General features: G+C 43.9%; 86 protein-coding genes (1 of these 86 running past the window's edge). 26 read left to right on the forward strand and 60 right to left on the reverse strand.

The genetic code is table 11. The features are described from left to right. Window positions 1-213: hypothetical protein (locus BW716_RS37630; protein WP_220388750.1), on the forward strand; the 213-nt coding region annotated here is incomplete at its 5' end. A 37-nt stretch (window positions 214-250) separates the two neighbouring features. Here the strand turns inward: BW716_RS37630 and BW716_RS12030 are convergent. The 18 genes from BW716_RS12030 to BW716_RS36735 all read right to left on the reverse strand — a co-directional run bounded on the left by BW716_RS12030 (window position 251) and on the right by BW716_RS36735 (window position 22969). After that, window positions 251-1843 carry a gliding motility-associated C-terminal domain-containing protein gene (locus BW716_RS12030; RefSeq protein WP_083722803.1) on the reverse strand — a complete coding sequence of 531 codons (1593 nt, stop codon included), beginning with the start codon at window positions 1841-1843 and terminating at the stop codon, window positions 251-253. A gap of 233 nt (window positions 1844-2076) precedes the next feature. Next, window positions 2077-3207 carry a DegT/DnrJ/EryC1/StrS aminotransferase family protein gene (locus BW716_RS12035; RefSeq protein ID WP_083722804.1) on the reverse strand — a complete coding sequence of 377 codons (1131 nt, stop codon included), beginning with the start codon at window positions 3205-3207 and terminating at the stop codon, window positions 2077-2079. Continuing rightward, window positions 3207-3821, reverse strand: coding sequence for an acetyltransferase (locus BW716_RS12040; protein ID WP_220388751.1), 615 nt, complete (start codon window positions 3819-3821; stop codon window positions 3207-3209). The genes BW716_RS12035 and BW716_RS12040 overlap by 1 nt, the downstream gene beginning before the upstream one ends. Before the next feature lie 12 nt (window positions 3822-3833). Next, entirely contained in the window at window positions 3834-4448 is a 615-nt protein-coding gene (locus BW716_RS12045) for a sugar transferase (protein ID WP_083722805.1), read from the reverse strand. A gap of 16 nt (window positions 4449-4464) precedes the next feature. Then, complete coding sequence (locus tag BW716_RS12050) at window positions 4465-6573, reverse strand: discoidin domain-containing protein (protein WP_220388752.1); 2109 nt, start codon at window positions 6571-6573, stop codon at window positions 4465-4467. A gap of 55 nt (window positions 6574-6628) precedes the next feature. Beyond that, the gene (locus tag BW716_RS12055; protein WP_083722807.1) at window positions 6629-7843 is read right to left on the reverse strand and encodes a glycosyltransferase family 4 protein; all 1215 of its coding nucleotides are present in this window, start codon (window positions 7841-7843) and stop codon (window positions 6629-6631) included. Next, window positions 7836-8924 (reverse strand): glycosyltransferase, encoded by a 1089-nt coding sequence (locus BW716_RS12060; protein WP_083722808.1) that lies wholly within the window; start codon window positions 8922-8924, stop codon window positions 7836-7838. Before BW716_RS12060 ends, BW716_RS12055 begins: the two co-directional genes overlap by 8 nt. After that, a complete protein-coding gene (locus BW716_RS12065) occupies window positions 8924-9445 on the reverse strand; it encodes a DapH/DapD/GlmU-related protein (protein ID WP_143708834.1) in 522 nt (173 codons plus the stop codon). Before BW716_RS12065 ends, BW716_RS12060 begins: the two co-directional genes overlap by 1 nt. Beyond that, the gene (locus BW716_RS12070) at window positions 9442-10530 is read right to left on the reverse strand and encodes a glycosyltransferase family 4 protein (RefSeq protein ID WP_083722810.1); all 1089 of its coding nucleotides are present in this window, start codon (window positions 10528-10530) and stop codon (window positions 9442-9444) included. Before BW716_RS12070 ends, BW716_RS12065 begins: the two co-directional genes overlap by 4 nt. 16 nt (window positions 10531-10546) lie before the next feature. Then, window positions 10547-11482 carry an O-antigen ligase gene (locus tag BW716_RS12075; protein WP_179091100.1) on the reverse strand — a complete coding sequence of 312 codons (936 nt, stop codon included), beginning with the start codon at window positions 11480-11482 and terminating at the stop codon, window positions 10547-10549. A gap of 263 nt (window positions 11483-11745) precedes the next feature. Continuing rightward, window positions 11746-13674 (reverse strand): asparagine synthase (glutamine-hydrolyzing), encoded by a 1929-nt coding sequence (asnB, locus tag BW716_RS12080; RefSeq protein ID WP_083722812.1) that lies wholly within the window; start codon window positions 13672-13674, stop codon window positions 11746-11748. A gap of 3 nt (window positions 13675-13677) precedes the next feature. Further along, window positions 13678-14904, reverse strand: a complete 1227-nt coding sequence (locus BW716_RS12085) for an oligosaccharide flippase family protein (RefSeq protein ID WP_083722813.1) — start codon at window positions 14902-14904, stop codon at window positions 13678-13680. A gap of 68 nt (window positions 14905-14972) precedes the next feature. Further along, window positions 14973-15980 (reverse strand): SDR family oxidoreductase, encoded by a 1008-nt coding sequence (locus tag BW716_RS12090; RefSeq protein WP_083722814.1) that lies wholly within the window; start codon window positions 15978-15980, stop codon window positions 14973-14975. A 16-nt stretch (window positions 15981-15996) separates the two neighbouring features. Next, complete coding sequence (locus BW716_RS12095; RefSeq protein WP_083722815.1) at window positions 15997-17286, reverse strand: nucleotide sugar dehydrogenase; 1290 nt, start codon at window positions 17284-17286, stop codon at window positions 15997-15999. A gap of 46 nt (window positions 17287-17332) precedes the next feature. Further along, window positions 17333-19756, reverse strand: coding sequence for a tyrosine-protein kinase family protein (locus BW716_RS12100; RefSeq protein WP_083722816.1), 2424 nt, complete (start codon window positions 19754-19756; stop codon window positions 17333-17335). A 22-nt stretch (window positions 19757-19778) separates the two neighbouring features. Continuing rightward, window positions 19779-20624: a polysaccharide biosynthesis/export family protein gene (locus tag BW716_RS12105; protein ID WP_083722817.1), complete on the reverse strand. Its 846-nt coding sequence runs from the start codon at window positions 20622-20624 to the stop codon at window positions 19779-19781. Between the two features lie 62 nt (window positions 20625-20686). Then, entirely contained in the window at window positions 20687-22552 is a 1866-nt protein-coding gene (locus BW716_RS12110; protein WP_235643626.1) for a nucleoside-diphosphate sugar epimerase/dehydratase, read from the reverse strand. 267 nt (window positions 22553-22819) lie between these two features. Beyond that, window positions 22820-22969 carry a hypothetical protein gene (locus BW716_RS36735; protein WP_179091102.1) on the reverse strand — a complete coding sequence of 50 codons (150 nt, stop codon included), beginning with the start codon at window positions 22967-22969 and terminating at the stop codon, window positions 22820-22822. Window positions 22970-24161: 1192 nt separating this feature from the next. On the opposite strand from BW716_RS36735, the gene BW716_RS12115 reads away from it, so the two are divergent. Next, complete coding sequence (locus tag BW716_RS12115) at window positions 24162-25178, forward strand: GntR family transcriptional regulator (RefSeq protein ID WP_083722819.1); 1017 nt, start codon at window positions 24162-24164, stop codon at window positions 25176-25178. Window positions 25179-25190: 12 nt separating this feature from the next. Here the strand turns inward: BW716_RS12115 and BW716_RS12120 are convergent, their stop codons facing one another. Next, window positions 25191-25796: an FMN-binding negative transcriptional regulator gene (locus BW716_RS12120; RefSeq protein WP_083722820.1), complete on the reverse strand. Its 606-nt coding sequence runs from the start codon at window positions 25794-25796 to the stop codon at window positions 25191-25193. Window positions 25797-25884: 88 nt separating this feature from the next. Between BW716_RS12120 and BW716_RS12125 the strand changes: the two genes are divergently transcribed. Both BW716_RS12125 and BW716_RS12130 read left to right on the forward strand, forming a co-directional pair. Beyond that, window positions 25885-26445, forward strand: a complete 561-nt coding sequence (locus BW716_RS12125) for a Crp/Fnr family transcriptional regulator (RefSeq protein WP_083722821.1) — start codon at window positions 25885-25887, stop codon at window positions 26443-26445. 75 nt (window positions 26446-26520) lie between these two features. Further along, the gene (locus tag BW716_RS12130) at window positions 26521-26847 is read left to right on the forward strand and encodes a multidrug efflux SMR transporter (protein ID WP_083722822.1); all 327 of its coding nucleotides are present in this window, start codon (window positions 26521-26523) and stop codon (window positions 26845-26847) included. A 19-nt stretch (window positions 26848-26866) separates the two neighbouring features. On the opposite strand, the gene BW716_RS12135 is transcribed toward BW716_RS12130, so the two are convergent. From BW716_RS12135 to dinB, 4 genes are all read right to left on the reverse strand, one after another. Continuing rightward, complete coding sequence (locus BW716_RS12135; RefSeq protein WP_083722823.1) at window positions 26867-27367, reverse strand: GNAT family N-acetyltransferase; 501 nt, start codon at window positions 27365-27367, stop codon at window positions 26867-26869. 11 nt (window positions 27368-27378) lie between these two features. Continuing rightward, on the reverse strand, window positions 27379-27810 hold the full coding sequence (locus BW716_RS12140; protein WP_083722824.1) for a MarR family winged helix-turn-helix transcriptional regulator: 432 nt from the start codon (window positions 27808-27810) through the stop codon (window positions 27379-27381). 254 nt (window positions 27811-28064) lie between these two features. Beyond that, the gene (locus BW716_RS12145; protein ID WP_083722825.1) at window positions 28065-30995 is read right to left on the reverse strand and encodes a DNA polymerase III subunit alpha; all 2931 of its coding nucleotides are present in this window, start codon (window positions 30993-30995) and stop codon (window positions 28065-28067) included. Between the two features lie 11 nt (window positions 30996-31006). Beyond that, window positions 31007-32152 carry a DNA polymerase IV gene (dinB, locus tag BW716_RS12150; protein ID WP_083722826.1) on the reverse strand — a complete coding sequence of 382 codons (1146 nt, stop codon included), beginning with the start codon at window positions 32150-32152 and terminating at the stop codon, window positions 31007-31009. A 402-nt stretch (window positions 32153-32554) separates the two neighbouring features. Here dinB and BW716_RS12155 point away from each other — a divergent pair, with 402 nt between their 5' ends. From BW716_RS12155 to BW716_RS12170, 5 genes are all read left to right on the forward strand, one after another. After that, window positions 32555-33082: a hypothetical protein gene (locus BW716_RS12155; protein ID WP_083722827.1), complete on the forward strand. Its 528-nt coding sequence runs from the start codon at window positions 32555-32557 to the stop codon at window positions 33080-33082. A 257-nt stretch (window positions 33083-33339) separates the two neighbouring features. Further along, window positions 33340-33939 (forward strand): tetratricopeptide repeat protein, encoded by a 600-nt coding sequence (locus BW716_RS12160; protein ID WP_179091104.1) that lies wholly within the window; start codon window positions 33340-33342, stop codon window positions 33937-33939. A gap of 89 nt (window positions 33940-34028) precedes the next feature. After that, the gene (locus BW716_RS12165; protein WP_083722829.1) at window positions 34029-34247 is read left to right on the forward strand and encodes an RNA polymerase sigma factor; all 219 of its coding nucleotides are present in this window, start codon (window positions 34029-34031) and stop codon (window positions 34245-34247) included. Between the two features lie 6 nt (window positions 34248-34253). Then, window positions 34254-34403, forward strand: coding sequence for a hypothetical protein (locus BW716_RS36745; protein ID WP_179091105.1), 150 nt, complete (start codon window positions 34254-34256; stop codon window positions 34401-34403). 95 nt (window positions 34404-34498) lie between these two features. Further along, window positions 34499-35692, forward strand: coding sequence for an AAA family ATPase (locus BW716_RS12170; RefSeq protein ID WP_083722830.1), 1194 nt, complete (start codon window positions 34499-34501; stop codon window positions 35690-35692). Window positions 35693-35697: 5 nt separating this feature from the next. Here the strand turns inward: BW716_RS12170 and BW716_RS12175 are convergent, their stop codons facing one another. The 3 genes from BW716_RS12175 to BW716_RS12185 form a co-directional block, all read right to left on the reverse strand. Continuing rightward, entirely contained in the window at window positions 35698-36054 is a 357-nt protein-coding gene (locus BW716_RS12175) for a carboxymuconolactone decarboxylase family protein (protein ID WP_083722831.1), read from the reverse strand. Window positions 36055-36210: 156 nt separating this feature from the next. After that, entirely contained in the window at window positions 36211-36522 is a 312-nt protein-coding gene (gene rhaM / locus BW716_RS12180; protein WP_083722832.1) for an L-rhamnose mutarotase, read from the reverse strand. 57 nt (window positions 36523-36579) lie between these two features. Beyond that, window positions 36580-37149, reverse strand: coding sequence for an LUD domain-containing protein (locus tag BW716_RS12185; RefSeq protein ID WP_083722833.1), 570 nt, complete (start codon window positions 37147-37149; stop codon window positions 36580-36582). 116 nt (window positions 37150-37265) lie between these two features. Between BW716_RS12185 and BW716_RS12190 the strand changes: the two genes are divergently transcribed. The 3 genes from BW716_RS12190 (at window position 37266) to BW716_RS12200 (ending at window position 40074) form a co-directional block, all read left to right on the forward strand. Continuing rightward, window positions 37266-38081, forward strand: coding sequence for an SMI1/KNR4 family protein (locus BW716_RS12190; RefSeq protein WP_179091106.1), 816 nt, complete (start codon window positions 37266-37268; stop codon window positions 38079-38081). A 143-nt stretch (window positions 38082-38224) separates the two neighbouring features. Next, entirely contained in the window at window positions 38225-39544 is a 1320-nt protein-coding gene (locus tag BW716_RS12195) for an amidohydrolase (protein ID WP_083722835.1), read from the forward strand. A 14-nt stretch (window positions 39545-39558) separates the two neighbouring features. Next, window positions 39559-40074 (forward strand): hypothetical protein, encoded by a 516-nt coding sequence (locus tag BW716_RS12200; protein ID WP_083722836.1) that lies wholly within the window; start codon window positions 39559-39561, stop codon window positions 40072-40074. 60 nt (window positions 40075-40134) lie between these two features. On the opposite strand, the gene BW716_RS12205 is transcribed toward BW716_RS12200, so the two are convergent. Beyond that, a complete protein-coding gene (locus BW716_RS12205; protein WP_083722837.1) occupies window positions 40135-41112 on the reverse strand; it encodes a 2-hydroxyacid dehydrogenase in 978 nt (325 codons plus the stop codon). A 498-nt stretch (window positions 41113-41610) separates the two neighbouring features. On the opposite strand from BW716_RS12205, the gene BW716_RS12210 reads away from it, so the two are divergent. Beyond that, on the forward strand, window positions 41611-44712 hold the full coding sequence (locus BW716_RS12210; RefSeq protein ID WP_083722838.1) for a SusC/RagA family TonB-linked outer membrane protein: 3102 nt from the start codon (window positions 41611-41613) through the stop codon (window positions 44710-44712). A gap of 5 nt (window positions 44713-44717) precedes the next feature. Beyond that, window positions 44718-46313, forward strand: coding sequence for a SusD/RagB family nutrient-binding outer membrane lipoprotein (locus tag BW716_RS12215; RefSeq protein ID WP_083722902.1), 1596 nt, complete (start codon window positions 44718-44720; stop codon window positions 46311-46313). Window positions 46314-46408: 95 nt separating this feature from the next. On the opposite strand, the gene BW716_RS12220 is transcribed toward BW716_RS12215, so the two are convergent. After that, the gene (locus BW716_RS12220; protein WP_083722839.1) at window positions 46409-47446 is read right to left on the reverse strand and encodes a hypothetical protein; all 1038 of its coding nucleotides are present in this window, start codon (window positions 47444-47446) and stop codon (window positions 46409-46411) included. A gap of 237 nt (window positions 47447-47683) precedes the next feature. Here BW716_RS12220 and BW716_RS12225 point away from each other — a divergent pair, with 237 nt between their 5' ends. Then, on the forward strand, window positions 47684-48721 hold the full coding sequence (locus tag BW716_RS12225; RefSeq protein WP_083722840.1) for a hypothetical protein: 1038 nt from the start codon (window positions 47684-47686) through the stop codon (window positions 48719-48721). Between the two features lie 7 nt (window positions 48722-48728). Here BW716_RS12225 and BW716_RS12230 read toward each other — a convergent pair whose 3' ends face one another. The 9 genes from BW716_RS12230 to BW716_RS12270 form a co-directional block, all read right to left on the reverse strand. Beyond that, window positions 48729-50111 carry a lactate utilization protein B gene (locus BW716_RS12230; protein ID WP_083722841.1) on the reverse strand — a complete coding sequence of 461 codons (1383 nt, stop codon included), beginning with the start codon at window positions 50109-50111 and terminating at the stop codon, window positions 48729-48731. Between the two features lie 18 nt (window positions 50112-50129). Continuing rightward, window positions 50130-50867, reverse strand: coding sequence for a (Fe-S)-binding protein (locus BW716_RS12235; RefSeq protein WP_083722842.1), 738 nt, complete (start codon window positions 50865-50867; stop codon window positions 50130-50132). Window positions 50868-50889: 22 nt separating this feature from the next. Next, complete coding sequence (locus BW716_RS12240) at window positions 50890-52293, reverse strand: FGGY-family carbohydrate kinase (RefSeq protein ID WP_083722843.1); 1404 nt, start codon at window positions 52291-52293, stop codon at window positions 50890-50892. Window positions 52294-52415: 122 nt separating this feature from the next. After that, window positions 52416-53690: a TIM barrel protein gene (locus tag BW716_RS12245; protein WP_083722844.1), complete on the reverse strand. Its 1275-nt coding sequence runs from the start codon at window positions 53688-53690 to the stop codon at window positions 52416-52418. An 89-nt stretch (window positions 53691-53779) separates the two neighbouring features. Beyond that, window positions 53780-55897 (reverse strand): bifunctional aldolase/short-chain dehydrogenase, encoded by a 2118-nt coding sequence (locus BW716_RS12250; RefSeq protein WP_083722845.1) that lies wholly within the window; start codon window positions 55895-55897, stop codon window positions 53780-53782. A gap of 33 nt (window positions 55898-55930) precedes the next feature. After that, window positions 55931-56986 (reverse strand): L-rhamnose/proton symporter RhaT, encoded by a 1056-nt coding sequence (gene rhaT / locus BW716_RS12255; protein WP_083722846.1) that lies wholly within the window; start codon window positions 56984-56986, stop codon window positions 55931-55933. A 204-nt stretch (window positions 56987-57190) separates the two neighbouring features. After that, window positions 57191-57382, reverse strand: coding sequence for a hypothetical protein (locus BW716_RS12260; protein WP_083722847.1), 192 nt, complete (start codon window positions 57380-57382; stop codon window positions 57191-57193). Window position 57383: 1 nt separating this feature from the next. Beyond that, window positions 57384-57851 (reverse strand): hypothetical protein, encoded by a 468-nt coding sequence (locus tag BW716_RS12265; protein WP_083722848.1) that lies wholly within the window; start codon window positions 57849-57851, stop codon window positions 57384-57386. Window positions 57852-57994: 143 nt separating this feature from the next. Next, entirely contained in the window at window positions 57995-59503 is a 1509-nt protein-coding gene (locus BW716_RS12270) for a glycoside hydrolase (protein ID WP_083722849.1), read from the reverse strand. Window positions 59504-59680: 177 nt separating this feature from the next. Here BW716_RS12270 and BW716_RS12275 point away from each other — a divergent pair, with 177 nt between their 5' ends. The 4 genes from BW716_RS12275 (at window position 59681) to BW716_RS12290 (ending at window position 66772) form a co-directional block, all read left to right on the forward strand. Further along, the gene (locus BW716_RS12275; protein ID WP_083722850.1) at window positions 59681-60592 is read left to right on the forward strand and encodes a helix-turn-helix domain-containing protein; all 912 of its coding nucleotides are present in this window, start codon (window positions 59681-59683) and stop codon (window positions 60590-60592) included. A 204-nt stretch (window positions 60593-60796) separates the two neighbouring features. Beyond that, complete coding sequence (locus BW716_RS12280) at window positions 60797-61828, forward strand: efflux RND transporter periplasmic adaptor subunit (protein WP_083722851.1); 1032 nt, start codon at window positions 60797-60799, stop codon at window positions 61826-61828. A gap of 18 nt (window positions 61829-61846) precedes the next feature. Further along, complete coding sequence (locus BW716_RS12285) at window positions 61847-66202, forward strand: efflux RND transporter permease subunit (RefSeq protein ID WP_083722852.1); 4356 nt, start codon at window positions 61847-61849, stop codon at window positions 66200-66202. Window positions 66203-66214: 12 nt separating this feature from the next. Beyond that, a complete protein-coding gene (locus tag BW716_RS12290) occupies window positions 66215-66772 on the forward strand; it encodes a TetR/AcrR family transcriptional regulator (RefSeq protein WP_083722853.1) in 558 nt (185 codons plus the stop codon). 54 nt (window positions 66773-66826) lie between these two features. On the opposite strand, the gene BW716_RS12295 is transcribed toward BW716_RS12290, so the two are convergent. The 5 genes from BW716_RS12295 to BW716_RS12315 form a co-directional block, all read right to left on the reverse strand. Next, the gene (locus BW716_RS12295) at window positions 66827-67420 is read right to left on the reverse strand and encodes a hypothetical protein (protein WP_083722854.1); all 594 of its coding nucleotides are present in this window, start codon (window positions 67418-67420) and stop codon (window positions 66827-66829) included. A gap of 88 nt (window positions 67421-67508) precedes the next feature. Continuing rightward, entirely contained in the window at window positions 67509-69485 is a 1977-nt protein-coding gene (locus tag BW716_RS12300; protein WP_083722855.1) for a PAS domain S-box protein, read from the reverse strand. A gap of 106 nt (window positions 69486-69591) precedes the next feature. Continuing rightward, a complete protein-coding gene (locus tag BW716_RS12305; protein ID WP_083722856.1) occupies window positions 69592-70620 on the reverse strand; it encodes an LLM class flavin-dependent oxidoreductase in 1029 nt (342 codons plus the stop codon). A 116-nt stretch (window positions 70621-70736) separates the two neighbouring features. Then, a complete protein-coding gene (locus tag BW716_RS38655) occupies window positions 70737-72941 on the reverse strand; it encodes a helix-turn-helix domain-containing protein (RefSeq protein ID WP_083722857.1) in 2205 nt (734 codons plus the stop codon). Window positions 72942-73057: 116 nt separating this feature from the next. After that, window positions 73058-73972 (reverse strand): S-adenosyl-l-methionine hydroxide adenosyltransferase family protein, encoded by a 915-nt coding sequence (locus tag BW716_RS12315; RefSeq protein WP_083722903.1) that lies wholly within the window; start codon window positions 73970-73972, stop codon window positions 73058-73060. A gap of 526 nt (window positions 73973-74498) precedes the next feature. On the opposite strand from BW716_RS12315, the gene BW716_RS12320 reads away from it, so the two are divergent. The 5 genes from BW716_RS12320 (at window position 74499) to BW716_RS12340 (ending at window position 87265) form a co-directional block, all read left to right on the forward strand. Next, window positions 74499-75008, forward strand: coding sequence for a DUF4402 domain-containing protein (locus BW716_RS12320; RefSeq protein ID WP_083722858.1), 510 nt, complete (start codon window positions 74499-74501; stop codon window positions 75006-75008). Window positions 75009-75269: 261 nt separating this feature from the next. Then, entirely contained in the window at window positions 75270-76091 is an 822-nt protein-coding gene (locus tag BW716_RS12325) for a molecular chaperone (RefSeq protein ID WP_083722859.1), read from the forward strand. 27 nt (window positions 76092-76118) lie between these two features. Continuing rightward, complete coding sequence (locus tag BW716_RS12330; RefSeq protein WP_083722860.1) at window positions 76119-76643, forward strand: DUF4402 domain-containing protein; 525 nt, start codon at window positions 76119-76121, stop codon at window positions 76641-76643. 3 nt (window positions 76644-76646) lie between these two features. Further along, window positions 76647-79304, forward strand: a complete 2658-nt coding sequence (locus BW716_RS12335) for a hypothetical protein (RefSeq protein ID WP_083722861.1) — start codon at window positions 76647-76649, stop codon at window positions 79302-79304. Window positions 79305-79315: 11 nt separating this feature from the next. After that, on the forward strand, window positions 79316-87265 hold the full coding sequence (locus tag BW716_RS12340) for a hypothetical protein (protein ID WP_143708835.1): 7950 nt from the start codon (window positions 79316-79318) through the stop codon (window positions 87263-87265). A gap of 128 nt (window positions 87266-87393) precedes the next feature. Here the strand turns inward: BW716_RS12340 and yiaK are convergent, their stop codons facing one another. The 8 genes from yiaK to BW716_RS12380 all read right to left on the reverse strand — a co-directional run bounded on the left by yiaK (window position 87394) and on the right by BW716_RS12380 (window position 99837). Then, window positions 87394-88365 carry a 3-dehydro-L-gulonate 2-dehydrogenase gene (gene yiaK, locus BW716_RS12345; RefSeq protein ID WP_083722863.1) on the reverse strand — a complete coding sequence of 324 codons (972 nt, stop codon included), beginning with the start codon at window positions 88363-88365 and terminating at the stop codon, window positions 87394-87396. A gap of 64 nt (window positions 88366-88429) precedes the next feature. Next, window positions 88430-89650, reverse strand: coding sequence for an ABC transporter permease (locus BW716_RS12350; protein ID WP_083722904.1), 1221 nt, complete (start codon window positions 89648-89650; stop codon window positions 88430-88432). Window positions 89651-89654: 4 nt separating this feature from the next. Beyond that, window positions 89655-90404: an ABC transporter ATP-binding protein gene (locus BW716_RS12355; RefSeq protein WP_083722864.1), complete on the reverse strand. Its 750-nt coding sequence runs from the start codon at window positions 90402-90404 to the stop codon at window positions 89655-89657. Between the two features lie 88 nt (window positions 90405-90492). Next, on the reverse strand, window positions 90493-91743 hold the full coding sequence (locus BW716_RS12360; protein WP_083722865.1) for an efflux RND transporter periplasmic adaptor subunit: 1251 nt from the start codon (window positions 91741-91743) through the stop codon (window positions 90493-90495). A 22-nt stretch (window positions 91744-91765) separates the two neighbouring features. Next, the gene (locus BW716_RS12365) at window positions 91766-93082 is read right to left on the reverse strand and encodes a TolC family protein (protein WP_083722866.1); all 1317 of its coding nucleotides are present in this window, start codon (window positions 93080-93082) and stop codon (window positions 91766-91768) included. A gap of 135 nt (window positions 93083-93217) precedes the next feature. After that, window positions 93218-95176, reverse strand: coding sequence for an alpha-L-arabinofuranosidase C-terminal domain-containing protein (locus BW716_RS12370; RefSeq protein WP_083722867.1), 1959 nt, complete (start codon window positions 95174-95176; stop codon window positions 93218-93220). Between the two features lie 119 nt (window positions 95177-95295). Continuing rightward, window positions 95296-96744, reverse strand: coding sequence for a RagB/SusD family nutrient uptake outer membrane protein (locus BW716_RS12375; protein WP_083722868.1), 1449 nt, complete (start codon window positions 96742-96744; stop codon window positions 95296-95298). A 21-nt stretch (window positions 96745-96765) separates the two neighbouring features. After that, window positions 96766-99837, reverse strand: coding sequence for a TonB-dependent receptor (locus BW716_RS12380; RefSeq protein WP_083722869.1), 3072 nt, complete (start codon window positions 99835-99837; stop codon window positions 96766-96768). A 501-nt stretch (window positions 99838-100338) separates the two neighbouring features. Here BW716_RS12380 and BW716_RS12385 point away from each other — a divergent pair. After that, window positions 100339-101040 (forward strand): hypothetical protein, encoded by a 702-nt coding sequence (locus BW716_RS12385; RefSeq protein WP_083722870.1) that lies wholly within the window; start codon window positions 100339-100341, stop codon window positions 101038-101040. Window positions 101041-101339: 299 nt separating this feature from the next. Here the strand turns inward: BW716_RS12385 and BW716_RS12390 are convergent, their stop codons facing one another. From BW716_RS12390 to BW716_RS12430, 9 genes are all read right to left on the reverse strand, one after another. Continuing rightward, window positions 101340-101864 (reverse strand): outer membrane beta-barrel protein, encoded by a 525-nt coding sequence (locus BW716_RS12390; protein WP_083722871.1) that lies wholly within the window; start codon window positions 101862-101864, stop codon window positions 101340-101342. A gap of 51 nt (window positions 101865-101915) precedes the next feature. Beyond that, on the reverse strand, window positions 101916-102404 hold the full coding sequence (locus tag BW716_RS12395; protein WP_083722872.1) for a hypothetical protein: 489 nt from the start codon (window positions 102402-102404) through the stop codon (window positions 101916-101918). Between the two features lie 306 nt (window positions 102405-102710). Next, a complete protein-coding gene (locus BW716_RS12400) occupies window positions 102711-103076 on the reverse strand; it encodes a hypothetical protein (RefSeq protein WP_083722873.1) in 366 nt (121 codons plus the stop codon). Window positions 103077-103156: 80 nt separating this feature from the next. Further along, the gene (locus tag BW716_RS12405) at window positions 103157-104593 is read right to left on the reverse strand and encodes a RagB/SusD family nutrient uptake outer membrane protein (RefSeq protein ID WP_083722874.1); all 1437 of its coding nucleotides are present in this window, start codon (window positions 104591-104593) and stop codon (window positions 103157-103159) included. Window positions 104594-104612: 19 nt separating this feature from the next. Then, on the reverse strand, window positions 104613-107771 hold the full coding sequence (locus tag BW716_RS12410) for a SusC/RagA family TonB-linked outer membrane protein (RefSeq protein WP_083722875.1): 3159 nt from the start codon (window positions 107769-107771) through the stop codon (window positions 104613-104615). Window positions 107772-107867: 96 nt separating this feature from the next. Further along, window positions 107868-108437, reverse strand: coding sequence for a peroxiredoxin (locus BW716_RS12415; protein WP_083722876.1), 570 nt, complete (start codon window positions 108435-108437; stop codon window positions 107868-107870). A 198-nt stretch (window positions 108438-108635) separates the two neighbouring features. Continuing rightward, complete coding sequence (locus tag BW716_RS12420; RefSeq protein ID WP_083722877.1) at window positions 108636-108839, reverse strand: heavy-metal-associated domain-containing protein; 204 nt, start codon at window positions 108837-108839, stop codon at window positions 108636-108638. A gap of 5 nt (window positions 108840-108844) precedes the next feature. Continuing rightward, window positions 108845-110998, reverse strand: a complete 2154-nt coding sequence (locus tag BW716_RS12425; protein ID WP_083722878.1) for a heavy metal translocating P-type ATPase — start codon at window positions 110996-110998, stop codon at window positions 108845-108847. 66 nt (window positions 110999-111064) lie between these two features. Next, window positions 111065-111607, reverse strand: coding sequence for an AraC family transcriptional regulator (locus BW716_RS12430; protein WP_235643629.1), 543 nt, complete (start codon window positions 111605-111607; stop codon window positions 111065-111067). A 194-nt stretch (window positions 111608-111801) separates the two neighbouring features. Between BW716_RS12430 and BW716_RS12435 the strand changes: the two genes are divergently transcribed. Then, on the forward strand, window positions 111802-112626 hold the full coding sequence (locus BW716_RS12435) for a hypothetical protein (protein ID WP_083722880.1): 825 nt from the start codon (window positions 111802-111804) through the stop codon (window positions 112624-112626). Here BW716_RS12435 and BW716_RS12440 read toward each other — a convergent pair. Next, window positions 112610-115343, reverse strand: partial view of a PAS domain S-box protein gene (locus BW716_RS12440; RefSeq protein WP_083722905.1) — the 3' portion only. Its footprint extends 1142 nt past the window's final position; only the last 2734 of its 3876 coding nucleotides appear in the window; its start codon lies beyond the right edge, outside the window; it ends in the stop codon at window positions 112610-112612. The two genes, BW716_RS12435 and BW716_RS12440, sit on opposite strands and share 17 nt — an antisense overlap.

The following is a 115343-nucleotide window of genomic DNA, read 5'->3' on the forward strand; positions in this document are numbered from 1 at the left end:
AATAAGTACCCTAAACAAATGAACAGAACCAATGCTCTTGCCATATGCAAAGAAGTATGGGAGGGCTTATGGATTCGATCAATGGTTTCAAAATCTATAAAAGTGATTGATGATATACTTCTTAAAACATGTGAAAGTATTAGAACTGGCAGAAAGTTTCCAAGGAATCATAAAGTCAAGAAGCCGCCTGCAATGGAATACAAACAACTTTAGCCTTAACTAAACGACATTGATTTTAATGCCTGAAAAATTAACGTACCATGACCAAGCTACCCATCTGCTTCATGGACTGACCTTTGCTATCCGTATAGGTCACTACGTATACATAACTGCCCGAAGGCATCCGATTACCTCCGAAGATGCCATCCCAGCCCTGATCTGGATTTGCGGAGTGAAATAGCAACTGGCCCCATCTTCCATAAACTGACAGGTTAAATGCTTTCACATCATCGTGTACTACCGCCCTGAATATGTCATTCTTACCGTCTCCATTCGGACTGAAAGCTGTGGGCAGATACAGCGCACAATCCCTGGCCTCTCTGGAAACATCTGCCTCCCCTTCAACCATACAACCATTGCTATCCGTGACCCTGAACCGGTACTCACCGTCATTCAACCCTATAAATGTACTATCCATCTGGCTGGCCTCATTACCCAGGATCGTATATGTGTATGTGGGAGTCCCGCCTTCTACAGTGATCGCAATCGCACCATTCTGTGTCGTATTACATGAAATATTCCTTGTCGAAATATGCACAATCTTCAACTCCTCCGGCTCCGTAATATGCAGGTTATTTACATCTACATCGCAATTAGCTGCATCCAGCACTTTTACATTATATTTACCTGCAGCCAAAGAAGAAAAACCGGAAGAATAACTATAAGTAATCCCCCCGTCAATACTGAATGTATAAGGAGATATGCCTCCGGATGCTGACATATAAATAGCTCCGTTGTCAGAATTGTAACAACTGTTATTGACGATCGCTGCTGTTGTCTTTACTTCATATTCGCCAATGATCACCTCCTGTTCCACACTAATACCATTCGCCCCCGTCACTTTCACTGAATACTTTCCCGACGCCAGATGGGAAACACATGAATCATTGTATTTAAAGGGATTCCAATCGTACTTATAAGGACCTTCTCCTCCTTTCACTTTTACAGCAGCCCAACCATTGCTCGAGTTCTTACAGGCATTGCTAACCGACACTTCTATCTGCGGTACCTCCTTAATAGTAGCAGATAAATTATCCAGCAGCACTGCTGAATAATTCTCTGAATCACAGTTACCTGCCAGGTAAGGACTGAACAATAAATATTCACAATCTATCTTTGGACGGATAGTCACTACCTTTCTCTGCCAGTCAGTGTTATAAAACTCGCCGGAGGTCCACAAAGTATCTTCCTTGCTGTTGATACCACTACCACCATAAATACCCAGTGAACCAAAACAGATTTTTGTATAATAAAAAGGAGGGAAAGCGATGTCAAAACTAAACATGTAAATTCTGCCCGCTTTCAACGGGGTAGAGAGCTTTTGTCCATACGTCTCATCCCATGCACTTCCATGCATAGCCCCCACATACGTTTCCCCGTCTGAGGCTGTTCTGTCTACTCCCAAAAAACCTGGTTGGGTATCCGGAGATTTACTACCGATCACCCATTCAGCAGGCAAACTTGCCTGCCCAACGGCCCCTTCAAGTGACGGATTACGTATCTGTATATCTTGTCCAAATATGCCTTCGCATAAAGAACAATTAATGGTTAAAATAAGAATAGCACGAATGAATAGAAAATACACTTTACAGACAGATGCTGTGCTCTGAATTAGTGTTCTCATAGGATAATTAAAAATAGTTGTTCACTTCAATTAATGGGTGAATCCATTAATTGAAGTGATATGTTTTTTCATAGGACGAAAAATAACATTCCAAATATATGATTTATTTTTAAATATTAAATTTTTAAATATTAAACCCGGTTAAAAATAATGACTTATTAACTTCCTATAACGAAAAAGAGGGTTCTCCATTATCTGAAGGCACCCTCTTTTATTATTTGAAAATCCTGATTTTAATCGAACAAATTGCAGATAATATTCGTTACACGTTCCAGGTCCGCACGGGCTAAATTGGAACCACTTGGCAAACATAAGCCCATATTAAACAATTCTTCGGATGTTCCATTTACATAAGCAGGCGTACCGACAAAAACGGGTTGTAAATGCATTGGTTTCCATAATGGCCTGGATTCAATATTATCAGCGGCCAGTGCCAGCCTGATGTTTTCCCTGGTCACTCCTTTACTTACTGTCGGATCAATCACCAGCGTAGTCAACCAGAAGTTGCTCATGGAACCTGGTATTTCATCCAGGAATTTGATGCCTGGCAACTGTCCCAACGTTTTGCTGTAATATGCTTTATTACTTCTGCGTTGCTGTACGCGCTCGTTCAGTACTTTCAGTTGTCCACGGCCGATACCTGCGCAGATGTTACTCATTCTGTAGTTATACCCTACATGACTATGCTCGTAATGCGGAGCATTGTCTCTTGCCTGTGTAGCCAGAAAACGCGCCTGTTTCACAGCTGCCTCATCATTACTTATTAATGCACCGCCTCCACTCGTAGTGATAATTTTATTGCCATTAAAACTTAGAATACCAAAATTACCCATCGCACCGCATGCAATACCTTTATAAGATGAACCCAGTGCTTCTGCCGCATCTTCTATAAGTGTAATCTCATATTTGCGCGCAACAGCAATGATCTCATCCATTTTTGCGGGCATTCCATACAGATGCACTATAATAATGGCTTTGGTTTTCTTACCTTTTTTAATTCTGTCGAGAATTGCCTCTTCCAGCAAATCCGGATCCATATTCCAGGTATCCTTTTCGCTGTCCACAAAAACCGGTAATGCCCCCACATACATAATAGGATTTGCTGATGCCGAAAATGTCATACTTTGACAGATGACTTCATCTTCCCGACCCACACCCGCCAGAATCAATGCCAGGTGTAATGCTGAAGTACCTGACGACAATGCAGCTACATGCTTCACGCCTGTAATGCCAGACAACTCCACTTCAAATCCGTCTACGTTCGGCCCTAAAGGCGCAATCCAGTTAGCAGCAAATGCTTCATTTACAAAGTTCAGCTCCTCTCCTCCCATATGTGGAGATGACAGCCAGATTTTTGTGCTCATTATTTCTGATTAAAATTATTTTTGTGTAATTCTTTTGCAGGATTACCAACCACCACTGCGTTGTCCGGCACCTCCCTGGTCACTACTGCTCCTGCCCCTATTGTCGCCCACCTACCGATGACGATACCGGGTATTATCACTGCACCGGCGCCGATATGCGCACCTTCCTCGATTTTTACGCCTCCACATACTGCCACATTAGGTGAGATATGTACATAATCTGCAATGATGCAATCATGGTCAACAGACGCATTGGTATTGATAATACAATGCCTACCTATTATCGTATCCGCATTAATAGTTACACCTGCCATCAACACAGAACCATCACCAATTACAGCCCTGCATGATACAGTCGCGGCAGGATGAATGCTTTTCATAAAGGGGACTCTCAGCTGCGCTGCCACCTTTTTACGAAGATGGTTGTCTCCCAGGGCTATCACCATCCCTGTAATTGTGTTGTCCCACTCCGGATTATACCTGCTTACTTCGTAATCCCATAATGTATGTACCGCCTGATTGTCGTCAAATAAGCCAGCGGCTTTAGTTCCCTGCTGTTCCAGGATTTCCAGTATTACTTTGGCATGGCCACCGGCTCCGTACAAATAAATCATTGGCTGTGCATTTTAATTGCCTGTAAATTTCTCAGCTGTAGCTACATTGTCAGCATTGATCCCTTCTGATTTTGCCACTTTGGTAAAGGTCAGATATAGGATCTTTAAATCCAGCGCGGCACTGATATTTTCTACATAATAAACGTCGTACGCGAATTTCTGTTGCCAGCTGATGGCGTTTCGGCCGTTAACCTGCGCCCAGCCGGTAATACCTGGTCTAACGTCGTGCCTCCTTGCCTGTTCTACATTGTACAGGGGTAGGTATTCTGGCAACAGGGGACGTGGCCCTATCAGGCTCATGTCTCCCATTATCACATTCAGGAGCTGTGGCAACTCATCCAGCGATGTCTTTCTTACAAATTTCCCTACAGATGTTAGTCGCTCCGCATCCGACAATAAATTCCCCTCAGCATCTTTTTTATCGTTCATAGTTTTGTACTTCACCACTTTAAAAATCTGCCCGTTCTTTCCGGGACGCCGCTGAAAGAAAAAGGGTGTACCTCCGTTAAAAATGGCCAGTAAGATAGTCATGATGATAAATAAAGGGAATAATATTATGAAAGCGCTCACTGCTACTATCAGATCTATCAATCGCTTTACAAATATGTTATAAAATTTGCCGGACATTACTGTTTATATATTTTTACTCTGATAAAGCAGAGATTATTTTATCTCTCGCCGCATCCGCCTGTGACGCATCGCCAGGTGCCCCTAACACTGATGCAGCAAGTGCTTTTGCTTTTGAAGCACCCAATTTCTTTGCATACAATTGCAATAATTCATAATCTTCTACTCCCATCATAAATCCTTCCCAACGCCGCGATGAGACGATATTGTCACCGTCCACATATACGGCTGCATAATTAGTAGATCCTGCAAAGTAACGTGTCTTCAGGATATTATTAAATGCATCCTTTGAATCAGCATAAGCCCAAAAACCAACACCTTTATATCCGTTTGCGAAAGCTTTCCAGGACATCAGGCGGTAATAATTATATGGGCTTAGTAACTCGGCATTTCCCTTTGTATTATAAATCCAGGATTTATCAGCTACAGTCGGTACGGTATATATATAGTCCTCAAAGACCTGCATGACATCCATATACTGATTTAACTGCGATATTTTATTATCTGGCAGTTTGCCAACCGTCATATACAACTTTATTCCAGGCACTGCACTCTTTGCCCATTGGGCAAAGGCTATCAGCTTATCCACGTCTTTTACTTCAATCTCATCATATGGGTAAACATACACGTTTTGCATATTCCAACCACTCTGTGTAACTACCTTGCTCAGATTCTGATACCATATTTTAAAATCCGATTTCCATCCGTCAGACAGAAAGTCATTTTTCTTACAGTAATTCAGATTTTCCGCAGATACAAAATTCATGTATAATAATAAGGTTCTGGGCTTATAATTTCCAAAAGCAGACAAATAGCCATTCAACGCGGATCCCGTATTATGCTGTATATCTCCTAATGCATTCGGAGGGATCACAGCAGTATTTATATGATGATTATATAAATCTTTTACAGCTGTAGCTTTCCGAGTGTTCAACATCGGGTAATACAGGTAAGCCCATACATTTGTATTCAAAGCAAACTTACTTTCATCAAACCTGATTTTCGCTACCGAAACATTTATTGTAACAGTTTGACTGGTCTTACCATCACTTACACTAATACTGTTCTTGCTACTTCCGGCGCCACTACCTGTCAATTCAGCCAGAAATAACCTTGACTCACCGACATCTAATGTCAGCTGTTTATCTGCTATCTGCAGCGGATCAGCTGTTTGCTGGTAATTCATATGAGAGGTAAGGAATGGTACGGTATACAATGTAAGCCTCCCCGTGTGCTGATCACCGCTGACATTAATTGTATAATTCGCTTTCTCCTGACTCAGATTAGTTACAATAAAACCTACATAGGAATGTCCGTTGATCACAGTCTTAACATTGACATTATCTGAAGAGCGTTTTACTGGTTTATATACAGTACCCAGGGCATCCCAAGCATTGAAAAAATTAACTGTAAAATCATTGCCCAGCTGCTGTTTCAGCTGACTTGCAAAAGCAGCACCAGAGGCCCCCTTATTGTTACTACTGATCGAACCCACTGCCGCCTGATATTGCAGATTCTTTGCCAAACCAGCTCTATTGGCTGCATCCTTCTGCACCAGGTCATCCACCTGCTCATCTACCGGCTTATTGCTAAACGCCATTCTGGACGAAGCACCTCCCCCTGCATTGAAGATCTGTATTTCATCACAAAACAATAATAAACCTTGTACGATCGCTACCAGTTTTACATAGCGCCCATGTACCATAGCTGTCTTCAACTGAAATTTCTGTATTTTATAATCTCCGGCAACATTATCACCACCTGCCATCACATCACCCACGTATTGATAGGTGGACCCGTCATCCGATACAAATACAAACACATTTGAAGGATAATACACACTCGCCTGTTCCCTTCTGGCAGTATTAAACGTTAACTGATTAAAATCAACTGATTTCCCCAGATCGATCTCAATGCTAATTCTGGAAGCCTTGTGCCAGCCTGCTGTTTGTTTACTATTCCAGAAATATCCTGAAGTATAAACACCATCCGTCAATAAACTTTTATCATCCCCTGGAGCTGTGTTCTGATAGTTAGGGGGTACACTCAGCGTATAGGGCCTGTTCAAAGCCAGGTCCTTCTGTCCATTAGCAACATTACAAGCACCAACGGTAATCATCAACATGGAAAAAAACATTTTAATCCGGTTCATCCTTCTTAGTTTTTTAATGTCAACAATACTAAACAGCCAATAAAACATCCTGGTACCTTGCAGCTGCAATATCCAGTGAATACCGTTCCTCGGCAAGTTTAATTGCATTATTACGTTGTTTCGCCAAGGTTGAATGATCGTTAAGATAATTGGACAATGCGGTAGCAGCAGCTTTGATATTGCTTGCTGGAGATAATACTATCCCCACCTCTTTTTCATGGATGGCAGTTGCCTGCCAGCCTTCATAGTTGATCAAAATAGGCCGGCCAGCGGCCAGACAATCAAAGAACTTGTTGGCCGAGTTAGCCCAAAGCTCCTTAACAGGAATAAAAAAAGAACTGCCAATTGTACTTTCTGCGTATAATTTTGGCAACATATTTTTAGGCACCGGGTCAAGGAAGAAAACCTGTCTGTTCAGTACCTGCCTTTCTGCTGCATACCGAAGCAATTCCGGTTTTTCCATACCATCTCCCAATACCATGAATACGATCTCAGGATCAATCTGAGCGGTTTCAGCCGCCAGGTCTATTACATATTTTATGCCATTCACCATGCCAAGCGTACCTGCATATAGCACAATTTTATCAGATGCTGTGTACTTAGGCATTATTGGCGCGCCTTCTGGCACATTAGAAAATCGCTTCATTTCTGAAATATTATAAATAACTGTAACCTTATCGCTGTTTGTTCCCGTTCTGCTAACAATAGAATGTTTCATATCTTCCGAAAGCGCTACTATATGCTTTGCATTACGGTAAATATATTTTTCAAATGAATTCAGTATCCTGATCAATTGACGGTTCCTGATTACACCTATTGCAACAGGTACCTCCGGCCATATATCCCTCGCCTCAAAAATAAATGGTGTATGATGTAACATTTTTTTCACCAATGCAGGTATTGCAATGGTTAAAGGAGTAGAAGTAGCAATTACCACATCTCCTTTTACCTTCAATACTCTTCTGGATGCATACAGGAAAAACTGCAGGAAAACAAAGATACGCTTTGCAAAACTCAGTTTATTATTATACTCCTGCTTTAATACATGCAATTCAATCCCTTCATAGTTGATAACTGTCCAGGTGCCAGTTAATTCAAAATCCTTCAAAAAAGCACTTGTTGTGATCATGATCACCTGATGGCCCTGCTCCAGAAATTTTTTTGACAAGTCATAGGAACGTGTTCCCCCTGACATTGAAGGGATTGCAAAATATTGGTGTAAATAAATAATTCTCTTAGTCATTTAATAAGGCTATTTTTGTGTAAATTTTCTCCAGTTTCTGCATATTTATCCGGCGGTTTCCTTCCACTACTACATACTCCTGATTTTGCACAAGGATACCAGGTACCTTTTCAAAAAATTCGTCCCTCAGGTATATCAATTGTTCTGCCAGTTTTTCAGCATCCCCTACAGGGAACAACAAAGCGGATCTTTCATGTGCAAGAATAGCCTTGTTCGCCACTATATCAGTCACTACCGGAAACAAGCCAGCAGCCATTGCTTCCAGCAGGCTAAGGCTTGTGCCATCCGATCTGGAGGATGAAAGGTATACACTGCACTTTTCAAATACCGATAACTGTGCTGTATTTTCCACTTGTCCGTAAAATGTGACCTGGCTGTTCAGATTATGTGTATTTACAAAATCTAAAGCAGCCTGTTGGAATGGCCCTCCACCAATAAAAGACATTTCAAATGGCACCTGATTTTGCTGCAGCACTACCAATGCCTTCAGAATCGTCATATGGTCATAAACGGGCTCAAATCGCCTGTTACAAACCATCCTTAAAACATAAGGCACTGTATGGGCTGCATGATGCTCCCTGAATAAATCATAATTGATACCTACATTAATATTGTAAACCTTCTTATCTGATATACCCAATTGCAGGACTTTGTCATACAATTCCCCTGATACCACATTCACTGCCGATGCCCTGCCCAATATGCGTTTGAGTAAGACGCGCCATACGCAGGATTTTACACTAGTATTTATGTCACTGCCATGGGCCGTTACTACTGTTCCCGGATGATGAATGATATAGGCAGCTAGTCCTCCACTTGTCACATAATGTGCGTGAATAATATCAGGCCGCAGTTTTTTTATAATTTTCTTAGCTTTAAAAGCGGCTATAATGTATTTATATTTATATTTATTTGTCTTTACATCATATTCTTTACCCGTCCAGGCATTGTGCACCGGTACATTCCTTTCAGGAGAAGGACTTAACGCAATAAAATGCACCTCATGCCCTTCTGCCCTGAAGTAATCTATATAGGGCTGAATATGGGTAAATGTACCCGCAGATAAAAAGCAGATTTTCATTACTGATCCCTGTATTTAATAATTTTCGCAGGATTACCTCCTACAATTGCATAATCAGGAACATTTTTAGTCACTACCGCACCTGCTGCTATTATTGCTCCTGTACCAATGGTGACACCTGGCAATATAATCACTCTCGTACCAATCCAGACATCATCTTTAATCTCCACTGGCTTCACAACCGATCCTTGCTGCATATTCATGGGAATGCTCAGGTCATCATACTTATGGTTGCGGGTGAGAATAATAACCTCTGGTCCCATCATGACATTTTCTCCTATAATCAGCGGCCCTCTAACATGTGCGCGGACACCAAGCCCGGAATTATGCCCAATAGAAATTCCCTTTCCCGAGCCTACATTCGCGCGACTTTCCACATTAATATCCTGACCCGCTTTATCAAGGATTCCGCTGGCAATAAATGCACGAATCTTCCTGATAACGAAAAAATACCGGTTATTCGTTTCCGGAAGGTAATAGGCAAAGCCGTAATAGAAGAATAAACTGATAATTCTGATCATACCTTCAATAAGTTCAGATATTTATTTAAGAAGACCGATTTGTCAAACTCAGCTGCAGCAAAAGCGAGGTTCTCCATACTCATCTTATCTACCTGTACCGGAGATAAAGCCATTAATTTTTTGATTGCATCGGCTATAGACGTCACATTATTGGGGTCAAACAAAAATCCATTCACACCTTCTTTTACTAATCTCGGATTATCACATACATTGCTGGCCAATACCGGCTTACCACATGCCATTGCTTCGCAGATCACATTCGGGCACCCTTCATAAAAGGAAGGCAGACAAACAGCACTCGCCTCATTAAAAAGACGGGGGATCTCCCTAGAAGGTCCATCCAGAAAAACCACCTTTTCCAATCCATGTGTTTTCACATATGACTCGGCATCCAGGTACCGTGATGTATTTTGGGGCACGCCATCCTTCATCATCTTATTGCCATACCAATATAATTCAACCGGCTGTCCCTTCAGGAAATGAATTGCCTTAATAAGATTTTCAGGATTCTTCAACCGCTGGTAACTGGCCGCTACCACAATTTTCACCACATCCTTCGCTGGTGTTACCTCCATTGGTCTGAACTTCTCAAAATCCACTGCATTCACGATCGTATGCACTTTCTTCTTCAGCCACGGTGCATTATTCATCACAAAATGAGAAAGATTATAGCTATTCGTCACTACTACATCTGCCAGCCGGTGAAAATGGAAACGCACCTTATCCCTTGTTGAGATCTTCCCAATTTTACCTGTACGCTCAGACACAATTAGGCCCCACTTCCGAAACGGCAGGGAGGCCAATTCTGTAATAAGATTTGGATTATCTAAAAAAGAAATAACATTATCAGGCTTCGCCTGCTTTACCGCGAGCAGAAAATTATACGTTCTTGAAAATAGGTTTGTCCACTTTACAGTCACCACATTAATCCCTAATCTTTCAGTCACTTCCTTATAAAAATTGTCATCCAGATACGTGATAAACTCCACGGTATGACCGCTGCTGATCAATAGCTCAGCCAATAACACAATTTGACGCTGTGCACCTCCCGATCCTAATCCGTCAATACATAAAACAACCTTCATATCTAATGCTCAAATGTTAATTTAATTGATGCACCGTCATTGCAGGTATCTCTCGCTGAATGGTATGCATATTCAGATAAGAAACCATAGTAAAATATAACAGCCAGAACAACTTCTCACCCAGCAAAACAATTGCAAATGAACTAACTATCACCATCAGGGCAAAATAACAGGTCCAGATAATATTATTTTTTCGGTAAATGTCTGACCGGTATGCCATTATAATCAGCTGAATCAACGCTGCATGAAACAACAGAAATCCTATAACTCCCGTATTCGCCAATAATTCGATCATATTGTTATGCGAATATAAGTCATATCCACCCAAATACACAAAAGCCCCATAGCCCCAGCCAAATAAAGGTTGTTGTGTCCACATATCCCATCCCTTCACTGCCAGATTATACCGGAGCAGATCGGAATCACTATAACTACGATTCCCCGCAAATACATCCTGCAAATACTGGAACCGCACAAAAGCTTCTGAGTTATTATCTACCATGAAATTGGAAATAAAAAAACCAGATAAGAATATGAGTAGAATAGATATAAACACTAGTACAGTAATATTCCTGATCACACGTATATAAAATATTAGATACAGGATATTGAAAAGATACATCAGTAATCCCAACTTAGAACCACTCATCAACACCTGATGAGCAGCCAACACAATAAAGATCAAAACAAGGTTTCGCCAAAACTTCGAATACAACTTGTACCGCTGCAATAAGAAAGAGATACAGAAATTGACCATCAGAGAAAACAGGTTCGCATTCCCCAAAGTACCGGCATAACGCCCTGTCCTGCCAAATTCATCTAACTGTGGTATGAAAACATTGAAGACAAATCCAACTAATAAACCGACTGTAATTCCAAATAGCACCATATCAAATGCCTTGATATTATCCACAATCCGGGTTAGGATGTATGACAACAGAAAAATCATCATTATATTAATGATTGATTCCCCAGTAAGATCATACGGAAAAAAAGCAAAAGAGATCAAACTGTACATAGAAAAATAGAGCAGACAGCAACTTCCCCAACTCCATGGCATTTTTTTGCCAGAGCGTTTCAGATGTATTGTCTGAACGAAATACTCTACCATCAGCAGACCTGCAAAAATCTTCGGAATAATCGTCAGATTCTCGTAATCAAAACAAACGATCGCTGTTAAAGCATATAAGAACAATAAAATATTAATACGCCTCATTACTGTACTTTACCTTTTATCCAGTGGCTAAACCACATTTGAAAACATAAGATCCGCCAGATTCTGTCTGCATCCGCCCTTCGCTGCTTCTCCTGAAAACGGCGACGTAATTTTTTTATTTCCTGATAATCAAATATTCCACTCGTAGCAATCTCCTGCTCACTCAGATAGGTATCACAAAATACCGCCAGCTCATTCAGCAACCAATGCTCTATCGGCACAGCAAAGCCACGTTTGGGCCTGTCCAACAGCTCCTTAGGTAACATGGTATAATCTATCTCTTTCAACAAATATTTAGGAATATTATCCTTAAACTTGATGGCAGCCGGAATCTGCGCCACATACTCAAACAACCGGTGGTCCAGCAATGGTTCTCTCCCCTCTAAGCTATATGCCATTGTAGCCCTGTCCACCTTCACAAGAATATCGTCCAGCATATAGGTCTTGACATCCGTAGACTGCATCTTTTCAATTTCACTGTTGTCAGCAGCCAGACTGCCAGATACATCAAATGCTGTATCTAATTTTTTAAAAGCCCCTTTCATCAGTTTCTTCAGCTCATAATTACTGAATAATCTATAATCAATCTTCTTTAGAAATGAAACACTTTTGTCATTTGCGTGCACAATCTCCTGCGCTCTTTCCAGAATCGCATCCTTGTCATACCGTCCCTGCATTCGCCGATACCTACGCATCAGCCCTAGTCCCCAGCTAATCGGATACCGCAGTACACCCGGAGATTTACGCAACATATTATACAGCCCACCTCTGGAGAAATATTTAGTATACCCACCAAAGATCTCATCGCCACCGTCTGCCGATAAAGCCACAGTTACATGCGGTCGTACTTTCTGGCTCAGCAACATGGTTGGTATGGCAGATGAGTCTGCGAATGGCTCATCATAATATACAGGTAGCTGTGGAATGATCTCCAACGCATCCTTTTCCGTGCAGATATATTCGTGATGCTCCGTATTTAGCTGTTCTGAGACCTCCTTTGCGATCTTCGCTTCGTTAAAAGCTTCATTATCGAACCCGATTGTGAAGGTCTTCAGTTTGTAGCCCAGCTGTTTGGTAAGCAATGCCGTCACCAGCGAACTGTCTATACCTCCGCTTAAGAATATCCCCACCGGTACATCTGCCACCATGCGATATTGAAAAGCAGACTTTAGCAACTCCAACGTCTCCGCAATGATCTCTGCTTCTGTTTTATGATAGAATTTTTCTCTGTTAAATGCATCCAGCGGATCCCAATATATTACCTCTCTTACAACCTTGCCCTTTTCCATATCATACTGCAGAATCTGCCCGGGCTTCACTTTCCGCACATGTGTAAAAATGGAATGCGGAGTAGGAATATATCCGTATCTCAGAAATAAAGGAATTGCATCCAGATTAATATCATTCTTAAACTCAGGATGCTCATAAAATGCCTTGATCTCCGACGAAAACATCAGGAGCTTCTCTGATTCAAAAATAAATAACGGCTTTACACCAAATCTGTCCCTGATAAAATAAACCTGCTTTTGCTTCCGGTCAAACAACACTATTGCAAACATTCCAATGAACTTCGAGACCGCATCTATGCCCCACTCCTTGTAAGCATAGAGGATCATTTCGGTATCACTCCCGGTTTTAAAAGTATAACCCAGCATCTTCAGCTCGCTCCGGATTTCATCAAAATTGTAGATCTCCCCATTAAACACCACTACAAGGTCCTCATCATTGCTTAACATTGGTTGTTTACCTGCGTCAGAAAGATCAAGTATTGCCAGCCTGCGGTGGCCCAGAAAAACACACTCATCCTCATTTCCCCAATGACTTTTGTTATCAGGACCCCGGTGTGCAAGCACCTCCAGCATTCCCACTATGACACTATCATTGTAAGTCAATTTTGTCTTATGAATATATCCTGCGATACCGCACATGAGTTACTTTTTATTTAAATCAGCTACAATAGAAAGCCCTTTATATGAAAAAATTAGCAATTGTGTGGCAAAAGACAGCCATGCCAGACCAGTCACAGAAAAATAATAGATGACAGGAACTACAAGTACCATGTTCATCACTGCTGAATACGTCACCGCACGCAGCAATACCTTATTCATATTTTGAATTGCCAGCATGTTCGTAAAGAATGCGCCAAAAGGGTAAAGGATCACGCTTAATACAAACACCTGCAACACCGCCAGTACAATAACATCTTCATGCCCGACAACTAACTTCACAATGAATGGAGATCCGATAAATACGCCAACACCTACAGCGGTACAAACCGATAATAGTATGAAAAAGATCTTCTTTGATTCTTTAATATAGGCAGCTATAGACTCCTTGTACAACCTTGCCTGCAAAGGGAAGAATACCTGCGTAAAAGGCGTAGATACATTATAAAGTCCTCTGAACACCTTGTCCGCAGCAGCATACTGCCCCACTACAAACGGTGCTTTAAAATAAGCGAGTACCAGTACATTCGTGGAAGAATATAATGTTACAAATACCCTCGATAAAAAGATCCGCCAGCTTTCCGTCAAATCAGCCTTCACATCCTGCCAGGTGGGTGCAAAATACCTCAGCTTATATTTGGTGTACACGGGGATCACTGCTATGATTCCTCCCACCAGAAACCCTACCGAGTTGAACAAAAACACTGTAGCCAGCTGATCTGCCCTCTTAATAAAAAGGAAGATGCAGCCGGTAAAAAAGATTTTGATCAGCGCATTGATCATCGTCGCCACTTTCATTTTTCGGATTGCCTGATAGAACCAAATCGGGAAAATAGCTTGTCCTACAACCATTGGAAACGCCAGTATATACGCAATGAAATGATTTCTCACCTCAGACGCACATAAACCTGCTATCATTAACACTAGAAAAGAAATACCAATCAATAACCCTTTGGATGCCATAATAGTGTTGAATACTTTAGACTTCTCCTCTTCAGTAGCTGCCTGCGAAATATTCTTAACACCCGTTACATTAAAACCAAAATCTATCAGTATGATAAAATAAGTTAGAACAGTCTGTATCACTGTATACTCTCCAAATACACCTAATCCAAACACCCTGATGAGATACGGGAACGTTAGGATAGGTAATACATAATTTGAAGCTTGAAAAAGTGCCAAATACAAAAACTCAGAAACTAATTTTTTCAACGACTTAAAATTTACTTTCTAACTGCAATTGCTTTTCAGGAGGAATGATATGCTGAATAGAAAGAACCCTATTTCAGGTTGTGCCAATACCATGCCACAGCCTCATTCAGCCCTTCCTTAAAGGAATAGGCAGGTTGATACGCCAACAGTGTTCTCGCCTTCTCAATAGAAGCCAGTGAATGTGGAATATCACCTATCCTGTTAGTACCATAGATCACAGAAATATCTCCTACCTTCTCATCGAAGGCAACCAACTCGTCTTTAATTGCTTCGGTGAGCTGTGTCAGCGACGTCTGCTCTCCAAATGCCACATTATACACCTGCCCTATTGCTGCAGCATCTGGCACAAACAGAGCTTTGATATTTGCCTGCACTACATTGTCGATATAAGTAAAGTCGCGGGAGAAAGCACCATCCCCGTTAATAACAGGACTTTCATAGCGAATGAACTGAGACACGAACTTAGGAATTACTGCTGCATATGCTCCATTCGGATCCTGCCTTTGTCCAAATACATTGAAGTAACGCAACCCGATCAGAGACATGTTATACGTTTTCCCAAATACATCTGCATACAGCTCATTAACATACTTGGTCACAGCATAAGGGGATAAAGGTTTGCCAATCTGATCCTCTACTTTGGGCAGACCAGAATGATCTCCATAAGTACTGGAACTAGCCGCATAAACAAATCGTTTGCAGTTCTCGTCTCTTGTCGCCACTAGCATGTTCAGGAATCCTGAAACATTAATATCATTAGTAGTAATCGGATCATTGATAGACCTTGGGACTGAACCCAATGCCGCCTGGTGCAATACATAGTCTATTCCCTTCACTGCGGCTTTACAATCTTCCAGGTTGCGGATATCTCCTTCAAGCAATTCGAAGGCCGGATTACCCATGAACTCACTTAAATTCCTGCGGTGCCCGGTAATAAAATTATCTAAGACCCTTACTTTCCCTGCACCATATTTGAGAAGGTACTCGACCAGATTGGAACCAATAAATCCTCCTCCTCCCGTTACCAGAAAAGAGTGTGTTGAAAGTTGAACGGGATGATATGCTGTATTATACATGAATTGATTAATTGAATTAAAGTCTGCCGTCTACCGTTTCCTTATCCAGCACACCTTTTACATCATAGACAACACTGGTATTCTTGCACAATCCTTTAATATCAAGACCATTGAACTGCTTATGCGCTACAGCGGAAATAACCGCATCATAGTCACACGAGCCATCGAGTTCCAGCACAGAATCCCAGCCATATTCATGCTTTACTTCTGCCGGACTCGCCCACGGATCATACACCACGATATCTGTTTCATACTCTTTCAATGCATTTAGGATATCGATTACGCGGGTATTACGTACATCAGGGCAGTTCTCTTTAAAAGTGAAGCCTAGTACAAGGATCTTCGCACCCTTTACAGGAATGCTTTTCTTCACCATCAGTTTTACCACTTCCATCGCAACATATTGGCCCATGCCATCATTCAACCGGCGGCCCGCCAGAATAATTTCAGGATGATAACCAAGTTCCTGGGCTTTCTGTGCCAGATAATATGGATCTACACCAATACAGTGCCCCCCTACCAATCCTGGTTTGAACTTCAGGAAGTTCCATTTGGTACCGGCTGCATTCAATACGTCTTCTGTATCGATACCCATCCTGTTGAATATTTTAGCCAGCTCATTTACAAAAGCGATATTGATATCTCGCTGGGAGTTTTCAATTACTTTGGCAGCTTCTGCAACTTTGATAGATGCGGCTTTGAAGGTGCCCGCAATTATTACGGAATTGTAGAGTGCATCTACTTTGTCAGCTATTTCGGGAGTGGAACCGGAGGTAACTTTCAGTATTTTGGCAACAGTATGTTCTTTGTCGCCGGGATTGATACGCTCAGGGGAATAACCTGCAAAGAAATCTAGGTTGAATTTCAGACCGGACACACGCTCCAGTACTGGTACACACTCATCTTCAGTTACACCTGGATAAACTGTGGATTCATAAATTACAATATCACCTTTGCGCAGTACTTTACCTACGGTTTCACTGGCTTTGTAGAGTGGGGTGAGGTCAGGCCTGTTGTGCTTATCAACTGGTGTTGGAACAGTAATGATATAGTAGTTACAATCACTGATACCATTGAGATTTGCAGAGCAAAGCAAGCCTTTCTCAGCCTGCAGATCGCTGGTCAGCACCTTTTGTAACTCTCCGCTGGCGACTTCAAGTGTAAAGTCGTTTCCACTATTTAATTCTGCTACCCTTCTCTGGTTAATATCAAATCCAACGGTAAGGTATTTTTTTGCAAATTCGACGGCCAGGGGTAAGCCGACATATCCAAGTCCAATTACCGCTAATTTTGCGTTAGGCACCATAAAACTGTGATCATTTATTCTTTATAAGTAAAGGTGAAAGGATCTTTTATCCCTTCTTTGATTTTTGGAGTTTCGACATAAATAGTCCTTTGGACTGGGAACGTCTGTTTGCATTGGCATCACCTGCATAACCATATCCATAACCATACCCATAGCCGTAGCCATAACCGCTGCTACGATCCATTTTCACATCATTCACAACCAGGTTGACTTTCGGCATTTTCCTCTGCAGGAACAAGTCACGGCTGATCTGTAATTGCGCCTTAAATGTGAATCCTTGTCGTACAATATACAGGGTGGCATCGGCATATTTGGCTAGCAGCTGGGCATCTGTTACAAGTCCCACAGGGGCAGTATCTACTATAATAAAGTCAAATTCTGTTCGTAAATACGAAAATAATTTTTCAGTCGTCTCAAGTAACAATAATTCTGCCGGATTGGGAGGAATAGGTCCTGAGGTGATCAGACTACAATTCGGGTGAATATCAGAAGGACGGATCAGGTCTTCGATTGTCGTCATACCAATGGCATATGTGCTGAAACCTGTCTGGTTATTGATACCCAGATTCACTGAGATCTTTGGCTTTCTGAGGTCCATCTCCATCAGCACAACCTTCTTGCCGGATAAAGCCAAAATAGCGGCCAGATTGGTTGCTATGAAGGATTTACCTTCACCACTCATACTGGACGTAAGCAAAATGGTTTTCTCAGTTTTGCTTGACAATACAAACTGAAGGTTGGTTCTGATAGCACGGAACTGCTCTACCAGTGGCAGGGAAGAATTTTCTTTCTTTACTACCACAATATCTTTATAATCACTATGCCCTATCTCTGCCAGGATAGGTACAGGGGTATTATCCTTAATGTCATTTTTATATGCGATCCTTGTACTCAGGATATCTTTCAGATATAACCAAAGTGAAGGAACTGCGATACCGATCAGAATACCGATCAGGATCACCAGCGAATGCTTAGGCTTAAATGGAATCGGCTCACTCTTCGCTGCATCTATCACACGTGCTATTGCCATGTTGGAAGACTTGGAAATAGCGGATTCCTCGCGTCTCTTCAGCAGGAACAGGTATAATTCCTGCTTGATAGCCTGCTGTCTGGAAAAGTCCAGGAATACCCTTTCTTTTCCGGGCACCTGATGGATCTCACTATTCAGTGCTCTAGAACGTGTCTGCAATTCCCTGATACTTATTTCCACGCCGCGTTTGTAGGTACCCAGACTCGTTTGCAGATCTGCTCTTAAACCTGCGATCTGTAAGTTTATATTCTTTACCAACGGGTTCGCGTCTGTATTCGTCATTAGCAAACGCTCTTTTTCCAGTTCCAGATTATTGTATTTTTCAACCAGGGACATGAACGTAGGATCCTGCACGATCAGAGCAGTTGGCACGATGCGGGAATTATTCTTTTCATCTTTGATATATGATTCCAGGGATTGAATCACACTCAGGTTCACTTCCTGTTCAGTCAGTTGCCTTGTAAAATCAGTCGTACCATTGATCAGGGCCTTGGATTGCTCAGTAATATCAGCGAGGTTGTTATCCTGTTTGAAATGCTGAATATCCTTTTCAACACCTGACAATTCACTACTCACGTCCACCAACCTGTTATCAATAAAGGAAATCGTGCTGTCTGCGATCCTGTTCTTATCTTCCACATTAGAACGCAGGTAAGCATTGATCAGGGAATTAACAATCAGTTCACCCTTAGCAGGTACAGAAGAAATCAGCGACATATCGATCACGCTCACCTGTTTATTAGGTACAGAGATCGCAAAGTTTTTATGGTAATCCGCCACAGCCTTATCAATAGAGATGACCTGAATGCCGTATTTGTGACTTGCTTCAACCGGAAATTGCCATTCCCTTTTCAGCACAGCGGTACCTTCCGTCAATTGCAGGGTATCTCCCCACTTAGCAGCTTTTTTAGGCATTCCATTGCTGTAGATGGTAAAACCATCTTCGCCACTGGTAACTATCTGATAAGCATTAGGAATGAGAGTATCTTTCAGGGATACCCATTGTAATTTAAAAGGTACAATACCGAAGATTTCAGCAGTTTTGATACGTCCAAACTCAATATAGGTTACATTGAGCTGCAGATCACGTACTACTTTTTCCATCAGGGAACGGGACTTCAGCACTTCCACTTCATTATCTACGTTGTCCTTGTTATTGAACATGGACAACTGAGACAGGAGTTCCTGGCCGGGAAAATTACCGCCTTTCTGGTCATCTTTTACAATGATCTTCGCATTTATCTTATAATCGGGATTTGCATATCTTAGATATGCCATCGCCCCTCCCACACCGAGGACCAGAGACAAAGCAAACCAATACCAGTTAGTGATCACTTTATCCACGATTCTTCTTACAGCTATTTTACTATCTGCACTGTCACTTTTAAAGGCCTGACCATTTAGATGACCATTCAGATTTATATTGTCGCTACTATTCATTTTCTTTATATGAAAAATTATACTAGAAATTAATTCTGGAAACTGCAATGATCACTAAAGATAATACAGAGGTCAGGATAGATATGTTTCTCACCTGTGACATGTCAGTCGAATTTACCTTAGATTTATTAGGCTCAACATATACCACATCTCCCTGGTGCAAATAGAAGTATGGAGAAGAAAACAATTTACTATCATTCAGATTAAAACGTACGAAATCCTTTTTACCATTGTTATCTCTTATCAGCAGGACATTTTCTCTTTTGCCATAAATGGTCAGATCACCGGCCATTCCGATCGCATCCAAGATACTTACTTTTTCATTCGGCATTATATATGCGGATGGTCTTGCTACTTCTCCAAGTATAGTGATTTTAAAATTTGCGAAACGTACATTTACAACCGGATCTTTATAATACTGTTCTGCACCGTTCCTGATTTCGTCTCTGACGAGGTCTGTAGATTTACCGGCTACCATTACTTTCCCGATGATGGGAAGTAAAACGTACCCGTTTTTATCTACCAGGTAACCGTTAGGTACAGTGGTGTTTACTGTAGGAACCCCGGGGATGGCTGCCGGACTAGTACCATTGGCAGTAAAAATAGGACTGCTCTGATTCATCATAGATGTAGCGCCAGCATCTAGGGTCTGTATGGTAACTTGCAGTATATCATCTGGCTGGATAACGGGAGTCACGAAAGTGGCCAGCTCAATACTTCTTTGTTTGATTGTATCGGGAATATCTTTGAAGTACGTAACATTTTTAGGAGAGGAACATGAAAATAGGCAAAGTATGACAATACATCCTATCCACAAATATCTAATAGGGCTATATTGTTGTATCCCTTCCTTTTTAATTAAATTCATTTATATAAATAATTGTTTTAAGAATGATGATTCCGCAATAAACACTTTTTGTGTCTGCAAACTTAGGATAATTTTATTTTATCTTTATCCAACTGCTCGTATGTGGAGTTTTTACTAATAAACTCGGGGACCAATTGCTTCATGAGTGCCACTGTGGGTGTTATGTAGTGTTTATTAGCGGATTCTATCAGTTGTTCAATTCTTGCATTCACCTCAGCAAAATCGTACTCTCTTACCTTTGCTATCATGATCTTTTCATGATAAGTGCTTACTGTATTTTCAGAATTATTAAGTAGTTCTTCATATAATTTTTCTCCCGGACGGAGGCCAGTATATACGATCTGGATGTCTTTCCCGGGTTCGTGACCACTCATCTGGATCATTTTCCTGGCCAGGTGAGCTATTTTTACAGGCTGTCCCATGTCGAACACGAAGATTTCACCTCCCTGTCCCATTGCTCCGGCTTCCAGTACGAGCTGACATGCTTCTGGAATGGTCATGAAATAACGTGTAATTTCGGGATGTGTTACCGTAAGAGGTCCACCTTTCTCTAGTTGCTGTTTGAAGCGCGGAATAACACTTCCATTAGAACCAAGTACATTTCCGAACCTGGTGGTGATGAACCGGGTAGGCCGATGACCATATACGGGACCGGTCTTTTTGTACTGCTTGTGCATGTGATGGTTGAAAGATTGGGTAAAAATCTCGGCGATTCTTTTGGAGGCCCCCATCACATTGGTAGGATTAACAGCCTTATCGGTAGATACTGTCACAAACTTTTCAACGCCAAAATCTGCAGATAGCTCAGCCAATATCTTGGTGCCTAATACGTTATTAATGACGGCGACAGACGGGTTCTTTTCCATCATGGGTACATGCTTGTAAGCTGCTGCGTGGTACACCATGGTAGGCTCATATACCTCAAAAAGCTGTTGCATGCGATTCTTATCGCATACGTTTGCAATAAAAGGAATGATTGTAACCTTATTATACATCATGTCCTGGAGTTCCAGTTCCAATTCATGCAATGGAGATTCTGCTTTATCACAGAGAATAAGTACAGCAGGCTCCAGTTTTACCAGCTGGCGGACCAGTTCGCTACCAATGGATCCAGCGGCACCGGTCACCAGAATTGATTTCCTTTGGGCCTCTTTTCTCACCTGTTCATTATTGATTTTGATCACAGAACGGTCCAGGAGGTCTTCTATTTTAATATCCTGTAGTTGATTAGAATTCCATCCAGAGGCAATCCATCTGTTTACAGGTAAAACTTTCTGAATTTTGATATCAAGAGCGAGACAGTTGTCTACCAGGTTATTTAACAGTTGTGGATCCATGGCTTCTTCGGAAATAAGGAGGAGTCTAATTTTCTCCTGAGAGACCAGTTTTTCCAAAGAAGCCCTGCTTGTAGCATAGATAGGCAACCCTTCCAATCGTTTTCCGGCGCGGGTCAGTTTATCATCAAGAAATCCACAGATCCGAATACTGCCAGAGGAGTCTTCACTGATGGCTTTGCGGACCATGAGGCCAGAATAGCCCGCGTTGTAGATAACCGCTTTGGTCTTATGGATAGTTCCGTAATGAGCATAGTAGTTAAAAGCCCATTTTGCGAATAACCGATAAGATAAAAGTAAAGAGATACTGATAAAGAAATTAATGAGGATGATGGATAATGGGAACATGATACCAGTGCTGTAGCGTACAGCAGCATAGTTCACAGAAAAATAGATTAAACTTCCAAATACCCCCATTCCCGATATTCTGCTTACATCGGACATGCTGGTATAACGAACAATACCAGTGTAAGTACGAAATATCAGTGATGATAACAAATTCGTACACAGCACTACCACCATGATATCTTTAATGGGGTAGTGGCTAAAATCTTCGAGGTTAAAATTGAGCCTTAGCAAATATGCAAGGTTCATAGCAACAATAGAACACCCGAGGTCTAATAGCAATATCAGCCAGGACGGGGTTATCCAAGATCTCTTAGTCATCGAATTAATTAGATAAGGTTAAAACTGTATCAGTGATTCATAATTATTCCAATCGTTATTACTTACCCTTATAACTTGTTTATGTCATTTGAGATAAACAGCATGCAAATAAATACATAATATTAGCTTTTGCGTAAAGAATAAGTAATTATGATCAGATGTTTTTTTATTTCATACATCACGCTCAATATATATTTAAATCAGTTGCAAACCATTAAAAACCAACAATAAATACTTGCCGCTCAGTCCGAAAGGATTATTATAGGCCCTGCTGAATAATTGCTGCGAAAAAGGAGTGGAAAAGCCTTCTAATGTCAACTGTTTTGCAGGTGTGTACCGTATCATGGCTGCATGGTTTTGGAGACGAATCTTTCAATACAGAAACACTTCTTTATCAAAAAGGATGCCATATAATATTAATTAACAACACTTTAATACTTATTCAGCAGACCCTACTATAGGAAGCAACTTAATCTATAAAAAAATACGCATTTATACGTATCACATTCCAATCGGCCTCACTTGGCAACTCACTACCAACCTAACACAAAGTGAATGCTTCAAAAGGTTGCAATTAAAATTATGATATTAGTGTGTCAAAACATTCGCCTAAATTGAATATATATGTTTGGAGATTGAATAAACTCTAAAGAAAGTTACTTAGAATAGATTCCCATTCACCACAATTATCGGGAGTTAGATTAATCACTCAAACAATATACCAATTCAAGTAATTAGTATATAGTCTTTCCAGATTGAATAACAATTTTTATAGAAGATTGTTTTCATAAAAGCTGAAAATAATTTATTAAAGCAGCAATATATTCAATATATTCACCATATTAACAATCAAAGTTTTGGGGGCGCATTTTAGGAGATGGGAAAAGTCATTCCCTATGCCATACATATGATTTCTTGAAACATTTGTAACAAATATATCTTCTAAGTGGAAATACCCCCAATAAATATTTAACGATAAAACCTCTTGGAACTCTGTCTTCCAGAATTCCCCCTTTACATCTGGGACAACGATGTACTTTTTTGGTAGCAGCACTTTCGGGAACTGCTGCTTGATGATTCTGATTCATAGTTTAATTAGTAAGTTGTGTACATATAACCCTGGTGGTTATTGGTAAAAACGACGACATCCGTTCTACCGATAGCCTTCACATCAGATGGTTAAAATTTTTTAAGGAGGGAAAGTAGTTGTAGTGATCATGTGCTTGTACACCAAAATTAATACTATCGTTGGTAAAAAAGCAATAATGATTTGTTAATAGGTAGTTTCCACCTATTGAAGTATCAATTACGGCTACATATAAACGAAAATGCATGCATAAGGATCAAAAATTAATGGCCAGAAGTGTGTAATGCCTGTTTGTCCAATCGATCTATTCAACTAGACCAATATAACATTACTAGAACAATAATTATGCAAAATATGTTCACCAGCATATATATATTATATAACCATATCATAGTTTCGCCATACACGTATATATACGCAACATGAGGGAAGTTTTAGTATTTTGGAGGTATGAAAGGGCTGAAACTTGATACCAGTAGCAAAATTCCCGTTTATCAGCAGATTGTACATTCTATTATGGCAGCCGTGAGAGATGGCATATTGAAGCGCGACCAGCAAATTCCATCTATTAATGAATTAAGTGAAGAATACCTGTTATCACGTGGAACTGTGGAGAAGGCGTACAATGAACTGAGGGATAAGAAAGTAATTATATCAGTAAAAGGTAAAGGGTATTTTATAAATCGGACCGATGTCACCATCCCTTTACGGGTGTTACTCTTATTTAATAAAATCAGCAACTATAAAAAACAATTATATAATGCATTTGTACATGCATTAGGAAATAATGTATTTGTAGACCTCCATATTCATCATCACAGTGTGACTTTGTTCGAGAACCTGATGAACAACCGGATCGGTGACTATGATTATTATGTGATCATGCCGCATTTTTATGAGCAGCCGGAAAAAGTACTTGAGATTATACAGCGGATACCAGCAGATCAACTGATATTATTAGATAAGGACCTCCCCGGGTTGAGAGGGAAGTATGGTATCGTATATCAGAATTTTGAGAAGGATATATATGCTTCATTGACAGATGCTTTACCTCAATTAAAGAAGTACGACAGGTTGGTGTATGTGAACCCCGGCATGACACCTTACCCTGAGGAGATTAAAATGGGGTTCCAGTATTTCTGCAGGATGAATGATTTTAATTATTCGGTGATAGAAGGAGTCGAGTTAGATACCCCGGTCGTAAAAGGACAGGCATATGTGATTATTGAGGAAACGGACCTGGTCAATCTGGTGAAAATTTGCCGCAATCAGGGATTGTCAATTGGAAAGGATGTGGGGATTGTTAGCTACAATGAGACGCTTTTAAAAGAGATATTATTAGATGGTATAACAGTTATTTCCACAGACCATGATGAGATGGGCAAGGCAGCAGCGAAAATGATATCAGGAAAAAAGATGGAGGTAGTGAAGAATGAGTTCAGGTTAATCATGAGGGGGAGTTTGTAAGCCTGAAAACCCCTATGGATTTTCCATGTACTCTCCTAACTGAGTGACGATACTATCTCCGGAATTTTTCAATGATGCAATGATTCTTTTTCTTTCTTCATCTGTTTTATTCTGACTGAGTTTCTTTTTGCCTTGTAATGTCGTAACGACTATTTCAAAAGCGACAATGCCATTCGCCATTTTGTACCTGAATGTCTCCGACAGTTCATTCCACTGTGCCATATACCCCGGTTCATAATCCTTGATTGCTGCTTCCAGCATTGCCATGACGGTTTCCTTTTCATTAATAATATTTGCCTTCCCATAAGCATGCACAGACAAATAATTCCAGGTAGGAACCGATTGCAGACTATCATAATTAGTGGGAGAAATATACGCATGCGGCTCAGAGAAAATAACTAAATTCTGTTGCACGGTTATCGCCTGCCATTGCTTATTTGCCTTCGCAATATGTGCGGTAAGGATTAGCTGATCCGCTCTCATCTCTGCATGAAAAGGCAGGTGGGTGGCAACAGGTATACCTTCAATATTCGTTATCATCGTTCCAAAGCTATACCGCTGAATGAAGGACAGGATTTCAGCAGGGTTATCCATGAGATTATCGTGTGGTATATACATAATGCAAAGGTGTAATTTTTTAGCCGATCAGCAGGGGGCCAGCGGGGAAATAAGTAATAGTCCAGAGAATATTTACTTTTGCATCATTATGACCTTAACTGAAATTATACATCGGATTCATCCAATGCCTCCTGAAGCGGTCGAAAAACTACTGGCTATAGCAGAAGTGGTGTCTCTTCCTAAATACCACCTGCTGTTCAGGGCAGATAAGATAGATCATAATTTGTATTTTATTAAGAAAGGTATTGTCCGGGCTTTTACAGAAAAAGAAGACACAAGCATTACCTTCTTTTTTGGTATGGAAGGCGACCCGGTGCTGTCAATGAAAAGCTATGTGAGTAAGGAGAAGAGCTATGAAGATATCGAATTACTGGAAGATAGTGAATTGTATCATTTTGATGGTGCCTTACTGGAAACACTCTATCTTCAGGACATTCATATTGCCAATTGGGGAAGAAAACTGGCGGAGATTGAACTGGCAAGAACAGAGGTAAGACTAATAGCCAGGCAGTTCAGAACAGCAGCCGAAAGGTATGCAGATCTAATGCAGGATACCCCGGAACTGCTCAGAAGGGTATCATTGGGACACATTGCGTCTTATCTTGGAATTACGCAGGTGAGTTTGAGCAGGATAAGAACGAAACAGTAGATGGTACCTGTTAATTGTCCTCTTTTTTATCATTTGTATAAAATATTCTCCCTCTCTCTTCAGACCTTTGCGACCATGAATTGGATAATATTAGTTCTGGCGGGGTTATTAGAGACAGCCTTTACCTTTTGCTTAGGAAAAGCACAGGCTGCCAACGGGTCTACTGCTTATAGCTGGTATACAGCGCTGGTGATAGCCATGGCTTTCAGTCTTGGGTTGCTGATGAAAGCCGCACAGACCATTCCTATTGGCACAGCCTATACTGTATGGACAGGGATTGGTACAGTATGTACGGTTTTAGTGGGGATCTTTGTATTCAAAGATCCGGTGAATACCTGGCGGATTGTATTTATTACTTTACTGATTGGTTCTATTATTGGATTGAAAATAGTGGGAGAATGATCCTTTTCAGGATCATTCTTTATAATGTCATATCAAATCTTAACTCTGTGAGTGGCTTGTCAAAAGCGGTCGAAAACTTCTCTCCTGTTTGTTTAAACCCAAATCTCGTATACAACGAAATTGCCGTTGCCTGTTCGGTGGTCGTCCACAAATAAATATTCTTACACCCTGACGCTCTTGCGTAATTCATAAATTCTGCCATGAGATGCTTGCCTAATCCAATCCCTCTGTATTCCGGCAGGAATATAAAATACCTGAATTGGATATCACTGTTTCTATGAAACCCAACCAGGGAACCTATTATTTTCCCTTCATGCTCACAAATCCAGACTTTATCTTTCGTAGGATCATATTGATGCGCAAACTCTCCCAAACCATTCAGCACATATCCTTCAAAATTAATTCCATACCCCATTTCCTTTGCATACAGCATCGCATGCATGTAGGCCACAAAACCCAGGTCTCCGGGCTGTAAGTTATTTCTGATGGTGATATCGGCTAAACTAATTCCTGCATTCATGATTCTCCTGTTTATTGATTGTCTTGTAATATCGTTCTGATCGCCTGCATATGCGTAACCAGTTCCACTTGTTGTTGGGTATTCAGATGCGTTATCAATCCACTGATCTGGTCTTCTGCTGCCTTTGTCAGTTCTTCAAACAGCTTCTCCCCTTTTGCGGTTAGTGACAACACTGTAGCACGCCCATCCTGTTCTGAAGCCTTTCTGGTAATCACACCGTCTTTTTCCAGTTTTTTCAGGATCCTGCTCAGATAGCTCTTATCTATATCCATTGCAGACATGATATGGGAAGCCTGGGCTTCTCCGGCTGTATGGATCTCGTACATTATACGGATTTCAGATAGAGAGTAAGCACTGTTGAGCAAATGCTTGTTTAACAGGCCGATAAGGTCTGTATAGAAGCGGTTGAATACGCGAATTTCCTGGATGGTTTTGGTAAACATGGTAGGGTAAAGATAACATATTTAGTGGACGTTGTCTACTAAAGTAAAAAACATCCTTCTAATAAGGAGATCACCAGTCCTTTCGGTACCTGACCATACCAGCGCTTCGATATAACTTCGTCACCATTTCGTCACTAAAAGGTCACTTGTATATCCCTGGGATATTGAAGTGACCTTTTGGTGCCCTTTTGATGCCCTTTTGGTGGCGAAATGGTGACGAAGCTATATCGAACCCTAATCGAAGTTCTACTATACTACCACTCCTGTTTAATCCCCACCTTTTCCATCTCACCCACCATCACACTATACACCCCAAACTCCTCTATCACCTTTCCTTTCAACCTATAAAACCCTCTCCCCTGGAATGGGTACCGCCGTGCCGCTTCCGGGAAATGTACTGTATCCAGCCAATCTCCTGCCGCATCCAGAAATGTACCGAAATGCATTAACTCCCGCTTTTCTCTTGTCATCGTCTCCTTTGTACATACCAGGTATCCCAATACGAGCACCTCGTGCCCTAATAAAGACGGTAAGGTCGCTGCCAGCGGATACTTCGACAGATCATCATCCACCAGCTCAAATACATTCCCTATCGGAAACCCCATTAACTCCATCTCCTTCATCATATCTTCCCTTTGATTATCAGGCAGCATGGGTAACTCAAACGATACCGGTTCTTCTGCAAACAACGCCTGCCGTCCCGGTACATGATCATCCATGTGCACCTGCAAGAAATTCCCTTCCCACAATAACTGCTTCTTTGTTCGCCCTGTAAAACGAAATGCGCCCACTTTTATGAATAAGTTCAATTGTTCTATCCCCACCTCTGTACGTTCTATAAAATCCTGCAAATGGACATAAGGACCATTTTGTATGCGTTCTGCCAATAGCTTCTCTGCGAATTTCTGTTCGAGGTTTTGGATATGAATAAAACCTACGTATACCTTCCCGTCTCTGATATCTGTGAGGTATTCGCTATTATTGACACAAGGCCCCTGTAAATTGGCACCGGCTTTCTTTAACTGCTGAAAATATAACTCCCGTGAATAAAACCCGCCGAAGTTATTAATCACCGCCACCATGAACTCAATTGGATAATACGTTTTCAGGTATAGGCTCTGGTAACTCTCCCCCGCGAAACTCGCAGAGTGCGCCTTGCTAAATGAGTATCCTCCAAAACTTTCGATCTGTCTCCATACCTCCCTGGCAATCTTTTCAGGATGCCCCCGCTCCTCGCAGTTGCGAAAGAACTGCTCTTCCAGTCGCTTCATTTCCTTATTTCCTCTATACTTTCCACTCATCGCCCGCCGCAGGATATCCGCCTCTCCCATATCCAGACCGCCAAAATAATGTGCGACCTTGATCACATCCTCCTGGTACACCATCACACCATAGGTCTCTGCCAGCAATTCTTCCATCACCGGATGCAGGTACTCAAACTTATCCGGGTTGTGAAACCGCCAGATATACTGTTGCATCATCCCGGAACTCCCCACCCCCGGCCGGATAATCGAAGATGCCGCCACCAGTGTGAGATAATCATCGCACCGCAACTTGCGCAATACCCCTCTCATGGAAGGACTCTCTATATAAAAACATCCAATAGTATCCACATCACGGATCTGCGCAGCCAACTGCGGATCCTTTTTGAATTGCTCTACCTGGTGAATATCGATATCTACATGATGGTGCTCACGCACCAGTTCTATCGTGTCTTTGATATGCCCCAGTCCCCGCTGACTCAATATATCCAGCTTAAACAAGCCCACATTCTCCGCTACAAGCATATCTATCTGTGTAGTGGAAAATCCCTTCGGTGGCATCTCTAATGCGGTATACTGCGTAATGGGCAATTCACTGATCAGCATACCACCGGGATGTATGCTTACATGATTCGGGAAATTTTTCATCAGATCGCCAAAGCGTATGATCTGCCTGTGATTGTTATCATTCGTATTGTACTCTCCTCTTGACAAGCGGTCTATCTCCGATTTGGGCAAGCCATACACCTTTCCTAATTCACGGATGATCGCTCTGCGCTGGAAGGTGGTATGCATGCCCAATAGCGCCACATGCTCTTTACCATAACGCTTCAGGATGTAGTCGATGATCTCATTCCTGTCTTTCCAGGAAAAGTCAATATCAAAATCAGGAGGAGAAGTACGGTACGGGTTGAGGAAACGCTCAAAATATAAATCCAGTTGTATCGGATCGACATCGGTGATCTGCAGACAATAAGCCACGATCGAATTGGCTCCACTACCACGTCCTACATAAAAGAACCGCCGGTCTCTCGCATAGCGAAGCACATCCCAGGCAATGAGAAAGTAGGCATTAAATTTTAAGTCGTTGATAATCTTCAACTCTTTTAATACGCGCTCCCGGGCTTTCTCATTCTTACTGCCATAGCGATATGGCAGACCATCCATAACAAGCTTTTCCAGCAGAATACGATCATCTTCCCGGCTAGTTGTAAATGCCTGTTTGTTTTTGTCAGCTTTAAAATCAATTTGTATGTCACACGACTCCATTATCCGCAGCGTGTTCATCAAGATCTGTGGGTATTGTTTAAACTGCTCCATGATGGTTGTCATTGGCATGAAGTATTCATGTACGGCAGCTTTGTGCGTATCTTCCTGTTTGCTCAGTACGATGTTTTTATCGATGGCCCGCAGCAGCCGGTGTACGCTGTAAAAGGTACGGTCCTGAAAAGTAACAGGCTGTCTGACGACGAACTTTGTACTATATGCCCCTAAGTCAATCCCAAAGAGTTTATTAACTTCGGTAGGTTGCACACCGATGAGTTCATTGAGCGCTAACCTGGCCGGCGAAACCATGCCGAGGGCATAGATTACCCATACGCTATCGTCTATGACAGGCTTTGCAGGGAAAGGCTTTTTTTCCTGCAGGTGTTCAGTCAAAAAACGATTGATATGCAGGAAGCCTGTATTATTTTTTGCGAGCAATAAATAACAGAAATGATCACCATTCCGGATTTCAGTGCCGGGTACGGGATGAATACCGGCACTGTGACAATGTTGTATAAAGTCCCATACATCCGCGGTGTTGTTGATATTGGTAATGGCCATGCTGTTGGCGCAGGCATCGACGCCGGCGGCGACCAGTTCTTCTGTGGAGAAGGTACCGTATCGGTAGGAAAAAAATGTTTTACAGTTCAGGTACATAAATAATTACTTCATAGTGTCCGTGCCCGCACTAATGCACCCGCGCCAAACTGCTTCTTAATACTATCTATTGCATGGTACAATTGAATCATCTCCTGCGTATCGTCGAACAAACTAATCTGATAATTACCGGGTACGAGATCAGAAAATCGAATGCCTACCAATCTTACCAGCATACGCCGGTCATACAATTTATCAAACAATTCTTTTGCTGTGCGCAACAGTATATGATCAGAGGAGGTATAAGAAATAGACAGCTGTTTGGTAACCGTATCGAAATTGGCATACCGTAATTTTACGGTTACACACCCCGCCAGATTATTCTGCTGGCGGAGTACAAAACCGATCTTCTCGGTCATGCGTACCACTTCTCTGTTCAGGAATGCTATATCAATTGTATCATTATTAAAAGTCTCCTGTGTAGAAATACTCTTTTGTTCAGAATAAGGTACAACGGGCGTTTCATCAATTCCATTTGCACGTCTTGACAGTTCTAGCCCATTTTTCCCAAATCTGGCACCTAACAAACTGGGGGGAATTTCAGATAATGTACGGATCGTACTTACACCCATTTCTCTTAATAAGGTTGCAGTCTTATCTCCTATCATTGGCATTTTTTCAATGGCCAGTGGCGCGAGGTATGATTTTTCTTCTCCGAAAGGAATGATTGTCTGGCCATCGGGTTTTACTTCATTTGTCGCTATCTTACTAATCAGTTTATTCGATGCCAGTGCATATGTAACTGGCAGGCCGGTCTCCTTATAAATCTTTGCTTTGAGTTCTTTACTGAATTTTTGAGTACTGTGAAACTTATCCATCCCTGTTAGGTCGGTATAAAATTCATCGATAGAGGCTTTTTCAAACATCGGTACTGATTGGGCAATCACTTCCGTGACCTGACGTGAGTAGTTGCTGTAGTCTTCATGATCACCTTTGATAACGATAGCCTGCGGGCATAGGTACAAGGCAGTGCGCATAGGCATGGCAGCATGTACACCAAAAGCACGGGCTTCGTAACTGCAGGCTGCGACTACTCCCCGCTCTCCCCCTCCTACGATCAGGGGTTTTCCTTTGAAAGCACCATTCTTCAGACATTCAACGGATACAAAAAATGCATCCAGATCAAGATGAATAATGGATCGCTCATTTAATTTCATAGCTTCTCTATTTTAAGGTAAGGCGGCAACGCAATATTACTACTATATTTAGTAATAAAAACTAAACAAATTAGCATTTTTGCCGAAAATACAATTTCCTTTGAAATCAGCCACAGCTGATGGTTTCATAGAATGAAAATAGTTGATAAATATAGCCGATCCACTACTTTTTTTTAGTAAAATTTAGCTTATGAAAATGGATTTTTGATTACGGGATCATTTTATTATTGGTGCAGAAAAATTGGGGAAGTGCACTTTTGGGAAGTGTGTGTTTTTTTTGACTTTGGGGGAGTATATATAAATGAATTGATGGTGTATTTTCAGACAAAGTGCAGCGAGGTTTCGTGTAGGTGATTTTAAAAACAGTGAGTAGTATGGGAAAGGCTGTGGGTATTGAGTTGTATGGAATTTCAGAAAAGTAAAATGAACAAAAATGAACAAGAAAAAACCGGAAAGGAAGGAATAAATTTGGGTATGCACTTCGAGAAATATGTTTGTTGTCCCGATAGCACCTTTGCCAATTTCACTTTTGAAAGTTTGGGGCCAAAAGGGGTTATCAAAAAGAAGATACGATATGAAAAAGTTGATGATGGGGATGGGCCCCTATTCAATTTATCATTTGGAGATTATGATGAAGTTACTGACAGCGTCAGTGATAATGTTACTTCAAATAATAAAGATAAGGCTAAAATTCTCGCTACAGTTGCGGGTACGGTCGTTGATTTTACAGATCATGCAGGCCGTGTCTATCTACATGCAAAAGGAAGTACTCTTTCAAGGACAAGATTATACCAGATGGGCATAAATGCACATAGAGAGGAAATAGAGGAGCTATTTCACATTTTCGGGTTGCGGGGCAATGAGTGGGAAGAATTCCAGCCGGATGTCAATTATGACCGATTTATGGTAATTAGAAAAAAGAGAAATTAAAAACAAGAAAATATGTTAAGTACTACTACAACAACTAATGAGAGGATCAAAACTGTAAGAATAAAATCACAGTGTCCTCCTATAATGCGCAAAAAAGCGGATTACGTTTGGGCCGCACCATTACCAATAGCAATGGAAGGATATGATAAATGTCCTTTCCCATTTGCAACATGGACATCATTAATTTCAGAATAAAGTTTTCAATTTATTCCAAATGCCTCACCTTTGTGAGGCATTTTATTTTCCAAGTTAATCCAATGACCTACGCCCAACAACACCGCGCTTTTATCAAAGGCTATCATCTCGCCTTTAATATTCATGGGAGGAAAAAAGACTGGCAGGTTATTTTTGACCTTTGGTATGCTGCTGCCTGTAATGGCCACAAAAGTGCCCAGTTCTACCTTGCCACGCTTTATGATCATGGCAAAGGTATTCCCCGGAATATTCCCGAAGCATTTAACTGGTATATGAAAGCTGCAGAACAGGGACATATGGAATCGATGTTCAATATCGGATTCTTTTATTATAATGGAGAGGTCGTAGCACAGGATTTTAAAACCGCTGTTCGCTGGTATACACGGTCTGCTATCAAAGGAGATTTCATGGCACAACATGCTCTGGGCATTTGTTACTTTTTGGGACACGGGGTTAAAAAAAATGATAAAAATGCTGTATTCTGGTATAGGAAAGCTGCCCGGGGTAGCCATTTAAGTGCTATTTATAATCTGGGGCTGTGTTATAAATATGGTGATGGAGTAAAGCAATCTGACCGCTGGGCGAAGCACTATTTTGAAAAAGCAGCGGAAAAGGGGCATAAAAGGTCGCTAGGACAATTAAGAAGGAATTATAATAAATGAATGTAGTAGTCAATATAATGACTGAAAAACCAATTTAAAAAATAGTATTTTGGGCTGAATGCAAAATGTGTGTCTAACTTTCGGCTGACTTGACAATTCTTACACCTTATAACGATCCAAATATCATCCTGCGCTTCTCGCAGGGCGACGAACAAGCATTCCGCACCATCTTTAACGCACAGCTTCAACCACTGTGCTATTTTGCCTATAAGATCTTAGGGCAGAAAGAAGAAGCAGAAGATGTAGTCAACACCACCTTTGCGGTTCTATGGGAGCGGCGTGCACAGTTTAATAATGGAGAAGTCTAGTTTCCTGTGGATGTATACAGGGCACCTTCCAAAGATGATGCTGTAAGGGTATCGGCTGCGGGTGTAAATGTGATCAAATGGATATTACCAGGATTGCTGCCGGGGTTGATAGCCGTGATCGTAACAGCTGTTTTGGTGAGAAGGCAAAGAAGATAATGAAATGGAAAAAGCCACTTTGAGAGGTGGCTTTTCTATTTGATCATTCTGTTCGAATTATTTGAAAGAATGATAAATTATCTGGATATTGAATTATGGAACAGTTAAAAATCAGAAAATTTGGTCCACTAAAAGAAGTGGAATTGAACATACAGGATTACATGATTTTGATTGGCCCGCAGGCAAGTGGGAAAAGTACGATTTTAAAGCTGCTATATATTTTCAAATCTTTACGGGAAGAGGTTTTTAGAACAGTATCAGATTTGGTGGAGGGGTTATGTGCAGACCCACTTCCTGAGGTGATATTAAAGGAGCATATAGTTGGTAAATTTAACCACTTCTGGAATAACCTTCCGCGCTATGGTGACTTCTTTTTGAAATATGATTATGAGGATGATAAGGTGATTACCATTTTTCAGAAAAAGAAAGTAATTCAGGTAGCCTTTAGTGAAAAACTGGAAGTAGAGATCAGGGATATTTTTGCTGCTTTGAGAACTTTTATAACTGAGCGGTATATTGATGCCAGTAAAGAAACGAAACAGAAATTCTACCAGGAGATAGATGGATATATTTCAAAGTTGTTAGGGAAAGAAAAGATACCGGTGTATATACCTGCGGGCAGAGTAATGGCTTATGGGGTTTCTGACAGGTACCTGGATCAGCGGATAGACAATACGATGAAAGTTTTTATTCAGCAGGTAGCGGACATGAAACCTTTATATTTTGATCAGTTGGAAAAGATGGTGAATAAGGAGGCCGCACTTAATATTGTGGACAGGGAAAGTCTGGAGATGGGCATTAAGCTTATAAAGCAAATACTGAGAGGAGATTATGTATATGAGAAAGAAAATGAGCGGATCAAACTGGAAAAGAAAGGAACATTTATTGAAATGCCATATGCATCGACCGGGCAGCAGGAGGCATTATGGCTGCTCATGCAGTTGTTTACTATTATGCAGACAGGGTTAGAATATTTTTTAATCATCGATGAACCGGAAGCACATTTGTATCCGTTAGCACAGCAGCAAATGATAGATTTGATCACGCTGGCAGCAAATTATTCAGATAATCAGGTGGTGATGACCACTAATAGTCCAACAGTGTTGCAAACCATCAATAACCAGGTGTATGCAGGCATGAAAGAGGGACTCACTATGCATAGTAATTTATGGCTGGAAAGCGAAAAGGCAAATGCGTATTTATTGAATGAAGGTGTAATGAGAAGTATTGTGGAGAAAGATAGTAAGATGATAAAACCGGCTGAAAGCTGGATACAGCCGTTTTTTTGATTTCATTATATCTGCGGATTCCAATGCAGGGCTATTCCCAGCCGGTTCCAGCTATTAATAGCGAGGATACTCATCATCATCTGTCCGGTGGTTTCTTCACCGAATAATGCCACTGCTTTTGAATAAACATTTTCTGTGAGACCCTGTTGATGGATCAGGGTCATTTGTTCTGTTAATTCCAGTATGACCTGTTCTTCTTCTGAGAACATATGTTTTGCTTCTTTCCATACAGTGATCAGGTTGAGGCGATAGGCTGCTTCATCATATTTCAACACCAGCTCTACATGCATATGCAAACAAAAAGCACAACCATTGAGCTGGGATGCCCTGATCTTTATTAACTCTTTTTGTAAAGGTGTAATTTCAGATCGCCGGTCGCTTTTTCCAGTCCACGGATGGCGGCATAAATTTCGGGAAACAGGTTGGTGATATCCAGTCTTTGCATGCTTTTTTTGTCAAAAATAAAGCAATGGGAAAGGAAATGGATAGTCCAGTTAGCCGAAAGGAAATAGTCCAGGTTAATCCATATGAAAAACGGATTCAAGGGGGATGGATACCGGGGAATGATCTTCGTTTGTTTCCATAATATCGGCCATATAAGCCCACCAGCGTTTCACCACCTCAGTAGTACCCAGCTCCTGGGAAGACTGTTCGCCTGACTGCTGCTGAACGGCGAATAAGGTATTGGTAGTCTCGTCAAGAAAGATGGTATAGTCGCTGACACCATTTTCCTTCAGGAGTTGTTTCAGCGTTGGCCAGATGGCAGCATGTCGTTGGCGATATTCTTCTTTGTACCCGGGTTTGAGGTACATTTTAAAGGCGATTTTCATACGTGGGTGGGTTAAGTAAAGTATGCAGGCAATGTACCTGCATACGGTATAATATTTCTAATCTATCAGGAACACGGTCAGGCTTTTTGCGCCATGTGCACCTAAAACCAGTGATTGTTCGATATCTGCGGTCTTGGATGGGCCGGCGATAAATACTCCAAAACCGGCGTCCGGACCGCCTATTTTGCGATAAGCATCATGCATGGTAGGTAGGATCTCCGAACTTTTTAAGACAATCGCCAGGTGCTGCGCAATAAACGGCAGCGCCCTTACCTTCAATTCATCGTCAGTGACCCATACAGCGCCATTTTCCGCTACGCCCAGGCGCCCCTGGATGATGGCCAGGTCTACCTTTTCAAGCTGGCGGCCCTCACCTTCCTCCCAGTTTTGCATACCATCCGGATAAAATTCAGGGTGGGTGGTAACTACCAGTGGGTGTTCTTTTATTAGGGGGAGCATATCGGCATAAGTTTTTATGGATACTACCTGGCCACCAAGAAACGCTACGACTTTCGTAAATGCCGCAGGATCGCCTGCTTCACTGTGGTGAAAGGGTTCCAGTTCCGGAAGGGGATGCTGTTCAGGCTGATTTTGCTTTACAGCGGATAATATGCTTTCTCTGCTCATGGTATGTCTTTGAATTACAGGTGCAAATTACGGGGAGAAAATTAAATAATGGAGAAATTAGAGAATTTCTTTATATTGAATATGACATTGTTAACCATTTAAATGTTACCCACACTATGAAAGATGTAAATTCTATATGGGAAAGACCCATTACTCTATCCGATGTTCAGCCATTACTTACTCCGGGAATGGTTCAATCTGCTGAAAAGCAATTGGGATACCGCCTGCCTGCGGCCTACATTGAGTTGATGAAAAAACAAAATGGAGGGAATATACGATGTGGCTTAAGAGATGAAGATTACAACCATACCAGGATTTTTGGCATCGGTCCGAATGAAAACTCAATTACAAACAATGAGTTTTTGCCATCAATACCACACGGGCTGATTCCCTTTGATGGACTTGCTCACTGGTGTCTCTGCCTGGATTATCGAAAAGATCCGGATACACCTTCTGTTGTGCATATTGAACTTGAATCTGGTATTATTAAATCAGAGGAAACAATAGCTCCAACATTTAGTGAATATCTTGAGCAATTAATCATAGTTGAAGAGGTTGAAATATTTGTAGTGGAAACAACAACGTCGATTGGGGAGGTGGTAAGAATAATATCTACCGTTTTAGGTACACCCATCAGACCACATTTTTCCGCTGGTGATTTACATTATTTTGGCTTTCATGGGGAAAACGATGTCCGAATCTATTTACATGGTAATAAAGTACCTAAGTACCATCAGGAAGAATTCTTACCAGAACATGCTGCAGAACGGGATGATTTAAATGCCAGCATTCTCCGGCACCCTGAAGTAGATGAAAATTATGTATTCCTGGAGATAGAGAATGAAGAGTATGAAGGTCAACGACAAGAAATGGTCCAAAACTTTCGTGACGCAGGTCTGATTATCAACTCACTGAACCATTACCTTTCCTGAACTAAAAAGCACTTTTGTCCACCACAAAAGTGCTTTTTAGTTTATCCTCCCCGCGAAAAGGTATTTTTCTCCCGCCTATTCCACAAGCCAAAATTAATTGTATTTTGTACACTCACACTCTTCACCAAAATCTAAGCTGACTCATGAAAAAGACGTTCATCCTGCTGACCTTTGCTCCTATGCTTTCTATGGCCCAATCCACCCTCGACAAAAACGTGTCCTCCATTAAAGACTCTGTCATCACCTGGCGCCGGGCCATCCACCAACACCCGGAACTCTCCAACAGAGAATTCAAAACAGCCGCTTTCGTCGCAGAACACTTAAAAAAACTTGGTCTCGAAGTGCATACCGGGGTTGGCAAAACAGGCGTTGTCGCCATTCTAAAAGGTGGTAAACCAGGCCCTGTTGTAGCCCTCCGCGCCGATATGGATGCCCTCCCGGTTTATGAAAGAGCCAATATTCCTTTCAAATCTCTTGACACCGCCGAATACCTAGGTCAGCAAGTGCCTGTTATGCACGCCTGTGGTCATGACTCTCACATCGCGATCCTGCTGGGCACCGCCGATGTACTTACCTCCATGAAAAAAGACGTTCCTGGTACCGTAAAATTCATTTTCCAGCCTGCTGAAGAAGGTGCTCCTGCTCCCGAAGAAGGCGGCGCCCCACTCATGATCAAAGAAGGTGTAATGGACAATCCAAAAGTTGATGCCATTTTCGGCCTGCACATCAACTCCCAGACACCCGTGGGCATGGTCAAATATAAATCCGGCGCCGAAATGGCTTCCAGCGACTGGTTCACCATCAAAGTAAAAGGGAAACAAACCCACGGCTCTCAACCCTGGAACGGCATCGATCCAATCGTAGTCGCGTCCCAGATCATTCAGGGATTCCAGACCATCGTCAGCCGTCAGGCGGAATTGACCAAAGGCCCCGTAGTCATCACTGTTGGTAAAATAAATGGTGGGGTAAGAAGCAATATTATTCCTGAAGAATTGACAATGGAAGGAACCATTCGTACATTTGATAACAAAATGCTGAAACAGGTGCATGAGAAAATGAAACTCACAGCCACCAAAATAGCTGAAGCTTCTGGCGCCACCGCAGATGTTGTGATTGAAAATAAGACCAAAGTGACCTACAACGATCCCGAACTAGTAAAACTCATGGTCCCTTCTATCGAAGCCGCTGCCGGAAAAGATAATGTAAACGAAACTGAATGGACGACAGGTGCTGAAGACTTTTCCTTTTATGGTGACAAAGCTCCTGCATTTTTCTTTTTCCTTGGTGGCATGCCCGCAGGCGCAGATCCTGCAAAAGTTGCCGCCCACCATACACCGGATTTCTTTATTGACGATTCAAAACTGGATGTGGGTGTTAAAGTGTTCTGCCAACTGGTATTTGACTATGCGAAAAAGAAACCCCTGTATAAGGTGACCAATAATAGTACACCCGGTACTTTGTAAACACACTATACTATATGAAAACATTTTTTGCTACCTCCCTTCTGCTGCTGAGTGTCCTGTTTGTAAACGCACAGAGCAGTCCGCAATTCCCTGAACTGAAAGTTAAAGAAGATTATGCGAAAGCAGCACCCATGTTCCTTCAGGCGACTGAATGGCTGAATGAAACACCACTCAATGAACAACTGGAACTACGTAAGCGTACAAATGCATTTATCCTTACATGGGTAATGGGATCACCTGATGTGAACATTAACCTGGGTGATCCTTTGATCGAGCTGATGAAAGATAACCCGCAACTGTACCCTATCTACCTGGGAAATTATGCGTCCTTTTGCATCAATAACAAGGATAATAAGAACCCAAGGGATGGTGCCAGAGCAGGGCTTCTGGGAATAGTGAATGTCTATAAAAAGGGGGTTGGTATCAAAAAGACGAAACAACTGAAAAAGTTCGCCGAAGCCGTTGATTCCGGCAATATGGAGGAATCTATAGATGAACTCCTGAGAATGGATATTCATGAACGTAAATAAATTAAAAAGCCGTCTCCTGAAAGAGGCGGCTTTTTACTCAAACATCTACACCGATATTATTTACCCTAATTCATTTACTCCTTTCTCTCCTTTCACAAAACAATCTAAGTTGAACATCGTCGTTGCTGCTATATTCTTTAATGCGGTGTCGGTAAGGAATGCCTGATGGCTCGTGATCAGTACATTGGCAAACGTGATCAGTCGGGAGATCACATCATCCTGTACGATATCACTGGAATGATCTTCGAAAAACAATCCCCTCTCTTCTTCATATACATCCAGTCCCAGATAACCTATCTGGCCTGACTTCAATCCCTCCGTCACATCCAGTGTATTGATCAGTCTACCACGGCTGGTATTGATCAGCATTACCCCTTTCTTCATTTTGGCAATGCTTTGTTTATTGATAATATATTCCGTTTCGGGTGTCAGCGGTGCATGCAGCGAAATGATATCCGCCTGCCGGCACAACTCATCTATACTTAGATAAGTAGCCTCATAAGACGGATCCGGGTATCTGTCAAAAGCAATGATCTTACACCCAAAGCCCCGCATGATTTGGCCCACGATCTTACCAATCTTTCCCATGCCGATGATACCGACTGTCTTGCCATGCAGGTCAAAACCGGTTAGCCCATCCAATGAGAAGTTCAGGTCCCTGATACGGTTGTGTGCCCTGACAAGTTTTCTATTGAGTGCCAGTATTAAGGCAACTGTATGCTCTGCCACGGCATAAGGTGAATACTCCGGTACACGCGCTATGCGCATACCTAATGCATGTGCCGCCTGTATGTCTACATGATTAAACCCTGCGGAGCGAAGCGCGAGATACTTTACGCCCAGTGCCGCGAGTTTTTCTAATACCGGGGCTGAACCATCGTCGTTTACAAAGATACAAACAGCCTCACAACCCGCTGCCAGCGGCGCTGTCGCCAATGAGAGTGCCGGTTCCAGCAAAACTAATTCATGCTGGTCGCCGGCTGCCTGTAACAAAAAATCCCTTTCAAATTTATGTGTACTGTAAAAGGCGGTCTTCATGTTGATCAAAGTTATTCAAACAATAGTAAATATTACGATGATAACTGCTATTATATCGTCTGACTAATATCATAAAAATTTGCCAATCTGATGACAAGAATTTCTAATTCAGGGATAGAAGTTCCAGACTCATAGATTATACTACTCTATTTTTATGAAAAGACGCGTCAATACATTAGCTTTAACGTTTTAGTAACAGGAACAAGCTACTAGCTGTTGACTTAATTATTGTGAGAAACTAATAATACTACTTTATACAACCAGACTATGAACAATGAATAGGTTTTGCCTGACGGGGGAACGTATGGGCTAAAGGATCATTTTAAATCTAACAAACATAACAACACATGAAAAACAAGGCATGCGTTAATGCCTAAGGGCAACTTATGCCTATTCCTTTTAATCTAATTTGCTGGTAAGCTTTACCAACAGCTTCGTATTGCCTGTACTGTTAGTCTTTTGGAAACTTGTCATTTTTTATAAACCAAAAACTAGCACATGATGAGGAAGCTATCACTTCTTTTGATGGTACTGCTGCTTTGTCAGACAGTATTTGCACAAACCCGACAGTTATCCGGCACTGTCAAAGACGCTAAAACCGGAGAGACCCTTATCGCAGTTACAATCAAAGTAAAAGGTAAGAACAACGCTACCTTTTCAAAACCCGATGGCTCTTATACTTTGCTAATTCCCCCCGGCTCAGTGGAGCTGGAAGTATCACTCGTAGGGTATGGTACCAAAACCATACAGGTAGCGCCCAATCAATCTATGATAGATCTTGTACTGGATCAGTCCTCCACCCAACTTGGCGAAGTGATGGTGACCGCATTGGGTATCACCAAAGAATCGAAGAAATTAGGTTACTCTGTGTCTAAAGTAGGCGGAGACCTGATGACACAAGCACGTGAAACCAACGTAGGTAATTCCCTTACAGGTCGTGTAGCTGGTTTGAATGTAAGCGGTACCAGTGGTGGTCCCGGTGGATCTGTAAGAATACTGCTGCGCGGTATGGCGAGCTTCTCTGCTTCCAGTCCGCTCTTCGTGATCAACGGTGTTCCAATGGATAACACACAGCGTGGTAGTGCCACAGAATGGGGTGGTGCCGACTATGGTGATGGTTTATCTAACATCAACCCTGATGATATTGAAAGTATGAGTGTATTGAAAGGAGCATCTGCTGCTGCCTTATACGGTTCCCGTGCTGCAAACGGGGTGATACTCATCACCACCAAAACAGGGAAAAAGAACACCCTTCAGGTAGAATACAACTCCAATTTTGCTGCTGATAAAGCAATTAATTTTACTGACTTCCAGTATGAATACGGCCAGGGCCAGAGCGGTGAAAGACCGACTACCACTACTGCCGCGCAAAACAGTACCCGCCTGGCATGGGGCGAAAAAATGGATGGTGTACAGACCATTCAGTTCGATGGCAATACTTACGCATATGCAGCTGTGAAGAATAACCTGGAGAACTTTTACCGTACCGGTACAACTTTTACCAATACTGTATCTGCTTCCGGCGGGGGCGATAACGGTACCTTCCGTTTATCACTGTCAGATATGAACAATAAAGGTATCTTATCCAATAATACACTTTACCGGAAAACCATCGGCCTTAATGTAGATCAGAAAGTATCTGAAAAACTTAAGGTGACAGTGGCGGCTAACTATATCGACGAACAATCGAATAATAAGCCCTACCTGAGTGATGGGCCACTGAACCCAAACAATGGCATGTTCCTCGCTGGTAATATCAGGGAATCTATATTAGCACCGGGTTATGATGCTTCGGCAGATGGGAAGGAAATAGCCTGGACAGACGACACATACGTCACCAACCCTTACTTCGTACTCAACCAGAGCAAAAATAAAATTACCCGCTCCCGCCTCATTTCCGCTATGACTGCCCGCTATGACTTTACTGACTGGATCTATGCACAGGCAAGGGTCGGCTATGACTTCATCAGTGACGTTACCCGGCAGATCACCCCATGGGGTACCCTGTACGATTGGTCATCCAGCGATGGTACCACTGTTAGCGGTGACTACAGCCTGAATAATGAATCCCGCAAGGAAATGAACACCGACGCGTTGGTAGGCATCAAACACAGGATTAAAAATGATTTTGATTTCAACCTCTCACTCGGTGCCGCACTGAGAAAGTACAAAGATGAAATCATAGGTGTAACCGGCGACAACTTCATCATTCCTTACCTGTATAACTATACGAATGTGGTGACCTATGGCAGGACCTATGACCTGACCAATAAAGAAGCACACTCTGCTTATTATAACCTGGATCTCTCTTACAAGAACTTCCTGACACTAACGACTACAGGTCGTTATGACACCTATTCTACCCTGCCGGCTAACAACAGGAACATTTTTGTGCCTTCTGTGTCTGGAAGTTTTATCTTCTCAGAACTGGTGAAGGTGCCTAAAATGAGTTATGGTAAGTTCCGCGCTTCCTGGGCCAATGCAAGTGGCGAGCCTACTGATGCTTATATCACCCAGACTTATTATACGCAACAGAACAGTATCAACGATTATATCACGGCCAACTTCAGTAGTGCATTACCCAATACAAACCTGAAACCTTACACCCTTAAAGAGGTAGAAACCGGTCTGGAGGTGAAGTTCTTTGATAACAGGTTAGGGGTAGACCTGGCTTATTTTCATCGTAAGACGCATAATGAGATCATCAGCGGAAACCTTTCTACGGCCTCCGGTTATTCCACCCAGTATATCGGTACCGGTTCCACACAAAACCAGGGCGTGGAAATATTGCTGACCGGCACACCTGTTCAAGATGATGATTTCAGCTGGAATGTATCTGTGAATGCCACTAATGTGAAGAATAAAATCATCGATATTTATGGCAGTAACAGTACCAGTACTACCCTGAGCCTGGGTACCTACCGACCCCGAAATGCAGCCACAGCACTGGTAAAAGGCATGGCTGGTCCACAGATAATGGCGTACGATTACCTGTATGATGACAATGGTAACATTGTTGTAAACTCTTCCGGTATTCCTGAGAGAGGTAGTTACAAGGCCTTCGGCAGTGTGCTGCCTTCATGGTTTGGCGGCATCAATAACGATTTCCGTTATAAACATTTCAATTTCTCCTTCCTCGTGGATGGCAAATTTGGTAACAAGGTATTGTCTGCTACCAGCTACTATTCCATGTATCGTGGTCTGAACAAGAATACCCTGGAAGGTCGCGAAGACGGTGTAACGGCCAAAGGTGTGTACGAAGATGGTACAACCAATACCAGTCAGACAGAAGCCCAGACGTACTACCAAGCTCTGGCTGTCAACGTATCCCGCCTGCATGTGCTGGATGGGAGCTTCATCAAGCTACGCCAGGTAACACTGGGCTACAGCCTGAACGGAAAAACATTGAGCCGCACCCCCTTCTCTGCTATCAATGTGTCACTGGTAGCACGCAATCTGCTGGTATTAATGAAACATACTGACAACATTGATCCTGAAGCTGCCTTTTCATCCACGATCAGTTACGCAGGTATCGAAGGAACCAGTTTGCCCAGCACAAGGTCCTACGGTATTAATGTAAACTTCAAATTCAAAAAATAATGACAATGAGAAAGCGTTTCCTCTATATAGCAGCCGTAGCTGCACTGTTTGTCAGCGGTTGTACCAAGAAATTTGATTCAGTTAATACGGATCCTAATGCTACCAGTTCCTCTTCCCTGGATCCAAACTACCTGCTCTCCTATTCCGAATGGTATTATTCCAATACGGGGTATAACCAGTTGTTGTTTGAAAGTATGTGGGTACAGGTGTTGTCTTCCACTTATGGCTATTATAGTAATGGTGATAAGTATGTAGCTTCTACCAACCAGGTGTCTTACCAGGATAATCCCTGGAATGCAGACTACCAGGCAGCAAGTTATGCGTACGAGATGATGACCCTTGCAAAAGAGAAAGGGAAAATGAACCTTTACTACATCGGTCTGATTATGAAAAATATGATCCTGCAGCGAGTGACGGATTCTTATGGAAATGTTCCTTTCTCCCAGGCCTTGCAGGCAAAGGAAGGTATCACAGAGCCCGTATATGATACCCAGGATTCTATTTACTACAACATGCTCGCACAGGTAGACAGTGCGACGGAGAAACTGGATGCTTCGGCAGATGAGATCACTTCTGACTTATTTTATGATGGGGATATTGCACAGTGGAAAAAACTGGGTTATTCACTGATGCTGAAAATGGCCATGCGGCTTACCAAAGTGGACCTGACCACGGCTAAGACCTACGCAGAGAAAGCATATACCGGTGGGGTTTTTAGCAGCATTGACGACAACGCGTTTGTACTGGCAGATAATTCAAATGGCTATACGAATAGTACCGCCAGCTCGCTGCTGGTATCAGATGATTTCAGAGAAGTGAAATGGAGTCAGTCTTTCATCGACTACCTCCGAACAAACAATGACCCGCGCCTGTCTATCATTGGAGAGATCCCGGAAGCAGGGCTGACAGCCAATAATGATCAGTCACTCGCAGGTGATATGGATTCAAGCGTACAGCTGGGTATGCCCAATGGGTATGATCTGAATGGTGGTACGACAGATATCAGCAATGCTCCGGGCTATCCTGGTGCGACCGGCAGTAGTAGTGATGAAGCACCGTTGGGCAACTATTCCAGACCTACGGTCGCCATTTTCAGGGATAAAAGCGGTCCTAACTTTGTCTTAACCTATGCAGAGACAGAACTGTTGCTGGCAGAAGCAGCTGTGAGAGGTTGGAGTGTAGGTAGCGCGGCATCTGTGCACTATGCAAATGGTGTGGCAGCAGCAATGCAGTCACTCGCTACTTTCAGTTCTTCAGAAGCGACTATTTCTGCAGCTACCGCAGCAACCTATACGACAGCGCATCCACTGGATGTAACTTCCACTACGGCTTCTCTGAAGCAGATCAACGAACAATACTGGATTACAGATGGTACGCTTTTCAATCATATTGAAGCATGGATCAACTGGCGCAGATCAGGATATCCGGAGCTGACACCAGTGGTATATAGTAACAACTTTACCAACGGAACTATTCCAAGAAGGATCCCTTATCAATCCAGTGAGAAAACAGCGAATGCTACGAACTATAATGCAGCCGTGGCTTTGCTGAGTGGTGGAGATAATTACACCTCCCGCATGTGGTGGGATGTTGCACAATAATAAGTGGTTCAATAACAAAACATGAGGCAGCAGGAACACTCTTCCCGCTGCCTCATGTTTAACCCAATGAAACATACCTGGACAAGCATATTTAATCAACGTGTAATTAATGCGATATGTTTATGGTCTTCTAAAACCCCGTCTTTTACAAATATAATTTCCCCGTTCTTATCGATCACTGCGCGCATAGCGTCTTCAACGGCATCAATGGTATGAGTTGTCTCAGGGCTTTGGGTTCTTAAACGACCTGTGAGTTCATCGGTAAAGTCTGCCGGGTTGAAATCTTTTTCAATCAACAGCTTACTACCCTGTCCATTTCTGGCGGCACGCAGTACATCCCGTATCCCATCTACCACCTGCGCATTCCGATCTTCCAGTTCACGGATCACCTGCTGATCCCGCATTTCAATAAAAGATTTTACTGCCGGCCATGCTTTGTCTTCCAACGTCTTCAATGGCACACTGGAGAAATTGCCATGAACGGAAGCGGTGACATTTTTTTTGTGATTGGATACATCTTCGAAGTATCCGATATCTTTAGTAGGCCCGGTTAAGATCAAAGGCTGTCCGTGCAGGTAAGCTTCCAGCAATTTGTCTGCCGCCTTATAGAAACTCTTCTGACGCAGACTTGCTACCACAGATTTATCCTTATTTCTTTCGCCTGTGGTAGTTGTACCATAGTCGTATTCGTTATCAAAGTTGAATGGGAAGTTAGCATCGTTCATCTGTTCCAGCCGGCCCATCCTACCACGATATAGCTGGACCTTTTTCTCTTCCAGGTGCAATACGAGGTAGTCAAAACCGTATTGTTCCTGGTACAATAGCTCACGCAACGCGAATTTTTTCCCAAGGCACACTTTTGCCTGCACCGGGAAGGAGAAGCAGAATAGCGTATTATAATTTGGCGCTACATATAACCCTATACCTTTGTCTACAGGGCTGTATGTATAACTATCGGAGAGTTCAATTAACGCATTAGTCAGTGCCTCCGCCTTGTCAGGCCAGGCGGTACGGAGGTGGGCTGCGGTTTCTTCAATGGATTGGTTTACCAGTTGTAAGGCCGCTTTTCTATCCTGCGCCCCGTCTAATGCTACGACAATTGAAACACAGGGCGGGGTTTCGTGTTTTTGCATTACAACTAAATGATCTGATAACATAGTTCAGCATTTAAAGGATGAATGATAGGTCAACAACGTATTGAGATACAACGAACGTGCCGTGTAAGAGAAGGAAAGATGGTAGGCCCCTGCCACGGATGAGGTGCCGCCTACCGCTGTGTACCGGGAGGGTACAGGAAGTGGAAAGAAGGCTACAGAAGAAACTTGCACACCTCGCTAACTGTTGTTAGCTTTGTAGTGGAACTTATTGTCATGAAAACAACTCCTCTTATTCTTCTACTTTTGGCATGCAGCAATGCTTTTGCGCAGCATTCTATCTCTTTTAAAATTGATGGTTTCTCGAACAAATACTACGGACTGGTGCAGGTGCGCGATACGGCAGACGTGTTCAAAGCCGGTACAGTAAAGGTATTTGACAAAGCAACAAAGAAAGAGCTGATGCACACAACGTCGGATGAACTCACCTTTGATTTGCATGATGGCCAGGTGAAGGCCAATATCATGGAGGCTCCTTATGGGGAGCAAAGCCTGATCATTTATGAGGATTTCAATTTTGACGGGGTGAAGGATTTTGCACTCATGGATGGACAAAATAGTTGTTACCACGGGCCTTCTTTCCAGATCTGGCTGGCGCAGGGAGCGGGTTTTAAGCATAGTGACGCTTTTACCAGGCTGGCGCAGGAGTATTGTGGGATGTTTGTAGTCAACCAGAAAGATAAGGTGCTGGAGACCATGACGAAGAGTGGTTGTTGCTGGCACCAGTTTTCCCGGTTTAAAGTGGAGAATGGACAGCTAAAGACACTGAGTGTGGAAGAATCCAGTTTGAGTAATACAGAACCTTTCTTCGAAGAAGTATCTCAGCAGACCTGGGTGAATGGGAAGGAGGAACAAACTTTGAAACAATATATCTCAGGAGCAGATACCCTGTTCTCATTTACACTGGCAAAGAACGGGAAACAGGTCGTACTGTTTCAGGCTGCGCAGGGCGAGTTCCTGTTTTATGCCCTGTGTCAGAAAGATGGCAGTATAGAATTTTCCTATCCGGAGGTCATATACGACGAAAAGACGCAGGAGAATGTAGGAGGTGCCATGACCCTCAGTAATGGGAAATTAACCTTTAAAAATGACGATGCGGCCTATGAAATATACGACGAGGGAAATGGGAAGATTGGTGTGAGGGTGGTAAGTGATGGAAAGAATTACGTGTTTGAAGGGGTTGCAGGCAGTGTGAAAGGAGATCTGGATCATTTAAAAGGCCTGGACAAAAAGAATTTAAACAAAACGCTTTAGCCTTAGGCTAAAGCGTTTTGTTCTTTTTATACCAATCAGCGAATGACTGTTTCGGTGCTTCCGGCATATCTCTTTGTTTATACCATGGGTTCAACCCATTGTTCACCACGCCCGGGAAATGTCGCATTACCCAACGTCCTACCCCACCAGCCGTTTTAAACACTGTCGGTCTTGACAGCACCATGTTCATCATCTGCATACTTGCTTTCTTGGAAGTCGTCGCGTATCCTTCCTGCACAATGACCTGTCTCCATTTATACAGCTGCTCGTGAATATTGATCTTCACCGGACATACATTTGAACAGGAGCCACAGAGCGTAGATGCAAATGGCAGGTCCGCATTCTCTTTCATATCCAGGTTAGGTGCCAGGATCGCCCCGATTGGGCCCGCTACCGCGTTATGATAACTATGACCACCGCTTCTGCGATATACCGGACAGGTGTTCATACATGCACCACAACGGATACATTTCAGTGAGTTACGGAATTCCTCCCTGCCCAACTGACGGCTACGTCCATTATCCACCAGCACGATATGCAGTTTTTGTCCTGCTCCAGGTTTCCGGAAATGACTACTGTAAGTTGTAATCGGCTGCCCGGTTGCACTACGCGCCAGCAAACGCAAAAATACCCCGAGATGTTTACGCTGCGGGATGATTTTCTCAATCCCCATACAGGCAATATGTACATCTGCAAGGTGAGCGCCCATATCGGCATTCCCTTCGTTGGTACACACTACCATCTCACCTGTTTCGGCTACGGCAAAGTTAACGCCCGTGATCACCGCGCGGGATAGTATAAATTCCTTCCTGAGGTGTAGTCTGGCAGCCGCAGTGAGGAACTTAGGATCCGCATTTCCCGCAGGGGTACCTAAGTGAATATGAAACAGATCACCGATTTCTTCTTTCTTTTTATGGATACAAGGCAGTACGATGTGACTGGGTGGTTCCTTCGCCAGCTGCACAATGCGCTCGCCCAGATCCGTATCGATCACTTCAATGCCATGTTCTGCCAGAAATGGGTTCAGGTGACATTCTTCCGTGAGCATGGATTTACTTTTTACCATGCGCTGCACGCCCTGCTCCTTTAATAGTTTTAATACGATTTCATTGTGTTCTTTAGCATCAGCCGCCCAGTGAACGGTCGCACCGTTGAGTTGCGCATTCTTTTCAAATTCTACCAGGTAATCATGGAGATTGCCGAGTACATTGAACTTTATCCGGGACGCGGTTTCCCGCAGGTCTTCCCATTCAGGGAGGGACCACGCCATTTTATCTCTCTTCTGACGTACCCACCACAGGGTCTCATCATGCCAGTCTACTCTCGCTTCGTCTTTATTGAAGCTCTCCGCCAGTTCAGCGTGCTCTTTATGTGCAGTTGTTGGTTCCATTCAGATCAGTTTTGGTGTTTAAAAAGCAGCATTCAGGATCTCTGCGAGGTGCAGTACTTTCACCTTGCTCTGCTGTCTTTTGAGAATACCTTCCAGGTGCATGAGACAGCTGACATCATTACCTGTGATATATTCGGCACCATGCTTTTCATGATCAGCTACACGGTCCTTTCCCATTTTCACAGAAACTGCTTCTTCAAATACGCAGAAGGTACCACCGAAACCGCAGCACTCATCCTTACGGTCCAGTTCTATCAGTTCCAGGCCATCTACCATTTGCAGAAGTTGCTGTGGTTTGGAATAAGGGGCTGCTACCAGCTCCGTCATCTGTGCGAGGTGCAGGCCACGTTGTCCGTGACAACTCTGGTGAATACCAACTTTATGAGGGAAGCGGGCGGTCAGGCTTTTGACCTTGAGTACGTCTGTCAGGAATTCAGACAATTCGTAGATGTGCTGACGAATATGGGTCGCAACATCTTCTTTATCATGCACGTGCAGATGGTCTTTGATATGTAGCGTACAACTACCCGATGGCGATACGATGTAATCAAAGTCTGCAAAGTTGTTGACAAATAGTTCATTACAACCACCGGTGAGGTGTTCAAAACCAGAGTTTGCCATGGGTTGTCCGCAACAGGTTTGCCCCTGCGGATATACTACCTCGCAACCAAGTTTTTCCAGCAGGGATAAAGTGGCAATGCCCACCTGCGGATAGAACTGGTCAATATAGCAAGGTATAAAGAGTCCTACTTTCATGTAAGTTCGTTTAAATAAGGCGCTACCTGTACGCGAATTCCCTGTTCACTGCATAATGCCTCATTTCAACCAGATCGCCGGGTAGAGGCTGGGTATTCCAGTGCTGGTGAATAGCCAGCGCTGCCCCGATGGCCGTTGCCTGTGCGACAGAAGCTGCAAATACCTCCATCTGGGGAAATGCCGCTGCCAGCATGTGCATGTACACCGGGTTTTTACCAAAACCACCGTCCACAAAAATACGCCGCACCGCTGTACCGGTAGTCACAAGCGCAGTAGAGTGCTGCTGTTGTTTCATCAGGTCCATAATTAGCTGGTGATAAGCAATCTCGTAACTCGTGAAATCTGACAATGATCTATGAGCAAACCGGGAGGCCTGTAACAGGTCTTTTCCTGAGAGCGGTGCTTCCTTTACCGCTGTTGCCTGCAAATGAGCAAATATAGCGGGGTCAAAGGCGATTTGCTGGTAGTAATTTACCGGTGTTTGATAATATTCTGACAGCCTGCGAACTTGTTGCTCGTGATCACTACCAGCAAAGAGACGGGCAGCCTTGACAGGGCGTCCCTGGTAGGTAAGGTAGCAGAGGCAGTCCTGTTCCAGTTCATCAGGGGTTAGTGGTTGGTCATTGAATGGGTTCAGGGTGATGCACCAGGTACCTGTACTGATGAGTACAAAGGGTTCCTGGAAGCTTTCCAGGTAAGGAATAAGCGCTGCGGAACTGTCGTGCAGGCCGGCACCGACTACGTAATCGATGGGTCGGTTTGAGGCATCCACATTTCCTTTGCATCTGGTAACGGCGTTTGCCGGGAAGATTGGGGGTAGTTTGTCGCTAATTCCTTCCTGAATTACCCAGTGATGATATTGCTGGTGATTGAAATCCCATAGCATGGTATGACAGCCGATGCTTGTAATATCAGTCATGTACTTGCCAGAGATCAGGTAACTTACATATTGCGGAAGGTGTAAGGCATAACGAATCTGGTTGTACAACTCTGGTTGTTGTTCTTTGATACGATAAAATTGTAAGCCGGAATTCAGGCTACCGAGTGCAGGCGAAGCCGTTTCGCTACAAATCTGCAGCTGTCCACCGTATTTGTTGTGAAAAGTATTTTGTAATGGTGTGGGATACGATTTGAGGTAGTTGTACAAAGGGGCAATGACTTCGCCGTTCTCATTGAGGTAAACGAAGCTGGCGCCGTATGTACTGAAGTTCATGGCTTTGACGTGGAAAGCAGGTTGAGTGGTGAGTTCTTTCAGACTATTTTTCACCCATTGGGTGAGAAGTTGGATGTCTTCACAGTTGTCACCATCTTCGTCTTTGGTTTCAGGGAAGCTCATGCCTCTTTCATAGACGATGTGGTATTGTTCATTGATAAGGAACAACTTTTTGTTGGTCTTACCGATGTCTAAGATAGCGATGCAATTCATGGCTGCTGTTTAGAAAAGAATTTGTCAATATGCCTTTTGCACATTGACAAATTCAATCTCAATCTCAATATGTAAATGGGCATTAGAAGTGGCGGTGATCCTGAGTCTATAACCGGCCAGGATTACAGGCCTGTCGCGACCGTCTTCAATCCTCTCTCTTTGATCAGGTTTTCTCTCACCTTATACTGGCGGTAAAACGCAATCGGATCCAGTACACCACCTGCATTCAGGCGGGCCTGTGCAATCAGTGGGCGTACATCTGTGCGGTAAGCCTGTTGCAGGATCTCCTGTGCGGCTACTGCATCATTATTCTGCTGTGCAGCCTGTAGCGCTTTGGTATCAACCAGCAGTGCCTGTGCGTAAGCGATCTTGATGGCTTCTACGGATTGCAGCAGATCTTCTAACGGATCTTTTACATTGTGAGAAGCATCAATCATCCAGCCAAGGTCGCTGGCGTGGTGCATACCACGGGCATCCATGCCTTCTACCAGTTCATTGAAGATGAGGAATAACTGATAAGGGTTGATGCTACCAACTGTGAGGTCGTCATCACCATACTTGGAGTCATTGAAATGGAATCCGGCCAGCTTGCCTTCCATAAGGAGGAGGGCTACAATCTGCTCGATATTTGCATTCGCGAGGTGATGTCCCAGGTCAACCAATGTCTGGGCTTTCGGACCTAGTTTATTGGCAAATAAAAGGGATTGACCCCAGTCGCCGATAGTAGTGCTATAGAAATTGGGTTCGAAGGCTTTGTATTCGATGTAAACTTTCCAGTCGTCAGGCAGTGCTGCATAGATATCCTGGAGACTTTCGTAAGTACGTTTAAATGCACCACGGAAATTGAGCTGACCAGGGAAGCAGGAGCCATCAGCCAGCCAGATGCTGAGTGCGTTAGAGCCAAGTTCTATTCCGTAGCGGATCACTTCGATGTTGTGTTCTACGGCTTGTTGTCTAACACCTTTGTCAGTATGGTGCAGAGAGCCGAACTTATAGCTATATTCCTGTCCGGGCTGATCCTGAAAGGTATTTGAATTTACGGCATCAAAACGGATGTCGTATTGTGCAGCGAGGGCTTTGATGTTTGCTGTGTTTTCAGGAATATCCCATGGGATATGCAATGAAACAGCGCCACTGCTGCGGTTCAGGGCATGCAGCAAACCGATGTCAGTGATCTTTTCTTCCAGGTTACGCGGTTCACCACCACCGGTAAAACGGCCAAAGCGGGTACCGCCGGTGCCAAGGGCCCAACTCGGAATAGCTACCTGGAATTCTTCCAGTTTTTCAAGAACCTCATTGAGATGGTTGACTTTTTCAGAGATATGCTGAAAATTGCGATCGTGGGCTTGTTTGCGGGCGTCGTTAAAATCAGAAATGTGGAATTTTTCGATATTCATAACCAGAATTTTGCGCGTGATTCAATTTAACGAAAATATGCCGGATAGGCAAGGCCTGCATATTGCTTTGCAAGCCTTGCCGGGGTTGTTTATCTTACAAAGGCTGTCGCCACACCACCATCCACGTTCACCACGTTTCCGGTTGACTTGTTCAGCAAGCCACCAGTCAGTGCGAAGCAGGCGTTGGCAATATCCTCAGGTAATATGATCTGATTGAGCAGGGTACGTTTTGCGTAGTAACCAGGCAGTTCTTCTACAGAGATGCCATAAGCTTTGGCACGACCTGCAGCCCAATCACCTTCCCATATTTTACTATCAGCGATCACAGCATCAGGGTTGATGACGTTTACGCGGATATTGTCTTTTCCTAATTCAGCGGCATTGAGGCGGCTCAGGTGCAGCTGTGCAGCTTTCGCAGAACCATACCCCGCGTTGTTAGGACCACTCATGAGGGCGTTTTTGCTTACGATGTTCAGCACATCGCCACCCATATCCTGTTTACGCATGATTGCTACGCCAGCCTGCGTGACGAGGAACTGACCTTTTACCAATACATCATACAGCAGATCCCAGTCTTTTTCGGTATGTGCTTCCAGTGGTTTGGAGATAGACAGACCCGCACAGTTCACTACGAGGTCTACCCCACCAAATGCCAGGGCGCCTACAGCGAATGCTTCATTGATATCAGCAGATTTAGTCACGTCGAGTATAGCTGCAGCAAATACATCGGGACCATATTGTTTCTGGAATTCGACTTTTGCTTTTTCAAGACGGCCGGCATCGTTGTCATTGATGACAACGCATGCGCCTTCGTCAGCGAATTTCTTAGCGATTGCTTTACCGATACCACCAGCGCTACCTGTTACCAGGGCAATGCGACCAGATAAAGCTTTCGGCTTAGGCATACGTTGCAGTTTTGCTTCTTCGAGCAACCAGTATTCTATATCAAATGCTTCCTGACGGGGTAAGGCGGTGTATTCAGAAATAGCTTCTGCGCCTTTCATTACGTTGATAGCGTTGATATAAAATTCAGCAGCTACGCGGGCAGTTTGTTTATCTTTTGAAAAAGTAAACATACCGATACCAGGATAGAGGATCACTACCGGATTCGGATCACGCAGTGCAGGGCTGTTATCATGACGGCAGGTATTGTAGTATTCAGTATACATCTGGCGGTAAGCTGCAAATGCAGGCGCCAGTTGTTGTTTCACAGTAGCTACGTCATCGAGTGATGCCAGTGGGTCCAGGTCCAGCACCAGCGGACTGATTTTAGTACGCAGGAAGTGGTCAGGACAGCTGGTACCCAATGGCGCCAGTCGATCGAGGTCGTTGGAATTAATAAACTCCAATACACGTGGATCATCGGTAAAGTGCCCGATCATACGGGTATGGCCGGAGCAAAGTCCACGTAAAACAGGCGCCAGTGCAGCGGCTTGTTTTTTACGTACTTCAGGAGCAGCAGGAGCACTTTTAGCGCCACCGAATACGGGGCGTTTTTTGTTATAATTATCTTCGAGGTAAGAAGCGCAGCGCTCTATTACTTCGAGGGTATTGATATAGCTTTCGTAGGCGGTATCACCCCAGGTGAAGAGACCGTGAGAGCCGAGCATGATGCCCCGGATACCCGGGTTCTCCTGCAAACATTGGCGGAGTTGCAGGCCGAGGTCGAAGCCAGGGCGCTGCCAGGGCACCCAACCGATGGTGCCGTTAAAGAGTTCCCGTGTGATACGTTCACCATCTTTGGCCGCAGCGATAGCGATGGCAGCATCCGGATGCAGGTGATCGATATGTTTGAATGGCAGGAAGCCATGCAGGGGAGTATCGATAGAAGGAGCTTTGGATTTCAGGTCGTAAATGCAGTGGTTGAAGAGTTCAACCATTTCATCTTCCATCTGAATGCCATTGTAAATATTTTCGAGGCTGTGCAGGCGGTCTACGTACAAAGCGGCGAGTCCGCTACGTTTGAGGGTGCCTAGGTCACCACCCGAGCCTTTTACCCACATCACTTCTGTTTGTTTTCCGGTAAGCGGGTCTTTGGCCATGGCTTTGCAGGAAGTATTACCACCGCCATAGTTTGTTAAGCGAAGATCTGCGCCCAGGAGGTTAGAGCGGTAGATTAACAGGCCTACTTCGTCACCGGCCATTGCGGCGGCCTTTTCCTCATCCCATAAGTAGCTTACGTGCTTGAAATTTACAGACTGAATCATGTATGTATGTTTAAATATTTTTGTCTTGATTTTTTATCCTAGCGAATTACCATAACCCACCAGCAACACTGAAATCATAATCGTCAATACACCTGCCAGTATAGTTTTAAACGTCGCCGAACTCACGCCTTTCCATTCTTTCAATGTAATTCCCCACAGGCTGGAAATCATAATGATAAATGCCATATGCAATATCCATGAACTGGCGCCATTTCCCAGTTTGCTCTCACCCATTCCATAGAAAAAGAACTGGAAGAACCAGGTCGTACCGGCAATAGCAGCAAAGAAATAATTGCCTGCCAGTGGCGTTTTCTTATTGGTATAATCGCTGAAGGTTTTATTACGTGCATTCAGCAGCAAACACCAGAACAGGTTGGTAGTTAAACCGCCCCAGAGCAGCACCACGAAGATGACATTATTCTGAAAGAGCGGGTTGCACCCCTGCTGGATCGCAATGGCAGCCATTGGTTTTCCTGCTTCGATACCGAAGTTGAAACAGGCGCTGAGGATACCTGATACTGTACCTACGATCAATCCTTTTTTCAGATTGAACTCAGATATGCTCTCTTTCTTCTGATCATCTGACAGTTCATTTTCTTTCATCATCCCGGCTTTCCCGCAGATGGCAATACCGAGTAAACAAACGGCCACACCGGCAAGGACGAGTTGTCCGCTGATGTGATGAATCATGGAAGAAAAAGTATGGGCGGTGTCGCTGGTGAAGAGATCCCTGTAAATAGGCGGGATCAATGCGCCGAAAGCAGAAGTGTAGCCGAGGGCTACAGACATACCAAGAGACATTCCCAGGTAGCGCATGGTGAGACCGAAGGTGAGACCGCCGATGCCCCATAATACGCCCATCAGATAGGTCCAGAATAGTGTAGTGCCGTCAGTCGCGCGGATGATGCTAAGGAAGTCGGGGATGGTGATCCATGCTGCGAGGAAGGGCACGATCAGCCAGGAAAAGAATCCGCCTACTATCCAGTAACTTTCCCAGGCCCAGTTTTTAACTTTTTTAAATGGGATGTAAAAACTGCCCGAGGCAAAGCCTCCGATGAAATGAAAAAATACACCAAGAATAGCTTGCATAAATAGTGGAATTGTGGTTTTTATCTAGTTTAACTGTGGAATTTGAATAGTGGCTACACTATCTGATTTTTCAAATGTAGGGAATGGGGTTGGGGCAACTGTCCTATACATTCCTATTGGGGAGGAAGGACGAGAATAAAAACCCCATTAGCGCATTGGTTTAAATGTGCTAATGGGGGGTATTGGTTGGTTCTTGAAGGGAGATTAATCTTTCCAAATGATTTCACCCCAGGGGAGTGGATGTTCCTTCAGAATACGTATGGCCCTTTCATTTTTCTCTTTAAAATAAGGGCTATTGTTAATAGCTGCTTCTTGTTCCGGGGTCATTATTAAAATGCCCGGTTTGGGGAATTTACTACAATATTCCTCCCAGGTAAGTGGTACTTGCTTAGTCATGTTATTCAATTTTATAGTTTTTCTTTTTGGCCATAAATGCCGTATAATTTACCCCTTTTTTGAAATACTCCCAGCCCATGGGAGTTCTGCCTAGTATATCAAAATGAGAGTCAATTTCCGCTTTGTTTGCATTTATGCCCATTTGATATAATCTATTTCTGGCGGGTGTTCCTCCTATAACAAGAATTACTGCATTACCCCAATGGCTGAAAATATTGAAAATAGTATTTGCTACCGTTGCTAAAACCTTACTTCTATCTCCATTATTGGAAGTAATGCTATCATTAAATTCATTCGGACTATCATCAGCATCACCAAATCCTAAATTCAGAATAGGAGTTCCATCAGGTAGCCGTCCTATTTCAAAGTATTTGATCGTCTTGCTAATCGTCCCATTTGGCCCCAGGCTTTCAAATGTGAACGTTGTCCGGTCTTCGTTGGCTTCGAATAAATACTTCTCTAAGTTCATCCTCCAAATCTATATCTTCCCCCAATTACTTTCCTGTTCATTCCTTGTTCATTCCTTCCAAACCCTCCACTACTCACACTTTTACTCAAAAACAAGGCTCGTAAAACAAGGTTTTACGAGCCTCCAAATATCTACTACTCTTTCTACTCCATCACCACCGTCACCACACTCCTCTCCTTCAGTTCAATCTGTTCATTCCCTGAACGAACTTCATGCAATTTCATATCCTCTTCCTTACTGGTTTCATAATACCTCACCTTCTTTACCTTTCTTCCCTTCACCTCCATATTCACTACAACAGCCTTCTCCCCATAGTTCACACACACCAACACCACCTGCTTCTTACTTACAAATGCACTCACCAACACATCCTCATCCCTGCTCTCCGCCATCACTCTCTGCATTCCCGGCCTTACGAATCTGCTATACTGTCCCAGCGCCCACAAATTCTTTACCGCCGTCACCGTACCATCTTTATACGTTTTATCCTTCGGATGCAATGCCACCAGATAATACCTCGTATCCATATCAGACTTTCCCGGCTCCCAGCTATTCCAAAACTGCCATGCCGCAGCATTTCCATATACAAAATCATCATGCATCACTTTCGCAAGGAACAACGCACAATCCATGGCTGTACGCGGCCCATCATGCCCATCTTTGTATCCATCCGCCAACATGGAATACTCCGTTTGCCAGTACTGCAGACCATATTTGGATGCCGTATCTGCCACATGCTTACGAATCGCTCTCCTGCTGCTATCTCCCTTATCTGTAAAATAACTATGCCCACCAATAATAGCCGGTACATGAGAAAGCTTGTAAACACCACCGGCTTTCAATGCCTGTATCTGATGCGAAGCCGTCCCTTGCTGCGCATACAGATATTCCAGATGTCCGGCTTCGGAAAGTAATATCTTCGTTTTGGCCCTCACCTTATTGAGTGCAGTATCCAACGCCCCCGCAATTCTTACCACCTCACTATTCGTCCACGCAGTACCTTCCTGATCCGCATCCCCATAAGGATGACTCCAATCCCACTGTGGTTCATTCACTGGACTGATATAATCAAAATGCAATCCTTCCTTATCAAAATGCTGCCACACATTCGTTAAAAATGCAGCATACGCATCATACTGATCTAGCTTCAGATTAGACCGATGATCCTTCTCTGTCTTATACCCCAACCCATTCTGGTTCATCCATACCGGTGGCGTATTCGAGAATGCAATTAATGTTTCTACGCCATAATCCTTCGCCTTTTTCGTAAACCAAAGATATCCTGACTGCTTAGACCAGTCATAGGTGCCATCCGGTTTCAAAAAACACTCCGCACGCTTCCTGAAATCCTTTATTCCACTACTGTCCCCCTGCTCCGCCGTACCACCACCAATATTAAACCGCCAGCTGGAAAGCCCGATCCCCTCCGGCGAACCATCCTTATTAAGTCCCTTACTAAAAAGCCAACGGGCCATCTGCTCCCGTACCTCCGGCGGCCAGTATTTACCTATCCCCTCCGAAAACCAGGCACCGGAAGAACCTATATTATCTATTACCTGCGCCTTTTTGTTGACATCAATTGTAATGCGCTGCTGGGCATGGGCAAAGGCAGCCGTCATGAGCAGCATGATTGTAAAGCGAGACCGTTTCATTTATTTAAACATGGATTCAAAACAAGGTAGGCATATTATTTTTAATTGTCAATCAGACAATGAAAATTAACCGGAATCAAACCGACTTTTAGACCAGTTTTGCCGACTATTGAACCTTTTGGTTTAAATTTATAATCAGAACTTTACATCCGGATTCAAAGACCACAATTATGAAGCATGGCAGGTAAAAAACAGGGAGCGAATGTTTACAAACATTCAGAACTCGTGCAGGATGCAGAAATTGACTTGAAGTCAACCGTACCCGGTTTTGCGGTCAACTGCAATCTCCGGTTCATGGACATCCCTGCATTGCGGAACAATTTCCGGTCTGACTTCCTGGGCATCATTCTCGTTGTTAAAGGTACACTCACTATCTCCATCAACCTCGAAGAACATATTATGGAGCCTAACAGCCTCCTGCTCGCCACACCACACGCACTGAAGCAGGTGATTGCAATGGATGACAATGCCATACTCTGCGGTCTCTCCGCCACCATCGATTTCATGGGCAAGATCTTCGCAGATAAGCTACTCGATCTTATGAACTACTTTAGTACGAAATATTGTCCTCACTGGCAACTGGAAGATAAAGATGCTAACACTATTGCCAACACCTTCAATTTGCTCCTGCATCGTACTGAAGAATACAATACTCATACCTACGGTAAGGAACTCTTCTATCATGCCTTCGCCAGCCTACTGTACGAACTGGGCGGTATGGGACAGAAGTATGCAAGGATCAACCACGCCGACTTTTCCCGCAAAGAAAATCTTGTCATGGCATTTACCTCGCATGTTCAACAGCATTTCAGACAACAACGCAATGTACAGGCATTTGCAGAACTGCTGCATGTAACCCCTAAATACCTGACTGAAACCGTTAAAGAAATCAGCGGAAAAACAGCAGGAGAAATTATTGATCACTTTGTGATACTCGAAGCCAAACGCATGCTTAGCGACACGACACTCAGTATCCTTCAAATAGCAGAAGAACTGAACTTTAGTGATCAGTCCTTCTTCGGAAAATACTTCAAACGATTCGTCGGCCACTCTCCTAAAGAGTACAGACAGATCCAACGAAAATACTAAAGATTAGTGTTACAACACAGTGTAACAGTTGTAGGTTTAAGGAATGGCCGGAATAATCATATTCCGGCCTTGTTATTTATTTCTACTATAAATACTGAACCGACATTCAGACCATTTTTACCGATATTCTAACCTTTTTCTCCGCTTTAATACATCCACCTTTGCCATGTGAAATCATCTGTTCAATTTTCAATTACCAATTTTATGACATTGATTGTAAGGCAGGCATCATTATTTCTAATGGTTACCCTGATGGCTGGCTGTGGCACCAAAGCCGATAAGCAACCACAGTCCGATCCGGTTAAAGTAAAAACCATCCGCATTCAAAAGGATCCGCTTCCTCAGCAGTTAAGTTATTCCGGCACCATCGAAGCTGACAACACCGCCGACATCGGTTTTGCGGTAGCTGGTACCATTAATAACATCAGTGTGCAGGAAGGCGACCATGTGCAACAGGGACAACTGCTGGCCAGTATCGATGCCACTGAATACAACAATGCACTGGCTATTGCAAATGCCTCCCTGGACCAGGCTGAAGACATGTACCGACGTCTCAATGACCTTTATCAGAAAGGAAGTCTGCCCGCCAAAGATTATATCGAAATAAAATCTAAACTCGCACAGGCACAAGCCAACAAAAGTATCAACGCCAAACACATTGCCGATAGTAAATTATACGCACCCATTTCCGGCATTATCACTGCCCGTAAGATAGAAAAAGGTAGTACCGCCGCTCCCGGTATTCCTGCATTCACAATTATCAAAACTGATATTGTCACCGCAAAGATCACTGTACCCGAAACAGAAGTAGGCGCTATCCGCAATGGGATGGATGCCAAAGTATACATTCCAACCCTTGAAGACACCATTCCCGGCAGGATCACCATCATTAATCCACAAGCCGATGCTGTTTCCCGGACATATACCATCAAAATAAAACTGGCCAATAGCAACAACCGGCTGTTACCCGGCATGCTCACTGCTGTATTTATCAATACAGGCAAAACCGTCAACACCATTTCCATTCCTGCTACCGCCATTGTCAGAGATGCAGATGACCTCACTTATGTATACATCGCCAATGAACAACACAAGGCCATCCGCAAAAGGATCATCGCAGGGCTGCTCACCGGCAGCAATGAAGTGATCATCACCAACGGTTTACAGGAAGGCGATCAGCTGATCACAAACGGACAATCACACCTCAAAGATGGAAGCACCGTGACGGTTGAATAATCATTTAAACAAGGCTAAATGAAAAGACAAAGAATCAGCTTTATTGAAGCTGCCATGAAATATAAGCAGGTGACGTTGGTAGCCATGGGTATGCTGCTCCTGCTGGGACTCTATGCCCTCCTGAATATGCCCCGTTCGGAAAATCCAAAGATCGATATGCCTGTCGCCATGGTGTATGCCTTCTATCCGGGTGCCGACGAAGTGCAAATGGAGAAACAGGTAACGAATAAAATCGAACAATTTCTTTTTTCCTACGAAGAAATAGATAAGAAGAAAACAACTTCACAAACGAAAGACGGACAGGTATTCATCACCGTCAACCTGCATACCGAAGTAAAAGACCGTAAGAAGTTCTGGAGCACTTTACAACACGGCCTTAATACAACACTCAGATCAAATATTCCTTCAGGTGTAATTGGCCCTGTAGTCAACAGCAACTTCGGCGATGTAACGGCACAGATTATTACCGTCTCCTCTCCTATCCGCACCTATGCAGAACTGGAGAAGTACATGGATAAAATAGAAGATGGTCTGAAAGTTATTCCCGAAGTATCCAAGATCAATCGTTCCGGTGGACAGCAACAACAGATCTATGTCACTGTGAATGATGAACAGTTGCAACAATACGGCTTTGATCTGTCCACTATTGTACGCACACTGCAAATGGAGAACGTGACCGGTTATTCTGGAGAAGTAACTGTCAATTCCAATACAATTCCGGTATTTACAAATAGCCAGTACAAAACAGAGAAAGATATTGCTGAACAGATCATCTATACCACACCTACAGGCACTGTCGTAAGACTGAAAGATGTAGCGACCATCACCCGCAGGTACGAAGAACCCTCTTCATACATTCGTGTAGGTAATGACCGTGTATTGATGCTGGCCATCGAAATGCAGCCCGGTAATAATATCGTGCAGTTTGGACATACCGTAGAAAAAAAGCTGGCCGCTGTCAAATCCAAATTACCTGATGACATCCAGATCAACACCATCGTCAATCAACCTGAAGTAGTGGATGAAAGTATCAAACACTTCATGCGTGAATTTGGATTGGCCATCGGTTCTGTAATACTCGTTGTAATGCTACTTCTGCCATTCCGTGTAGCAGCTGTAGCTTCGGTTGCAGCGCCTATTTCCATCCTGATCACATTTGGTATCATCAATATTATGGGTATTGAATTGCACCAGGTTACACTGGCTGCACTGATCATTGTATTGGGTATGGTGGTGGATAATGCCATTGTGGTAGTAGACAATTACATTGAAAAACTCGACGAAGATATTACTCCATGGACGGCGGCCTGGCAGGCAGCAAAGCAGTTGTCTTTGCCTATCTTTACGGCTACACTGGCTATCGTGTTTGCATTTGCACCACTGGCGATTTTTATGTTTGGCATCGCAAAAGACTTTATCGCTGCACTGCCGGTAACAGTAGCTGTCGCACTCATTACCTCTATGGCAGTGGCTTTGCTTGTGACGCCGTATACCTGTTATGTTTTTATCAAACAGGGATTAAAGCATAAGATGAGCAACAGGAGTAATAAACGTAGTCTTTTAGACAGATTGCAGGAGACTTTCAATAAAGGAATTGAAATCGCCTTCCGCTTCCCTAAGATCACTGTATCTATTGCTGTACTGGCGCTGGTGTTGGCACTGGTATTAGCAAGTAAAGTCAGCCAGGAATTCTTCCCGCTGAGTGAAAGCAAACAATTCAATGCAGAGATCTGGATGCCCAATGGCACCTCTCTGGAAGAAACAGAAAAGGTGGTGAAGGCAGTCGAAGCAGAACTGAAGAAAGATAGTCGCGTAGTGAATACCGCCAGCTTTATTGGCACCAGCTCTCCCCGTTTCAATGTGACCTATGCACCAGAGATGCCAAGACGCAATTTTGCACAGGTCTTCATCAATACAGTGAGCAGTGAAGCGACAAATGAATTGGTGGCAAAATACCTGCCCATCTTCGATAAATATCTTCCGGATGGTTATGTACGTCTGCGTCAGTTAAGCATGCAGGAAGGTTCTCCTATTGCGGTACGTATTGTAGGTGAGGATCTGAATGATCAGAAAAAAGTAGCAGAACAGGTAAAAGATATCTTACAACAGGCTGAAGGCACGAACTGGGTACGCTCCGATTATGAAGATGATTATCTTGGCATCAGTCTGAAGGTAAAAGAGGATGATGCTGCCCGTCTTGGTATACCCAATCAGGCCATTACCCAAACCATGGGAGCAGGTCTGAAAGGCTTTGCTGTGACACAATTATGGGAAGGCGATAAACCCATACAGGTTTATCTTCGGTTAGATACTGCCAACAGAACGAATTTCAGTGACCTGGGTAATCTGCATATCAATAAAGTTCTGCTAAAACAGGTAGCTGACATCGGGCCTTCCTGGCACACCGGTGTCATTGCACATAGGAACGGATTACGTACACTCACAGTACTCTCCGAAGCACAACGTGGGATAAGGGCGTCTGATATTTTAAAGAAAGTACAACCAGCTATTGCAAAATTATCACTCCCGGATGGCGTGCATATCGAATATGGTGGTGATGCAGAATCATCCGCAGAGAATGCACCAGGCATGGGTTTAGCATTAGGCACAAGTCTATTATTGATATTGCTTACACTGCTCTTTCAGTTTAAAACTTTTGGCAAGACACTAATCATTCTTGCTACTTTCCCATTGAGTTTATTAGGCGCTTTTTTAGGACTATACATTACCGGTAATCCAATGGGTATGACTGCCTTCATGGGTATTATCAGTCTGATTGGAATCGTTGTAAGAAATGGTATCATCCTCGTAGATTATGCAGATGAATTAGTACGAGATCATCACTATAGCATTAAGGCCGCTGCACTCGCCGCCGCAAAACGCCGTATGCGCCCGATATTCCTGACCTCAGCAGCAGCAGCGATCGGTGTCGTTCCAATGATTGTAGGTAAGTCACCGCTATGGGCGCCATTAGGGAGTGTATTGGCTTCAGGATTGATCGTATCTATGGTACTGACATTATTCGTCATACCGGTCTTATATTATTTATTCGTACGTCATCCGCACGAGACGACAGGCACACCTGATATTCAATACAAACCAGCCAAAACGGCCTTAATGATAATAGTCTTGATTTGTAGTCCGTTCTTTTTGCATGCGCAATCAGTCACACTTTCGCTGACAGATGCCCGCAAAATGGCACTGGAACAAAACAGGCAAATGAAAGCGGCACAATACGAAATAGATGCCGCCAAAGCAGCCGCAAAATCAGTTGCTGCAAATGCATATCCTACTATAGACGGCTCTGTCACAGGCGTTTACCTGGGCAAACCAATCGGAGGTGCATTCAATGGTTTGATCCCGGATTATTTCGGTAGTGCCATGGTGACCGCTTCAGAAGCCATCTATGCGGGTGGTAAGATCAGGACAGGCAAAGCTGCTGCCAACAAAGGCGTAGAGATCAAAGAAACACAACGTGTGCTCACCAGCTCGCAGGTATTACTCAATGTAGAAACTGCCTACTGGCAGGTGATACAGGTGCAGGAAAAGATCATACTCGCCAACCGCTTCAGAGACATGCTGAAAGTACTCCACCAGGATTTGCAAAACTCTTATGATGCAGGTCTCATTTACAAGAATGACCTGTTAAGAGTGGATGTCAACCTGAATGAAGCGGAACTCAACATTACCAAAGCAGAAGACGGCCTGGTACTCGCTAAATTACGTCTTGCACAACTCACCGGTATGGCAGGCAACACAAGCTTTATCATTGCAGACAGTATCTCAGGCGATTTTCAGACACAATCTTTACAAAGTAATGGAAGTGATAAAAGACCGGAGATCCTCTTATTAAATCAGGCGATCGAAGCAGGTCAACTGCAAAAGCAACTCCTGAAGGCAGAGTCACTCCCCACTATAGGTGTTGGTTTCAGTGGTCTTGCCACCGCCGGCAAAGGCATCAATCTCAAAGATGGCAGTGATTTCATGGGCTCCTATTTTGGAATAGCCAGCATCAGCGTGCCCATTTTTGACTGGGGTAAAAAGTCCGGTAAAGTCAAAGAACAAACCCTGAAACTTGCTGCACAGGAGCAACAACTCATTGACACGAAAGAACTGGTAGATCTGGAAATACAACAGGCATACCTTGCACTGAATCAATCTTCCCGCAAGGTAAATCTCTCTTTACTCTCCTTGCAACAGGCAGATGAGAACCTGAAACTCGCCACTGACCGCTTTGCAGCTGGTACCATCACTGGCAAAGATGTGCAGGAAGCACAGGTCATCTGGCAACAGGCATACAGCAGTCTCATTGATGCAAAGGTGGAATACAAAATCAATGAAGCCAGTTATAAAAAAGCAATAGGTAGTTTATAATACACATATCTAATGAAAAAGGAAATGATACGGATCATGACAATTGCTTCCAGGGTATTAGCTACGCATGGATTACAGGCGACTACCATAGATACTATCAGTAGTCATTGTCAGATAAAAAAACGAGAATTCTATACTTATTTTGAAAGCAAAGAAGCGCTGATACGCGACATCCTTGCCGAATGGATAAGTAAGAGCGGAAAGCATTTGCGCATGATCCCTTCATTTTCCTTTAATGCAGTGATTGAATTGCAAACTTATTTCACCTTTATAGAAGATACGCTTGCTATGCTTACTCCCACGGTTATCGCTGAATTACAGAATGATTATACGGAACAATGGTTGAGGTTGTCATATTTTCGTGACTCAGAAATCTTCCCTTTTGTGGTGCGTAATATAGAAAGAGGGTTATCAGAAAACATCTATAAACCCGACATAGATAAATTCTTGCTGACAAGGTTATATTACTATCAGGTACAGGCTGTTTATCACGACAATTCACTATTACATGAAATGCACCGCATATTCATCCACGGTATAGTCAATAGTAAAGGGTTACATTTTACATAAAATAAAAAAGTGCTTTTGCCTTTCGGCAAAAGCGCTTTTTCGTATATACGTCTGTTAGTATTGTACCTTCACATCAGCGATAATATGATCTGAAGCCAGGCTCTTTACCTTCACAATCCCTTTTTTCCCGTTTCCATTCTTAAAGAACACCAGTAGTGGCAGATCAGTCGCGCCAAAAGTATTTTCATCATTTGTCACATACAGCTTCTTTAAAGTCACCGCATGTGTCAGAGTATCAAAAGCAGATACTGCAAAGGTATCAGCAGGTACATAATTGCGCACCAGCGACGTCTTTGCACCTGTAATATCCAGATCAAAAGAAGCATCATCAGGACTCAGGAAATTCATCTGAATTGTTCCGAGATAATTGAACGCAAGGTCAATATATTTACCCATCGTATCAGGAATCGCATTGTCTAAATAAACAGTTCCTGTGTAGGATGAGAATACACGTCCGTAAGTACTGCTATTGGGGCTCCAACCAATGTTAACATCCTGGAAGGTGACAACGCTGTCAGCTCCGGTAACCGGGGTTGTTGTTACGGTAGTATCGGTATTATTGTCTGTACCACCCTCTGTAGCCCCTTCTTTAGTACAGGCTGAGATTGCAATCGCGATCATTAAAACCGGCAGCAAAAGTTTCTTCATAGGAAAGGATCTATTATTTATTACAAAAATATGAATATTTTATAATAAATATGTAATATATGAGCAGAAAGCCCGAATTCGCTGGCTATCAACTGGTAAAAACTGGTAAGATCACAATAAATGTAGCTCCCTTCCCCTCTTCTGACTCCGCATAGATCATTCCATGATGCGCGATCACGATTTTCTGACATAGGGCCAGTCCGATACCGCTGCCTTCATATTCGCCTCTTCCGTGCAGACGCTGGAAAATTACAAAGATCTTTTTCGCATAGGTAGGTGCAAAACCAATACCGTTATCAGTTACCCGGATCTCGCAGTATGGCATTCCATTCTGCAGCTGCGGATGTTCCGCTACTTCCAGGTCGGATAAATGGCGGCTGCGGATCTTTATAACCGGTTGTTTATCCAGCTGGGTAAATTTCAGTGCATTGCTCAGGAGGTTATGAAAAAGCTGTGTCATGTGCAATGGAATACCCTGTACGGTGCATAGGGCATCCATCTCAATCATGGCATCCTTTTGCTGAATAAGTATATCGAGGTCAGCGACTACCTGCTGGATGGTTTTATGTAGATCTACGGCTTCGAACAGGTGATCCTGGCGGGATACCCGTGAAAAGGCCAGCAGGTCCTGGATCAGTGTAGTCATGCGGGTAGCGGCATTCCGGATGATACCGAGATTGCGCATACCGGTTTCGTTCAGCTGGTCCTGGTATTTATCCTGCAGGAGTGCAGAGAACATATTGATCTTACGCAGCGGCTCCTGCAGATCATGGCTTGCCACATAAGCAAACTGCTCCAGGTTCTGGTTCACAATATTCAGGTCGATATTGGCCTTTTTTAGCTCGCTGGTGCGCATTTCTACCATGCGCTCAAGTTCTACCTTATTTTCAATCTGTTGCTGGCGAATCACCTTTTCCTGTCGAAGATCGCGGGAAATAGTAGCTTTACCTTGTGAGACCCCGGTTACAGTGTCCAGCACACGCATAGTAGTCACAGATACCGGAATCGCTTCTCCGGTTTTAAAATGACGGTAGTTCAATTCGCCGGACCAGTGTCCTTTTTCAAGTACAGCTGTATTGATTTCCTGCATAATGGCCTCCATCACTTCCGGGAAGAGAAAGTCGGTATTGAACCTTTTCGCATCTTCCAGGCTATCTAATCCAACGAGTTGAAGTCCGGCAGGGTTTACATAAGAAACGATGCCTTCTTCATCGGAGAGGCTCACAAAATCGCGGCTGTTTTCTAACAGGGCCAGTAACTTCTGTTGCTCCTGTTTTGCCTTCAGGGCAGGTCGCAGATCGCGGAGAGTGGCCCCGCGGCCAATGATCTTGTCAGACCCTGCATCCTGGATGGCGATAAAGTCGGCATAACAAGGTATGCGCTCTTTCGTCACCATATGCTGGACATGAATATTGCCGGACCATTTTCTACCTGCGAGGAGGTGAGTATATACTTCTTCACCCATGAACTGGAAATCAGCAGGGTGAAAAAGGTCTTTATTGACAAGTGTAGTAATATCCAATTCATCAGAAATACCAACCAACCTTTTGCCAGCGGTATTCATATAGAAAAAGCGTCCCTGGTTATCGGCAGCGGCCATGTAGTCAGGGCTGTTTTCGACAAGGGCTATCATCAGCTCTTCCCTTTCCCAGTCTTCGATTTCTTTCGTAATATCCTGTGCGGTGCCTGCAAAGCGGTAGGCAGTGCCATCGGGATGGAAATAGGATTTTCCCTTACAATCAAGCCAGCGAACCTTTTTATCCTGCGCACCGATGGTACGAAACCGGGCGAAATAGTCTCCGCCGCTTTCGGGTTGTAAAGCATTGGTGACTGCCTGATCAACCCTGTTTTTATCATCAGGATGAATGTATTTCAGGACGTCCTGGTATTCAATCACATGCTCTTCCGGAAACCCAAACAGTTCCCTGCAGCGATCGTCCCATTTTACTTCCTTTTTCAAAGGGTCCATGTTCCAGGTACCCAATCCGGCTGACAGGAGTGCAAAGCGCATCCATTCTTCATTATTATTCTCCCTGAAGTTGCCAGTTTCTAATTGCTTTTCCATGCGTGTGAGCAGTACGTTTAAATTCTACCTGGCATCTGATATAGGAGCCACCCGACATACTACAACAAGTATACCGGATAATACGCGTATTATGTATTATTTTTTTTTAATCAGTATTCCTGGTTTCGAGTTGGAATTGTTCTGCTAGCAGCTCATATGAACGGAAACGGTCCTCAGCTTTGTCGGCCATAGTGGCAATGACAATCTCATCTACCTGATAATCATCGGCCAACTTCGTCAATTTCATTTTCACATTTGAAGGTGTACCTGAAATCATACGGGCTCTGTTGGCCATCACGCGTTGCCATTCCATATCGGTATATTCATAATCTCTCACCTCTTCCCAGGTGGGATAAACGTCAAATTTGCCCTTTTCAAGACTGAGAAGACGGTAGTCCATCATAGCTTGTAGTTCATCTGCTTTCTCCTGAGTATCAGCGCAGAAAACGAAGATACCCACGTTGGCTTCCGGTTGAGCAAGGAAGGTAGAAGGCTGGAAACGGTCGCGGTAAGTCCTCACTGCCTGCGGACCACCTACCGGGTAGATAAAGTGAGCAAAGGATAAAGCCCAACCCTGCCTTGCAGCGAGGAGTCCACTTTCCCCACTGCTGGTCAACATCCACAAACCGGGGAAGGTGTCGATATGGGGGATGGCTTTTACCTTTTCGTGAACGGTGCCAAGGGCATCGCTATCGGTGAGGTAGCCTTCAAGATCGTGAATTTGCTGTACGAACTCTCTGGGTTCGAAGCTGTTGGAAGGATTGAGTACATGTGCGGTGAGGCGGTCGCCACCGGGAGCACGGCCTATACCGAGGTCAATACGGTTGGGATAGAGGGCTTCCAGCAGACGGAAGTTTTCCGCAACTTTCAGGGTGCTGTGGTTGGGTAGCATAACGCCACCGGAGCCAAGGCGGATGTATTTGGTAGCAGCTGCCAGGCGGGCGATGAGTATTTCAGGCGCGGCACCGGCGAGTGCGCGGGTGTTGTGATGTTCGGAAAGCCAGTAGCGGGTAAAGCCGAGGCGGTCCGCCAGTTTGGCTAATTGTATGGATTCCTGGAGGGCTTCAACTGCGTTGGATCCTCTGCGGATAGGAGATTGATCTAGTACACTGAGTCTTATTTTCCTGTCTGACATATATTTTAGAATTATCGTTCCAAAATTAAGGAATAATAATGATTGTGTGTTTAAAAAATTAACGTTCATAGGGCTTGGTGCATATAGCAAGCCCTAAGAACGTTAATGCCTGTTATTTATTCTTTCTCAGTTACCTTCTTCCAATACTGTTGCACAGCTCTAACTTCGCCCCAGCTTACATTATCTCCCAATCTCGCTTTAACAGGTGCAGATGCCGTCACGCCCATTTCCTTTACCAAAGGCAGGATCAGTTGAATCTTTTCCTCACTAAGTACCTGTTTCAGTTCCAGCTCTCCCTGCCCGATAGCATCAGCCAGGTGGCTTTCAATAGTACTCACGGCCAGATTTCTGGCTGTTGCAATATCAGCTAATGACTGCCCTGCCTGGAACATCTCTACGGAATCTCTGCGACTACCACCTGTTTCCCGTTTTTTTGCCTTTTCTTTTTCCTTTTCCTTTGCAGGCGTACGCATCGCTGCATAATCCGGTAGTCCTTCGCTAAAACGCAAATCACCATAACTGGCATTTACGAATCTAAACAACCGGTTCCACAGGAACTCTTCCAGCATCATCAGCTGGGCTGTATATTTCTTAATCTTTGGAATATCCTTTACCAGTTCCAATTCCCGTCGGATAGGCTGAATAAGTCCTTCATACATATCCTGCGTAAAATAAGCCACGGCCTTGGTCACTCTTTCCCTTAGCAATGTAGTATCCCCATCAGTCAGCAATTGATCCAGCAAAGGTTCTAACTGCGTCCGGAAGCGGTTCCCTACATCCTGTAGCTGCGTCGCTTTTAGTTGCAGGTTACGGCTCAGGGTGAGGGCACTCTCCATTCCATTCATCTTCTTATCTCTTAGCCAGATAGCGTGTAATTGTAGTTCAGATGCAATCTTTCCCGCACTGAATAGCTTTATTAGCTGTGCCGCCCAAAACACCAGTTTCTCCTTTTCCAGGTTGGCAAAGAGGCGGCCTACTTCAGTTTCCCTGTTAGAATAATCCAGTACCTTTTCATCCGTACGGATTGCGCCGGGATGAATCCGGGTATTGAGTACAAGGCCTTCCAGTGAAGTACAACGGCTGAGCGCCACATAAACCTGCCCGGGGGCAAATGCATTGCCGGCATCAATAATTGCTTTTTCGAAGGTCAGACCCTGACTTTTATGAATGGTAATGGCCCACGCTAACCGGATAGGGTATTGCGTAAAACTGCCAACTTCTTCTTCCTCAACAGTACCTTCTGTTTTATTCATTGAGTACCGGATATTACGCCAGGTCTCCTTTTCCAGCACCAGTGTTTCATTACTGCCGGCCAGTACGACTACAATTTTATTATCATCGATCACACGTTCTACAGTAGCTAGTTTACCATTGAAATAACGACGTGGCTCTGCCAGGTCATTTTTGATAAACATCACCTGTGCACCGGGTTTGATTTGCAAAAGCATATCTGTAGGTAGCGCCTTATCACTGAAATCTCCTTTTATTTCACCAGTGAAGCGATAGATCTCCCCTGGCATATTTGCTAGTCGTGCGGCATTGATTTCATCTGCACGGCGGTTGTGTGTAGTGAGTACGATGTACTGATCACCTTCTCCGGTAAACTGCGGATCATAGCGTTCATTCAGGGTTGTAATCCCTTCCCAGTCAAGCGTACAGTTACGCACGCCATTGAGTATATCAATGAAAGTACGTTCATTCTGCCTGTAGATCTTCTTCAGTTCGATATATATTGGCGGTGCCTGTTGCAAGACACGTGCATGAAAGAAGAACACGCTTTCATAGTGTCCTTTCAGTAACTGCCATTGATCGTCCGGCATCACGGGTGGCAACTGAAACAGATCCCCTATATATAGTACCTGCACACCGCCGAATGGTACCAGTGGCTGGTTACGAAAGTGACGTAGAATAGCGTCAATGGCGTCCAGTGTATCGGAGCGCACCATGCTGACCTCATCAATGATGAGGAGTTCCATTTCCTTGATCAGTTCCTTTTTTTCATAATTGAAACGGATATTCCTGAAAAGAGCATGCGTATCCGTTACGCCATTATCTACGCCGAACAGGTGTGCACCTGAAGGGACATATGGGCCAAAGGGCAGTTGAAAAAAGGAGTGCATGGTCACACCTCCCGCATTGATAGCTGCTACGCCGGTAGGCGCAACAACGACAGTATTTTTAGATGTGTTTTCTCTGATGTATTTGAGAAAAGTTGTTTTACCCGTTCCGGCTTTTCCGGTCAGAAAGATATGACGGTTTGTTTCGTTTATATAATTTGCCGCCAGGTGAAACAGGTCATTGGTATGATCCGGTTGTGGCATAAGCTGGTGCTACGATGAGCTGATTTTTTAATGTTTTGAATGACCGTGAAATTAAGCAAAAAAGTGCGATAAAAAGTTTATTCATTCTGTTCATTCCTTTTTAGCAATTTTTATGCTTATCCATTTTTTGAACTAATTTCTACTTTCCAATCGGGTCCACTATAAATGTGGTATCTTAAAGAAAAGCTTTCCATGTTCAATGCAAACGATACATTTAGAAGGCTATTGAGATAAGCCAGTGGCGAGCCATCCGGAACTGCGGAAAATGTAGTAACGTAAGGCATATCTCCGGTGTATACTAATGCATCACCATGGAAAATTTTCACATGCAGGGTATCGCCTGTATGTAATTTCAATTGATTAAAAGTAGCACCGTCAATATTGGTCCAGATGTTTCCATACTGAATATCCAGTACAGGAATATTACCGCTAATGACATGATTCCTGTAAACAGGCTCCTGGAAAGGGATACGTACCACGCTATCTGGTAGTTGAGACCCTACCTGTTCAAAGGTGATCGTGCCGGAAGCCAGGCGGGCAGCGGTGTAGGCGTATACATCCCTGCCATGGAAAGTGTAAGATTCGCCAGAGTGCTGACGGCGATTACGGGATTCATCAATTTCTCGAATAGCGGCAATACCCAGTTGTTTTGCTACGAGGGTAAGGGTACCATTATCAGGAGTGACAAAGAAATGGCCGCTCTTTGTTTTTAATACCACCGATTTTCGGGCAGAACCCACACCGGGGTCTACCACAGAGACGAATACAGTACCTGCAGGCCAGTAAGGAGCCGTTTGCTGTAAACGGTAGGCTGCCTCCCATATGTTGTAAGCAGGGATCTCATGCGTAAGGTCAAATAACTGAAGCGCCGGAGATACCCCGATAGCGACACCCTTCATTTCAGCAACGGCCCCATCTTTAAGACCAAAGTCAGTTTGAAAAACGATGACCTTGTTCTGGGCAAAGGCAGAGTGGTGGGCAAGAACAGAGAAGCTGCAATAGGAAAGTGCGAAAATGAGAAGTTTGTTCATGGAAGCTTGCTGAATTAATGACTGATAAGATACCAGGCTGAAGTACATTATACAAATGTAATTATTTGTCTAGTTCGAAAAACAACTGTAAGCTGAGGAATTTGTTTGAATCAGCTAGCAAAGTCAAATGGGCATATAGATAATAAAAATTAAAGACATTAAAATTTAGGGAAATTTGATCAACGAACCGAATTACATTTTGCCAAAGGAGACATTATAAAATAAATAATCAAAATTCCATTTAATGTTTATTCGAATTACGGCTACTATTGGAGCGTGCTTAAGCATTGACTATCAACAAAGTTTTTTTATATATTGGAAAATATTTGTAATATGCATTGTCTGATTATGCAATAACCAATGTTCCGCGAATGCATTCTTTTACCTACATGAGAATGTTAATCAAGCCTATATTCATAAATAATCCACAGTAATAAATCTAATGAGGCCCCTCAACCAGGTGATGAATAATCATGTACTTCCCCATGAGTTATTATTTCTCAACATATAGAAAAATCAAAACAACATGAAAAACAAACTTATCCTTACCACTTTTATGGTGGCTGGTATAGCTACCGGTGTGCATGCCCAGGAAACTGCCTCTGCCACAGCTACCGCCACCATTGTTACACCTATCAGCATTACGAAAGATGTTGATATGAACTTTGGCAATGTTGCCGTTCAATCCACTACGGGTGGTACCGTGGTATTATCACCTGCTGGCGGACGTACCAGAACAAATGGAGTTACCCTTCCAACCACTACCGGAACAGTATCTGCAGCCTCCTTTACTGTAAGTGGTACCGGAGCTTACACTTACACGGTTACATTACCTTCTTCAGCTCATACTATCAGCAGCGGCGCTAATACTATGACAGTAACACTGTTTACCAGTACACCATCAGGAGCCGGTGGTCAATTAACTGCAGGAGAACAAACACTGAATGTTGGCGCCACGCTGAATGTTGGTGCTGCACAACCATCAGGTGTGTATGTTTCAGATACCCCTTTTGATGTAACTGTAAATTATAACTAACCATATCATATACCTATACCGGTTACGGTACAGATACCGTACTCAGTACTTTAATTCAATATCGTTTAGTTAAGCATATATAATGCTCGTAACAATACATAATAAGCGCCGTTAGGAGCCCGGTGTTTGAAGAAAACGTGCATAAAATAACAAAACACAGACTCAGCAGGGGTCAATTAAAGAGAATATTATTATATGCTACAAACACGTTGCTCCTAACGGAGCTTAACTAAACGACATTGATTTCCAATTAATTTATTTATGAAATCCATTCTACTTATAATTATTATTGCCTGGGTCTTACCAATAAAAACAATAGCACAGGGAAACCTGTTAATTACACCCGTGAGAGTGGTCTTTGAAGGACAAAAGAAAATGCAGGAACTGAACCTGGCTAATACAGGGAAGGACAGTGCAAAATATCTTATCTCTTTCATGGAAATTAGGATGAATGAAGATGGGACATTTGACAAGATCAATGAACCTGATTCGGGACAACATTTCGCCAGTAGTAATCTGCGCTATTTTCCACGTACTGTTATACTGGCGCCTGGTGAAGCTCAATTAGTAAAAATACAAACGATCAAAACCAATCAGTTAACAGCAGGTGAATACCGCTCTCATATTTATTTCCGGGCTGTACCTCATGAAAACCCTTTAGGTGAGCAGATACCAGCAATGGATTCCGCAGGAATATCAGTAAAACTAATCCCTGTTTTTGGTATTACTATTCCTGTCATTATAAGGATAGGCGCCTCTACTACAAAAGTGACTATCTCAGACCTAGCAATGGATGACAGTATCCCTTATCAATTGAATATGTCATTTACCCGTACTGGTAACTTTTCAGTATACGGGGACATTACGGTCAATTATATTTCTCCGCAGGGAAAAATAACAAAAGCAGGTGCTGTAAACGGGCTGGCCATTTATACTCCAAATACAAAACGCCATTTTCATATGAAGCTTGATAATAAAGCAGAGATTAATTTTCATAAAGGCAGATTACAGGTAATATACAACACTAAGACAGATAACACACCAGCATCGGAACTTGCGCAAACCGAACTCGAATTAAAATAAAGCAGAATAGACCATACACCTCAAACGATGATTCGTAAAATTCCATCCGGAAGTAACATAATGAATACGCTGGTAGGTGTATTAACATGTCTGTTTTTTGCACAACTATCAGTACATGCACAGGAGGCGCCTCCACGGCCTATTTCCATTTACGTTAATCCTGCACAGGGACTCATTTTTGGAGCTTTCTTTCAGGGACCGACAGGCGGCACTGTTACTATTTATCCTGATGGCTCAAGAGTTGTAACAGGCAGCATCATACAGGCTAATCTGGGCTTTCCATTTTCTCCTGCCATATTTGAAGTAGATGCTAATCCCGGTACCCTCATTACGATCATGAACGGTTCGGATGCAACGCTCACAGGCAGCAACGGGGGAACATTATCCATGCATATAGGCACATCCAGTACAGGTTCTCCATTCGTTGCCACCGCTACCTCCCCTGCACGAACACAGGTAAGGATAGGTGGCACACTCATAGTAGGTGTTCCACTCGCAAATCCGACAGGGTCGTATAGCGGTACCTTTTCGGTCACATTTATACAGCAATAAAAAATGATATTAACCAATAACAGCAACACCAAAATCATTCGCGACACCCTGCGTATGACATTGTGTGTTCTGTTATTGTTACTCACAGCTCTTCCCACGGCTCATGCGATCGGAGAAGAAGATGATCCTCCATTTTATGAAACATCCGTATTCCTGGTAGTTCCGGGCCTTGGAGGACAGGAAGTTTCCAGTGTTATCAATAATGATTCCGTATACCTCTCCATTACAGACGTATTCAATTTTTTAAAGATCAGGAATAATATATCCCCTGGCATGGATAGCGTTTACGGATATTTTATTAATGAAAATGCCCCTTTCCTGATAGATAAAGTCAATAAACGGATTCATTACCAGGGTAAAGTATTTAACCTCCATAAGAATGATTTTGTACTGACAGAAACCAGCCTTTATCTGGAAGTTAATTACTTCAGTAAAGTGTTTGGGTTGGACTGTAAATTCAATTTCCGTAATCTCTCCATATCACTGAATACAAAAGTGGAATTACCCGCCATCCGTGAAATGAAACAGGAACTGATGCGCCGGAATATTAACCGTCTGAGAGGCAAGGTGAAAGCAGATACGGTTATCCAACGCCGTTATCCCCTGTTTCAGTTTGGTGTTGCCGACTGGTCGGTGGTGGCCACGCAACAACTACCAGGTGTGAAAAATACCTGGCTGAATCTGTCCATGGGTGCAACCCTAGCCGGCGGAGAAGCGACCGTATCTCTTAATTATAATGATTATGCCCGTCAGCAACAACGCTACAGCCATGATAGTAATGCAGTAAGACCATTTGACGAGCGGCAGCAATATTACCGCTGGCGTTATGTAAACAATGATCACCGTGCATTACGGCAGATCATTGCAGGAAAGATTTTTACACAGTCTACCTCTTCTATCTTTGATCCGGTAGTAGGATTTCAATTTACAAATACTTCTACCTCCTTCCGCCGTTCATTCGGATCCTTTACCTTAAGTAATTTCACCGGCCCCGGCTGGACAGTTGAACTATATGTAAACGACGCCCTTGTAGATTACATCACCGCCGATGCATCCGGATTTTTTACTTTCCAGGTACCCCTGGTATATGGGAACTCTATCCTGAAACTCCGTTTTTATGGCCCCTGGGGAGAAGAACGTACCAGCGAAGAAAATATCAGTATACCTTTTAATTTTCTTCCCTTACATGAATTTGAATATACAGCCAGCGGAGGCATTGTTCAGGATAGTTTACACAGCCGGTTCTCGCGTGTACAAATGAACTATGGTCTTACACGCCGAATAACCTTAGGTGGTGGTATTGAATACCTCTCCTCAGTTTCAAACGGAAAGAAAATAATGCCATTTGCAAATACATCCCTGCGGATAACGCCTACTATGTTATTTTCTGGTGAGTATACACATGGTGTGAGAACAAGAGGGATATTGAGTTACCGGCTGCCATCCAACCTTCAGCTGGACCTTGATTACACACGCTATGCGAAAAATCAGAAAGCAATTATCTATAACTACCGGGAAGAGCGGAAAGTGGTCATATCCAAACCTTTTTTGAATCGCACATTTTCATTGTTCACCAGGATTACACTCGACCAGATCATTTTACCTCAAAGCAATTATACTACGGTAGACTGGCTGTTATCCGGCTCGCTGTACAAGGTAGGCACCAACTTCACCACCTATGCTGTTTTTCTGCCAAAAGAAAAAGCATTCGTGTACAGTAACCTTGCACTAGCCTTCCGCCTGCCCGGACAATTAATTGTTACCCCACAGGTGCAATATGAATATAATGCACACAGAGTGATGACGGCAAGATGCGAAGTAGGAAAATATTTTTTCCGCAATGGATATGTCAATGCCTCTTTTGAAAAAAACTTCAGAAATAACTTCAGTAATATCACGATCGGTCTACGATATGACTTTTCATTTTCACAGATCGGCTTCTCCGCACTGCGCAGCAGCGGCGTAACATCATTGGTACAATCTGCCAGGGGAAGCCTGATGCATAACGGTGAAACCGGCTATACCAGTGCTTCCAGCCGTAGCCGTGTAGGTACCGGAGGCGTGGTGCTCCTCCCCTTCCTCGATCTGAACGGCAATGGAAAAAGAGACGCTGGTGAACCAAGAGTATGCGGCCTTAGAATAAATTCCAATGGAGGCAGGGTTTTCCATGATCTGCGTGATACCACGGTACGTATCACAGAAATGGAAGCCTATGAAAACTATTTCATCCAGCTGGAACGTAACAGTTTTGAAAATATAGCCTGGCAGATAAAGAAACCCGTGATCAGTGTAATGATAGAACCTAACCAATTGAGATTGATTGAGGTACCTGTTTCCATTATAGGAGAAGTAGCCGGTTATGTATACCAGATAGGCAGTAACGATGAGAAGAAAGGCCTGGCGCGTATGAAAGTTTGTATCCTGAGAGAGGATGGCTCACAGGCAGCATGTATTCAGACAGAGTCAGATGGATATTTCAATTTCATAGGATTAACACATGGCAAATATATCGCTGAACTGGATAAACAGCAGGTACATAACCTGAGAATGAAAGTCACTCCACTGACGATTCCTTTCCAGATAACAAACAACAGGGATGGAGATGTAATAGATGGACTTGAGTTTACCACCTCTAAGATCCGTGATCACAAAGAGCATTAATAGCAAAGCATATGCGCATTCATAGAAAAATATTATTGTCAGCCCTTTTGCTTTTGCCTCTCTTCACTATGGGCCAGACAAGCTGGACAGGTGCCAGCAGTACTTCGTGGAATAATGCCAGTAACTGGACTGCCGGTGTACCTACAGCTACTGTTGATGCAGTGATTGGGGATGCCAGTTTTACAGGTCCCTTCCAGCCTACTGTAAACGTTTCTGCTGCCTGTAAATCACTCACTATTGGTGCTGGTACAGGAACACCTGTGCTGACGCAGAATAAAAGTCTGACCGTGGCCGGTAACTTCACCATTGCTTCCAGCGGAAGGATCAACCAGGGAAACGTTACCCTTACTGTTAAGGGTAACTGGGTTAACAACGGTATCTATTCTACTTTGGGTACTAATTCAAAAGTAACATTTGCAGGCACTACCCAGTCAATAAGCGGCACTGTTTCTTCTACTTTCAGAAAGGTAACTGTGAACGCAGGCAGTACCGTTACATTGAATATAAACACTTCTATCACCACCACTTTTGCCGTGAACGGCACATTCATCCCCGCAGAAAATGCCACTCCTTTCGTCATATCAGGAGCCACCACATTAGCCGTGGGTGCATCAGGTATACTAAAGGTGAATGCATCCACTTTTGCAGGCAATTACGCACAATCCGGAACCGTTACGCTCTCCGCAGGATCAACCGTTGACTACAGCGCTACCCTGGTGAATCAAACTGTCTTGCAATCACTTACCTATTCCACGCTCAGAATAAGTGGATCCGGGACAAAAACTGCAGGTGGGAACTTAAACGCATTGAATTCCGCTACTGCTACTGCAGGAAACATTACTGTAAGCGCAGGTACACTGGACCTTTCTACTTTCACAGCTAACAGGGGTACCACTGTTGCAGGCGGTACGCTGACTGTATCCAATGGCGCCACATTGAAAATAGGTGGTACCACTACCTTTCCAGCTAATTACAGTACCAACTCCCTTAGCTTAACCAGCACAGTAGAATATTCAGGTACCAATCAAAGCGTTGCGACAATGACATACGGTAACCTGACATTGTCCTCATCCAGCGGGGCCGCCCTAAAAACAATGCCTGCCACCGACTTTACAGTAGTAGGTAACCTCACAAGTACGATCGGGGCCGGCACATCAGTGAGCTTTACAGCAGCATCGAATATTACAATAAGCGGTAACATAACAATAGGCGCTTCCACTACTTTCAGCGGCAGCAGCTTCACACATAATGTTTTCGGTAACTGGGTAAATAACGGCACTTTCACAGGAAATACCAGTACGGTTAATATGACAGGGGCCGGTTCTTCCATCAGTGGTACAGGCACACATAATTTCAATAACCTTTCTCTTAATGCCTCCAATATTACCGCTGCCGCTACCAGCAATATCACCGTAACCGGCAACCTTGCTACCACAGGGGCAGGATCATTTACACATGCCGTCGGAGGTACATTCACACTATCCGGTACAACAAAAACAATTACAGGTACAGGTCTTATATTTGATAACCTCACCATTTCCGGGACTGTAGTCTCTACCAGCAGTATTACAGTAACAGGTAATTTATCCGTCTCCGGTAGTTTTACAAACAACAGCAACACTGTTACCATGAGCGGCACTGCTAAAACCATTGCAGGAGGTGGTACGATCACATTCAGCGCATTATCTGTTCCAGGTACCATTACCACCACCAACAATTTTTCAGTGAATAATTCCATGAACATAAGCGGCAGTTTCACTGCCAGTGCAGGTACAGCTACCTTTACGGGTACCTGTACACTCAACGGAACAGCCAACCTGTTTAATGTAACACTGAATGGTACTTCACTGCAATTATCCACTAACGCCGTACTTGGTATTGCCGGCGCTTATACAATAACTGCCGGTACCTTAAACGCGACGACCTCCACTCCCAATACGGTCAACTATAATGGCAGTGGTGCACAAACCGTTACGGCAGGCAATTATGGAAATCTCATATTATCTAATGGCAGTACTAAAACAGCCGGGGGCGCGATCACGGTAAACGGTGATCTTACAATTGCAGCATCCACCACTTTTAATGCGTCCTCATTTTCACATACTGTACTAGGGAACTGGACGACAACAGGTACATTTACCGCATCAACCAGCACCGTTTCGTTTACAGGTACTACAGATGTTAATATCAACGGTGCTACTACTTTCAATACTCTTACCATCAACAAATCTGCTACTTCCAACCAGGTGACTATCCTCAGTAATGTGGATGCAGCTACCCTGAATATGACCAGTGGTGGCATGCAAACCGGCAGCAATACTATCAATATTACAACAAACCGTAGCGGAAACGGTATCATAATAGGTACAATAAAACACACACATAGTTTTACATCAGGCACATCCTATGCATTTGAAGGACCTAATAATACCATCACATTTGCAGGGGTGAACTTATTGCTTACTGCTGTTACCGTAACGGTCACCAAAGGATCGATCAGTGATTTCCCATTTGGAGGGTCTATTAACCGGGTATATAATATTCAATTAACAGGTACGGTTGTATCCCTGGCTACACTCCGGTTACACTACGAAGATGTTGAACTGAATGGTAATAATGAATCTTCCAGCCAGCTATGGCATTATAATGGGTTATCATGGGGTGTATCCGGCAAAACGACTAACAGTACCACCTCTAATTACGTTGAACAAACCTTATTACTGGACGTAAGTAACCGATGGACACTCTCTGATAATATAAGCCTGGTGCGGTGGAACGGCTCTGTGAGCAGTGACTGGTTTACAGCAGGCAACTGGACAACCGTACAGGGCACACCTTCAAAACCACCAGCGGCCACAGATATCGTGGAGATAGGCACAGCCGCCTTTACCAATCAACCCGTTATTGCTACCAGTGCAGCCGTAGCTAAAAGTATCACGTTTGGAAGCGTGCAGGCAGTCACGCTTACATTAAATAGCGGTGGTTCTTTAACCACACAGGGAAATATCACCGGTACATGGTCAGCCAATGCCATACATACTATCAATGCCAATAACCAGAATATTACCGTAAACGGAGATCTCACGCTCAGTGATGGAACAACAAGCCATGCAATCAATCTTAACATGGGAACAGGGACCACTACTATTGCAGGTTCGCTGACAGAATCAGGCGGTGCCAATGTGACCATCTCAGGGGCGGGGGCCTTGAATATAGGCGATGACTTTAATTACACCAGCGGCACCTTCACCCCTTCTACCAGCACTGTTACTTATAATGGCAGTGTGGCACAAACCGTGGCAGGAGTCACTTACAACAATCTTGCCGTGAATAAAACAGCTGGTATCGTAGCTATCAATTCCCCGGCTAATGTGAATGGTAATGTTACCGTCACAGCAGGTGAACTGGATATCAACGCCTCCTCCACTATAACCGGGGATGTAAATATTGCCTCAGGCGCCACCCTGAATGGTGATGGCGTCACCACTACTGTAGGCGGCAATTGGAATAACAGTGGTACATTCCTATCATTAAGCGGTACCATTTTACTCAATGGCAGTGGTCCACAAACCGTTTCTGCCACTACATTTAATAATTTTACGATTAACAAACCAGGCAGTACGGCCACACTTTCCGGGAATTTAACAATTAATGGTAATGTATTATTTAGCGCCGGTACATTGAATATTACAACATTTACTATTAACAGAAGTTCTGTCGGTGGTACACTTACGGCTGCCAATGGAACAACACTGCTGCTCAGTGGGGCTAATAATGTACCGGCAAACTTCAATACTTATATAGTGTGCAATACCAGTGTTATACACTTTAATGGTACCGTTGCACAAACTATACCTCCGATAATTGTGGGCACCATTATATTCAGTAACAGCGGCACTAAAACATTAACGGGTCCTCTTACAGTGAACGGTGACCTCACCATCAACAGCGGTGCTACATTCGACGCAAATAGCAATACCATAAACCTGGGCGGTAACTGGGTCAACAGCGGTACCTTTACTTCCGGTACAGGCACTGTCATCCTGAATGGAACCACTAAGACCATTACAGGTAATACCACCTTTAACAGGTTAACTATTTATGGCAGTTATGCTGTAAGTGGAAGCGATATCACCTACAATGGTCTGTTAAACATTACTTCCACCGGCTCCTTCGATGGGGGTTCAGGTCAGGCAACAATAAGCGGAGACCTGACCAACAGTGGCTCATTAATAAGTAACGGTACCACTACATTCGCAGGAACCAGTGTGCAAACCATCCGCCTCTTAAATGCCATTACCTCGAACTCAAGCGGTATCATCAATTTTAACGGGAATGTTTCTCCTGTACTGAACTCTACCAGCGCTCCCATATTTGCAACACTCAACATCAATAATACTGCGGGGATAAATCCCAGCGTAAACTGGACCGTAGCCATTGCATTCAACATCAGCAGCGGCGCTACGTTTAATGGGGGAGCTCCTACACATAATATCCTGGGAAGCTTTACCAATAATGGTACCGTCACCAGCAGTGGTACAATAAATTTCACTCCTTCCGCAACACAGACTATCAAACTGGCAGGCACTAGTTTTTCAAGCACTGGTACCGTTATATTCGGGGGCTCAGGCGCTATAACTGTTACAGGTACACCTACCGCTTTAAATAATATAAACGTCACCAATATCAACGGGGTAACACCAGCAGCCAACTGGAATATAACAGGCGACTTCCTGATAGCGAATAATGCTGTTTTTAACGCGGGCAGCAATACTTTTACCGTGGCAGGAGATATGGAAAGTGATGGTACATTAAATGGCGGCACCTCCCTGTTTACGCTGAGTGGTACCAACGCACAACTTACCGGCAGCCCTGGAACAACCTTCTATGATCTGACAATCTCAGGCACCCTCATGGCCAATAGTGATTTTAACGTATCTCATAACTTTACCAATAATAATAGTTTTGATGCTACCATAGGAACCCTCACAATGACTGGTTCCACTCCTTCTGTAATAAGCGGAACAGCCGCTTCTTTTGATTTGGCACAGATTGCCATCAGCAAAAATACCGGCGCTACTACTACGCTGGCAAAAAACATAACAGCTGTAACAGATCTGCATATTCACAGCGGCATACTGGATGCCGCTACATTTACCATCACCCAGGACCCCGGTGGCGGAACATTCAGCATTGACGACAACTCATTTTTTAAAATAGGTGGTACAAATTCATTGCCCACCTTCACCACATATGCATTCGATACGTTAAGCAGCGTAGAATATAACGGAAGTACGCAAACAGTATCTTCTGCTACACCATATGGCTATCTCACCATTTCAACCACCGGTACTAAAACAGCTACTGCTGCTTTATATATATTAAGTGACTTCACCCTCACCAATGGCACCTTTGTTCCGGGAACGTTTGCAGATACCATCAATGGCAACTGGAATATGACAAGTGGTACTTTTACCAACACAGGAAGTACCTTTGTCTTTAACGGACCAGCACCGCAAAGTATCAACTCCACAGGAGCATTCAATAATCTCACCGTTAATAAAACGACGAATCCTATTACACTTGCCTCTAATTTAACAACAAACGGGATACTTAAATTCAGCGCAGGTAACATACAAACAGGCAGCAGTTTTCGAGTAATAATTCCAGCAGGTGGCAGCGTCACAGGGGCCGCACAGGGTACCGGATGGGTAAATGGAAAATTACAGAAAAATATAGCTACCGGCTCTGCTGTATCCCGCACTTTTGAAATAGGCGATAATACTTCTTATACACCGGCTACAGTCCTTTATGCCAGTGTTACCAATTCCGGCAATCTCAGCGCTGTAACCACCACTCCGGATCATCCCAACATCGGTACTTCAGGTCTTAACACCATCAAAAGTGTAAACCGCTACTGGTCATTTACCAACAACGCTACTGTTTTCACAACGGCATCTGTTACAGTTAACTGGGTAGCTGCAGACGTAGATGCGGAAGCTACTACCGTAAACTTTAAGGTGGCCAGTTATAATGGATCTTCATGGTCTTTACCTACTACGATTTCTCCTCTTTCAACGTCTATACAGGGAACAGGACTCAGCTTCGTTGGAGATATTGCTGTAGGTGAACTGGTAAACAGCGCTACCTGGACAGGCGCAACAAGCACCGACTGGTATCTTAACGGGAACTGGTCAACCGGTTTTGCCCCGCTCATTACCACTGATGCGATTATTCCTTCCAGTTTAACCAATTACCCGGTGATAACCACTGGCACAGCTACCGTACAAAGCATTACTATACAAAACGGTGCTTCCGTCACTGTCAATGGTGGCGCCATGCAGATAGCAGGTACTATTACAAATAGCGGTACTTTCACTGCCAGCAATGGTAGCATCGAACTTATAGGCATCACGGCACAAACAATACCTGCGGCCGCATTTGCAGGTAACCTGATCAAAAACCTTACAACAAACAATAGTGCAGGCGTAACATTAGGCGGTACGTTGAAGGTCTCCGACGTATTAAAAGCCACTACCGGTCAGTTCAGCACAGGCGGTTTCCTTACCCTCCTGTCCACAGCTACGCAAACAGCGTTGATAGATGGCAGTGGATCAGGTTATGTAACAGGCAACGTAACCATGCAACGCTATCTGGCTTCCGGTTTTGGTTATAAATATGTCAGCTCCCCTTTCACAGCTGCAACAGTGAATGAATTTGCTAATGACCTGAATCTGGCCGCCACCTTCCCTACTTTTTATAAGTACGTAGAGAACCAGGCTTCCTCAGGATATACTGTCTATACAACGGCTACGAGCATACTCACACCCATGGTGGGATATTCTGCCAACTTTGGCAGTTCTTCATCGCCTAAAACAATTGATATGACAGGCGTGGTGAATAATGGTACCATTACCTCGCCAACAATATACAACCATAACCAGCCGTACACACTCGGTTTTAACCTGGCAGGAAATCCCTACCCTTCTCCGGTCGACTGGAACGCTTCGGGGGGATGGACAAAAACAAACATTGATAACGCGCTTTATTATTTCAATGCCGGTAATACCAACCAATATACCGGTACTTACTCCACTTATATCAATGGAATTTCCAGCGATGGCATAGCCAATAATATCATTCCTGCCATGCAGGGATTCTTTGTCCATGTAAGCAATGGCACCTATCCTGTTACCGCATCTTTTGCTGTTAATAACACCGCCAGGGTAAACAACCTGACGCCTAACTATCACAGGGATGCACCATCAACTGTTCCATTACTTCGCCTCAATGCATCCTTTGCAGATGAAGCTATGCCGGAAGATGCAACTGTTATCTATTTTGATCATTCCGCTACCCTTTCAACGGACCCTGAAATGGATGCGCTTAAACTGATCAATACAGATCCTTTGGTGCCTAATCTCTATTCATTATCCGATACGACAAAACTATCTATCCATGCCCTTCCTTATGTGCAGGATAGCTCCAGCAGGATACCGTTAGGATTGATCACGCAAAGGTCAGGATGGATTACGTTTAAAGTACAGGACCTTGAGAGAATACCTTCCGGTCTGCACATTTATCTGCACGATGAAAAAACAAATATTACCCAGGACCTGCAACGTAACCCCAGTTATCGCCAACTCATTGAAACAGGAAAATACAACGACCGCTTCTCGCTGGTATTTAGTCTGAAAGACCTTTCTCCATCCGAAGAAAATGCGACTGATACATTTAACGTGTACAGTGCCGGTCGCAAAATATACGTATACCTGGACCTTGCTTCAGGAGATAAAGCCGGTATTATGTTAAGTAATATGTCCGGACAGGTAATCCTGCGTCAACAATTATCAGGCAAAGGTTATCACGACCTGGGACCTTCGTTCAGCAGTGGCCTCTATATAGTAAGTTACTATTCGCAGAAAGGATTGCGATCTAAGAAAGTTTTTGTAGGATATTAAACTCAATATCGTTTGATTAATTTCTATGTAGGTAATTCAATTTTACTTTTGAACAAAATAGAGCCATGTGACCAATGCTGGAATTGGGCTTAGATATATTTCAGAAGAAAACCCGATTCCAATCTCACTTAAATAGATTTTACCTGCTTCCACATTTCCTCATTCACTGGAATACCTTCCAGTAAATTTTCCATTCTTGTCTTATAAGTATTCTCTCCCGGAAAACTAATCTGATCTGGATTTTCAGATTTGGTATATTCTAAGATACCCGCTATCAAACTTTCATGGAAATCAGGTTTATGAATCGCAATGAAACATTGTGACACGCCAAACTCCTTTCCACTAGCTGTAATCTGCTCTACAGAGCGTCCCCCGGTCAGGGCTCCTAATAACACATCCAACATGAGGGCCAATCCGGAACCTTTCCATAAACCAATAGGTAATGCTCTCTTTGTTTTCCTTATCTCTGCAGGGTCCTTTGTAAGTGCTCCATTACTGTCATATCCTCCTTCGAATGGTAGTTCTTTTTGTTTCAATTCATACTCCTGCATCTTGCCATAAGAATACTGAGACATGGCCATATCCAGCACAATTGGGTGTTCAGGGCGGGGTACAGCTATTACTAATGGGTTATTGCCAAGGCGGGGAACTGTACCTCCCCAGGGCGGCATGCTACCCATTGCATTGGTAAAACAAATACCTATACAATCTGCCTGGGCTGCCTGCCAGCCGTAAGTACCTCCACGCATCCAGTGGTTGGTATTCCGGATGCCTACAATACCGACACCGTATTGTTTAGCCAGTTCGATTCCCCGATCCATACATACAGTGGCATTGAACATACCAGCACCATTGTATCCTTCCCATGTTTCAATCAGACCATGTTTCTCAACCATTTCCGGAGTGGCATTGGGGTCTACGAGGCCATCTTTTATCAATTGCGCAAATACAGGAAAACGGTTTAATCCGTGGGAATAGACACCGTCACGGCTGTTATCAGCAAAGATACCGGCTACAATGCCGGCCTTTGCAGTGTCAAAACCAAGGTCAATCAATTTCTCTATAAAAACCTGTTTAAGCTCTTCATACTTTACTCTCATGATAAAATAATTTATTTATACTGCAACAAAAATTGCAGGATAATGATCAACCCAATGTTATCCCCTACTCATACCTCAACGCCTCTATCGGATCCAACCTCGATGCCTTCTGTGCCGGATAATATCCAAAAAATACCCCCGTAGCCGCACACACCAAAAATGACAACACTATTGACGACTCCGACACCAACGTTGGCCAGGACAAAAATATCGTTATCAACTTCGCAGAAGTGATCCCTAATACCACCCCAATTATCCCTCCCGTTATACTAATCATAATCGCTTCTATCAAAAACTGCATCAATATATCAATCCCTCTCGCGCCTATTGACATCCTCAACCCTATCTCCCTCGTACGCTCCGTCACTGACACATACATGATATTCATAATCCCAATACCTCCTATCACCAACGAAATACCGGCTATCGCCGTCAATAATATAGTCAGCAAATTGCTCGTAGAACTCAATGTAGCGATCAACTCCGCCATCGTGCGCACCTGAAAATCGTCCTCATCTGCTGCACGCAGTCGATGCTGTTTGCGAAGTATACTCGTGATCTCATCTGTCGCCGCATCCGAAGCACTTTCATTCACCGCCGATGCATAGATGGTTCGAAAATAAATAGACGCTAATATCCTCTTCTGCACAGTCGTATACGGCGCAATGATCGCATCGTCCTGATCCTGCCCGAAGGAGCTCTGTCCCTTGGCTTCCAGCACACCTATTACCTGAAAAGGAATATTATTAAAGCGAATGATTTTCCCAATAGGATTATCGCCACTGGGGAATAAATTAGTTACTACCGTCTGACCTAATAAACACACTTTTGCTGATGCACGGACATCTTCTTCACTGAAAGGTATACCGTCCTTCAGGGCCCATTGACGAATATCTAAATAAGACGGACTCACGCCATAAATAGTAGTCGGCCAGTTCAGCGCGCCATTGATCGATTGTCCGCTGCTATTTGCTGCTGGCGATACCGCACTTACATTTTCCGCCTGCTTACGGATGGCCTTTACATCATCAATAGTCAGGGTATTTACTGAGGTCCCTCCCAGCCTGGCCCCACCAGCCACATTGCTGCTGGGCAGAATAGTGATCATATTGGATCCCATGCTGGATAACTGGGACTGAATGCTCTCTTTACTCCCCTGTCCAATCGCCACCATAGCTATCACAGCCGCCACACCGATGATAATACCCAGCATGGTCAAAAAAGCCCGCAGCTTATTGCGGAGCAGGGCTTTGAAAGCAATCCTGATGAGGTTTAATATATTCATATGTTTAATAATCATCTGAGACCGGCAGCGAAGCCAATGCTTCCTTTGCAGATCTTACATTTTCATTCTTTGTATCTTTCACCACTTTCCCATCACGCAACATGACCGTACGACTACTAAATGCAGCAATGTCCGGTTCGTGGGTAACGAAGACAATTGTTTTGCCCTGCTCCCTGTTTAGCTCCTGCATAAGGGCCATAATCTCGTAGGATGTTCGCGTATCCAGGTTTCCCGTCGCTTCATCCGCTAATATCATCACAGGTTCATTTACCAGCGCACGGGCTATGGCCACACGCTGCTGTTGTCCACCAGATAGCTGATTGGGCGTATGGTCCATGCGCTCTGCCAATTTCACCGCTTCCAGTGAATGTATAGCTTTCTTACGACGATCCTCATGACTGATCTCCATATTGTACAGCAAAGGCAGTTCTACATTCTCCAATGCAGATGTACGCGGAAGCAGGTTGTAAGACTGAAACACAAATCCTATTTTACGATTGCGTAGCTGCGCCAGTTCATTCCGGGAAAGTTGTCCGATGTTTACACCATCCAGTAAGTATGTGCCTTCTGTAGGTTTGTCAAGACAACCCAGTATGTTTAGTAAAGTTGTTTTACCGGAGCCACTGCTTCCCATGATGGTGATGAACTCCCCCGCAAACACATCGAAGGTGACGCCTTTGAGCGCTCGAACAATTTCTGTGCCCATGCGGAACTCCCTTTTTATTTGTTGTATTTCCAGTATCTTTTTGCTCATCGTTTAAAATGAATGGAACAGACGAAAACCCGCCTGCAAATGAATCGAAAAAACAGTCATCAACCGTCTGTTAATGAAAGATATTAAATCATCGTTTTCTCCGCTGCGGCATAAACGGACTACTACCAGAACCTGAAGTCTTTGTCCCCTTACTCTCCGCCTCCTGCATCATTGCCGTTATCACATCATCATTTTCTGTCAACCCTGAAATTACCTCTGCATGCGTATTATCATTCAACCCAATAATCACCTTTCTCTGCACCAACGAATCTCCCTGTCTCACCCACACATAAGTAGTCGTTACTTTCGACGTATCCGCATGCTGCCTCCTCACTGTATCCTGCGCCCCTCCCGTTACAGGCTTTGATAACTTATGCTTCTCGGCCGCCGCAGGTGCTATACTCACCACTGTAAATTTCTTTGACATCGCTGAATCTGGCTTAAACATCAACGCCTTTGCAGGAACCAATAACGCATGATACTTTTCTGCCGTATAAATAGTTACCGTTGCCGTCATACCCGGCTTCAATTTCATATCTTCATTCGGCGCACTGATAATCGTGGTATATGTAACCACATTTGAAGACACCGAAGGTTTCAAGCGTATCTCTTCTACCTTGCCGGAAAATTCATCCTCCAGGAACGCATCTACCGTAAAGGATACACGCTGACTATCTTTTACATTCCCTATATCCGCCTCATCCACATTGGCCTGCACCTGCATCTTCGTAATATCTTTCGCTAATATAAACAACGTAGGCGTGCTAAAACTTGCTGCCACTGTCTGTCCTACACTCACAGAACGGCTCAAAACGACTCCGTCAATCGGTGAATAAATTTCTGTAAAGAATAAGTTCCGCTTCGCAGTCGCCAACGATGCCCGAGCACTTTCCACACTTGCTTTCGCCGCCTGGTACAGATACTTCGCATTGTCATAGTCTGCTTTGCTCACCGCACCTACATTATATAGTTGTTCTTCTCTTTTGAACTGTGCTTCTTCATAGATCAACTGACTCTGCGAACTGGCCAGATTACCTTTGTTCCGATCCACTTCTGCCTGCAACAATACCTTGTCCAGCTCAGCGATCAATTGGCCCTTCTTCACCTGCGAATTAAAGTCAGCATAAATGTACTTGAGCGTACCAGATACCTGCGTACCTACTGCTACAGTATCTACTGGCTGCACATATCCAGTCGCTGTGACGCTCGTATATATATGACCGTATTTCGGCTTTTCCGTTTCAATGAACACCGGCATCTCTTTCTTTCTAAAAAAGAAAAACCATACGGCTAATACAGCCACCACGATCAATATTATTATAAGGACCTTTTTATTCATCCTATATCAGTTTATACAAATTTTACAATGTAACAGGTACTCCCCTGTAGAAATCATAGATTCTGATATACAGCGCGGAACTATACTTAGCCTGTATATAAGACTGTAACGCCTGTATGTAGAGATTTTTCTGCACCAGCACTTCCGTCGTATTGGTAGCGCCGATCTTCAATTGCTCATTCGCTATGCGGTAGGCTTCCTGTGTATACCGCAATTGCTCAACAGCCGCATCATATTGTGACTGAGCATTGAGCACATTGATATAAGCCTGCTCCACGTCGTAAGATAAGGTAGTACGTGTATTCTGCAGGGTGAGTTCCGCCTGCCCCACTTCCAGTTTTGCCACCGCTTCATTTACCTTGTTCGCCCGCTTGCTGAAGATGGGCACGGAGAGCGTCACGCCTATTTGCTGGTAGAAATTATTGTCCATCTGCCGCATGAAAGAATAGTAACTATTATCTGTATAACTGGTCCCTATCCCTGCTCCTGCTGACAATGTAGGCAGATAACCCGCACGGGCTTTCAGTACCCCTATTTTAGCCGATTCCACACTCAGCTCACTGCTTTTCACTTCAGGACGATTATCCAATGCTGTTTGCCTTGCTTCTGACAAAGTGGTCAACACAGGATTAGACATGATTGTATCCGGTTCCAGCACGGCAAAACCCGTATCCGGTGGCAATTGCAATATTTGCTTTAACGTCAGCATATTTTGACGGTGAGTATTCTCCGCCGCTACCAGTGTATATTTATCATTGGCTAATTGCGCCTGCAACTGGATAAGGTCCTTCAGTGCCACCGTACCCGCATCATAGAACTGTTGCTCCTGTTTTACCTGGGCCTCCGACGTTGCTACTACATCTCTGACATACACAATGTTCTCCTTTGCCAGCAGAATATTCAGGTAGGCCTGCGTAATGCTCAGGGTAATATCATTTTCCGAAGCCGCCAGGTCCAGACCCGCCACCTGCACCAGCAACTGCTTTTGCTTAATATCATTTCTGAGATACCCACCATTGTATAGTGTAACGGAAGCACTGGCGGCCGTAGTACCCGAGGTAGTTACCCGGGATCTGAGGTCGCCATTCGAGTCTGTCACCTTGGAATAGGTCACAGCAGGTGCTAGGGAGGCCGATACGCCGGGCAATACTGCTGACCGGGATAACAAGAGGTCCTGTTCAGAAATACTGCGGCTCAGACGTAAACTATTCAGTGTGATATTATGCGTTTTAGCATAATCAAGGCAGGTCTGGAGGCTCCACCGTGGAAGGGAGTCCTGTGCCTGTATAGGAGCACACTTACAAACAAAGAAACAAAAGATTATGAGTTTGTTGAACATAAAGGAACATTTCAAGACAGATACTCATCCGTTACTAATTTAACTAAAAAACGTGCCATGCTGTTCATTTAAAAATGCAAAAGCCTATTTTTCTACCACCGGCAGAAAAATAGGCTGAATGGGAACAGTATTTTATTACTTGTATGGGATCACGAAAACGTTCACAGAGGCCGGTTGCAGGGTTACGCTGGCACTGTTTTTTGTAACAGTCAGCTTTTGCTGCAACGGAGCTACCAGTGACGGTTGGTCCAAAGTATTGATAGCCAGTTTGTCCGTCGCGGTAAGGATCTGTTGTAAGGCTGCCTCTTTGGTGGTCGTAGCACCATCCAGCTGGATCTTATAAGGACGGGCAGCTGAGGAAGCATTCACCACTTTCAGCAACAGCTGGTGTTTAGCTGCGTCAATGGTAGCACTGGCGTAGATGCTGTCCTGCCCAGTGAGTGCCTTCCCATTTTCTGTAACAGGAACAGTGTTGGTGCCTTTGTAGTTGGCAAATAGCTTCTGTACGAAATAATTGGGCGTACCTACAGATCGCAGGTTGTCGAACCAGATCAGGTCAGGGCGCCATTGCCATGCGTCCACGTGAGCCAGCAGCGGTGCGTAGGAAGCCATGTTCACCACATCCGCATTTCTTTCCAGACCGGTCATAAATGCTGCTTCTGCCAGGGCACTACCCCAGGTATTGCGGCTTTCAGGCTGGTCTTTCTCCTTATCCCTGATGTGGGCTGCATATTCCCCTGCAAAGATATGGGGCGCTTTACGATCGTAATTATCGTAGCGGGAAGCATTCTGCAGGAACCAGTCTGGCGCCATATAATAATGTTCGTCTACCAGGTCTGCTTTGGAACCTTTCAGCTGGGACCAGCCATAATGAAAACGCTCATCGTCCGGAGACGGGCCTACACTGGATACCAGTTTGATCTCAGGGTGTTTGGTCTTCAGCACGGTTTCCCACATTTTATAACGGGCTATGTACTGGCTATCCCATTGTTCATTACCCACCCCGATCATTTTCAGGTTAAAAGGCCTGGGATGCCCCATATCGGCCCTCAGTTTTCCCCACTTTGTATCGGTGCCGGCATTGGCAAATTCGATCAGGTCAAGGGCGTCCTGGATATAAGCAGGTACATCGTCATCTGCCGCCACTTCGCCGGTATTGAACTGACAGGCCATGCCGCAGTTCAGAATAGGCAGTGGCTCGGCGCCGATGTCCTCAGAAAGCTGGAAGTATTCAAAGAACCCAAGCCCATAGCTTTGATAGTAATCACCCGGAGCGCGGTATGGGAATTCTGTATTCCAGCGGTTCACGATCAGGGTACGCTCTTCGATAGGTCCTACTGTCTTTTTCCATTGGTAACGGTTCACCAAGTCCTTACCTTCCACGATACAGCCACCGGGGAAACGGACAAAACCGGGATGGAGGTCAGCCAGCAGTTGTACCAGATCGGTACGGAGACCACCGGGACGCTGTTTCCAGGTATTAGCCGGGAAGAGGGAGAGCATATCCGCATCTATGGTGCCGTTGCCTTCGAAGAAAACCTGCAGCCCGCCTTTGGACACGGTTTCACTGGCTGTAATGCTTACAGCGTAGTTTTTCCAGTCTTTACCGGGAGTGCCTATAGTAGCAGTGCCAATAGGAGCACCTTTGTCATTGAGGAGGACTACCTTAATTGTAAGGTCGCCAGTAGTATTACCAGCCAGCACAGAGAAGTTGTACGTTTCTCCTTTTTTAAAGCCCATGCCACGGAAACCTTCATTGAAAAGGCCGAAGTTGCCAGCAACAGTAATGTGAGCATAGCGTGGATTGGCTGCATTTTCAGGGGCACGGTTTACGATCAGGACTTTGCCGTTATTGGCTTCTTTGATCACTTTCCATCCCTGTAAAGGCTGGGCAAATTCAAACGAGCGGTTTTTGACCAGTTCAGCATAAATGCCGCCGTCTGCCGAGAAGTTAATGTCTTCGAAAAAGATCCCCCACATGGTGGGTTGAACAGTGTGTTGCGGTGTGTTTACTTTGACGGTAAGCGTCTGAGCCACGGAAATTGTTCCGGACAATAATAGCGCTGTAAGACAGCGATGAAGTTTGTATCGCATAACCAGGAATTATTCAGAAGCCCAATATAGGTTTTAAAAAGGAATTTTTGTGTGTACTTTTGACAATTATTTTCAATGCCTAAAAAAGGAGCTGTAAAACACAGCTCCTTTTTACATTATTAAAAATTTGAATTCTGTACCAGCACACCATTACTCTTATCAATCTCTGATTGTGGTAATGGGAAATAGTAATTCTTAGGTCTTGTAAATGTACGCGCTGCCTGAATCACAGCTCCAGAAGACGTTAACTTAGGCTGATTGTAAATTGTCGTGATATCAATGATACCCGCCTTATCCCAACGCATCAGATCCTGGTGACGTTCATTCTCTCCACACAGCTCTACCCTTCTCTCATGCATTAACGCAGTCATACCTGCATTGGATACGCTTGTTAAACCTACCCGGCTACGAATTGCATTGATTTCCGCATCACCGGCACCAGTGCCGGTCTGACGGATCTTTGCTTCTGCCACACACAAATAAATGTCTGATGTACGCATCAAAGGATATTTGAAAGAATAGTTCAAACCACCTGTGCTCGTCCATGCGCAGAACTTGTTATAATGATACCCTGTTGATGACAAAGATGCAGTATAAGTGGCATTACCTGTACCAATATTTATCACATCTCCCGGCTTCATAATACATACATCCTTTCGTGGATCACCCACTTCAAATTCATCCAGTAATCCCTGCACGGGCTCAAAGAAATCCCATCCGCCCCATGCACGTGGTGCATGATAAGTGATGAAGTCAGAATATCCCCATCCATCCAGTGTCTGTACGTTAAACAACATCTCACTGTTATTGCTGGTAGCAGGTGTAAAGTTCGCCGCATAGGTAGACTGCAAGGCGTAATTTGAATTTGTGATCACGCTATCACCATACAAAATAGTATTTGCAAAATCATTCTCATAGAGATACAGTTTTGCCAGTAAACCCCATGCCGTACCTTTGCTCACCCGACCTGCCTGCGATGCATCGTAACTCTCAGGCAATAAGATCGCCGCTGCTTTCAGGTCTGCTTCGATCTGTGCATGCACTTCGTCGATAGTAGATTTTGCCTTATTGTAAGTACCGTTTTTGATATCCTCTTCCATGATCATAGGTACATCACCATAGATCAAAGCAAGGCGCCAGTAAGCGTATGCACGGAAGAAATGCGCTTCACCTAAACAACGGTTTTTGATATCTGTATCAATACTGGTAATATCTGGAATATACAGCAGGGCACTGTTTGATCTGTTCAGCATTTCGTACTTCCACTTCCAGGGTGCTTTCACAGCAGCATTGGAAGCATCGTATGTAAAGGCTTCAAGGTCTGCCAGTTCAGGATGATCCCCCGCACGATACTGGTCGTCAGAACAGTTGTCGTATACAAACTCACCAAAGCCCGTAAAGTCTTCTTCCAGTAAAATATTATAGATACCAGTGATGCCATCTACTGCGTCAGATTGATTGCGCCAGTAGTTAGCCGTTGTATAGCTACCTTTTTTCTCTACATCCAATTCCTTGTTACAGGCAAAGAACGCAGGTACACACAGCAGCAAATATTTCATTCGTTTCATTGCTTAATTCGTTTTGCTTGTTTAGAAATTCATGGTTGCACCAAAAGTGAATACACGGGCCTGTGGGTAAGTAGCCACGTCTACACCGCGCATGAGGTTACCATCTCCACCTGAAGCGGAAGCATAACCCAGCTCAGGATTCAGTCCTTTGTATTTGGTGATCATGAACACATTCTGACCAGTAGCATAGATCCTGATATCAGAAATCCCTGATTTGCCCCATACATGAGAAGGAATCGTATAGCCAAGGGTGACATTTCTCAGAGAGAAATAATTACCACTTTCTACAAAACGATCTGATGTACGTGCGTTCTGATTGGCATCTACAAGAGACATGCGTGGCATACTGTTGCTGGTACCTTCACCATGCCAGCGGCCCATTGCTTCTGCATACATGTTGTATGAGTAGGTAGGATCCAGCCCTTGCATTCTGTCAGCATTATACAGTTTCACACCTGCTACACCTGCAAAGTTTGCACTCAGATCAAAGCCTTTATATTCAATACCAGCTTGTATTCCGTAAGTCATACGTGGGTTAGGATCACCCAGGTTAGTGCGGTCATTTTCGTCGATCTTGCCATCACCGTTGATATCTACGAAACGTACATCACCGGGTTTGATATCGGCCCTGTTATTATCATTAGCCACATTCGCATCGTTGTCAATAGCAGTCTGGTTCTGATAGATACCATTCGTCTTCCAGCCATAAAAGGAAGCAATCGGCTGTCCTTCGTAGGTACGGGAAATTTCCTGTGCCTGACGGCCATAAGGCGTAGAGCTGATATAGGTACCGGAGTACAGACGGGTCACGCGGTTCTTAATGAAGGATGCATTCACACCTACATTATAATGCACGGCCTGTTTGCCACCACGGTAGCTCAATTCAATTTCCCATCCTTTGTTGCTCATCTGACCGATGTTCTGATCAGGAATTGTACTTGTACCATGTACATCCAGTTCAGGATAAGGTACCAGCATGTCGCGGGTATTCTTGTTGAACCAGGTCACAGTGGCATTCAGGGCGTTTTTAAAGAAGCCCATTTCGACGCTGATATTGGTCATCTCTGCCTTTTCCCAGGTAATGTTAGGGTTGGCGAGAGAACTGTTCCAGATACCTGTTGTAGCATTACCACCGAAGGAGTATTTACGGTCCTTGGTTATTATCGCGAGGTATTGGTAGTCGGTTACGTTCTGGTTACCCAGCTGTCCCCAGCCACCGGTGATTTTCAGGTTGCTCATGAAGCCGACGTTGTCTTTGAAGAAAGCTTCATCGCTCACGCGCCAACCCAGTGAGAAAGCCGGGAAATAACCCCAGCGCTGGTTTTTCGGGAAACGGCTGGAACCATCAGCACGGAAAGTACCGGTGAAGAGGTATTTACCTTTATAACCATAGAACGCACGCAGGAAGCCGGAGGCAATGGCGCTCTCCGGATTGTAGTTACCGGAAGCATTGTATACAGTAGTACCGTTGTCAAGCACACGCTGATCCGCGGATTCGTCGGTATAACCCCAGCGCTCTGCACGGAAGTAGTTGCCCTGTGTTTTTTGAATAGAGTAACCACCAGTCAATGTCACCTGGTGAACGTTATTGAAAGTCTTGTTGTACGTCAGGAAGGCTTCGCCCAATGCGGTACCATTAGATTCGGTACGTTGCCACAGGTCAGCGTTTGCGCTCACGCGGGTCTGATCGAGAATGGCAGGGGTGAAGCTATATTGCTGGTAGATGTTGCCATCGTAACCGCCGTTCACACGTAAGGAGAGGCCATCTATGATCTGTACTTCACCATAAACACTGGCGAGTACACGATAGGTCTTGCTCCAGGCATCGATATTTTCAACAGTGAATACAGGGTTGTTAATGTCCCCCAGCTCGTTGCTGGCCTTCGCTGTACCATAGCTGCCATCATCGTTTCTTACAGGAATAGCAGGGTTAAAGCGAAGTGCGCTGAAGATCAGACCTGTTTGTGAAGAATACGTATCAAAGCCTTTGGCATTGCGGTAAGTAAGCTGAAGGTTCTCTCCTACTTTCACACGACTACCGAGTTTATGTTCGGAGTTAATACGGAAACTATAACGCTTGAAGAAGGTATTTTCGATCATCCCTTTTTCATCGTAATAACCAGCGCTGAAAAGGTAGTTTGAAACAGCGCTACCGCCACGCAGGTTCACATCTGCATTCGTAGTGGAACCGGTGCCGATCAGTGCTCTTTGCCAGTCGGTACGCTGTACCGCATAGTAAGGATCCTGCCAAAGGGAGTTGATGGCCACACCATCGTTGGTATAACGTTCCTGTTTCAGCTGTACGAGTTCAGGAGCGGTGAGTAATGGAATGTAACGGCGTGCGTTGGAAGTACCTTTATAAACATTCACGGTAGCGTGGGTTTTCTCGCCATAGCCTCCTCTCTTCGTGGTGATGATCACCACACCGTTTGCAGCGCGGGTACCGTAGATAGCGGAGCTGGAAGCGTCTTTCAGGATTTCCATAGAGGCGATGTCATTCGGACTCACATCGCTCATGCCGGTAGCGGGCACACCATCTATAATAATAAGTGGTTCCGCATTGTTGATAGTACCTGTACCCCGGATACGAATACTCGGTTCAGTACCTGGGGAACCATCGGAACGCACAATGTCTACACCGGGTACTTTACCCTGTATAGCCTGTGCGGCGTCGCTGACAGGCAGGTTTTTGATATCGGAACCTTTGATGGACGATATGGTACCTGTTACATCGCGACGGTTTTGTGTACCATAACCGACTACAACTACTTCACCCAGGCCTTTGGAAGTGGATTGCAGTGATACAGCAAACGTGATCTGGGTGCCGATAGTGATTGTTTGCTGGGTATAACCCATAAACGAGAAAGTCAGACTTTTTGCGGATTCAGGGACCTGCAAAGAGAAATGGCCTTTGGCATCAGTAATGGTGCCGGATGTGGTGCCCGGCAATGTGATGTTTACACCAGGGAGGCCGCTGCTATCGCTGGCATCTTTGACCATCCCGGAGATGGTACGCTGTGCGAGTGCCGCCGTGGTTAGCAGGCACGAAATGAATAGAAGGAAGCATAGCTTGCCCAATGGTTTGTACCTCATAGCAAAGTAAGTAGTTGGATTTTGGAAAAACGTAATTATAATATCAAGGAAGCTTACACACTGTTCGCTGGCATTACATTCAAGTGGTGTACATTATTAATAGGAACACTTTTTTACGATGTCACATTCACAGATATAAAAGTAAAAGTAGACTTTCTTAACAAGATATTATGATATTAATTTAACGAGTTTAAAAAAATTTAGCCAGTAAACATGCTTCTTTTTTAAGCTTACTATTCCCAGTATGAAAACGTATACCCGGTCTTGTTACTTCATATCTACAGTTTCCCCGCAGTGCGGACTTACTTTCTTTAGTAAAGTTTAATGGGATTGGAAAAACTACTCAAATAAGAAAACGACACAAGTATCTGTTTTTCAATATATTATATAAAAACGAATTGTCTTTAACATTTTCTTAGAAGATTCTTGCACCGTTTTGGTTATTTACTCATCAACCATCATTTATTGATTTTTTATTTAACCAATTAAAATTGAAAAACCATGAAGAAGCAATTAATCCGTTTCGGCCTTATGGCAGGTTTTGGCGCTTTTGTTCTGGCCAATGTGAATGCAAAGAATGTTATGTCTAACAGCGGTAACGCGGCCGACACCATTATGTCAGCAGACACTGCGAGCTTTTTCAAAGCAGATACTGCCAGCTTTGCGAGAGACACTGCTAACTTCAGCACCGACACAGCCAGCTATGTAAGAGACACTGCGATGGCGAATGACACAGCAAATTTGTTTAAAGCAGACACTGCGAGCTTTTTCAAAGCGGATACCGCTATGATGAGTGACACAGCATACCTGTTCAAAGCTGATACTGCTGCAAATTTCCGCGACACCGCATCTTTCTTCAAAGCTGATACTGCGCTGATGAAAGACACAGCTTTCAGCTTCAAAGCTGACACTGCCAACTTCCGTGACACTGCGGCTTTTGCCAAAGCAGACACTGCTTTCGGTAAAGACACCCTGGCTACTGCAATGATGAAAGACACTGCCAGCTTCACGCTGAAAAGTGACACTACCAGTGCAAAAGCAGACACTGCCGCATTTGCTCACAGACTGGATACAGCAATGTCTGTAAAAGACACTGTTGCATTTAAATCAGTAGGTGATACTTCATCTGCCAAAGCCGACACTACAGGCAAGCAAGTTGCTGATACTACTGCAAAAAAGCATAAGAAACAACCTAAACAGTAGCAGTACAGTGAACATGCCGGTACATTATTATTGACCGGAAAGATTTTTCTTATTCAAACGGAAACCTTGAAGCCTCCTGATAAATTCAGGGGGCTTCTTTTTTTGGGGAAATTGGCCTGTGGCAGCAAACAAGATCTGTTTTATTGGATTGATGATCTGTTAATGGACTATCGCCCTGAAGGAATGGTTTCCTTTTACATTTGAAAATTCTTTTTCAATACTGCCTTTTATTGCCCATAAAAAAAGCCCCCGGATACTTCCGGAGGCCCTCTATAAATAAATAACAAACTGCCTGAATACTAGAAATTATAACCGGCTTTCAGACCAAAGAAACCTAAATGGTCTCCATCCTTAAACCAGCTCTCATATTTCGCCTCCACATCAAGACCGAGGAAACGAATACCCACTCCTGGTGCAAAAAGAGCAGCAGTACCATCATAGTCACCTACGTAAGTAGCAGTACCACCTTCTACCTTTACATACAGTAATGGAATAGAGAATTTATACTTCACCCCTACTCTTACCGGAAAAGCCTGCAGAGCAGAATATTTACCTACCGGACCGTCAACTGCACTATAGTCAAAAGACTTACCGGAAAAACGCATGTAACCAGCAGAACCAGTTACACCCAAACCAGCAATCAGCTTGATGTCTGCATTCAGACCACCACCCCATCCAGCGTTGTGGGTATCTTTGAAGTCACCTGTAGGAACACCTGTTTCTACATAGGGGCCAATGCTGAATCTCTTTAACTGTGCCTGGGACTGGGTACCAATCACACAAAAGAGTGCCAGTAATAATGAAATTTGAATGGTTTTTATCATACGGATATTTTAAAATTCTCACAAATGTAAGTAATTCATAGTAAATTAATGTCAGAAGGAATATGCGGCTTTTACCCCTATTGCGCTATTCGTATTCTCCTGTATCCAGGTCTCATACTTCGCCTCCACATCCAATGATTTTAAATGAACACCCAATCCCGGGGTGAGAATGACCTTTGTGCCATGACCAATGGCCGTAGCAGTTCCCGTTTCTACTTTGATGTACACCGCCGGCATGGGTAGTTTGTATGCTACTCCCAAACGAACAGGAATGACCTGGTAGTCTGCAACGGTAGAATTTTTCTGCGTACTGTTTCCTTTAAAACACACATATCCTGCAGATGCCGTAAAACTCCACCCGGTCAATAATTTTACATTCATGCCGACACCGACCCCTGTGCCAACTTTAGAAGCTGCAGGCAGTTTCCCCTGGTTAATAAGGGCTTCTACATAAGGTCCGTAAGACAATTTCTTAGACTGCCCCAAAGCGGAGGCAGTGATAAAAAACAGGACGGCAAAAAAGTAAAATAGCTGTTTCATAGTTTAACAAGATGAAATCCTGCATCTGCCTAAGCCGATATAGGAATGACCTGAGATCTGGCAGTCGTTATACAATCTTTCTACATACGGACCAAAGCTGATTAATTCTGATTGTCCCAAGGTTGTCCTGCTTACAAATAGTAAGCAAACAAATAAAATGTGTGTTTCATAATTGGACATATTAAGGAAATGGTGCAAACCGCTCAATGGGTAGTCAATTGCCGGGATTCATAAATAGGAACAAACCGGATTTGCACATAAATAGATATTTACATGAGTTAAACGTAGCTCCTTAAAAAAAAGTTACTACTGAGGCAAAACTTTGTACACGGAATCTTTTGGAGGAATACTATCTTTCCTGACTTCGGGAGGTAACTGGTTCGTAGCTGAAGGAAGTGTGGCACCACCTACAGCCTCATTCTGGGCGCCCGCAGGCAATCCCATTTTTATCATTTCCTTTCTTTCCTTGTTGCTGAATAAATACTGGGGATGCTTTTCTTTGCGCATACCATCCTCAAAACGGTACTCTGCACCGAGACGTGGGGGTTCGTAGTTTCCACCACGACTTGAGGCACAGCCAGTGCCCAAAAACACAAAACCTGCCAATAAACTAAAAGATATTAGGATATTGGCAGGTTGTTTAAATTTCTTCCAGGCAGATCTTCTAAGCATGATCCTGGGTTTACTGTCCGGTTATAAAACGCATTTCATTCGTTATTATTATATAACAGCAAATACAAGGCCAAACTTTATTAATAAAGCTTATTTGTTGTCAGCTCATTATTGGGTGCCGGGAAAATGTAATTGGAAGCAGTTGGGGCTACCGCATTTGCCTGCAGACTGCTGCTACCCTTTGCAGGGATCGTTTGCAGGTTTCTCAGCAGATCACCTGATCTGAAACCTTCGCCCAACAATTCAATCCTTCTCTCGATGGCAATAGTAGATACCAGTGCTGAAGCGGTCGCTATATCCGCATCTGCAAATGTATAGCTCGCATCACTACGCGCATGCACCGCCTTCAGCAGATTTGCAGCCAGTGTAAGATTGCCTGTCTGTGCCGCAGCTTCTGCATAATTCAGCAAAACCTCTGAATAACGGATCACCGGAATGTAATCGATATATGGAGATGCCTTTGCATATTTCTTCAGGTAATATAAACTGGATGCTACACGTAACAAGCTTCTGCGCTTATCGCTGCTACCCCATTGTGCATTGCCTAAAATACCATCCGGGTTCAGATAGTACTCTGAATTGGCATTATAAATATAACCAATGGCAGACTGGCCTGAATACGAATCAGAAGATGTCATTGGCATAGAGAAGATGGACTCGGTTGTCGTATAAGTCGTACCGAACAATGTTGTGATATCGGACTGCAATGCATGCTTCACACCATAACTGGTAGTACTAAACGGAGCACTCGTCTGTGGTACAATCTTCGCGGCTTCTTCAACAACTTTCGCAAAATTATTCATAGTCAGGTACACCCTTGTCTTCAGGGCAATCGCAGTACTCTTATGTGCACGGGTGGTATTCAGCAGATCTGAGGAATAACTGTCAGGCAGATTCGCTTCTGCTGAATCCAGGTCTGATAAGATCTGGGTATACACTTCTGCTACTGTGCTACGTGCCAGGTCATTATTGTCACCATCGGTTTCTGCCTGAAGGCGCAGTGGCAAACCTTTGGATGCACCCTGATCCGAGTTGTAAGGCGTAGCATACACCGTTACCAGACTGAAATAGCACAATGCACGGATGTACTTCGCTTCTGCAGTATATTGCGTATTCAGCGTGTCAGAGATCACACCGGTGCTGGTAGCCAGCCCCGCGATAATGATATTCGCGTCGTTGATGGCAGTATATGCCTGTGACCAAAGATTATTGATATCGTTGGAACCGGAGTTGTAGCTATTGTTCCAGCTCTCATACGCCGTGTATGAATTCGCAGTCACGTTGATGAACTCTTCTCCTCTTACATCGCAGTACAGCAGGTAACGGCCGCCGTATAAAGAGGCGCCTTTCACAGCATCGTAAGCACCATTCACCAGACCCAGGATACGGGAAGCAGAACCAAATGAATTTGCGTCGCTGATAGATGTTGAAGGCACGGTATCCAGCAATTCTTTCTCACTGCAGGAGGAGAAAGCCAGTATCACACCCAAACCTATATATTGATATATTTTTTTCATTTTCCTGATTTGTTTTACATTAAAATCCTACGTTAATACCCACTGTGAAAGTTCTTCCCTGACCCACTGCGTTCTTCTCAATACCCGGTGTGGTATTGGAGTTACCATTGCTGCTTGATTCAGGATCTGTACCTGTATAACCAGTAAGCAGGAACAGGTTGTTGCCGGAAGCATATATACGTGCACTGCTGATTCCTGAAGTTCCAAATACGCGGCCAGGTACACGGTAACCCAGCGTCAGACTTTGCAAACGGAGAAAATCACCTTTCTCTACGTTCGCTGAAATCGGGTAAGAAGAACCATTGGAGATCTGGTCATTGTATACCAGACGAGGGATGTCGGTTTTCTGACCTACAGTCGTCCAGCGTTTGGAAATGTCTGTATAGTTGTTATAGAAACGCTGATCTCTCAGGGTGGCTTTGGTACCGTTCATTACATAGTTACCACCTGCGTAAGTCAGGTTGATACCCAGATCAAAGTTCTTGTAACGGAAAGTATTACTCAGACCACCATACCATTTTGGCAATGCATTGCCCAGCAGGTAGTAGTCGCTGGCAGAAATCGCAGTAGCCGTGGTACCATCCAGGTAAGTCCAGTTACTCTCGCCGGAAGCGACTGTAGCACTGTACTGTACTTTCTCACCTGCTTTGTTGATGAAGATACGACGCCCGTTTTCAGGATTCACACCAGCCGTTTTGGCACCATACAGGCTACCAACAGAGTAGCCTACACGTGTTACGTTACTTGCTTCGGACGAAGTGTGAGTATAGCCGATGATGTCTGAGTTACCTGTTGCCAGTGCTGTTACTTTATTCTTGATGTGTGTATAGTTGAAGCTTGCATCCCAGCTGAAATTTTCCTTGCGGATCACGCTGGCTGTTACACCCAGTTCCCAGCCACGGTTATACATAGCACCTACGTTCATGAGGATGGCATTGTCAGGGATACCTTTGGATGCAGATTGTGGTGCACTCAGGATCAGACCATTTACATCGTTGTTGAACCATGTACCTTCTACCTGGATCCTGTTATTCAGCAGCCCCAGATCCAGACCCAGGTTAGTTTGTTTACTGGTTTCCCAGGACAGATCAGGGTTACCGGCCTGACTCAGGTACCAGGTAGCGGCACTACCATACAGCGAAGCACTGTACAGGCTCTGGCTGGCATAGTCGTTGGTCACATTACCATTACCTACACGACCCCAGCTGGCACGCAGTTTCACATTGTTTACAATATTTTCGATGTGCAGGTTTTTGAAGAATCCTTCTTCAGATAACAGCCAGCCCGCGCTCACACCACCGAAGTTACCGAACTTGCTGTTGGCACCCAGTGCAGAGTTACCATCGCGGCGGAAGTTGGCAGTCAGGAAGTACTTGTTATTAAAGTCGTAAGTCACACGGGAGAAGTAAGAGATGAATGCTTTTTCACTTTTACTATTGCCGCTTGCTGTTACGGTGCTGTAACTACCTTCGTAGTTAGTAAAGAAATTGTCTGCCGCTACAGTGGCATAAGCACCCCAGGAAGTAGTCTCGAATTTCTGTACATCATAACCCAATAATGCAGTCACGTGGTGCTTACGGTATTTGTTATTGAAACCCAAAGTGCTCGCCCAGTCCCAGTTATTACGCAGTGCGCTCACATTGGTAGCAGAACCCCCTACAGAATAACCGGAAGATCCCAGTTGAGAACTTAACCACGTATTATTTTCAGTTCTCAGCCTGTCCATCGCATACGTAGTATTCAGTTCAAAGTGATACGGCAACTTAATGGTTGCACCTATATTTCCTGTAAAGCGATCGTTCTCTGTCGTATAGCTACTCAGGTCGAACAATGCTTTTGCATTCCACAGGGTGTTGGTCACCTGGTTGTTGCCCATACCTAACGTACCTGTTGAGCTCAGGTTGTAACTACCGTCGGCATTATACACAGACACGTTGGGTGCCAGTGCAGTGGCAAGACGTGCAGCACCGATGAGCAGGAAGGTACTGTTAGGCAGGGAACCTGTGTTCTGAGATTGGTTGAATGATGTATTGTATGCACCACCAGCTTTGATCTTGAACCATTTGGTTACTTCATGGTCAACATTGAAACGAAGTGACTTACGTTTGAATTCATTATCTACCACAAAACCCTGTTGGTTAGAATAGTTGGCGGATAAATAATAATTTGTTGTTTTGTTACCACCAGATACGCTGATGTTATGGTTCTGAGAATAGGCAGTGCGATAGATATAATCGTACCAGTTAGTATTCACCAGAGAGCCATCTGCATTATAGTTAGGGAAGAACAATTCGGAAGCTACGCTGCTATTGTTTTCATTACCACCCAATACTTTCGAATTGTATACCGCTTCGTTTTTGTATTTCATGTAACCGGTTGCATCCAGCAGTTTAGGCAGACGGGCTGCTTTTGTTAAGCTACCCCATGCATCGTATATTACTTTAGCTTTCCCTTCCTTACCTCTCCTGGTAGTGATGAGGAGTACGCCGCCAGCAGCACGGGAACCGTAGATGGAGGTAGATGCCGCATCTTTCAGTACATCGATAGACTCTATGTCTGCAGGATCGATATCACTCAGCGGGTTGTTAGGCACAGAAGTACTGGTAGAGATATTGCCGGTATTAACAGCAATCCCATCGATCACTACCAGCGGATAAGAGCTGAGGGAGATAGAGTTCACACCACGGATACGGATCACAGGCGGGTTATTCAGCACACCGTTTGGCGATGCGATACTCACACCTGCAGCCCGACCGGAGAGGGCCTGGTCAAAACTCTGCACAGGTGCATCTTTCACGAGTGCACCGGAGATGCGTGCAGCAGCACCGGTAAATTCTCTTTTTGTCTGTGTACCATAACCTACTACCACCACTTCATTCAGACCGCTGGCAGTAGATTCCAGTTTGGCATTGACAGTATTTCCACTAATGGGTAAAATTATTTTCTGGTAACCGATGTAGGTGAATTCCAGCGAAGTAACACCTTCAGGTATTTCGATAGAGAAGTTACCCTGACCATCGGTTTGTACGCCAATAGCCTTACCGGTTGTTTTTACAGATACGCCGGGGATAGGGGAATCGTTGTCCTTCGCTGTAACTTTACCGGTGATGCGGCGTGACTGTGCAGCTGCGCCAAGGTAAAGGGATAGCAGCAGTAATGCGCTTACGATTTGTTTCATTGTTTCTTTGCTTGATAGGAGGTAATAAAGTCCTGAGCACACAGTGTTCGCCCTGTGTACTGGTTGGTTGAATTAATAAATAAAATGTTGAGAAGCTTAGTGGCTTAATTGCTCATTGATTACAGACAGCATGGCTGCAAATTCTTTTTCATCATACAATCTTGTTAAGTATATTATTTTCCCTGTTCTGTCAATGACGATATTCCTTGTCACGCCTGCGTTTTTGTCGGCATAGCGGCGGAAGATAGCTGCGCCGGGATCGAGCGCCAGCGGGTACGAGATGCTCATGTCATCATGAAACTTCGAGACCTTTTCCAAAGGTTCATCTCTGTCCACGCCTATTAAAACAAAATCTTTATTTTTATTGGCCTGCCATACTTCTGTTTCCAGATGGGGCATTTCTTTGCGGCATACACTACACCAGCTGGCGGTGAATTGAAGTACCACTACTTTACCACGCAATTCTTTGAGCGTAGTTTTTTTACCATCGGTTAATACCAATTCAAAATCATCAGGAGCCTGATCGCCTACTTTAACAAGGTACCCTCTGCTGTCGGCGGCAGGATTCTCATATTTTACTTCTTTGGTTGGCTTAGGTGCAGCTGTCTGAGCATATCCTGTTAAGGCAAAACCCAATACCGCGCTACATAACAACAGTTTCTTCATTGTACTTTGTTTACTAGTTAAGCGATCAGTTACTACAGTAAAGAGGAGGTTAAGGTTACAACTTCACGGGGACAAAGATAATTAAATACTCTACAAAACAAGTAGGGTTATAAATTATTTGTTAAATTTTCATACACGCAAAAAAGAAAGCCGCTCATACCTTTGGCAGAAGCGGCTTTCCATAAAAATCCGTTTTTATTAAATCTCGCTGGCCTTGTACCCTGCAGCTTCCACCTGCCTGATTACATCAGCCGCGGATAATCCTTTATTATCATTCACTGTTAGTATTTTATCAGGTGTGCTCGTATCTACTTTCCATGCATCCTTCGCTGGTGATGCGTCTAAATAAGGTGTTACTTTCGCCACACACGCATCGCATTTAATATTTGTCTTGAATTTCATAGTATTTATAATTTAATCCATTTTAATCTTAAACTGTTACTGACTACTGAAACAGAGCTTAAAGCCATGGCAGCACCTGCGATCATAGGGTCTAATAAAAACCCATTAACGGGATACAGGATGCCGGCAGCCAGCGGAATACCAATAATATTGTAAATAAAGGCCCAGAAGAGATTTTGTCTGATAGTACGCACTGTTAGCCCTGACAAAGCCAAAGCCTTGGGAATGGCCTTTAAATCGGCTGTAATGAGGGTCATCTTCGCCACATCCATCGCAATATCTGAACCCTTCCCCATCGCGATACTGACATCTGCCTGTGCCAGTGCCTGACTGTCATTGATACCGTCTCCTGCCATGGCCACTATCTTTCCCTGCGACTGCAATGATTTTACAAACGCCGCTTTATCTGCCGGGAGCATTCCTGCTTTGTAATGTTCAATGCCTACTGACTGAGCCACAGCTGCTGCTGTTTTTTCATTATCACCGGTGAGCATGTAGACAGTGATGCCTTGTTGTTTTAACTGAGTGATTGCAGCTGCGGAAGTTGGTCTTATTTTATCGGAGATATTGATATAGCCTACGATTTTATCATCCTCTGCCATGATAATAGTCGCACTCCTATCTGTTTTTATACCATGCGCATTCAACAACGCTGCATTCCCTGCCAGGTAACGGTGACCATTATAAGAAGCTACAATACCTTTACCGGTAATACTTTCTATTTGCGAAAGTTGTACAGGCTGAATATTATCCTCCTGCAAATGATGCACGACTGCCAGTGCCAAGGGATGTTCAGATTGCAACTCCATCGCTAACAATACAGGCAGCAAAGCCACATCAATATTTATACTTTCTACCGTAGGTTTCCCTTCTGTAATCGTCCCGGTTTTATCCAGCAACACTACATTCGTCTTATATCCTTTTTCCAGACTCTCTGCATCCCTGATGAGAATATTATTATCCGCACCGCGGCCAATTCCTACCATAATCGCTGTAGGCGTCGCTAATCCTAATGCGCAAGGGCATGCAATGACCAATACTGTTACTGCTGCCAATAATCCATGTGTAAAATCACCTGCCACCATCCAGATGCCAAATGTTACCACAGCTATACCAATCACCACTGGCACAAATATCCCCGCAATCTTATCAACCAACTGCTGCACGGGTGCCTTACTACCCTGTGCTTCCTGCACCATGCGAATGATCTGTGCCAATACGGTATCCGCACCTACCTTCTCTGCTTTGAACTGAAAACTACCCTGCTGATTGATAGTGCCTGCAAATACCTGCTTGCCTTTCTCTTTCAATACAGGTACAGGTTCTCCACTGATCATACTTTCATCTACATAAGACCCGCCTTCTACTACCACTCCATCCACAGGAATACGATTACCGGGTTTTACCAGTATGGTATCATTTACCTGCACGGCTTCCAGCGGTACTTCAACCTGCTCATTGTGTCTCATTACAAGCACTGTCTTAGGTTGTAAGCCCATCAGTTTCTTCAATGCAGAAGAAGTATTTGATTTCGCTTTTTCTTCCAGTAATTTCCCCAATGATACAAATGCTATCACCACTGCCGCTGCTTCGAAATACACATGTGCATGCAATCCTCTGGCCATCCAGAAGTGCGGATTGATTGTATTAAATATACTGAAGATCCAGGCTATACCTGTACTCAGCGCGACCAATGTATCCATATTGGATTTCCCATGCCGGGCCTGTTTCCAGGCGTTCACAAAAAAACCTTTTCCAAGCCAGAATATCACCGGCGTGGACAATACACACATGATCCAGTTAGCATAAGGAATATTCATAAAGAACATGCCGATCACCACTACTGGCAACGATAATATGATCGCAATAATAGTACGGGTCTTCAAAGCCTGGTAATGACTTTGTTGTGCCTGCTGTTGTATTTCTTCCCTGTTATGGGTTTCAATGACGAGGTCGTATCCTACGCTACGAAGGGAGTTACGCATGGTTTCAGGGGTTACCTGATCTGCGTCATAGGTCACGAGGGCTGTCTGGTTGGCGTAGTTGACAATTGCCTCCTCCACCCCGGGTACAGAGTGCAGCATGGAAGTAATGCTTACTGCACAGGCAGCACAACTCATTTCCAGAACGGGGAAGGTTTCTTTTATTAGGTGTCCCATGGTACAAAGCTACCAAGGACAAAGGGAAGGGCTGTTATATGATCAGGTATAAAATGTATATAATTATTACACCTGATCCAGTGGCTTGCGGCTGTTCTCTTTCAGCTGGCGGTAGGCGCTGGGCGTCATACCCGTAATTTTCTTAAACTGCTGGCTGAGGTGCTGTACGCTGCTATAACCCAGGTTGTCAGCGATTTCACTCAGGTTCATCTCGTCGTATTGCAGCAGTTCTTTCACTCTTTCAATGCGTTGGAGGATCACGTACTTTTCTATCGTCAGTCCTTCACTTGTACTAAAGGCGGTGGACAGGTAATGGTATTCTACCCCGATGCTATCCTGCAGAAATACAGACAGTTTGGTATTTAAGGTATCATTATCCTTGCCATGAATAAGGTTGATAATAGTGGTTTTGATCTTCTCCACCAGCGCATTCTTTTTATCGTCCAGCAGTTCAAAACCCAGTTCTTTCAGGTTACCGCTCAGTACCTTCAGTTGTTCCGGTGCAGGCGCCTCCTTGATGCTCACTTCCCCCAGCAAGATGCTATTGAAGGGGATGTGCAGCTTTTCCAGTTCCTGGCTCACCACCATAATACAGCGGTTACAAACCATGTTTTTTATAAACAAATGCATTTGGCAAAGTTATGCTATCTTAGTTATAGGGACAAACAACCTATATCCATTGAAAAAGATTACCGGGATGCTTCGTCAAATGAAGCCCCTTGCACCAGATACTGCGGTCCCCCTTCAAAAATGGAAAGAACCCGAAATTGATTACCTTTGCGCCGGTCTTACAAAACATCATCATGCGAAAGTATTTACCATTTCTGCTCATCGGCCTCCTGTGCAGCTGTGCAGAAAATGCGAAAAAGCCCTTACCTGATGCAGACAGCTCCCTTACCGTAAACGAACAGTCTGCCAGTTCCACGTCCAGTCCTCTTCCTGATAAAATTATCGCGGAAAGGACCAATGGCACCGTCACCCTTTTAGATACCATCGACGGAAAGCCCCTCGTATCCATGAATGACAACGTTCTGCTGGATGCCACCATGCCTAAGAACGGCTGGTCGGAAACCAGCATTGAAATCGCTGTCAATGCTGCTCAGGAAAAGAGTATGATCATCAAAAAAGGTCAGGCCCTCACCCTCGCAGGCAAAGTCGTCGGCAAAGCACTGGATGACCTTCACCTGGTCACCACCGGCGAAAATATGCATGGAGAACTGACAGGGTTTTTCTTTGGTTATGTTCAAAAGAAAGATATCAAACCGGGCTCTGTGATCGAAACAGCACTCGCAGACTACCTGCGTACTCACAGTGGCAGATTGCTGCCTGATATGCAGCCGTTTATCAAACAGTTCCAGCTGGAAAATACAGGTATAAATGCACCATTCCTCGAATATCAGAACTATGATAATTCCGTGGATGATCCGTCTCCACTGTATAGGGTTGTACTGGTGTTTTATAAAAACAGCTTAATCGGCGCCGTTGCCGCCAGACCACTCCAACTGGCCAATACACAGTCACAACCTCTGGAAAGAGGTTTCACCGCATACTTCTTCAATGATACTGATCAAAAAGTAAAAGAGGAATATGTGAAGCTGTTCAATAACTTCATTACGAGTGTAGACTAAGCGCCGTATCAATATAATTTTCTATCAGCCGGATCGCCTTACTGATCTTTTCTTTGGCTTCTATTGCCAATTCCTGTAAGGCCTCCGGCTGTATATTTTTCACACCTTCAATCTGCTCCGCCAGCAATGCCAGATCCATCAACCCCACTGTCAGTGCCACCCCACGTAGTTTATGCCCCCAGCCATTTAAAGTAAGCATATTTTCGCCTGTCAATACACTGTCAAACTCCGCCATCAGTTTATTAAATTCCTTGACTGTCAGTGATAGGATCTCTTTCATAAACGCCGGATCATCATCACCCAGGTACGTTTTTAAATATTCTTCATCTAATACCTCCGCTTTATCTTCCAGCTCTTCCGGCTCATGTGGTTTATCCAACCGCAACCACTTATTGAACATCGCCACCATGGTATTTTCTACAAAAGGTTTTGCCATAAAATCGTCCATACCCGCTTCTATACATTTCTCCCGCTCACCCATTACATTGCCTGCTGTCAGCGCAATAATAGGCACCCTGAAACCAGGATAATCCGTGCGAATCAGTTTGCTGGCTTCATAACCATTCATCTCCGGCATCTGGATGTCCATGAGAATAATGTCCGGCATGATATGACTCAAAATTGCTAATGCCTCTTTACCATTATTCGCTTCATGGATCACAGCTGCGGGTGCGATGCGATGAATAATAGTCGTGGCGAGAAACATATTGATCGGGTTATCTTCTACCACGAGCACATTAAAACCATCCCCCCTCGCACTCTGTGCGGTGTTTTCAGTAGTAACAGGTATGATCATTTCTTTTTTGAATAAACGGGACAGGGCGTTGTACATCTCCTGCATTTTAATGGGTTTTACAAGACGTTGTTGTACCTGCAGGCGCTCACAGGCTTTGATGATCCTTTCATCATCTGAGGAACTATGCAGTAAGATTATTTTCTGCCGGGGATCGGCGTCTATATTTTTCCTGATCTTTTCAATGGTCTCAATACCATCCATAAAAGGCATGTTATAATCCATGAGCACTACGTCGAAGTGATTTTTCTTTGAGAGGATCTCCAGCGCTTCAAAACCATTTTTTGCTTCTACAAAACTGATCCCTTTCAGGAAGAGCATTTCTCTCAGGATCACACGGTTGTTGTCATTGTCATCCACGATCAATACATTTTTGACCATGTCGATGTTCTCCCAGTGAATGCGTTCACCATCTTCTGTTTTTACAGAGATGTCAAAGAAGAAACGGCTCCCTTTGCCCGGTTTACTTTCCAGCTGCAGGGTACTGCCCATCAATGCGAGTAACTTGTTCGAGATGGTGAGACCCAACCCCGTACCACCATATTTTTTTGTGGTGGAAACGTCTTCCTGTAAAAACGCTTCAAAGATCTTATGCGCCTTCTCTGGCCGGATACCAATACCCGTATCACGTACTTCAAAACGGAAAAGGTCATCCCTGTCCAGTTGCGTCACTTTCAACTCGATCTCACCCGCTGGGGTAAATTTCACGGCATTCCCCATCAGGTTCACAAGGATCTGTTTCAGGCGTACTTCATCTATGTATACAAAACGGGGCAGATTGGAGGAGACATTCAGTAACAATTCCAACCCTTTGTTCTGCGCCTGGTAACTGATGATATCACTCGCCTGACTACAGAATTCGTAGAGATCACATTTGTCAATATCCAGTTCCAGTTTGCCCGCTTCGATCTTTGAGAAGTCGAGGATATCATTGATAATGCTTAAAAGGGCATTTGCAGACTGATTTACGATCGATAAGTACTGGTTCTGAGACTCTGTAAGTTGTGTCTTTAAAACAAGGTCTGTGAAGCCGATAACGCCATTTAACGGGGTCCTGATCTCATGGCTCATATTAGCCAAAAATTCCGACTTTGCAATATTCGCCTGTTCGGCCTGTATTTTTGCCTGTTTATATTCTTCCTGCTGCAGATAAGCTTCAGTAATATCCTGTGTGAACATCATAATACCGCCAATTTTGCCATCGTACTGAAACCAGGGTCTTACTTCCCAACGCAGGTACTGATCATGGTTCCAGCCTTCGGGGCGCCATACATCATGTTCTTCCCTGAGTACTTCGCCTGACTGTGCACTGGCATGGATCTTTTTCCAATGATCTGATATATTGGGGAATACCTCGTAGTGAGAGATGCCCAGTACGGGCTGCCCCTGTATCTGAAATTCTTCCAGCCAGCGACGGCTCACGGCAATATACCGCATTTCCTTGTCGAACATGGCCACTGCCGCAGGAGCGTGTTCCACAAAGGTAGAGAGCCGCAATTTCTGGGTTTTGAGTTCTATCTCCGCGAGTTTCTTTTCTGTGATGTCCTGCAGGGTGCCAAAGAGTCGCTTGCATTGACCGTTTTCAAACTGCGCACTGCCGCGGCTGCGTACCCACCGGTCATTGCCTTTTTCGGTCACGATTTCCAGTTCCAGGTTGAACGAATTGCCCGTGGCGATGGTCTCTGCCAGTGCGGCCTGCATACGCTGGCGGTTTTCGCCCTCTTTGTAAAAACGCATACCGTTGGAAAAACGGGCAGGTTCATCAGGGGCTACTTCCAGTATTTCTCGGGTTACGTCAGACCAGAATACGTTTCCATTGTGCATGTCTATTTCCCAGGCGCCGATACGTGCTACTTTATTCGTACGTTCCAGCATTTCGGTGGAGCGCTTCAGGTCTTTTTCCAGCTGATAATGGATAGTAATG

The sequence above is a fragment of the [Flexibacter] sp. ATCC 35208 genome (assembly GCF_001975825.1).
Lineage (GTDB): Bacteria > Bacteroidota > Bacteroidia > Chitinophagales > Chitinophagaceae > Chitinophaga.

Coding starts and splice junctions, on each gene's coding strand:
- BW716_RS38655 (WP_083722857.1), bottom strand. CDS start 72,941: ATGCCACAACCGGATCATACCAATGACCTGTTTCACCTGGCGGCAAAT.
- BW716_RS12075 (WP_179091100.1), bottom strand. CDS start 11,482: ATGATGATTTTTCTGTTGTCATACATCCTAACCCGGATTGTGGATAAT.
- BW716_RS12170 (WP_083722830.1), top strand. CDS start 34,499: ATGGAACAGTTAAAAATCAGAAAATTTGGTCCACTAAAAGAAGTGGAA.
- BW716_RS12395 (WP_083722872.1), bottom strand. CDS start 102,404: ATGAAACAGCTATTTTACTTTTTTGCCGTCCTGTTTTTTATCACTGCC.
- BW716_RS12210 (WP_083722838.1), top strand. CDS start 41,611: ATGATGAGGAAGCTATCACTTCTTTTGATGGTACTGCTGCTTTGTCAG.
- BW716_RS12105 (WP_083722817.1), bottom strand. CDS start 20,624: ATGAATTTAATTAAAAAGGAAGGGATACAACAATATAGCCCTATTAGA.
- BW716_RS12225 (WP_083722840.1), top strand. CDS start 47,684: ATGAAAACAACTCCTCTTATTCTTCTACTTTTGGCATGCAGCAATGCT.
- BW716_RS12420 (WP_083722877.1), bottom strand. CDS start 108,839: ATGAAATTCAAGACAAATATTAAATGCGATGCGTGTGTGGCGAAAGTA.
- BW716_RS12240 (WP_083722843.1), bottom strand. CDS start 52,293: ATGAATTGCATCGCTATCTTAGACATCGGTAAGACCAACAAAAAGTTG.
- BW716_RS12145 (WP_083722825.1), bottom strand. CDS start 30,995: ATGTACCTGAACTGTAAAACATTTTTTTCCTACCGATACGGTACCTTC.
- dinB (WP_083722826.1), bottom strand. CDS start 32,152: ATGAAATTAAATGAGCGATCCATTATTCATCTTGATCTGGATGCATTT.
- BW716_RS12055 (WP_083722807.1), bottom strand. CDS start 7,843: ATGACTAAGAGAATTATTTATTTACACCAATATTTTGCAATCCCTTCA.
- BW716_RS12285 (WP_083722852.1), top strand. CDS start 61,847: ATGAAAAGACAAAGAATCAGCTTTATTGAAGCTGCCATGAAATATAAG.
- BW716_RS12330 (WP_083722860.1), top strand. CDS start 76,119: ATGATTCGTAAAATTCCATCCGGAAGTAACATAATGAATACGCTGGTA.
- BW716_RS12120 (WP_083722820.1), bottom strand. CDS start 25,796: ATGTATATACCACACGATAATCTCATGGATAACCCTGCTGAAATCCTG.
- BW716_RS12415 (WP_083722876.1), bottom strand. CDS start 108,437: ATGAAGAAACTGTTGTTATGTAGCGCGGTATTGGGTTTTGCCTTAACA.
- BW716_RS12355 (WP_083722864.1), bottom strand. CDS start 90,404: ATGAGCAAAAAGATACTGGAAATACAACAAATAAAAAGGGAGTTCCGC.
- BW716_RS12315 (WP_083722903.1), bottom strand. CDS start 73,972: ATGAACAAACTTCTCATTTTCGCACTTTCCTATTGCAGCTTCTCTGTT.
- BW716_RS12325 (WP_083722859.1), top strand. CDS start 75,270: ATGAAATCCATTCTACTTATAATTATTATTGCCTGGGTCTTACCAATA.
- BW716_RS12410 (WP_083722875.1), bottom strand. CDS start 107,771: ATGAAACAAATCGTAAGCGCATTACTGCTGCTATCCCTTTACCTTGGC.
- BW716_RS12360 (WP_083722865.1), bottom strand. CDS start 91,743: ATGAATAAAAAGGTCCTTATAATAATATTGATCGTGGTGGCTGTATTA.
- BW716_RS12110 (WP_235643626.1), bottom strand. CDS start 22,552: ATGAACCTTGCATATTTGCTAAGGCTCAATTTTAACCTCGAAGATTTT.
- BW716_RS12365 (WP_083722866.1), bottom strand. CDS start 93,082: ATGTTCAACAAACTCATAATCTTTTGTTTCTTTGTTTGTAAGTGTGCT.
- BW716_RS12115 (WP_083722819.1), top strand. CDS start 24,162: ATGAAAGGGCTGAAACTTGATACCAGTAGCAAAATTCCCGTTTATCAG.
- BW716_RS12155 (WP_083722827.1), top strand. CDS start 32,555: ATGGAATTTCAGAAAAGTAAAATGAACAAAAATGAACAAGAAAAAACC.
- BW716_RS12070 (WP_083722810.1), bottom strand. CDS start 10,530: ATGAAGGTTGTTTTATGTATTGACGGATTAGGATCGGGAGGTGCACAG.
- BW716_RS12135 (WP_083722823.1), bottom strand. CDS start 27,367: ATGAATGCAGGAATTAGTTTAGCCGATATCACCATCAGAAATAACTTA.
- BW716_RS12350 (WP_083722904.1), bottom strand. CDS start 89,650: ATGAATATATTAAACCTCATCAGGATTGCTTTCAAAGCCCTGCTCCGC.
- BW716_RS12065 (WP_143708834.1), bottom strand. CDS start 9,445: ATGATCAGAATTATCAGTTTATTCTTCTATTACGGCTTTGCCTATTAC.
- BW716_RS12190 (WP_179091106.1), top strand. CDS start 37,266: ATGAAAGATGTAAATTCTATATGGGAAAGACCCATTACTCTATCCGAT.
- BW716_RS12205 (WP_083722837.1), bottom strand. CDS start 41,112: ATGAAGACCGCCTTTTACAGTACACATAAATTTGAAAGGGATTTTTTG.
- BW716_RS12030 (WP_083722803.1), bottom strand. CDS start 1,843: ATGAGAACACTAATTCAGAGCACAGCATCTGTCTGTAAAGTGTATTTT.
- BW716_RS12335 (WP_083722861.1), top strand. CDS start 76,647: ATGATATTAACCAATAACAGCAACACCAAAATCATTCGCGACACCCTG.
- yiaK (WP_083722863.1), bottom strand. CDS start 88,365: ATGAGAGTAAAGTATGAAGAGCTTAAACAGGTTTTTATAGAGAAATTG.
- BW716_RS12320 (WP_083722858.1), top strand. CDS start 74,499: ATGAAAAACAAACTTATCCTTACCACTTTTATGGTGGCTGGTATAGCT.
- BW716_RS12290 (WP_083722853.1), top strand. CDS start 66,215: ATGAAAAAGGAAATGATACGGATCATGACAATTGCTTCCAGGGTATTA.
- BW716_RS12260 (WP_083722847.1), bottom strand. CDS start 57,382: ATGACTAAGCAAGTACCACTTACCTGGGAGGAATATTGTAGTAAATTC.
- BW716_RS12390 (WP_083722871.1), bottom strand. CDS start 101,864: ATGATAAAAACCATTCAAATTTCATTATTACTGGCACTCTTTTGTGTG.
- BW716_RS12200 (WP_083722836.1), top strand. CDS start 39,559: ATGAAAACATTTTTTGCTACCTCCCTTCTGCTGCTGAGTGTCCTGTTT.
- BW716_RS12185 (WP_083722833.1), bottom strand. CDS start 37,149: ATGAGCAGAGAAAGCATATTATCCGCTGTAAAGCAAAATCAGCCTGAA.
- BW716_RS12140 (WP_083722824.1), bottom strand. CDS start 27,810: ATGTTTACCAAAACCATCCAGGAAATTCGCGTATTCAACCGCTTCTAT.
- BW716_RS12405 (WP_083722874.1), bottom strand. CDS start 104,593: ATGAAAAAAATATATCAATATATAGGTTTGGGTGTGATACTGGCTTTC.
- BW716_RS12430 (WP_235643629.1), bottom strand. CDS start 111,607: ATGGTTTGTAACCGCTGTATTATGGTGGTGAGCCAGGAACTGGAAAAG.
- BW716_RS12215 (WP_083722902.1), top strand. CDS start 44,718: ATGAGAAAGCGTTTCCTCTATATAGCAGCCGTAGCTGCACTGTTTGTC.
- BW716_RS12040 (WP_220388751.1), bottom strand. CDS start 3,821: ATGATTTATTTGTACGGAGCCGGTGGCCATGCCAAAGTAATACTGGAA.
- BW716_RS12060 (WP_083722808.1), bottom strand. CDS start 8,924: ATGAAAATCTGCTTTTTATCTGCGGGTACATTTACCCATATTCAGCCC.
- BW716_RS12095 (WP_083722815.1), bottom strand. CDS start 17,286: ATGGTGCCTAACGCAAAATTAGCGGTAATTGGACTTGGATATGTCGGC.
- BW716_RS12045 (WP_083722805.1), bottom strand. CDS start 4,448: ATGTCCGGCAAATTTTATAACATATTTGTAAAGCGATTGATAGATCTG.
- BW716_RS12130 (WP_083722822.1), top strand. CDS start 26,521: ATGAATTGGATAATATTAGTTCTGGCGGGGTTATTAGAGACAGCCTTT.
- BW716_RS12300 (WP_083722855.1), bottom strand. CDS start 69,485: ATGGAAAAGCAATTAGAAACTGGCAACTTCAGGGAGAATAATAATGAA.
- BW716_RS12280 (WP_083722851.1), top strand. CDS start 60,797: ATGACATTGATTGTAAGGCAGGCATCATTATTTCTAATGGTTACCCTG.
- BW716_RS12270 (WP_083722849.1), bottom strand. CDS start 59,503: ATGAAACGGTCTCGCTTTACAATCATGCTGCTCATGACGGCTGCCTTT.
- BW716_RS12230 (WP_083722841.1), bottom strand. CDS start 50,111: ATGGAACCAACAACTGCACATAAAGAGCACGCTGAACTGGCGGAGAGC.
- BW716_RS12195 (WP_083722835.1), top strand. CDS start 38,225: ATGAAAAAGACGTTCATCCTGCTGACCTTTGCTCCTATGCTTTCTATG.
- BW716_RS12275 (WP_083722850.1), top strand. CDS start 59,681: ATGGCAGGTAAAAAACAGGGAGCGAATGTTTACAAACATTCAGAACTC.
- BW716_RS12340 (WP_143708835.1), top strand. CDS start 79,316: ATGCGCATTCATAGAAAAATATTATTGTCAGCCCTTTTGCTTTTGCCT.
- BW716_RS12435 (WP_083722880.1), top strand. CDS start 111,802: ATGCGAAAGTATTTACCATTTCTGCTCATCGGCCTCCTGTGCAGCTGT.
- BW716_RS12425 (WP_083722878.1), bottom strand. CDS start 110,998: ATGGGACACCTAATAAAAGAAACCTTCCCCGTTCTGGAAATGAGTTGT.
- BW716_RS12375 (WP_083722868.1), bottom strand. CDS start 96,744: ATGAAACGAATGAAATATTTGCTGCTGTGTGTACCTGCGTTCTTTGCC.
- BW716_RS12265 (WP_083722848.1), bottom strand. CDS start 57,851: ATGAACTTAGAGAAGTATTTATTCGAAGCCAACGAAGACCGGACAACG.
- BW716_RS12160 (WP_179091104.1), top strand. CDS start 33,340: ATGACCTACGCCCAACAACACCGCGCTTTTATCAAAGGCTATCATCTC.
- BW716_RS12090 (WP_083722814.1), bottom strand. CDS start 15,980: ATGTATAATACAGCATATCATCCCGTTCAACTTTCAACACACTCTTTT.
- BW716_RS12385 (WP_083722870.1), top strand. CDS start 100,339: ATGAAGAAGCAATTAATCCGTTTCGGCCTTATGGCAGGTTTTGGCGCT.
- BW716_RS12245 (WP_083722844.1), bottom strand. CDS start 53,690: ATGAATATCGAAAAATTCCACATTTCTGATTTTAACGACGCCCGCAAA.
- asnB (WP_083722812.1), bottom strand. CDS start 13,674: ATGTGCGGTATCGCAGGATATATTCATAAGACAAAATTGACTTACAAT.
- BW716_RS12305 (WP_083722856.1), bottom strand. CDS start 70,620: ATGTCAGACAGGAAAATAAGACTCAGTGTACTAGATCAATCTCCTATC.
- rhaT (WP_083722846.1), bottom strand. CDS start 56,986: ATGCAAGCTATTCTTGGTGTATTTTTTCATTTCATCGGAGGCTTTGCC.
- BW716_RS12125 (WP_083722821.1), top strand. CDS start 25,885: ATGACCTTAACTGAAATTATACATCGGATTCATCCAATGCCTCCTGAA.
- BW716_RS12220 (WP_083722839.1), bottom strand. CDS start 47,446: ATGCAAAAACACGAAACCCCGCCCTGTGTTTCAATTGTCGTAGCATTA.
- BW716_RS12295 (WP_083722854.1), bottom strand. CDS start 67,420: ATGAAGAAACTTTTGCTGCCGGTTTTAATGATCGCGATTGCAATCTCA.
- BW716_RS12035 (WP_083722804.1), bottom strand. CDS start 3,207: ATGAGCACAAAAATCTGGCTGTCATCTCCACATATGGGAGGAGAGGAG.
- BW716_RS12400 (WP_083722873.1), bottom strand. CDS start 103,076: ATGCTTAGAAGATCTGCCTGGAAGAAATTTAAACAACCTGCCAATATC.
- BW716_RS12380 (WP_083722869.1), bottom strand. CDS start 99,837: ATGAGGTACAAACCATTGGGCAAGCTATGCTTCCTTCTATTCATTTCG.
- BW716_RS12050 (WP_220388752.1), bottom strand. CDS start 6,573: ATGTTGATGATTACCGTTGGTGCTTGTAATGTTGCTAATGGACAGAAG.
- rhaM (WP_083722832.1), bottom strand. CDS start 36,522: ATGAAAATCGCCTTTAAAATGTACCTCAAACCCGGGTACAAAGAAGAA.
- BW716_RS12100 (WP_083722816.1), bottom strand. CDS start 19,756: ATGAATAGTAGCGACAATATAAATCTGAATGGTCATCTAAATGGTCAG.
- BW716_RS12370 (WP_083722867.1), bottom strand. CDS start 95,176: ATGCGATACAAACTTCATCGCTGTCTTACAGCGCTATTATTGTCCGGA.
- BW716_RS12250 (WP_083722845.1), bottom strand. CDS start 55,897: ATGATTCAGTCTGTAAATTTCAAGCACGTAAGCTACTTATGGGATGAG.
- BW716_RS12235 (WP_083722842.1), bottom strand. CDS start 50,867: ATGAAAGTAGGACTCTTTATACCTTGCTATATTGACCAGTTCTATCCG.
- BW716_RS36735 (WP_179091102.1), bottom strand. CDS start 22,969: ATGATACGGTACACACCTGCAAAACAGTTGACATTAGAAGGCTTTTCC.